Origin of the sequence: Pandoraea anapnoica (assembly GCF_902459765.1) — a bacterium.
Classification (GTDB): Bacteria; Pseudomonadota; Gammaproteobacteria; order Burkholderiales; family Burkholderiaceae; genus Pandoraea; species Pandoraea anapnoica.
The window spans coordinates 403,701-516,672 of the sequence record NZ_CABPSP010000002.1 but is presented as its reverse complement, the minus strand read 5'-3'; the positions used below and the strand labels follow the sequence as shown (position 1 = coordinate 516,672).

Sequence of the window (112,972 nt, the reverse complement as noted above, 5' to 3'; positions counted from 1 at the left end):
CTTCTCGGCCAAACGGATCATCGCATCCTGAACGATATCGAGGGCGGCCTCGTCGTCGCGTACGGCATAGACGGCCTGCTTGAAAGCGCGCCGTTCGATGCCCGCGAGAAAATCCGCCAGTTCCTTGTCAGATGCCATCCGGTGGGGTACACGCAGCGTCGGCCGCTGCGCCTGTGAAATGCCGTGTAAGCGTAAAGATTACGTAAAGATCGCGTAGTCGGAGCGGATGCTACCAAAAACGCGCCTGCCTGTAACCGCTTTTGCTTCCGGTTGTGTCACGTTATGTCGAGTTAGGTCGGTCGGATCTGTGCCGGCTTCCTATCATGTGAAGATTGTGCACCAGCGTGGGGACGCGCGCCGCACGATGTGGGAATTTTGCGAACTGGACTTCGCGATCATGCTGCAAATGCATAAACTTGCTTGACCATTTTGCTGCAAACCGGTAACGTTGCCAGTTCGCAATATCTGTGATTGTCTCAATATCGGCACACCCATCAGGTGGGTCCATCATTCAGACGCGCAGCTTGAGCCCGGACCACAAGTTCGTGGGGAGAGCACCCAATCAAAATTTTTGCCGAAACTTTGAAAGGTCGACGATGAACATGCCAAGCGCGGAATTCTCCGAGGCGGAAGCTACACGCCACCAAAATACTTCTGAAGACATGATTGGCGCCGAGATCCTCGTGCGCTCGCTTCAAGAAGAGGGAGTCGAACATCTGTGGGGTTATCCCGGCGGTTCGGTTCTCTACATCTACGACGAACTCTACAAGCAGGACAAGATCCAGCACATTCTGGTGCGCCATGAGCAGGCAGCCGTGCATGCGGCCGACGCTTATTCGCGTTCCACCGACAAAGTCGGCGTGTGTCTCGTGACGTCTGGCCCGGGCGTGACCAATGCGGTCACCGGGATTGCCACGGCGTACATGGATTCGATCCCGCTCGTCATCATCACCGGGCAGGTGCCCACGGCCGCTATCGGTCAGGACGCCTTCCAGGAGTGCGACACGGTCGGTATCACCCGTCCCTGCGTCAAGCACAACTTCCTCGTGAAGGATGTGCGTGACCTCGCCGCCACGATCAAGAAAGCCTTCTATATCGCCAAGACGGGCCGTCCGGGTCCGGTGCTGGTCGACATTCCGAAGGACGTTTCCAAGGCACGCTGCCGCTTCGAATATCCGAAGACGGTGTCGCTGCGCTCCTACAACCCGGTGACGAAGGGGCATTCGGGCCAGATCCGCAAGGCCATGAGCCTGCTGCTCTCGGCCAAGCGTCCCTACATCTATACCGGCGGCGGCATCATTCTGGCCGACGCGTCGAAGGAGCTGAACCAGTTCTGCGACCTGCTCGGCTATCCGGTGACCAATACGCTCATGGGCCTGGGTGGGTATCGCGCGAGCGATCCCAAGTTCCTCGGCATGCTGGGCATGCATGGTACGTACGAAGCCAACATGGCCATGCAGCACTGCGACGTGCTCATCGCCATCGGCGCGCGCTTCGATGACCGTGTGATCGGCAACCCGGAACACTTCTCGTCGACCGCCCGCAAGATCATTCACATCGATATCGACCCGTCGTCGATTTCCAAGCGTGTGAAGGTCGACATTCCGATCGTCGGCGACGTGAAGGAAGTGCTGCGCGAGATGATCGAGAACCTGCAAACCGCCGAGCACGGCCCGGATACCGGGGCCCTTGCCGACTGGTGGAAGCAGATCGAGGAATGGCGTTCGCGCGATTGCCTCGCCTTCGATCGCAAGAGCGAGATCATCAAGCCGCAACACGTGGTCGAGACTTACTGGAAACTCACCGACGGTGAAGCCTTCGTGTGCTCGGACGTCGGTCAGCATCAGATGTGGGCCGCTCAGTACTATCGCTTCAACAAGCCGCGCCGCTGGATCAACTCGGGCGGTCTGGGGACGATGGGCTTCGGCCTGCCGGCGGCGATGGGCGTGAAGATGGCGCATCCGGACGCAGAAGTCGCCTGTATCACCGGCGAAGGCTCGATCCAGATGTGCATTCAGGAACTCTCGACGTGCCTGCAATACCGCACGCCGGTCAAGATCCTGTCGCTCAACAACCGCTATCTGGGCATGGTTCGTCAGTGGCAGCAGATCGAATACAGCAAGCGTTACTCCAGTTCGTACATGGACGCGCTGCCGGACTTCGTGAAGCTCGCCGAGGCGTACGGTCATGTGGGGATGCGCATCGAGAAGTCGTCGGACGTCGAGCCGGCACTGCGCGAGGCGCTGGCTCTGAAGGACCGCACGGTATTCATGGATTTCCAAACGGATCCCACCGAAAACGTCTGGCCGATGGTTCAGGCGGGCAAGGGCATCAGCGAGATGCTGCTAGGTTCGGAAGATCTGTAAGACGAAGCGGCACGTACGCGCTGCCAGTCGCTGCCGGCATTGCCGGAGCGTGGGCGCGGCGTCCCCAACAAGGACAATCCGGGATACACCATGAGGCACATTATTTCTGTTTTGCTCGAAAACGAGCCGGGCGCGCTGTCGCGCGTGGTGGGACTGTTTTCGGCACGTGGCTACAATATCGAGACCCTCACCGTTGCGCCGACCGAAGACCGGTCGCTCTCACGCATGACGGTGGTCACGACCGGCTCCGATGACGTCATCGAGCAGATCACGAAGCACCTGAACCGGCTCATCGAAGTGGTGAAGGTGGTCGATCTGACCGAGGGCGCGCATATCGAGCGCGAACTCATGCTGATCAAGGTTCGCGCGGTAGGCAAAGAGCGGGAAGAGATGAAGCGGATGTCGGATATTTTCCGCGGCCGCATCATTGACGTTACGGAAAAGACCTATACGATTGAGCTCACCGGAAATTCGTCGAAGCTTGACGCATTTATCGAAGGGCTCGACCAGACGGCGATTCTCGAGACGGTTCGTACCGGTGGCTCGGGCATCGGGCGCGGAGAGCGCATCCTGAAGGTCTGACCGGCAACGGCAACGCGGTAAGCGGATTTCAATCCATTCTGATTGCAGTTTATTTTTGGTAATACGGGACACTCCAAATGAAAGTTTTCTACGACAAAGACGCCGACCTCTCCCTCATCAAGGGCAAGCAAGTCACGATCATCGGTTACGGCTCGCAAGGCCACGCCCACGCACAGAACCTGAAAGACAGCGGCGTGAACGTGACGGTCGGTCTGCGCAAAGACGGCGCTTCGTGGAACAAGGCAGTCAACGCTGGCCTGAACACCAAGGAAGTGGCGGAAGCCGTGAAGTCGGCCGACATCGTCATGATGCTGCTGCCGGATGAGCAAATCGCCGACGTGTACAAGAACGAAGTGCATGCCAACATCAAAGAAGGCGCAGCGCTGGCCTTCGCGCACGGCTTCAACGTGCACTACGGCTGCGTTATCCCGCGCGCCGACCTCGACGTCATCATGATTGCCCCGAAGGCCCCGGGCCACACGGTGCGCTCGACGTACTCGCAAGGTGGCGGCGTGCCGCACCTGATCGCCGTGGCACAAGATAAGTCGGGCGCCGCTCGCGACATCGCGCTGTCGTACGCTGCCGCTAACGGCGGTGGCCGTGCCGGCATCATCGAAACGAACTTCCGCGAAGAAACGGAAACCGACCTGTTCGGCGAACAAGCCGTGCTGTGCGGCGGTACCGTCGAGCTGATCAAGGCCGGTTTCGAAACGCTGGTCGAAGCCGGTTACGCGCCGGAAATGGCCTACTTCGAGTGCCTGCACGAACTGAAGCTGATCGTCGACCTGATCTATGAAGGCGGCATCGCCAACATGAACTACTCGATCTCGAACAACGCCGAATACGGCGAGTACGTCACCGGCCCGCGCGTCGTGACGGAAGAGACGAAGAAGGCCATGAAGCAGTGCCTGACCGACATCCAGACCGGCGAATACGCCAAGTCGTTCATCCTGGAAAACAAGGCAGGCGCCCCGACCCTGATCTCGCGTCGTCGTATCACGGCCGAGCACCAGATCGAGCAAGTGGGTGGCAAGCTGCGCGCAATGATGCCGTGGATCGCCAAGAACAAGCTGGTCGACCAGTCGAAGAACTAAGTTCTCTGCACTGACGTCGCTGACCGCCTGTTTTGCCGTAGCTGTCGCTGCGGTAAAACGGGCGGTTTTTTTATGACATCCGCGTGTCGGTTGGGGAAAAAGTGTCGCCGCGCCGCGCGCATTGCTACAATGCCGCCACGCCACGGTTTGGTCCAAAGCAGGCCGACCCGCTCACTCAACCGTTTTACCAAGGACGCGAGTTCAATCGCATGAATTATCCTCACCCGATCATCGCCCGTGAGGGCTGGCCCTTCCTGGGTATCGCCGTCGCCGTCGCGCTCGTCGTGCATTTTATGGCTGGCGTGTTTTGGGCCGCGCCGTTCTGGGTGATCGCCCTGTTCGTTCTGCAGTTCTTCCGCGACCCGCCGCGTGAAGTGCCGCAGCAGGCCAATGCCGTGCTCTCCCCGGCAGACGGCCGTATCGTGGCCATCGAAACCACGCAGGACCCCTACGCAGGCCGTGAAGCGCTGAAAATCAGCGTTTTCATGAACGTCTTCAATGTTCACTCGAATCGTGCCCCGGTTGACGGCACGGTGACCAAGGTGGAATATTTCCCGGGACGTTTTTTCAATGCCGATCTCGACAAGGCGTCGCTCGAGAACGAGCGCAATGCGCTGGTGATCGACGTGGGTGGCCAGATCGTGACGAGCGTGCAGGTTGCGGGTCTGATCGCGCGCCGTATCCTGTGCTACGTGAATGCGGGCGACCGTCTCACGCGTGGTCAGCGTTACGGCTTCATTCGCTTCGGTTCGCGTGTCGACGTCTATCTGCCGCTGGGTTCGCGCCCGCGCGTGGCGATCGGCGACAAGGTGTCTGCCACCTCGACGATTCTTGCCGAGCTGTAAGCCACTCGTAACCGCATCAGGGCCAGTGGCGGCGGCGCGACCTCAGGGCTGCGCGTCGCTGTGGCCGCCGTGTCGTCAAGCTTTGCCACGGGGTGCCGGGGTTTGGCGATGCGGCCTGCAACTGCTTTCGCGTTTCACGTTCCAATAGCGGTGATCCGTCGCGGGTTCGCCCGCAGTCTTGGGGTCTGTCCATCGACCCTAGCATCGACAAGGAGTTATAGATGCCGGAAAACCATCGCGGCCGCTTGCGCAACAATGTCAGGCATCTCTCGCCGTTCGGCCGTCACAAGAATCCATCAGAGCCATCGATGAACGAAGACCACGACCAGGGTGTGGAGGACGATGTGCCGGTGCGTCCGCGCAATCGCGGCATCTATCTGCTGCCGAACGCTTTCACGACCGCAGCACTTTTCTGCGGGTTCTTCGCCATCGTGCAGGCGATGAACGACCGCTTCGAGCAAGCGGCCATTGCCATCTTTTTCGCGATGGTGCTCGACGGCATGGACGGGCGTGTGGCCCGCATGACCAATACGCAGAGCGCCTTCGGTGAGCAGTACGATTCGCTGTCCGATATGACGTCGTTTGGCGTCGCACCGGCGCTGGTGATGTACGAGTGGATCCTGCACGAAATCGGCAAGTGGGGCTGGCTGGCGGCGTTCGTCTATGTGGCGGGGGCGGCGTTACGTCTGGCGCGCTTTAACGCCAACATCGGCGTGGTCGACAAGCGCTTCTTCCAGGGACTCGCCAGTCCGGCGGCCGCGGCGCTGATCGCCGGGTTCGTCTGGATCACGATCGACAACAAGTTGCCGGTAAACGTGTTCTGGATGCCGTGGGTCGCATTCTTCCTCACGATCTACGCGGGGATGTCGATGGTGTCGAATGCGCCGTTCTACAGCGGCAAGGCGCTCGATGTGCGCCAGCGCGTCTCGTTCGGCGTAGTGCTGCTGTTCATGGTGGGCTTCATTCTGGTGTCGTCCGACCCGCCGCTGGCGCTGTTCGGCATGTTCTGTGTGTACAGCGTGTCGGGCTACGTGCTGTGGGCGTTCCGCTTCGTCAAAGGCCGCCGTCAGCGGATTTTCGGCGAAGTTGACGAATAACAGGGTAGGAAGCAGGGGGCGTCTCGGTACGCCCCCTGTCATATCTACCTGTCAGAGTTGTCAGGTATGACATCGTTGGGATGCGCTAATCTTGACGTTGGTAGGCGAAGTACCCTTGTGGCACGGGCCGTTTTTCGTCGATCTGGCAGGGCCCGGCGCTGTTTTCCATAGTTCGACGTGACGAAGGAGAAATCATGGGCATACTCGATTTCGTGAAGGAAGCCGGTCAGGCACTGCTCGGTAACGCTCACGCGGCAGATGCACCGCCACCCGCCCCGGGGCCCGATGCCGATGCGGCTAACCGCGCCGCCGGTGAGGCCATCGAAAACTACATCAAATCGCAGGGGTTGGATGCGACCGGTCTCGACGTGGAATTCGACGGCGCAACCCGAACCGTCAAGGTCTACGGCGTGGCTGCCGATCAGGCCACCAAGGAGAAGATCCTCCTGTGTTGCGGCAACGTGAAGGGGGTTGCCAAGGTGGACGATCAGATGTCGGTCTCGACGGCGTCGGTCGAAGCCACGTACTACACGGTGAAATCAGGCGACACGTTGTCGGCCATCTCCAAGTCGGTTTATGGCGATGCGAGCAAGTACAACGGCATCTTCGAAGCGAACAAGCCGATGCTCTCAAGCCCTGACAAGATTTATCCGGGGCAGGTACTGCGCATTCCGACGCTCTGATCGGGATTCGTCCCGTGATTGCCAGCCCGGCCTTGCGCCGGGCTGTTTCGTTTATGGGCCTGCAAGCAGCCTGGTCGATGGCCGCGAATGCCCGTGTGCACGGGGCTTGACGTCTGCCGCCCGCGTTGCGGAATCACCCGTTTGCGACTATATTGGCGCTCATGATTTCAGGCGCCAAATTGGCTCCGGGCCTTCCTCACGCACCGTTTGGCGTCGTTTCTGGCATCGCATACGGCGTCATCTGCGGTGCCACTGATGCCATGCTGTTTCTCCGCCCTCGGGCCGGCCATGCCGGCGCGCGCCGCGCGCTGATATCAAAAAAATACCGAACCCTACGAAATCCCCTCAGGAGCAAATCATGGCCGACAAGCTGATCATTTTCGATACGACCTTGCGCGACGGTGAGCAGTCGCCGGGTGCGTCGATGACCCGCGACGAGAAGATCCGCATCGCCCGTCAACTGGAGCGACTTCGCGTGGACGTCATCGAAGCCGGTTTCGCGGCCAGTTCGAACGGCGATTTCGAGGCGATTCGGGCGATCGCCGGGATCGTGAAGGAAAGCACGGTCTGCTCGCTCGCACGCGCTAACGACCGCGATATCGCGCGGGCCGCCGAAGCGCTCAAGGGGGCGAATTCGTCGCGTATTCACACGTTCATCGCCACGTCGCCGTTGCACATGGAGAAAAAGCTGCGCATGAGCCCGGACCAGGTGTTCGAGCAGGCGAAGCTTGCTGTGCGTTACGCACGTCAATTTACCGACAACATCGAGTTCTCGCCGGAAGACGGCAGCCGTTCGGATCTGGACTTCCTGTGCCGAGTGCTCGAGGCCGTGATCAACGAAGGTGCAACGACCATCAACGTGGCCGACACGGTCGGCTACGGCGTGCCGGAACTCTACGGCCAGCTCGTGCGCACGCTTCGAGAGCGCGTGCCGAATTCGGACAAGGCGGTCTGGTCGGTGCACTGCCACAACGACCTGGGCATGGCCGTGGCAAACTCGCTCGCGGGTGTGCAACTGGGCGGCGCGCGTCAGATCGAGTGCACGATCAACGGCTTGGGCGAGCGGGCAGGCAATACGTCGCTCGAGGAAGTGGTGATGGCGCTCAAGACGCGCAAGGATTATTTCGGTCTGGAACTCGGCATCGATACGACGCAGATCGTGCCGGCGTCGAAGCTCGTCTCGCAGATCACCGGCTTCAACGTGCAGCCGAACAAGGCCGTCGTGGGCGCCAATGCGTTCGCGCACGCGTCAGGCATCCACCAGGATGGCGTGCTCAAGGCGCGCGATACGTATGAAATCATGCGGGCGGAAGACGTGGGCTGGACGGCGAACAAGATCGTGCTGGGTAAGCTCTCGGGCCGTAATGCGTTTAAGCAGCGTCTGCAAGAACTGGGCATCGAGATGGAGTCGGAGCAGGACGTGAATGCCGCGTTCGCCCGTTTCAAGGAACTCGCCGATCAGAAGTCGGAAATCTTCGACGAAGACATTCTCGCAATCGTCTCGAACGAAGCGCAGGCCGAAGGCAACGAGCACTTCTACCTCGTGTCGATGGCGCAGCACTCCGAGACCGGTGAGCGTCCGAGCGCGCGCGTGGTGTTCACGGCGCAGGGCAAGGAGCTCGTGGGTGAGTCCGACGGCAACGGGCCGGTCGACGCCGTGCTCAACGCCATCGAATCGCAGGTGAAGAGCGGTGCGGAGCAGTTGCTGTACTCGGTCAACGCCATCACGACCGGCACGCAGTCGCAGGGCGAAGTGACGGTGCGTCTGTCGAAGGCCGGACGCATCGTGAACGGCGTCGGCACCGACCCGGACATCGTTGCGGCATCGGCCAAGGCCTATCTGTCGGCACTCAACAAGCTGTACTCGAAGGCTGAGAAGCTAAACCCGCAGCTCACGCCGTAATCGCCGGTAGGCCCGGTCGGTCGATGCTCCGGCCGGTGCATCGTCTGTCGACGCCGAAAATGCCCGCACCCTGTTCGTCAGGGGCGGGCATTTTTGCTATCTCAGCGCCGGATGGCAAGGGCCGTGGTCGGCGTGCTTGTGGCCTTGCGCGAATGTGCGCGCCGCGACCAGCAGGGCGACGCCCAACAGCGTCAGATCTTTGATCAGGAAGCCGAAGGTGCCGCCGCCGATGTCTGGTGTTGTCCCGAGGAACGAGACGGTCACGATCAGAGTGAGCGCCACGCCCAGACTACCCGCCAGACGCACGCGCCAGTCGCCGGTGTAGGCCATGGCCAGCGCCGAGGCGAGTTCGAATGTGCCGACGAGGTTGGACACCGTCTGCACGCTCAGACCCAGATAGAGCCAACCCAGTAGCGGATGGTGGTTGACCAGCGGGAAAATGGCGGCCGCTTCGTGTTCGGTGAACTTGAAGAGGCCGTAGCCGACGAAGATACCGACGACGCTGTACAGCGCGAATTGGTAAGCGAAGCGCTCTAGCCGAGCCGCGGTGCGGCATGTCACGTGAGAGTTATGCATGGGTGGACCGACTCCGAAATTAGTCCTGTGTCCCGGGGCATCCGCGCAGGCATCCCCGGCTCGCCGCCGACTCGGCGGCGAGTGGCTGCTGATCGACGTCTGATCGACGACTTACTGACCGCGATAGATTCGCTCGTGCAGCGATGTGCCGCCGTAAGCGGCGCGCTTCATGCCAGAACTCATGCCCGCCATGCCCGAGGTCGGCGCAGGCATGGCGTCGCCGGTGGCAACCCCGGTGGTGGCTTGCGTGGGGGCCATCGCCGGGTTCGACGCCTCACGTGCGGCGTCGGGCGCGTGCTCGCGTTTTGCTAGTTCTGCTTTTGCCGCCAGAAGGTTGGTCGGATAACGGGTGTGGTCGGTGGCCCCCTGATAGCCGACATCTTGCAGCGCCTTGAGTTCGGCGACGACTTTTTCGCGCGTCAGTTCGCTCTGCGGGGCGGCAAAGGCGACGGTCGAAACGTTGACGAGGGCAAACGCGGCAGCCGCGAGAATGGACGTCTTCATGGTAGGCATCTCCAAACGATAAGTGTGGGTGGGAAAGTTCGATCGCGCAGCATGTCGGCTGTTGATCGCACCGTTTAGTCGTAGGGAGATGCCGGATATGACAGCGTGAGGAAAAAAATTTTGCTAATCGTCTATCTGTGTTGCGGCGGCGTCGGCATGACCGGCAACGCGCCGCGATATGGCGCGCAGCGTGGCGATTTGCGAAGCGTAGGCGCGGCACCCCGTGCATGTCAGCAGATGCGCCTGCACACGAACGCTCGCTAGCGCGGTCAACGGCCGGTCGAGCTTGTCGGAGAGCGAGCGTGTGACATTGGCGCAGTTACCCAAGGGCATCGTTGGTTTCCAGTCCTTTGGCCGACAGGCAGGTGCGTAAGCGAGTGCGTGCGCGGTACAGCAATACGCTGCAATGATTGGCGTCGAGATCCAGTTCCCGGCAGATTTCGGCGATGTCCATATCGAGCAATTCGCGCATGGAAAACACGCGACCGGTGGATTCGGGCAGGGCGTTCAGGCACCAGTCGAACAATGCCCAGAACTGTTGACGGGCGACGAGTGTCTCGGGGCGAGGCCAAGGGCGCGGGCGTGCGTGATCGAGCCAATGACCGCGCTCGTCGAAAAGCTCGCGATCGAACACAGAGTTCTCATCGGCGTCGCCTTCGAGAGACGAGGCGTTGATCGTGCGGCGTCGAGCTCGCATGGTGTCGATCAGCTTGTTGCGTAGAATCGCGAACACCCACGTCTTGTGCTGGGAGCGCCCCGAGAATTCGTTCGATGGCGAGCAAGCCGCCGTCAGCGCTTCCTGAACGGCGTCTTCTGCCAGATGTTCGTCGCGCAATTGCAACCTGGCAAAGCGCAGCAGGTCGCGACGCAGTTCCGCGAGATACGCGTGGTCCAGATACGAATTCGCGGGAATAGGGCGCCCTCCTGACTTAGAACAGATTGTTTTCCCGTTTCTCGTGCAGCGGATCCGGGCTGATTTGGGTGGTCTTGACGATGCCGTCGGCATCGAAATAGAAGTTCATCATCGAGAACCACACGTCGTCCTGCTTGAAGCGATATGTCCAGACTTCGCGCTTCATCAGCGGGAAAGCCGAGGTCTCGACGGGCTCGCCAAAGTGATGCAGTACATCCGTCTTGGTCCATTTGTCGATTTCGACCTTGTTGAACTCCTGCGTCGACAGCACCTGCGTGACGTGCAGCAACCTGCCCTGAGCATCGAAGTCGGCGGCAATCGTTTCCTCGCCGAACGGCTTCGTCGGATAGAGCCAGCGTGTGACGCCTGGCGCGAGCGGATAGACCTCCTTGGGCTTGCCCAATTGCGCCTGCACTTCCGCCTGGGACGCCGATGCGGGCAATTGTTGCCACGGCGGCGTGATACAGGCCGTCAACGACAACGCGAGCACGCCCGCCACAGCCCAGCGGATGGCGCGAGTTGAAGAATGTCGGCCAAAGGCGCCGCCCGAGCCGGGAGCCGATGGCGTCGACGCAGTATCGGTGTCGACAATCACGGGGGAACGATACGTCATGGTTGGCCTCATTGGGGGTGGGGATTTGCCCAAAATATGGGCGATGGTGGCTTGCTGATAGCATACCGCCACCGTTCCCTATCGTGGGGTGCCTTGGCTTGCCCGGCCGGGCGGTGGAAGTTATGATTCGCGCCGGGACAGTTCTAGAGGCCTCGATGAAATCTCACGTCTTGCTGGCGCGCGTTTGTGCGGTGCTGTGCACTTTGGGCCTGCTGGCCGCCACCGGTGTGGTCAACGCGGCACCGCCGATTCGGCTCGCCCTCATCGAGGGGATGAGCGGGCCTTTCGGCAATGCGGGGGCGATGGTCGAGCGAAATCTGCGCTTCGCGATCGACCGCGTGAACGCGCGTGGCGGTGTGAGGTTGCGCGATGGCGCACATCCGCTCGAATTGACGGTGTTCGACAGCAAGGGGGCGGTCGAAGACAGTCTCGTGCAGCTCAAGGCGGCTGGGGATCTCGGTATTCCGTTCGTCCTGCAAGGCAACAGTTCTGCGGTGGCGTCGGCACTGATCGATGCCATCAACAAGCGCAATGCTCGTGAGCCGGGCCAGCGCATGCTGTTCTTCAATTACTCCGCAGTCGATACGGCGCTGACCAACGAGCAGTGCAGCTTCTGGCATTTCGCGTTCGACGCCAACGCCGCGATGCGCATGCAGGCGCTCACCGAAGCCATCAAGCAGGACGACAGCATTCAAAAGGTCTATCTGCTCAATCAGGACTACAGCTTCGGTCGTCAGGTCGCCACGCTGGCTCGCCAGATGATCGGCGCCAAGCGTCCGGACGTGCAGATCGTGGGCGAACAGTTCAGCCCCGTGGGCCGGGTCAAGGACTTCACGCCGTATCTGGCGCGTATCCGCGCGGCCGGGGCCGATACCGTGGTCACGGGCAGCTGGGGCAACGATCTGACGCTGCTCGTCAAGGCTGCGCGCGAGCAGGGCATGGAGCTCAAGTTCTATACGTTCTACGGCAACGCGCTCGGTGCGCCGGCGGCGCTGGGCGATGCCGGTGTCGGACGCGTGTTCGCGGTGGCCGAGTGGCATCCGAATGTCGGGGGCGAGGCGTCGGATGCTTACTACAAGGCGTTCCGCGCGCGCTATCCGGAGGCGCGCGACGACTACCCGTTGCTACGCATGAGCGTGATGGTCGACATGATCGCCGCCGCGCTCGAGCAGGCGGGCACCACGGATGTGACGACCGTCGCGCGTGCGCTCGAAAACCGTCGTGTGCGTGAGGCGCCGGCCGATGCATGGATGCGGGCGAACGACCATCAGATGATCGAGCCGCTGTACGTCTCCGTGATGCGCCGCGCGGGCGAGCCGGGCGTCAAGTTCGACAACGAGGGCTCGGGCTATGGATTCCGGACCGTGATGGAGCTACCGATGAACAAGGTGGCGCTGCCGAGTACGTGCCGGATGGCGCGTCAGCGCTGAGCTGTGATCGGCACCGGCGGTGGCCGGAACGGATGATTTGTCGTGATTTTTGGATAATTTAACGAATTTCTCCAGATTATTCGTCCGAATTTGGTGTTTTGAGCGGTTCAAGGGGGATTGCAAGCCCGCCTGCTGCGGCAAAGCGCGGAAAAAAGTGGCGTCGTGATGCCGGTTCCCGTATAATCGCGCACTTGCAGTTTTGTTTATGTACGGCAAACGTACATGTTTTTGTAAGTTCACGGCACGGCCATTCTTCCGTGACCGCGTGTATATCCAAAGGAAAGAAAATGTCGAACGCAGATATCAAGAAGTCGGACGTCGTGGCGCAATTCGCCCGCGCCGCCAATGACACTGGCTCCCCTGAAGTTCAGGTTGCGCTGCTGACCACGCGCATCAACGAACTGACCCCGCACTTCAAGGCACACATGAAGGATCACCACAGCCGCCGCGGTCTGCTGCGCATGGTGAGCCGTCGTCGTAAGCTGCTCGACTACCTCAAGGGCAAGGATGCAGACCGCTACCGCGCCCTGATCGAGAAGCTGGGCCTGCGTAAGTAAGCGATTACGATTACGACGAGATGCCTGTATCAGCGTGCTGATGCAGGCATTTTGTTTTTGGGCGGTACCCGATCGATGCTCTGAGAGCCTCTTTCGGGACGATTAATCCGGCAGTTGCGCCGGGTTTCCGGTCTCCGTTACCGATTTACGGGGCCTCGTCGGCAAGCAGGGCTTGTGTCATTCCAGGGTCGTCTCAGAGGCGCGCCGGCGGATTTTCGCAGCGGACTACGCTGGAATGGCATAACACTCCCCCCTGTAAGGCGTCGGGATCACCCCGGCAGCGATATCGCGCCGCTGCTGCATTCGCGCGATTCGATATAGGAGTGCAAATGTTCAATAAAGTCGTCAAGTCTTTCCAATGGGGACAAAACACGGTTCGCATGGAAACCGGTGAGATTGCTCGCCAGGCATCCGGCGCGGTGCTCGTCGACATGGACGATACCGTCGTGCTCGCCACGGTCGTGGGTGCGAAGAAGGCCAAGGCTGGCCAGGATTTCTTCCCGCTGACGGTTGACTACCTCGAAAAGACTTACGCCGCCGGCAAGATCCCGGGTGGCTTCTTCAAGCGTGAAGGCCGTCCGTCGGAAAACGAAACGCTGACGTCGCGCCTGATCGACCGTCCGATCCGCCCGCTGTTCCCGGAAGGCTTCTACAACGAAGTTCAGGTGGTGGTGCAGGTCGTCTCGCTGAACCCGGAAGTGCCGGCCGACATCCCGGCCCTGATCGGTGCTTCGGCCGCGCTGGCCATCTCGGGTCTGCCGTTCAACGGCCCGGTCGGTGCCGCACGCGTTGCCTACGTCGACAGCCAGTATGTCCTCAACCCGTCGCGTGAGCAGATCGCCAAGTCGAAGCTCGACCTGGTCGTCGCCGGTACGGAACAAGCCGTGCTGATGGTGGAATCGGAAGCGCAAGAGCTGCCGGAAGACGTGATGCTGGGCGCAGTCGTGTTTGGTCACGAGCAAATGCAAACGGCCATCAACGCGATTCACGAACTCGTGCGCGACGGTGGCAAGGCCGAGTGGGAATGGGCCCCGGCTGCCAAGAACGACGCACTGATCTCGCAAGTGGGCGAGCTGGCCGAAGGCCAACTGCGCGCGGCTTACCAGACGCGCGAAAAGCAAGCGCGTACGCAACAACTGCGCACTGTGAGCGCCGACGTGATCGCCAAGCTGGGCGAAGCCGCTGCTGCCAAGGGCGAACCTGCACCGGACGACATCGAAGTCGGCAACATCCTGTTCGATCTGGAAGCCAAGATCGTCCGTAGCCAGATCCTGGCAGGCGAGCCGCGTATCGACGGCCGCGACACGCGCACCGTGCGTCCGATCTCGATCCGCACCGGCGTGCTGCCGCGTGCCCACGGTTCGGCACTGTTCACGCGTGGCGAAACGCAGGCACTCGTGGTGGCCACGCTGGGCACCAAGAGCGATGAGCAGATCATCGACGCGCTGCAAGGCGAGTACCGTGATCGCTTCATGCTGCACTACAACTTCCCGCCGTTCTCGACGGGCGAAACGGGTCGCGTGGGTTCGCCCAAGCGTCGCGAAATCGGTCACGGCCGTCTGGCTAAGCGCGCGCTGGTCGCGTGCCTGCCGGGTGCCGATGATTTCGGTTACACCGTGCGTGTCGTGTCGGAAATCACCGAGTCGAACGGTTCGTCGTCGATGGCATCGGTCTGCGGCGGTAGCCTCGCCATGATGGACGCCGGTGTGCCGCTGACCTCGCCGGTCGCTGGTATCGCCATGGGCCTGATCCTCGAAGGCAACAAGTTTGCCGTGCTGACCGACATCCTCGGCGACGAAGATCACCTGGGCGACATGGACTTCAAGGTGGCCGGCACGTCGAATGGCGTGACCGCACTGCAGATGGACATCAAGATCCAGGGCATCACGAAGGAAATCATGCAGGTCGCGCTGGCGCAAGCCAAGGAAGGCCGTCTGCATATCCTCGGCAAGATGACGGAAGCCCAGTCGGGCGTGCGTACGGAGCTGTCGGAATTCGCACCGCGCATGGTCACCATCAAGATCAATCCGGAAAAGATCCGTGACGTGATCGGTAAGGGTGGTTCGGTGATCCGCGCGCTGACGGAAGAGACTGGCACGAGCATCGACATCTCGGACGACGGCGTGGTGACGATCGCCAGCCCGAGCGCCGAAGGCATTGCCGAAGCGAAGCGTCGTATCGAACTGATCACGGTGGAAGTCGAGGTCGGTCAGGTCTACGACGGTACCGTGCTCAAGCTGCTCGAGTTCGGCGCCATCGTCTCGGTGCTGCCGGGTAAGGACGGTCTGCTGCACATCTCGGAAATTGCCAACGAGCGCATCAAGGACATCAACGAGTACGTCAAGGAAGGTCAGGCCGTGCGCGTGAAGGTGATCCAGCAAGACGACAAGGGTCGTCTGCGTCTGTCGCACAAGGCACTGACCGAAGAAGAGAAGCAAGGCGGTGCACTGCTGGTCAAGCGCGAAGGCGACGCCCAGTAAATCGGGCCTTGGCATAAAGCAGGGCGGCGCGCTTGCGCGCCGCGACTACATGCCATGACCGCGATAAAGAAGACGGCGACTCTCATGAGTCGCCGTTTTTTTATCTTTCGCACGGATTCGCAAAATAATGCGGAAAAAATGCGACGAGGGTATTTACAGGAAATGGGTTTGTCATTAGAATCTCATTTCTCTGTTCGGGGGTATAGCTCAGCTGGGAGAGCGCTTGCATGGCATGCAAGAGGTCAGCGGTTCGATCCCGCTTACCTCCACCACGGATTCAGAAGCTTGATTTTCAGGCTGCGTCGAAAGAGCAAGATTCTTGCAAAAACGATGCAAAAAACTTGAAAATAAAGCTTCACAAGCGAAGAAATGTTGTTTAGAATGGCGTTCTTCGCGAAATGCAGTAAGCAGTAGCGAAACAGACAAAGTTTTGACGATTTTGTCCCCTTCGTCTAGAGGCCTAGGACATCACCCTTTCACGGTGAGTACAGGGGTTCGAATCCCCTAGGGGACGCCAGAATTGGTGCCGGTAGCGAGTCGGTATCAGTTTGAAAATGCCAGGCAGTTTGTGGCGTAAAGCCCGCTGAAAGTTAGGCGGGTTTTTTTGTCGGTTTTGGAGCGGTAGTTCAGTTGGTTAGAATACCGGCCTGTCACGCCGGGGGTCGCGGGTTCGAGCCCCGTCCGCTCCGCCAAAACCTACGAAGTTCGGTGATATGCGCGTGAAAACGCAGCAATGCCGGACAACTAGCAGGAAAGCAAAGTGAGTGACATCACGATGCTGCAGCAAGTTTGGAGCGGTAGTTCAGTTGGTTAGAATACCGGCCTGTCACGCCGGGGGTCGCGGGTTCGAGCCCCGTCCGCTCCGCCAAACGAAGAAAGCCCAGGCTTAACCGCCTGGGCTTTTTTTATGTCTGAAATCGTTCGGCTATCGAGCGTCATAGCGGTATCGTGTGGTCTCGCAACGAGACATTTCGAAGGTTCTGATACCGATTTTTCCTCTATTTATTCCCCCTTCAACGGCCTTGCGGATTTTTCGCGTCGTTTTTAAAAATTCCGCAATTCGTGCGCATCGCGACCGGACGGTGACAGAGCGTCGGGATTTCGACCCTCCGACGCTCCGAATGATGCGCTGACGCAAGCGGGAGATGCCGATGAATCAACGCATCAGGCAAGGGCGTTTTGGATCGAATTTCCAGTCCGGCACAAGATATTGCATGGCAACGCTGTCGTCGCGCGCGCCGAGGCCGTGTTCGAGGTACAGCGCGTGGGCTGCCTCGACGGCGTCCATGTCCAGCGTCACCCCGAGCCCCGGAACGCTCGGCACCTGCACGTTCCCGCCGACGATTTGCAGCGGGTTGCGCGTCAGGTATTGACCGTCCTGCCAGATCCAGTGGGTATCGATGGCGGTGATCTTGCCGGGCGCGGCGGCCGCCACGTGGGTGAACATCGCAAGCGACACATCGAAGTGGTTGTTCGAGTGCGAGCCCCACGTCAGTCCCCACTCGTGGCACATCTGCGCGACGCGCACCGAGCCCTGCATCGTCCAGAAATGCGGATCGGCGAGCGGAATGTCCACGGACTGCAACTGAATCGCGTGGCCCATCTGACGCCAATCCGTCGCGATCATGTTGGTTGCCGTCGGCAGCCCTGTGGCGCGTCGGAATTCCGCCATCACTTCACGACCCGAATAACCGTTTTCCGCACCGCACGGATCTTCTGCGTACGCCAGCACGTCGTGCTGATCGCGGCACAGACGGACAGCCTCGGCCAGCGACCATGCGCCGTTCGGATCGAGCGTCACGCGTGCCTGCGGGAAGCGTTTGGCAAGGGCGGTGACGGCTTCGATCTCCGCGTCACCCTCCAGCACACCGCCTTTGAGCTTGAAGTCCTGAAAGCCGTAACGCACATGCGCCGCCTCGGCCAGCTTGACGACGGCATCGGGTGTCATGGCGACTTCCGTGCGCACGCGCTCCCAGTCGTCGCGCGCGCCCCGATTGTCGGCATAGGCCAGATCGGTGGCATTGCGGTCGCCGATGAAAAACAGGTATCCGAGCATCGCGACTTCACTGCGCTGCTGTCCCTCGCCCAGGAGGGCGGCAACGGGGGCTTCCAGGTGCTGACCGAGTAAGTCCAGCAATGCGGCTTCGAGCGCTGTCACGGCGTGGATCGTCGTGCGCAGATCGAAGGTTTGCAGGCCGCGTCCACCTGCGTCGCGGTCGGCGAAGACGCGACGCGTCTGACCAAGAATCGCCTGAACGTTGGCGACCGATTGTCCGACGACGTAGGGACGTGCGTCCTCCAGCGTCTTGCGAATCGACTCACCGCCGGGCACTTCGCCAACACCAGTATGGCCGGCGCTGTCTGCCAGGATGACGATGTTGCGGGTGAAGAACGGCCCGTGTGCGCCGCTGAGATTCAGCAGCATACTGTCGCGGCCGGCGACGGGAACAACGCGCAATTCGGTGACAATGGGGGTTCGGCTCATGGCGGGGAACGTTGATCAGACCAAAGGGAACGAAGGGGATGATATATCGTTGTATGTCGTCAGACAACATTCTATGGAAAGTTCCTGATATTGCCTTTTCGGGTATACCCGTCTTCATGAAATCTCAGCCGATTCAAGCCATTGATCGACGAGGTCGGGAGGGGGGGGACGTGAGTATGTGTCGTTTTTGTTGTCGTACAACATCGCCCGAATTCAACTCGCCGTCACCTCAGTCGGTCATCGGCACGCGATCTCGCGCATCCACGCAGCCTTGCAGCCAATTGACGAACGTCGTGAGGTGCGACGCACCGTCGGTTTCCCGATAGAGCGCGTGATAGGGCGGACCTTCGAGAGAGACGCGGTCGTCGAACAGAGCGACGAGTTGGCCGCTCTCCAACGCGTCGCGCACAACCGAACGGGGTGCGAGGCAGACACCAAGTCCGTTCTCAGCGGCGCGCAGCGAAAGCAAAAACTCATCGAAGATCGTGCCCCGCAGTGTCTCGCTGACGCGCACCTCTGCGCTGTGAAACCAGTATTGCCAGGCCTGCGGCATGCCCGCGTAGTGCAGCAAGGGAGCGTCGAGCAGATCGGCGGGGTCGCGAAGCGTCTCGCGCATCGGGTGGGTGGCCGCGCAGACTGCGACGGCCTGACTGCGCATCAACGGATGATCGACGAACCCCTGGCGTCGCAACTCCGGCGTGTATCGACGAATGACGATATCGCTCGTGTCGTCGAGATGCGTAACGCTGCGGTCTGGCGTCGACACGATTTCGACGGGGATCTCCGGGTGTTGCTCGCGAAAGCGTCCGAGTCGGGGGAGCAGCCACATGTGCAAAAAGGACGTCGACGCGTTCACTCGCAACGGCATGCGCGTCGTGGTATTCAGCATGCGCTCAGTGGCCTCGGTGAGTCGGCCGAGACAGGTGGAGACGTCTGTCCAGTAGTGGCGTCCGCGTACGGTCAGTCGAATGTTCCGCCCGTCGCGCTCGAAGAGTTTCTGTCCGAGAAATTCCTCCAGCACACGAATCTGCTGAGCGACGGCGCTTTGCGTGACGTTCAGCGCTTCAGCGGCCTGCGTCAGGCTGTTCAGGCGGCCGGCGGCTTCGAAGCTGCGCAGAGCATTGAGCGGCGGCAATCGGCGCATGGCAGAACCTTGAAGAAACGCTAATAGGTTGATGGAAATAACTCATTTGTGACGCGCGATGCGGCTGCCTATTATAGGCGCGGACCTCGTTCCCCCACCCTCGCCGAACCGCTCGTGCACGCCCATCCGATACGCTCGTTTTCCTCTCTTGCCGCTACGTCCCATCTCTTGATGGACACCGCTTCGCGAATCGCTCGTCTCGCAATGCTCAGTGCCGCGCTTGCGCTGTCGGCGTGCGCGAGCAAGCCCCCGAATGAACGCGAGACGGGGAGTGGCGGCGATTTCATTCGCTACAGCTCGCGTCAGATCAGCGTGGATCTGACGGAGAAGCAACGCGAGATGCTACGCTCGTTGCGTGATCATTGGTTTGTCGCACCGACAGCGGGGAAGGTGCTCGATGCCGTTGCCGCGACGCTCAAACAGCAGGGGTTCGATCCGGTGTCCGTCGACCGCGAGATGGCCGTCGTCGAAGCGGATCGTCACTCCGTGCTCGTGCCGCAATGGCGTCAGATTTTGCGTGGTGTGCTGAAGTCCAAAATCGGCGGCTTGCCTGCCAAACCGGATCATGAACGTATGGCGGCGATCATCGCCGTGCGTGCGGGAAACGGTGATGGTGGCGGCGGATGGTTAGTGCGTGTGCGGTTTGATCGCACCGTGTGGGACAGCAATGGGGATGCGCGAACGGAGACGGTGTTGATGCGCGAGACGTATGACGACTTCTTTGCCGACGTCGAGAAGTCGCTCAAAGGCGAGCTTAAGCCGAAGGCGTCGCTATCAACGCCAGCCCCCACCGCCGCATCGGCGGCGACGTCAACGCAATAGCGGACGGATGTGAGCCGCTCAGGCCTGCGCGTTTGCCACGGATGTCGCCGTGCCTTTGACATGCACGACCCAACGCAGATACATCAGCAATCCGATGGCGGCGACCGCGACGCTCGCGCTGTTGGCGGCCCAGAAGCCGGTGGCCCCGTGAAGCCAGGCGGGCGAGAGACCGCCGACGTCGAAGCCGAGCACGTATCCGCCGCCCAATCCCACGCCCCATAGCGACAGGGCGTAGATGACGGTCGGCACGACCGCAACTTTCCATGCGCGCAAGACGAAGACGGCGTTCACCTGAAGGGCGTCGAAGATGTGATAGAAGGCGACGATGGTCAGCAGCGGCGCGGTCACAGCGGCGACCAGCGGGTCCGACGTGTAGGCCGCGAGCACCAGCGGGCGGCCGAGCCACATCAGCAGGGCCACGAGCAATCCCAAGGTCCCGGCCAGCTCGACGCCACGCCGTCCGACCAATTGCGCGGCTTTGTAGTCGCGTGAGCCGATCGCCTGTGCGGTGAGGGTTGCCGTTGCGATGCCGATCGACATCGGCAGCATGTACATGAGCGCGCCGAGGTTCGCGGCGATCTGATGGCCCGCAAGCGTCACGTCGCCGAGTCGGGCGATGAAGATCGCCATGAACGAGTAGGCCGTGACTTCGATGAGGTAACTCAAGCCCATCGGCACGCCGAGTTTGAGCAGTGCGCGAATCGCTTGCCAGTGCGGCCAGCAGAACTTCGTGAAGACGCCGAATTCGCGCAGCTTCGGATGTCGCGCCATTAGCAGCAGTCCGAGCCCGCAGGACACCCAGTTGATGGCGGTCGTGGCGATGGCGCACCCGGTGCTGCCCAGCGCCGGGATGCCCAGTCGATCCACGCCGTAAATCAGCGCGAGATTCAGCGGCACCTTCAGCACCAGCCCGGTCACCTGAATCATCATGACGATGCGCGGCTGCGCCACGGCCGTCGACAGCGACGAGTACACTCGGAACAGCATCGCGGCCGGCAAGCCGTACGCGAGGATATGCAGATAGGCGGTCGCGCGTGCTTCGAGTTCGGGCGTCGCTTCGGAGAGTCGCAGGATGAATTGCGGATGCGACAGTACGAGGAAGCCGGGCACAGCGAGGAATAGGGCGAGCCAGAACGTCTGACGTACTTCCTCGCCGATGGCGATGCGCTCACCCGCGCCGTAAAGCTGCGCGGCGATGGGCGAGAGGGCGACGAGAATGCCCATCAGGCCGACGTACACGGTGATGTAGATCGAGCCGCCGAGCGCGAGCGACGCGAGGTCGAAGGCCGAGGCGCGGCCGACCATGGCGGTGTCCATCACCCCGAAAGCGATGACCGCCAACTGGCCGATCAGCACTGGCCATGCCAGCGCGGCAATGCGTTTGATGTCTTGCCACATGGTGTCGGGCGTGTCGGGCGATCAGCGCGGACGCGCCGCGCGACGCCACGGGCGCTCTTGCAGAACGTAAAGACGGAAGCGTTCGTCACGGTCGGCCGCACGACGGCCTTCCCACAGTTGACGCCACTCATAGGGTGCGAGCGAGAGCGGTTCGCTGTAGTCCTGCGAATCCTGACGCAGCAGCACGTCGCAGTCGTCGTCGGCCGAACCGAAGCGCATCTTGCCGAAGTAGGCGAACGACGCGAGCTGGGCATCGCCCACCCGTGCTGTGCGAATGCAGGTGTAGTCCGCCGGCAGATGGGACGCAATCTGCGCTGCCACGTCGCGATACGTTCTGCCATAGTTGACGACCGGCAGCCAGAGCGTCATGAGCAACACCCACATCAGTGTCGTGCCGCCGGAGGACAGCACCACGCTGCGCCACAGCACCTTCGGACTGCGCGACACGCGCCATGCCACCAGCGCCACCCAGGCACCCGTGACAATCAGCGCACTGATCAGCGTGATCCAGCTGAATTCCGGGTTGAAACCGGGCACCAGGCGTCGCAGGTTGCGTGCCGTCGACGCCGGGAAGCCGGTAATACCTGCGAGCCAGACGATCCATACGAAGCCGGCCAGCACGGTAAACGACAACACGGCGAACCAGTCGATGGCGTTGACGGTGCCGCGTTTGAGCGTCGGCAGACCGAAGGCGGCGATGATCGAGAGTGCTGGCAGGGCCAGCATGAAGAGCTGGTTGCCCTGATGCGCTTGCAGCACGATCAGCACGAGGATCGTGATGGCGAAGACGAGAGAGATCGCAATGTGCGGGGCGCGTCGCATGCCGCGCCAGGAATACAGTGACCACGCAGCGAGCGGCCAGGCAGGCCACGCGAACAGCGCCAGGTTCTTGGCGATGTAGCTCAACGAGGCGATCGTGGGACCGCTGAAAGCGTCCGTCCCGATATCGGCCCACTCACCGAGCCAGCGGCGCGCACCGTCGGCGAATTTGAGGGCTGCGAGGGGCCACGTGCAGGCGATGAGCAGCGTAATCGGGGTGGAGACGAGCAACAGCATGCGCAGCGGAAGCGCACGACACGCCACGGCCGCGATCATGCCTGCGAGCCACAGCGAGAGTGTCATCAGCGGGGACGACGCCAGCGCCATCCCGCCAAGTGCCAGACCGAACCACACCGCACCCTGACGCGGCTTGTCCAGACTGCGCACGAGGCCGTAGATCGCCATCGAGATCAGCGTGAGCTGCCCGACGGTCGCGGTCGTTTCGTGACCGCGTTCGGCCAGACCGAAGCACGCCAGCAGAATCAGCAACGCGCCATCGGCGAGTGTGCGGCCGTAGTCGCGCGGTTCCGGCTCACCGCCGAAAGCGTATTTGAACGGTTGCACTTCCGGGCGGCGGCCCAGCAGATAGGTGCCGTACCAGATGAACGTGCAGGTGGCGTAGAAGCAAAGGCCCGTGACGATGCGAGCGGCGTCGGGCGCATCGAGCCACGAGAAGGCGCGAATGGAGAGTGCACCGAGCCACGAGACCAGCGGGCCGTTGTCGTAAATCGGTTTGCCGGCGATGTTCGGCAACAGCCAGTCGGACAGGTGACCGTGCGCCATCGTCCACATGATGCCGAAGCCGGCGGCGTCTTCGTTTTTCCACGGATCGCGACCGAACAACCCCGCCAGCACATAGATGACGCAAATGGCGATCAACAGCGAACGCGGTAGCGCGCTGGTGGCGGAGGCGGTGATGCGAACTCGTTTCATAGGCGATACGACAGGATCGGCAGGGCAGCCGGATCGGAAAGACAGAGGGGCTGAGCCGGAACTGGCTCGGGGGCGAAGCTCGGGGTAAAACCGTGACCAACGCTCAGGGCAGACTTAAGGGAAAACGTGCGGTTCCCTGGAAAGCCGACAGTATGACAGTAACCGACGACTTGGCGCAGCGCAGACCCAAGAAAAAAGGGCAGCCTGAGCTGCCCCTTTCCAATGCTTTTCACAACGTCGGGATCTTGTCCCTGATGCGTCGACCGGCAAACGTCTGTCCGGCCCCGCATCGCGTTGTACGGCGCGTTGTCGGTGAAACTTACGCTGCCTTGCCGCCGGCACGAGCGCCGAACTTCTTGCGGAACTTATCCACGCGACCTTCAGCATCCATGATGCGCGTTTCGCCGGTGTAGAAGTTGTGCGATGCCGACGACGTATCCAGCTTCACGAGCGGGTACTCTTTGCCGTTGAACTCGGCCGTTTCCTTCGTGTTGATCGTCGAACGCGAGACGAACTGGAAGTCGACGCCCGGCGTCATGTCGCGGAACAGGACTTCGCGGTAATTCGGGTGAATGCCTTCTTTCATGGTGCACCTTGAGTTAAGTCGGTAGCCAGTCTGCGCGAGCCCCTTGCCCGCTAACGCTATCGCCGTCGTTCAAACCCTGAGGTCTTGATGACGGGAAACGCGCCAACCACTTTCCGGATTTGGAAAACGCGCATTATGCCATGAAAACAACAACTTTCGCAAAGTTTTCATAGGGTTGCGGCGGGTTCGTCCGGCGGGGCGGCGGGATCTTGCAGAAAATAGCGCGAAAGGAGTGCGTACAGAGCCGGATACTCGCGCTTGAAGGCCTCGGGGGCGACGAAGAACGCCTCTGCGCAGACGGCGAAGAATTCCGACTCGTGTTCCGTCGCGTAGGGATCGAGCAGGGACGTCGAGGCGAAGGCGTCCCAATGCTCGTCGGGCACGTTCGCCACGTGGTGGCAGAACTCCTCGTACGCCGGGTCGAACACATCGCACCATGCCTCGCAGGTCAGGTCGCCATGAAGACGGCGCAGCATGGGCGGCACGCCGTCCGCTTCTCCGCTTTCCATATCGATCTTGTGGACGAACTCGTGAATCACGACGTTGTAAGCCAGCACGTCGCTTGCCTGGACGTCCTGCCACGACAGCACCACCGGGCCGCCTTCCCATGCTTCGCCGCTGGCTTCCTGTTCGACGTCGTGCACGACACCTGCTTCATCCTGAACCGTCTTGCGAATCAGGAATTCGCCGGGATAGAGCACAATGCCGGTCCATCCGCGATACAACGCTGGCGGTAGATGCAGAATCGGAAGGCAGGCCTGCGCGGCGACCGAGACGCACATCGCCTGGGTCAGCGGCAGGTCGTGTGCCGTCGAGAAATGCTTGCTGGCCAGAAAGTCGGCCGCCAGCGAGCGGAGCTTTTCAAGATCGGCGGCGCTGCGTCGGGAAAGAAACGGCAAGGCGCTGACGACCTCGTGCCAGACGTCGTCTTCAATGGACGCGGATTGCTGGGAAAGTCCGAGGCGGGCGAACAGGGTCTTGAGCATGACGGGCGTGGCCGGGCGTTGGTGCCGCTGCGACCGATTCATATGATGGATCGCAGTGTGCGACGCAGCCGCGCGAAGAGCAATGACGCAACGATTCTAATTTAGCTGCTTCTGAATTGCCGCAAAAATCGCACCGCACAACGCCACGATGGCAATGAAATGAAAGCCGTCGATGAACGAGAGAAACGAGGCCTGCCGCTCGATCATCCGGGCAATCTGTGCGAGCGCCGCACCCTGTGCCTGCGAAGCGGCAACGCCGGCATGCGTGAGCGCGTTCGCAAGCGATTCCAGGGTCTGCGTGAAGATCGGATTGTAAGGATTGGCCACTTCTGTGAGCCGGGTGCGATGCAGGGCTTCTCGGTGCTGCTCGAACGCGACGATGGTGGAGACGGCGAACGAGCCGGAGAGCTGCCGGAGAATGTTCTTGAGACGATATCCGTGAACGAAACTCTCGTGATCGAAGGTACGGAACGTGAGGTTTGCCACCGGCAGCACGGTGAAGATGCCGAACACGGCCTTGAGCGCGAGCACCCCGTAAAGCTGTGACTGCCCGGCGTCCGGTGGCATCGCGCCTAGCCACATGCTGGTGGCGATCGTCATCAGAAAGCCGCTCACGATCAGAAGCTTCTTGTTCGTGATGAACTTCGCCACGCGGAAGTAGGCGAGTAGCAGGATGACGGTGAGTAGCGCGGAGTAGCCAAGCAGTTGCCCGGTGCGCTCGACCGTGAAGCCGAACCCCTGCTCCAGCAACCGTGGCATCAGATAGCTCTGCGTGTTCGCCAGATAGTAGTAAGCCGCGTAGAGCAGGAGTCCGACCTGGAACTCACGTCGACGTAACGGCTGCAAGCGGATGAACGGCTCAGGATGCTGCCATTGGTGATAGCCGAACCACACCAGCGCGCCCACGCCCACGACGGTGAGCAACGGCAACACGGGCGTTTGCAGCCACAGCGTGTAACGCATCTCCTGGAGCACGACCTGAAATGCACCCATCGCAAGGGCAAAGGCCATGAACGGCGCGAACGGATAGCTGCCGCCACTGGCGCGGTCGCGCAGGCGGCCGACGTCCGGGATGGCGAACCATGCAAGACCGGCGAGCAGCACGGCTGGTGGCGCGGTGCACAGGAAGAGCGTGCGCCAGGTGTATTCGGAGACCAGCAGGCCGCCGATGAGTGGTGCCGCCGCCGAGCCGGTGAACAGCAACAGGGCGAAGGTCTGGACCGTTTTGCCGCGACGCTCGGCAGGCACGCTCACTTGCGCGAGGATCCGGCATGAGCTCATCCAACTGCCAGCGCAGAAGCCCTGACACGCTCGTGCGATCACGAGTTGCGTGACGCTTTCGCTGGTGCCAGCGAGCACGGCGCCGCACGCGTAGAGCAGAAGTGAGGCCGTCAGATAACGGCGGTAGCCGATGCGCTCGACGAACCACTGTTGTTTAAGAATGGCGAGCACCGAGGCAATGCCGTACGCCGTCGTCATCCAGACGAATTCTTTAGGGGACGCATCGACGCCGCCGGACACGTAGACGGCGAAATATACGAGGAGTGCGTTCTCGAAGAACTCCAGCCCAGGGATCAGGCCGAGGGCATAACGATAGGCCTCGACGCGTATGGGGCGCAGCGGGTCCGCGCCACCGGTGTTGCCCGGAGACGGGGGGCTTGGCGGTGCGGTGGACGAGGTCGGAGGCACGGCGGGAGGCATGATCGGACCTAGTTCGACGAGGACGTCTTGCGCACTTTTGCGGCGCGCTCGGCCAGTAAGTCGTCGGCCGGTACGCCCTGAAGGCGTTGTTCGATGTAGCGAAGGTCGTGACGAATCTGGGCTTCCAACGTCTCGGCATCGCGCAATTCGCGACGCACCTGCGCGGTGCGCTCGCGCAGCGTGTCGAGTTGCGACGTAAGTGCGTCTCGCACGACTTGCAGGTCTTCTTCGTTCATGCGCGATTTGCCTGCTTCGACCATTCGACGTGGCCGCTTGAGCATTTCGGTAATCGCGGCAATCGAGAAGCCAAGCGAGCGCATGCGCAGAATGCGGCCGAACGTTTCGAGATCGGCGGGCGTGTACATGCGATAGCGTCCGCCGCTGCGGGCGGGGACGACCAGGTTCAGCTCCTCGTAATACTTCAAGGTGCGCGCCGTGACGCCGAGCGTGGCAGCCGCCTGACCGACGGTCAGCAGCGATGCATCGTCCGGTGAGGTGCCGCCGGAAGGGGGGCTTGAGAGATCTGCGGGCATGAACGTGCCTCCGATCGAATGATGGGCGGAATCTTAGCACAACCTATACGTGAACGTACAGGTTTGAGTATGGCGCGTCGTTGAGGACGTCCGAGCGGAAATGGCAATCGGCCCGGAGAGCGTGGGCGTCTGAGACGTCGCTGCTCGCCGGGCCGATCGGAGGAGGGGAGGAGGGAAATTAGCGCGCTGCCAGATTGGGCGCCGTTTCCCAGCGAATCGCGCGGACGCCGGTGGTGTCGCCGAGCGTCGAGACAAGATGTACGAGCGCGGCGCGACCACTGCGGTCGCAGCGCAACACGTAGTCGAGCTCCAGCAGGTAGCCGCCCGAGCGGGCGATGCGGGTCGCCGTTTCCGGCGAGATGCGTTGCGCGCGAAGGGCGTTGCGCACCGTGGCGTCGATGGTGTCCGCCCGGGACGCCAGCGTCAGCACGACGAGGCGGTACTGAGGCGACGGGTGCGACGCGGTGGCATGAGGCGTCGGCGTGGCATTCGATGTGGCAGACGCCGGTGCGAGGCGAGTGCGAGCACGATCGAGCAGCGACGGGATAAGCATTTGCAGCGTCATGGTGTCCTCCTGATTCAAGGGCCTGAGACGGCGGATGCCGGGGCTTGGCGATGAATCGTGTACGGGCGACGGCCGCTTCCGAGCCATAGACAAGCGCGGGAGGCGGACGTATCACGTCACGCGATACATGAATTCGACGCAAGCGTCGGCAGGCTTGATTGCGCCTGGGTTGACCGACGATGTCATGTCGGTCGCGTGGCGGCGCTAAGAAGCGTGCCTTGTTCCGAATGACGCGACGTCATCCGTCAAACAAACGCTGAACTGCGGTGATAGGTGCGGGAAATCTGAATCGCTTGCCGAAGTCTCGGATGACGCTGACGTCATCGGGATTCGGTGCGATCGATGCACTACCGCTGCGGCATTGAGACCGGCAGCGGCAGTCGGGGACGACTGCGGGTTACCGGGCCAACGCCTCGCCGGTCATTGCCGACGCTTGCGCGCTACTAGAGCAACTGCCCACGGAAAACTCCGTCGTAATTGGAAAGCAGTCATTCTAGGGATTTGGCGCGCGCCTGTAAAGAAAATGGCGGGATTTCGCGGCGTTTTGTCGCGAAATTGACGACATTTCTTCAAAAAATGGCGATTTTTTAATGCGTGGCCGTTGAGTGCATCGAGTGCGTCGATGGCCTGCCGCGATGTCCTGATCGGGCTCAGTCGGGCAGCACTTTGCCGGGATTCATCAGCCCGAGCGGATCGAACGCCGACTTGAGCGCGCGCATCAGCGCGATTTCCACGGGCGATTTGTAATGGGCGGACGCGTCGCGCTTGAACTGCCCAAGGCCATGCTCGGCGCTGATCGTGCCGCGATGCGCATGCACGCTGTCGTGGACGGCGGCGGTGACGGGTGTTTGATATTGCTTGAGGAAGGAGGCCGGGTCGATGCCGTCCGGCGCCATTACGTTGTAGTGCAGATTCCCGTCGCCGAGGTGGCCGAACGTCACCATTCGCGCACCGGGCGCAATGCGCTGCACGATGGGATCGGTCGCCGCGATGAACGCGGGCACTTGCGAGACGGGCACAGCGATGTCGTGCTTGATGTTGAGGCCTGTAGCCGATTGCGCCAGGGGAATGCTCTCGCGCAGATGCCAGAGCGCGTTCGACTGAGCGAGGCTGCTGGCAACGATGGCGTCGCGCACGATGCCGCGCTCGATGGCGGCATTCAACACCCGTTCCAGCAGGTCGCGCGCGTGCGCCTCGCTCTCGTTGTCGGAGAGTTCAAGCAGTACCGACTGCGCATAGGGTTGGGCGAACGGATAACGTTGCGACGTGAAGACCTGCGCGACCAGTTGCAGGCAGAAATCGGACATCAGTTCGAAGCCTGTGAGTAACGGCCCAGCCATGCGCTGTGCAAGATTCAGCAAAGCGAGGGCCTCGGCGGGGCTGTCGAGCGCGGCGAGCGCCGTCATGCGCGCGGCGGGTTGCGCGAAGAGCTTGAGCGTCGCCGCCGTGATCAGGCCGAGCGTGCCTTCCGCGCCGATGAACAGATCGCGCAGATCGTATCCGGTGTTGTCCTTGCGCAGGCCGCGCAGGCCGTCCCACACCTCGCCCTGCGGCGTAACGACTTCAAGACCGAGACACAACTCGCGTGCGTTGCCGTATCGCAGCACCGCCGTGCCGCCCGCGTTCGTCGCCAGATTGCCACCGATAGTGCAACTACCTTCTGCCGCGAGGCTCAGCGGAAACAGGCGCTCGGCTGCGGCCGCAGCGGCCTGCACACTGGCGAGGAGGCACCCGGCTTCGGCGGTGATCGTCAGGTTATCGGCATCCACCTGACGGATGCGATCGAGGCGTCGCAGACTGATCACGACCTGACGCCCGCTGGTGTCGGGCGTCGCGCCACCGGCGAGGCCGGTGTTGCCCCCTTGCGGCACCATCGGCACGCCATGTGCGACACACAGACGCACAAGCGCGGCGGTCTGCGCGGCGTCGGCGGGACGCAGGACGGCGAGCGCGTTGCCGATGTACCGTTTGCGCTGGTCGGTGAGGTAGGTACCGGTGTCGGCGCGCTCGGTCAGCACTTGATCGCGACCCAGCAGGTCGCGGCAGGCAGTGAGGAATTCGGCTTGATTCATGGGGTGAAGGCGGGGCGAAGGCGAGAGGCGGGGGCGGGAAGGCGTGGAGGGCGTCGCCTCAAGGGGAAGTGCAGCGCGCTAGCGCGCTGCCGCCGCCCGGGCTTTCGCGGCGCGCTTGAAGGGGCGCAGATACAAGACGGTCGCGAAGAAAAAGACCAGCGATAGCACCGTCTCGATCCAGCCAAGCGTAGCGGAAGGGCCGGTATCGCTCATGCCACGCACCACGCCTTCTGCGAGGAATAGCAGGATGAACATGCTTGACCACTGAAGCGTATACAAATTGCCGCGCAATACGCCGCGCAGCGGCAGGAGCAAAAGCAACGCCTTGAGCACCAGCCACGAACCGCCCGGACGCAGCGGTGCCAGCCACAACTCCCAGGTCACCGACAACGCGATCAGCGCCAGCAAGCTGGCGATGCTGACCCGCCGTAACCCCTGAGCGTGTCCCGGCGTGGGCGCCCTACGTACATCGACATGTGGGGCATCGTCGCGCGGGAGGTCGTGCTGACGGTCGGGCGGTGTGGCAGTCATGGGCTTATCTCGTGGCCTGTACTACTGCGTGAAGTGTTCATTCTGCCAGCTTGCAGGCCGCGCGTGCGAGTCTTGCACCGAGTGCCGAGGCCAACTGACGTTCGTCCGTCGAGAGCGGGTTGCCGTCGTGTGCGAAGTGTGTCGCGCCGTAAGGGGAGCCGCCGGTGCGCGTGCTCGAAAGCGCAGGTTCGGTGTATGGGAGCCCCATGAGCAGCATGCCGTGGTGCAGCAACGGAATCATCATCGACAACAACGTGCTTTCCTGGCCGCCGTGGAGGCTGGCGCTGGAGGTGAATACGCATGCGGGTTTGCCAGCGAGCGCGCCTGACAACCACTGGGGCGTGGTGCCGTCGAGAAAGTACTTCAGCGCGCCGGCCATGTTGCCAAAGCGGGTCGGCGAGCCGAGCGCGAGACCCGCGCACTCTTCCAGATCGCGTAATTCGACGTACGGCGGGCCGCTGTCCGGGATGTCTGGAGCGCTAGCTTCGCATACCGTCGACACGGCGGGCACGGTGCGCACGCGGGCCTGGGCGCCGGGTACGCTGTCGATCCCGGCAGCAATGCATTGGGCGAGTTGTGCGGTCGTGCCGTGACGGCTGTAGTACAAGACGAGGATTTCAGTCATTGATGCGAGTGAGCGAAGGGTCGAATGCGAGCAGGTAGACCGGAATCGCGGGCTTTCCATCTTTCAGAGCAAGCTGGCGACGCCACCAAAGCCTCGCGTCCTGAGTGAAAAGCCTGCGAAAAGTGCGGGTATTATAGGGCGTTCCTGGTGGCGTGATCGCATGGTGGGGTGGGTGCGGCGGATGGCGTTCGACCTGCCGCCGTCGCCAGATTTTTGTCACGCTGCGGTACCTGCGTCGTGTGTGTAGTGGTTTCGTGGTGTCTGCGTATTACCTGGTAAGGAGCCCGATTTGTTCAAACTGTCCCGCATTAACTGGAATAACGTTCGCCAACTGCTGAGGTACGCGCTCGCACGAGCACAGGACGACCGGATTCCCCAAGTGGCGGGCAGTCTGACGTTCACCTCAATTCTGTCGATCGTGCCGTTGTTCGCCGTGACATTCGCCTTGTTCACGGCCTTCCCGATTTTCAATTCGTTTCGCGACGCGCTCCAGGGCTTTCTGCTCGAACACTTGATGCCGGAGAGCGTCAACGCACAGATATTCAATTACCTCAATCAGTTCGCCTCGAAAGCGAAGAGCCTGACGGCGTTCGGTCTGATCGGCTTGCTCTTCACCTCCGTGCTGACGTTGATGACGATCGAGTCCGCGTTCAACGTCATCTGGCGGGTGCCGCGTCCGCGTCCACTGGCCCAGCGTCTGCTCATTTACTGGAGCCTGCTGACGCTCGGGCCTTTGCTGTTCGGTGTGAGTCTGTCGATCAGTTCTTACGTCTTCACGCAATCGATGTCGCTGGTGAGCACCTTGCCACCCGCCGTGGCGTCGCTGCTCAGTCTGATTCCGCTGGCGCTCACGAGCGTGGCGTTCATGCTGATGTACGTCTATATGCCGAACTGCAAGGTCGACTGGCGCGACGCGCTGGTGGGCGGCGTGGTGGCGGCGCTGGCGTTCGATCTGACCAAGCGTGGCTTCGGCATGTACATCCGGCAGTTCCCGACCTACACGGCGGTGTACGGTGCCTTCGCTGCCGTGCCGATCTTCCTGCTCTGGATCTACCTGTCGTGGCTCGTCGCGCTGGTCGGGGCGACGATCACATCGGTCCTCCCCTCGCTGCGCCTTGGACATTTCCAGTATCCGCGCTTCCCCGGCAGCGATTTGCTCGACGGCCTGACACTCATCCATCTGCTCAATCAGGATCGTGAAGCCGGTGGCGGCGGTTACACGACGCAGCAACTGGCGCGCACCATGCGCACGGGCCTCGAACACGCTAACGAGCTGTTGTGCCGCCTCGAACGCATGGGCTGGGTCGGACGCATGACCATGCAACCCCCCGCCGAGCGCTGGCTGCTGCTTGCGAACCCACGGACGACGACCCTGTCGCCGCTCGTCGCCCAACTGGCGCTTAACGTCGACGAACTGGCCCGGCAGATGGAGCGTCATGCGCTGGACGGTGCGCACGTGGCCGACATCCTGCGCGAGGGGAAGTGGGACGTACCGCTTGCAGACGCGCTGCCGCGTGACCCGTCGTCGCCAGATGCGGACGCGCCGGACGAACAGGATGTATCTGACGAAGGCGAGGCGCGTGCCGGCACCCGCCATGGGACCGAAATGCCTTCGACGCCGGATGTCCGGCATTGGACCCCCGCGTCGGGCAAGCGCTAAAGCTTGATGCGGCCGACACAGATGTCGCGGAACATCACCCAGTCGCCCATCAGGCTGTAGACGGGATGCCGAAATGTGGCGGGCCGGTTCTTCTCGAAAAAGAAATGCCCGACCCACGCGAACGCATAACCGCAGACAACTGCCGCAAGCAGCCACCACGCGTTGCCCGTCACAGCGAACGTCACCAAAAAAGCGATCACACCCCACGAGCCGACGAAGTGAAGTCGGCGGCACGTGGCATTCCTGTGTTCACCGAGATAGAACGGGTAAAAGTCCGCGAACCGGTCGAACGTTCGTGATGCCGGTGCGGGGTCATGGCCCTCGGTCATGGCAAGCCTCCTTGTCCTGGTTGGCGAAAGTGACGCCTTCGCTTCATACATCCCGGATACACATTTCGATCGTGCTGTGTCGTCCTGCAAGCCTGCAGCCCGACCGGGTCAGTCTCGCAAGAATCGTCTGAGCGCATCGAGCAGTGCATCCGGCTGTTCTGTCATGATGGCGTGGCCGGCGTCGACGAGTTCCACCGTGACCGGCGCGCCGTTGTCTCGCAAGGCATCGAGCAGGGCGTGCGCGGCGCGCGGCGGTGTCATCTGGTCGCGCTGTCCGAGCACGGCCAGCACCGGACACTTAATTCGCGTGGCGGCGTCCATGCCCTGATCGTAGCCGTTGCAGGCCTCGAAATCCGTAAGAAACACTTTGGCCGGATTCCGTTGTGCGACGCGCTCCATCAACCGCTGATTGCCGCCCCATGTCCAGAACCCGGGGCCCGGCGCGGACGGTTTGGCCGCGAGCGTGCTATGCGACCACGCATTGACCAGTGCGATGGCCTCGGATTCGCGCTCGGCGGCGGCGCTGAGCAATGTATCGGCGACCTTCATCGGATAGGCTGTGCCCACCAGCGCGATGCGCGAGACGCGTGCTGGATGGCGTGCCGCCGCGTCCAGTGCGATCAGGGACCCCATGCTGTGGCCCACCCATGTTGCGCGCTCGACACCCGCCGCGTCGAGCACTGCGATCACGCAATCCGCCATCTCACCGATGGTCTTTAGCGGTGCACCGGTGCTGCGATGATGCCCCGGCAGATCGAGTGCGAGCACGTTCATGCCGTGATGCGCGAGATACCGACTCTGCAACCCCCAGACACTGTGATCGTGCTGTGCCCCGTGTAGGAAGACCACAGTCGGCTGTGTCGTTTGGATCGGCTTGCCCGCGGTGTAGGCGTAGACCCTATTGTCGGCAATGTCGAAATTCATCGTGCCTGCCCCTTCGAAGACGATTTCACCGCCGCCTTGAGGCCGCGCTTGAGGTCCTGGATCAGATCGTCGGCGTCTTCCAGGCCGATGGACAGGCGTACCGTGCCTTCCCTGATGCCGGCAGCGGCGAGGGCGGCGGCATCCATGCGGAAGTGCGTGGTGGACGCGGGATGAATCACCAGCGAGCGTGCGTCGCCCACGTTCGCGAGGTGAGAGAACAACTGCAACGCTTCAATGAATCGCCGACCCGCTTCTCGGTCTCCGTTCAGGTTGAAACTGAACACGGCACCGGCACCGCGCGGGAGTAACCGTTTCGCCAGTGCGTAATCGGGGTGCGACGGCAACTCGGGGTAGGCGACGCTCTCGATCGCTTCGTGACCCGCGAGGAATTCGACGACCTTGCGCGCATTTTCGACATGGCGCGCCATGCGTAACGGAAGCGTTTCGATCCCCTGAAGCAATTGCCAGGCGGCCTGAGGGTGAAGGCATGCGCCGAAATCGCGCAACCCTTCGCGTCGTGCGCGCAGCAGGAACGGTGCGACCGAGCTTTCCTCCGCGAAGACCATGCCATGGAAGCCGTCATAGGGCTCGGTGAACTCGGGAAATTTGCCGCTTTTCTCGAAATCGAACGTGCCGCCATCGATCAGCACGCCACCGATGGTCGTACCGTGGCCGCCGAGGAATTTGGTCGCCGAGTGATAAACGAGGTCCGCACCGTGCTCGAAGGGCTGGATGAGCCACGGCGTCGTGAATGTGCTGTCGACGAGCAGCGGTACACCCGCGTCGTGTGCGATGCCTGCGACCTGTGCGATGTCGAGCACATCGAGGCCGGGGTTCCCCAGCGTCTCGCCGAAAAACAGGCGCGTCTCGGGGCGAACGGCTGCCCGCCATCCCGCCAGATCACCGGGGCGAACGAACGTCGTTTCGATGCCGAACCGGCGCAACGTGTAATGCAGCAGATTGTGCGAACCGCCGTAGAGCGCGCTTGACGCCACGATATGCGAACCGGCCCCCATCAGTGTCGCGATGGCCAGATGCAGCGCGGCTTGTCCGCTCGCCGTTGCAATCGCGCCGACGCCGTTCTCCAGCGCTGCCATGCGTTCTTCGAAGACCGCGTTCGTCGGATTCGAAATCCGGGAGTACACATGCCCGGCACGCTCCATGTTGAATAGGGCGGCCGCCTGATCGGCATCGGAGAACACAAATGAAGTGGTCTGGTAGATCGGTGTAGCACGCGCCCCCGTGGCGGGATCGGGGGCCGCGCCGGCGTGCAGGGCAAGCGTATCGAAGTGCGGGACTGACATGTCGTGGATGGCCTCGCAGGTGATGTGACGTGAACTTTACGTATACGGCAATCCTAGCACCACCTTCGTGCGCTCCGGCGGGCATTCCGGCGGTGATCAGGGAAATTGCGGTGTTGTCTTATGTCAGGGGTAAGGTGTTGTCTGAGACGAGAGGTAGAATCGGCTGAAAACCCGCGCCATACGGCCATGTCGGCGTCCTGCGCCTTTCCTTTTGGGGCGCTTTCCGATAGCATCCATCGAACGGGTTCTAATCACTATTTGACACGGAGACAGCGGGCGTGCGCGCCGGCCATCCGTCTCGCAAGCCGAGTCCGGCAACGTCGGCGGCAGCGTTCTGCCACGATTGACGGAGCAACACAATGAGGAGTGTGTGCCATGCGTGTGTCTGACATCCTGAAAGTAAAGGGCAACACCCTTTTCACCGTGACCCCGGAGACGTCGCTGGCGGATGCCGTCGACACGATGGCGGAACATGACATCGGTTCGCTCGTCGTGATGGAGTACGGCGATCTCGTGGGCATGCTCACGTTCCGCGAGATCATCAACACGATCAGCAAGAACGGTGGCACGGTCGGCGGTTCCACGATTCGCAAGATCATGGATGACCATCCGCTGACCTGCACGCCCGAGACGGACGTCAATGAAGTGCGTCGCATGATGCTCGAGCGCCACGCGCGCTATCTGCCGGTCATGGAAAGCCGCACGCTAATGGGCGTAATTTCCTTCTACGATGTGGCCCGTGCGGTCGTCGAGGAGCAATCCTTCGAGAACCGAATGCTCAAGGCCTATATTCGCGACTGGCCGGCTGAGGAAGCGGAAAACGCAAAGTGAGTGAGGCCAGTCAGCGCGAGGCTCGCGGCGACGGCCACCAATCACGACTGCTGAAGGAACGCCGTTTCGCGCCGTTCTTCTGGACGCAGTTCCTCGGCGCGATGAACGATAACGTGTTCAAGATCGCGTTCACGTCGCTCGTCACGTATCACGCATCGCTTTTTCAGGACGTCGATGGCAAGACGGCGGCGTTCCTGATCTCGGCCATTTTCATCGCACCGTTTCTCCTGTTCTCCGCGACCAGCGGGCAGATTGCCGATAAGTGGGACAAGGCCCGGCTGATCCGCTTCGTCAAGACGCTGGAGATTGCCATCATGGTCGTGGGCGCTGGCGGGTTCGTCTGGACGAGCGCGCCGTTGCTGTACGTCTGCACATTCCTGATGGGCTTGCACTCGACACTGTTCGGGCCGGTGAAGTACGCGTATCTCCCGCAGCACCTTGCCAATCATGAGCTGGTAGGGGGGAACGGGCTCGTTGAAATGGGCACGTTCGTGGCGATTCTCGTCGGCACGATTATTGGCGGAGAGTTGGCGGGCGCGGGCGCAGGCGCGCTGCCGTGGATCGGCGGCGTGTGTATCGGTCTTGCGATGCTGGGGCGTCTGGTCTCCACCTGGGTGCCGCAAACACCTGCCGCACAACCGGACCTGCGAATCAACTGGAATCCGTTTACCGAGACTTGGCGAAATCTGCGCATCGCGCGCAAGGACCGCGCCGTGTTTCAGAGCCTGCTCGGCATTTCGTGGTTGTGGTTTCTTGGCGCCACGTTCCTCGCATCGTTTTTCAATTTCTCGCGCGACGTGCTGGGGGCGAACCCCGACGTCGTGACATTGCTGCTGGCCATGTTCTCCGTCGGCATCGGCATGGGGTCGCTGCTCTGTGAGCGGCTCTCGGGTGGCAAAGTGGAAATCGGGCTGGTGCCGTTCGGGTCGATCGGCATGACGGTATTCGCTGTCGATCTGTACTTCGCGAGCCGCGGCGGCGCGCCCGGCGTGGCGTTGCAGACGGTCGGTCAGTTCATTTCGCAACCCGCGCATTGGCGCATCCTGGCCGATCTGTTCCTGCTGGCGATGTTCGGTGGCTTCTACAGTGTCCCGTTGTATGCACTGATTCAGAGCCGGAGCGCGCCGTCGCATCGTGCGCGCATCATTGCGGCGAACAATATTCTGAACGCCCTGTTCATGGTCGTCTCTGCCCTGATGGCCATGATGCTCACGAAAGCCGGGCTGACCATCGATCAGTTGTATCTCGTTACCGGTATTCTCAACGCGCTCGTCGCCGTCTATCTCTATACCTTGCTCCCCGAGTTCCTGATTCGCTTCGTGATGTGGTTAATGCTTCACACCATTTATCGGATCGAGGTGAAAGGTGCAGATCAGATTCCGGACGAGGGACCTTGCGTGCTGGTGTGCAATCACGTGAGCTTTGCCGATGCCGTGGTGATCGGCGCGTCGATCCGTCGCCCGGTGCGTTTCGTGATGGATCATCGGATTTTCCAGATTCCCGTGCTGTCCTGGTTCTTCCGGACCGTGGGCGCCATTCCGATAGCGCCGGCGCACGAAGACGCGGCGGGTCTGGAGCGCGCTTACGCGCAGATTGCCAAGGCGCTCGACGCGGGGGATGTGGTTTGCATCTTCCCGGAGGGCAAGCTCACGGCGTCGGGCGACCTGCAAGTGTTTCGGCAGGGCGTGCAACGCATCATCGAGCGTTCTCCCGTGCCGGTGGTGCCGATGGCGCTGCGGGGACTGTGGGGAAGTTTCTTCTCGCGGCACGGCGGGGCAGCGATGACGCGTCCGTTCAAGCGAGGCATTCTGAATCGGCTGGAGCTGGTGATTGGCGAGCCAGTCGCGCCGACGCAGGCGACGCCCGAATCGTTGCGCGACAAGGTACTCAAGCTTCGCGGCCCCTGGCCGGTATAATAGACAATTCCCGTCACACCCCAATCTGATCCCCGTATGTCTGGCAATACGCTTGGAACCCTGTTTACCGTTACCACTTTCGGCGAATCGCATGGCCCGGCCATCGGCTGTGTGATCGATGGATGTCCGCCGGGAATGGCGCTGACGGAATCCGACATTCAGGTGGAACTGGATCGCCGCCGTCCGGGTACGTCGCGTCACGTGACGCAGCGTAACGAGCCGGATGCCGTCGAGATTCTCTCGGGTGTATTCGAAGGTGTGACGACGGGCACGCCCATCGCATTGCTCATCCGTAATACCGATCAGCGCAGCAAGGATTACGGCAACATCGTGCAGACGTTCCGTCCCGGGCACGCCGATTACACCTATTTGCAGAAATACGGCGTACGCGACTATCGCGGCGGTGGACGTTCGTCGGCGCGTCTGACGGCGCCGGTCGTGGCGGCGGGTGCGGTGGCGAAGAAGTGGCTGGCGGAGCGCTTCGGCGTGCAGGTGCGCGGCTGCATGACGCAGCTCGGCGATATCGAAATTCCGCAGACCGATTGGTCGCAAGTGCCCCAAAACGCGTTTTTCGCAGCAAACGCGGAGGTTGTCCCGCAGTTGGAAGCGTACATGGACGATCTGCGCAAGGCCGGCGATTCGGTCGGCGCGAAGTTGCGTGTGATCGCAACGGGCGTGCCGGTCGGTCTCGGGGAGCCGTTGTTCGATCGCCTCGATGCCGATATCGCTCACGCCATGATGGGGTTGAATGCCGTCAAGGGTGTTGAGATCGGTGCGGGGTTCCGCAGCGTGACGCAGAAGGGGTCCGAGCACGGCGACGAACTGACACCGGAAGGCTTTGTCGGCAACAATGCCGGTGGGATTCTGGGTGGCATTTCGACGGGCCAGGACATCGAAGTCTCGATTGCCATTAAGCCGACGTCGAGCATCCGTACACCGCGCCAGTCGATCGACGTCAACGGACAACCTGCGACGGTAGAGACGTTTGGCCGTCACGATCCGTGCGTTGGCATTCGCGCGACGCCGATTGCCGAAGCGTTGCTGGCGCTCGTGTTGATCGACCATGCGCTGCGCCATCGTGCGCAGTGCGGCGATGTTCACGTGAACACGCCGGTCATCCCGGCACGCGCACCGGAGTAAGCGGAGTAGGGGGAAGTCCGGTGGAGGAAAGCGGCGCGAGCCGACACGCTGAACCCATAAAAAAAACGCCAGGCGACGAGTCTGGCGTTTTTCACATCTGCGGCCTCGTCTTTGCGTTGGCACGATCACTCGCGACATTGCGTGATGGGCTGCTCGCCTTTGGCGGTGTACAGCGTGCCTTCGGGACCCTTGCTCCACCAGATAAGCGTGCGTCCGACGTGCTTTTCTCCACTCGCGGCGCGCGCCGGTTTGAGGACCTCGCGTTTGCCCATCCAGTACAGCGTGACGTCGCCACCGAGGTTGTGATCGTCATAGACGAGCACGGCGACGTGCTGGTTGTCGCACAGGTAGCTCATCGTCTTGGCGTGGACGGCGCCGCCGGTCAGAGCGAGGGCGCTTGCCAACGCCGCGCCCGACATCCATACGGAAATTCTCGACATCATGCCTCCTGTGTGTACAAATAAAAACCGCCGGGCGAACCGGCGGCAATACAACATCACATATTCGGGTAGTTCGGACCACCGCCGCCTTCCGGCGTGACCCACACGATGTTCTGCGTCGGGTCTTTGATGTCGCACGTTTTGCAGTGCACGCAGTTCTGGGCGTTGATCTGCAAACGATCGGAATCGTCGTCGTTCTTCACGAACTCATACACACCCGCCGGGCAGTAGCGTTGTTCCGGCCCAGCGTACTCGCTCAGATTGATACCGACAGGCACGCTCGCGTCCTTGAGCGTCAGGTGGGCAGGTTGGTTCTCTTCGTGATTGGTGTTCGAAATGAACACCGACGACAGGCGGTCGAACGTGAGCTTACCGTCTGGCTTCGGATAGACGATCGGCTGGCATTGCGCGGCCGGCAGCAGGCATTCGTGGTCGGCCTTCTTGCGATGAATCGTCCAGGGCATCTTGCCGCCGAGCAGCTTTTGCTCGATGCCGGTCATGAGCGTCGCGACCGTCAAACCCTTCTTGAACCACTGCTTGAAGTTGCGCGCCTTGTTCAGTTCCTCGTGCAACCAGGATTGCTCGAACGCTGCCGGGTAGCTCGTCAACTCGTCGCGCTGGCGATCTGCTGTGACGGCATCGAACGCGGCATCGGCGGCCATCATGCCGCTCTTGATCGCGGCGTGGCTGCCCTTGATGCGGCTGACGTTGAGGAAGCCGGCTTCGCAGCCGACCAGAGCACCGCCCTTGAACACTAGCTTCGGCAGCGCGAGCAAACCGCCTGCCGTGATGGCGCGGGCACCGTACGAGATGCGCTTGCCGCCTTCGAGGAAGTGGCGAATCGACGGATGCGTCTTGTAACGTTGGAACTCTTCGAACGGCGACAGATACGGATTGCTGTAGTCCAGACCGACGATGAAGCCGACGGCCACCTGGTTATTCGGCAGATGGTAGAGGAACGAGCCGCCGTAGGTGCTCGAATTGAGCGGCCAGCCCGCCGTGTGAATCACCAACCCTTCCTTATGCTTGGACGGATCGATTTCCCACAATTCCTTGATGCCCAGACCGTACGCCTGAGGATCGCGTCCCTCATCGAGGTTGAATTTACGCATCAACTGGCGGCCGAGACTACCGCGTGCACCTTCCGAGAAGATCGTGTACTTGGCATGCAGCTCCATGCCGAGCTGGAAGTTCTCGGTCGGCTCGCCGTCCTTGCCGACACCCATATTGCCGGTCGCCACGCCCATGACCGCGCCGTTTTCGTCATAAAGCACTTCGGCGGCAGGGAAGCCCGGGAAGATCTCGACGCCCAGCGCTTCGGCCTGCTGACCGAGCCAGCGCACGACATTACCCAGACTGATGACGTAGTTACCGTGATTCTGGAAGCAGGCAGGCAGCAGCCACGAGGGCGTGGAGGTTGCACCCGTTTCGCTCAGGAACAGGAAGCGGTCTTCGACGACGGGGGTGTCGAGCGGTGCGCCGAGTTCCTTCCAGTTGGGGATGAGTTCGGTCAGGGCTTGCGGATCCATGACCGCGCCGGACAGGATGTGGGCCCCGATTTCCGAGCCTTTTTCCAGGACGCAGACGGAAATCTCCTTGCCCGCTTCCTGTGCGCGTTGCTTCAAACGGATAGCCGTGGACAGGCCGGCCGGACCGCCGCCAACAATGACGACGTCATACTCCATCGACTCCCTCGGGCCGTACTGCTCAAGCAGCTTGGGATCCATTGATGCTCCTGTTATAAACGTTAGAATTCGTGGGTGCGGCCATTTTCCGGGAATGGGGAACACCTCGCAACCGCATATTAATAGTACGGTCGTTCGATTTGGTAGGTAGGAAGCTCTAGCGGCGAGCCGGGTGGCGACGCCGTTGCTCAACGGGTGTCGAAGCACGAGGGAGAAGACGATGGGGCGTTCGCTGAATCTGGAAGGCAAGGTCGCAATGGTCACGGGGGCGTCGAGCGGGCTTGGCATGCAGTTCGCCAAAGTACTCGCGCAGGCGGGGGCGAAGGTCGTGCTGGCCAGCCGTCGCGTGGAGCGACTCAAGGAATTGCGGGCGGAAATCGAGTCCCAGGGCGGCGCGGCGCACGTTGTGCCGCTCGATGTCACCGACTACGACAGCATTCGCGCCGGGGTGGCGCATGCCGAGACCGAGGCCGGTGCCATCGACATTCTGATTAACAACTCGGGGGTGTCCACCCAGCAAAAGCTGGTCGATGTGACACCGCAAGACTTCGATTACGTCGTCGATACCAACACGCGCGGTGCGTTTTTCGTGGCGCAGGAAGTGGCCAAGCGCATGATCCGGCGTAGCAAGGGCGACCCGCAACGGCAACACCGGATCATCAATGTGGCCTCGGTCGCCGGGCAACGGGCGATTTCCATGCTCGGCGTCTATTGCATAAGCAAGGCGGCCGTGATTCACATGACCCGTTCGATGGCGCTCGAATGGGGGCGCTACAACATCAACGTGAACGCGCTCTGTCCGGGGTACATCGATACCGAAATCAACCACGATCATTGGCAGACCGAAGCCGGGCGCAAGCTGATTCAGATGCTGCCGCGCCAGCGGGTCGGCGAACCCGGCGACCTTGATGGGTTGATTCTGCTACTGGCATCAGACGATTCCCGTTTCATTAACGGCTCGATCATGACCATCGACGATGGTCTGGCGGTAGGCTAGGCGCAACGGCCGTCCGAAGGTCGCCGGGCAAGGCTTTTTGCAGGCGGTCGGCCGATTGCGCAGGCTCGCTGCAATGCGGCAATCGGGGATTGTCCGAGGCAGTCAGCGCAATGACGACGAGCGCATAATTTCCCGGTGCTCCAGAACGCTTATTGACGTTCATGGAAGCTCAGCGGATCACGAAAGACGTCACGTTGACGTCGGATCCCGAATCATCTCGAGGACAACATGCGTAATCAAGGCTGGCGGGGGCTCGTCGGAGTCGCGCTTGCCCTCGCCGCAATCGTGCTGCCAGTGGGCGCGCAACCTTACAAGGCCGAATACACGCTGTCGATCGTGCCCGATGGCGGCACACCGTGGGGCAAAGGCACGCAGCTTTGGGCGGACATGGTGCGCGAACGCACGCAAGGGCGCATCAACATCCGGCTCCACCCCAACGCCACGCTCATGGGCGGCGATCAGACGCGTGAGTTCACGGCGCTGCGTCAGGGCGTCATCGACATGGCTGTCGGTTCGACGATCAATTGGTCGTCGGCGATTCCCGAATTCAACGTCTTCTCGCTGCCCTTTCTGCTGCGCGGGTATCGCTCGCTCGACGCGCTCACGCAGGGCGAAGTCGGCCGTGAACTCTTCCGTCGCGTGGAGGAGCAGGGGGTCGTGCCGTTGGCGTGGGGGGAGAACGGTTTTCGCCAGGTGACCAATTCGCGTCGCGCGATTCGCTCGCCGGAAGACATGAGAGGGCTGCGCTTTCGCGTCGTCGGCTCGCTTTTGTTCAACGATATCTTCACGGCGCTTGGCGCCGTGCCCACTCAGATGACATGGGGCGAGGCCATTCGCGCATTGCGTGCCCGCAAGATCGACGGTCAGGAAAATCCGATCACGATCTTCAACAATGCACGGCTCGATACCGTCGGGCAGCGCTATCTGACGGTATGGGATTACGTGGCCGATCCTATCGTCTTCGTCGTCAATCGTCAGGTATGGGATAGCTGGTCGCCGCAGGATCGCGATATCGTGCGCGATGCCGCAGTGGAGGCGGCGCGCTTTGAAGTCACGCTGGCCCGTGAGGATTTGCTCAGCAGCGGGCAGGGGATGTGGGAAAACCTGGAGGCCCGCGGGGTGAAGGTCACACGACTGACCCCTGAGCAGCGCCAGCGCTTTGTCGATGCGACGCGGCCGGTCTACGTGAAGTGGAAGGCGCTTGTCGGGCGCGATCTGGTCGAAAAGGCCGAAGCGGCCGTCAGGGATGAGTCGATCAGCAGCAAGTCGCCGTCCCTCGGGGCGCGCAGGTAAGACGCGGGACCGTCGCGTTGCCGGAGGTGGCGGGGCGCTTTGGGTGCTTGGGCGCTTCGGAAACTTCCGATACACGCCCCTCTCGCCACTCCTAAATGACGGCTCGTCGAGGCGAATCCCGGCAGTCTGACGCGCGCCACACCACCTGAAGCGCTACACTTTATCCCCATGACGCCCTGTCAGTTCAAGGCAGGGCATCGATTTTCATCATGGGGAATTGCAGTGTCGTCAGAGTACAAAGAAGTCTTTCGTATGAGCATGCCCATTCGCTGGGGCGATATGGACGCCTTCGGGCATGTCAATAACACCGTGTACTTTCGTTACATGGAGCAGGTGCGCATTTCGTGGCTGGAAACGCTGGACATCGCGTCGGAAGAGCGCGATACGGGCGAGGGCCCCGTCATCGTCAATGCCAACATGACGTTCCTGCGTCAACTGCGCTATCCCGGCGATATCGATTGCCGCATGTTTATCGGCGCACCGGGACGCAGCAGTATCGACACGCGCTTCGAATTGCGACGCGCCGATACGCCGGACATCCTCGTGGCCGAAGGCGGCGCGAAAATCGTCTGGGTGAATTATCAAGCTGAGAAGTCGGTGCCGTTGCCGGAGGCTGTGCGCACGCTGGTCGCCGGGGGCTGATGGCGTTCAGTTGCCGAGCAGACGTTGCACCAGTTCCGTTGCCGTGCCGGCACCGTATTTCTGCATGAGGCGGGCACGGTAGATATCGACGGTTCGCGGGCTGATCTCGAGAATCTTGCCGATCTGTTTGCTCGTTTTGCCTTGCACCAGTTGGGCGGCAATTTCGCGTTCGCGGGCGGTCAGCGCGACGGCGACGCGGCGTGTGGCGGAGATGTCTTCGAAGGTCCAGAGGCCAGCAGCGTGCGGATCCTTGACGTCAAGCGAACGGCCCGTAACGTGGCACCAGAACAATTCGCCGTTGGCGCGTCGCATGATGCGTTCGTCCGAATAGACGCCTTGCGTGCTCATGATGGGCGGAATGCGTTCGCCGATGCGCTCGAACTCTTTGGGGGACGGATACAGGACCTGGAAAGACTGGCCGATGAGCGTTTCGTGTGCGTAGCCGAAGATCTTGCCGAGCTGGCGATTACAGTCCTCGATGATGCGCTGGCGCGAAATGACCAGACCGACGGGGGCGATGTGAAAAGCTGTCTGGTAATCGAACGTCGGCATTGGGGGAGATACGGATCCGGTCGGGTCTCCCGCGTGGGCGCCGCGTGTGGCGGCCCGGTACGCGGGAAGATATGTAATTTCACGTATTGTGCCCCATTTGCGTGCCACCGTAAGCTCTGAGATTGCATGAGGTGCGTGGTCCGCGGTGTTGGCGGGCTGTCGCAAGCCTCGCAACGCGCTAGCGCGCGGCATAATTTCAATTCTCAACCGAGGGAAAGGGACAAACGATGAACAAGGTATACGCCAGCGCCAAGGAGGCGCTCGCCGGTGTCGTCGCAGACGGGCAAACGCTCGCCGTCGGTGGCTTCGGCCTGTGTGGCATTCCGGAGGCCCTGATCGCCGCATTGCGCGACTCGGGCGTCAAGGGGCTCACCTGCATCAGCAACAACGCCGGCGTCGACGGTTTCGGCCTCGGTCTGCTGCTTGAGACGCGTCAGATCAAGAAAATGATTTCGTCGTACGTGGGCGAGAACAAGGAATTCGAGCGTCAGTATCTGGCGGGCGAACTCGAACTTGAATTCACGCCGCAGGGCACGCTGGCCGAGAAGCTGCGCGCCGGCGGCGCCGGTATTCCGGCATTCTTTACGAAGACGGGCGTGGGCACTGTGGTTGCCGAAGGTAAGGACACGCGTGAGTTCGACGGTGAAACGTACGTCATGGAGCGCTCGCTGCGCGCCGATGTGGCGCTGGTCAAGGCCGCCAAGGCCGACCGTGCAGGTAACCTCGTGTTCAACCGCACCGCCCGTAACTTCAATCCGATGGCTGCTATGGCCGGCAAGATCACCATCGTCGAAGTCGAGGAACTGGTCGAAACCGGTTCGATCGATCCGGACGACGTGCATCTTCCGGGGATCTTCGTTCAGCGCATTGTGCTGAACGCACATCCGGAGAAACGCATCGAACAACGCACGGTACGTGCCAAGTAAGCGCCGAGATCAAGGAGATAACCATGGCATGGAATCGTGATGAAATGGCTGCGCGCGCGGCGCGAGAGCTCGAAGACGGCTTTTACGTGAACCTCGGCATCGGTTTGCCCACGCTGGTGGCGAACCATGTGCCGGACGGCATGGAAGTCTGGCTGCAATCGGAAAACGGCCTGCTCGGCATCGGTCCGTTCCCGACCGAAGACGAGGTCGATGCCGACATGATCAACGCAGGTAAGCAGACGGTGACGACGCTCCCGGGCTCGTCGATTTTCTCGTCGGCCGATTCGTTCGCCATGATTCGCGGCGGTCACATCAATCTGGCGATTCTCGGTGCGATGCAGGTCAGCGAAAAGGGCGACCTCGCGAACTGGATGATCCCGGGCAAGATGATCAAGGGCATGGGCGGTGCGATGGACCTCGTTGCGGGCGTCGGTCGCGTGGTGGTGCTCATGGAGCATGTGGCTAAGGGCGATGCGCACAAGATCCTCAAGGCCTGCGATCTGCCGCTCACCGGTGTGGGCGTGGTCAATCGCATCATTACCGATCTCGGTGTGATCGACATCACGCCGGATGGCCTGACGGTCATCGAGCTGGCACCGGGCGTGACGAAGGAAGAAATCTCGCAGAAGACCGGGGCACAGCTCGATACGAGCGCCGTCTGAGGTCGAAGCGATTGTCGCTGGATTGCCCGGCCGGTCGCCGGGCAACGCGCGGCACGGAATTGCTGAGGATGACCTGGGCCGTTGAACCCGGTCGTCGATGATGTAGGAAGTTGGACAGTGCAATGCAAAACGGGCGGAGAATTTCTCCGCCCGTTTTGTTTTGATGATTGGCATTGTTGGCTAGCGGGTGAAATGCCGCGTCACTGCCTTTGTCACTGCCTTTGTCGCTGCCTTCGTCGCTGCCTTCGTCGTTTTACTGCGCCGTCCAGCCACCGTCCATGTTCCATGCGGCACCGCGCACCTGCGCGGCGGCGTCGCTGCACAGGAAGACGGCGAGCGCTCCGAGCTGCTCGGGCGTGACGAATTCGCCCGACGGTTGTTTCTCGCCGAGCAGCGAACGCTTGGCTTCATCCCCCGACAGCTTGTCACGGGCGGCGCGGTCGTCCACCTGCTTTTGCACGAGCGGTGTGAGCACGAACCCCGGACAGATCGCGTTGGCCGTTACACCGGTCTGCGCGTTTTCCAGTGCCGTCACCTTCGTCAGGCCAACAATGCCGTGTTTGGCCGCTACATACGCTGACTTGCCTGCCGAGCCGACGAGTCCGTGAACCGACGCGATGTTGATGATGCGTCCCCAGTTGCGCGTGCGCATGCTGGGCAAGACAAGTCGCGTGGTATGGAAAGCGGACGTCAGATTGATGGCGATGATCGCGTCCCATTTGTCCGTCGGAAAATTCTGAATTTCCGCGACGTGCTGAATGCCTGCGTTGTTGACCAGAATGTCCACGCCGCCGAACTCCGATTCGGCGTATTGCATCATCGCCTCGATCTCGCTCGCGCGGCTCATGTCGGCACCGTGATAGCCGACTTGTGTGCCGGTATGGCCCGCCTTCGCTGCAGCATCGGCAATGGCCTTGCGCGCCGTATCTGCGTCGCCGAAGCCATTCGTGATGAGGGTGGCGCCTTGTGCCGCGAGCGCTTGTGCCATGCCCAGACCGATGCCGCTGGTCGAGCCGGTCACGAGGGCGATTTTTCCTTTCAGCATTGCATCGTCTCCGTGCGGGAGGAAGGTGGGGGAAGAATACGATGTCGACGAGCGTGGCCCGCGAACTGCGGTTTGATGCGGCTCATGAGTGACCTCATTCTAGCTTACGGTTTGCGGCAAGCGCGGTAGAATTCGACTCTGGAAACCGATCCGATGAGCCTGCCATGCCGAGTCACACGCCGCGTCTGTCGAACGTTCAGTGTCTGAGTCCATCCGGGTTGCATCGGATGGCGTATGCAGAGTGGGGTGATCCCGAGAACCCTCGTGTGCTGGTCTGCGTTCACGGGCTCACGCGCAGTGGTCGCGATTTTGACGCGCTGGCGAGTGCGTTCGCAAACGACTACCGTGTGGTGTGTCCCGATGTGGTGGGGCGTGGCCAGTCGTCCTGGTTGCTGAACCCCGCGGGTTACGTTGTGCCGCAGTACGTTGCGGACATGGTGACGCTTATCGCCCGCCTCGGCGTCGCGACCGTCGACTGGTTCGGTACGTCGATGGGTGGCCTCATCGGCATGGGACTCGCGGGTTTGCCGGATACGCCGATTCGTAGCTTGCTGCTCAACGACGTGGGGCCGCATATCGATGCGCCAGCCCTCGCGCGCATTGGGCAGTATGTTGGTATCCCGAAGCGTTTTGCATCGATCGACGAGGGCGCAGATTACATCTGGTCGATCTCGTCGGCGTTCGGGCCGCATACCCGGCAGGAGTGGCTTGCGTTGAGCGAGCCGCTGCTCAAGGCGGATGGCGATGGCTATGTGTTGCGTTACGATCCGTCGATCGGAGCGGCTTTCTCGGCGGTGACGCCTGAGGCCATTGCGGCAGGAGAGGCTATGCTCTGGGCGTCGCTTGCCGCGTTCCCGGGGCGGACATTGATCGTGCGAGGCGAGCAGTCGGACCTGCTTTCGCGCACGACGCTCGACCAGATGCTGGCGCACGCGCAACACGCGCGCGCCGTCGAAATTCCCGGCGTGGGGCACGCGCCGACCTTTGTGCATGCGGATCAGATCGAGATCGCACGCCGATTTTATGAGGGATATGCCGACTGAGACGCGTCCGTGCGACGTGGCGTGGCGGTAGGTCCAGAGTCAGAAGAATACGAGGAGTCTTACATCATGGCAGTACAACGTTTCTATGTCGAAAAGCGCTGGTCGGACATGGCTGTGCACAATGGCACCGTCTATCTGGCCGGTCAGACCCCCGACGACCGTTCACAGGATATGGCGGGTCAGACGCGTCAGGTGCTCGCGCACATCGACCGCCTGCTCGGCGAAGCGAACAGCGACAAGTCGCTCATTCTGTCCTGTCAGATCTTCATCTCGGACATGAAGTATTTCGGTGAAATGAATCAGGTGTGGGACGAGTGGGTGCCGGCTGGCAATGCGCCTCCGCGTGCTACGGTGCAGGCGTTGCTCGCCGACCCTGCCATGCTTGTTGAAATCGTGGTTGTGGCCGCTCAGCGCGAAAGCTGAGTGCACGACCCGCAACATCCGGGGCGCTGGTCGCCCCGTGTTCCGACATGAACCAACATCAAGCACCGACATCCACTGAGTCGCGTTCGACGCCGGGTGTGGGTGATGCATCATTGCCCGCTACTCTGGACGACGCACTCGCGTTCGCCGCGACGCTGTGCGGCGAACACGTTCTCTCATCCGGCGAACCGATCATGGCGCACGCGCGCGGCATGATCGCGATTCTCGACACGCTGCGCGTGGACGAGGCGACGCACCAGGCTGCGGCGCTCTTTTCGGCCGTCGAATTCCTCCCCGATCCGCAAGCAACGTTGACGCAGAAGTTCGGCGCCGAAGTCGCCGCGCTCGTGATCGACGTACGCAAGCTGCAACGGCTCTCGGGCGCTGGGGCGCGCGCCGCGCAGGCGATGCCGTCCGATGGGCGCGATCGTGATGCCATCGCTGAGCGAAAGTCGCAGGTCGAAGGGCTGCGCAAGATGCTGCTTGCATTTGCGCAGGACATTCGCGTCGTGATGATCCGGCTGGCCTCGCGTCTGCAATCGCTGCGTTGGTATGCTGCCGAGAAAAAGGCGCCACCCGAAGATATGCCGCACGAGGTGCTGGAAATCTATGCGCCGCTGGCCAATCGGCTCGGGATCTGGCAACTGAAGTGGGAGCTTGAAGACCTCGCGTTCCGTTTCCTGGAGCCGATCACGTACAAGCAGATCGCCAAGCTGCTGGAAGAAAAACGCGTCGAGCGTCAGACGTTCATTGAAGGGGCGATCGAGCGGCTTCAGGACGAGCTCTCGCGTGCGGGCGTCAAGGCCGAAGTGTCCGGACGCCCGAAGCACATCTATAGCATCTGGAAGAAGATGCGCGGCAAGGCGGTCGATTTTGCCGAGCTTTACGATGTGCGGGCATTTCGCGTGATCGTCGACGACATCAAGGATTGCTACACGGTGCTGGGCATTGTCCATAACCTGTGGCAACCGATTCCGAAAGAATTCGACGACTACATTTCGCGCCCGAAACCGAACGGCTACAAGTCGCTGCATACGGTCGTCATCGGCGACGACGGGCGCGCATTCGAAGTGCAGATTCGCACGAACGAAATGCACCACTTCGCCGAGTACGGCATTGCGGCGCACTGGCGCTACAAGGAAGCCGGACAGCGGGGTTACGGCGGTGCGTTTTCGGCGAATGACGCTTACGACGAGAAGATCGCGTGGCTGCGTCAGTTGCTCGCGTGGAAGGACGATGTCGCCGACACCGTGGGGGCCGAGGCTGCTGTGCAGCCGTGGGAACAACTCAAGCGCGCGACGATCGACGATCACATCTATGTGCTTACGCCGCAGGCGCGCGTGATTGCGCTGCCGCAAGGGGCGACGCCGGTCGACTTCGCTTATCACCTGCATTCGGAGCTGGGGCACCGGTGCCGTGGCGCGCGTGTCGATGGCGCGATGGTGCCGCTCAATACGCCGTTGCAGAACGGGCAGACGGTCGAGATCGTCACGGTGAAGCAGGGTGGTCCGTCGCGGGACTGGCTCAATTCGCAACTCGGGTATTTGCAGAGCCATCGGGCGCGTCAGAAGGTGCGTCAGTGGTTCAACACCATTGACCTCGAGGAGACGATTGCGCACGGCCGCACGATCATCGACAAGACGTTGCAACGCGAGGGCAAGACGTCCGTCAACCTTGAGGAGTTGGCGGCGCGTCTGGGTTTTCGCGCGCCGGACGATCTCTACGCGTCGATTGCCAAAGACGAATTTAGCCTGCGGCACGTCGAACAGGCGCTCTCGGGCAATGTGCCGGGGCCCGAGCCGAAGGACGACGACACGGTCGTCGCCAAGAAGAGTCTCGATACGAGTGTTGCGCAGGGGGCGAAGAGCGGTGTGCTGGTGGTGGGCGTCGGTGCTTTGCTCACGCAATTGGCCAAGTGCTGTCGGCCGGCGCCGCCAGATCCGATTGTGGGTTTCGTCACCCGCGGCAAGGGCGTGTCGATTCACCGTCAGGATTGCAGTAGTTTCCAGTCGATGAAGACGCGTGCGCCCGAGCGGGTGATTCAGACGGCGTGGTCGTCCGACGTGCTCGAAGGGCGTGGCGTTGCGGCTTATCCGGTCAATATCCAGATCGAGGCGACGGATCGTCAGGGTTTGCTGCGTGACATCTCCGAAGTGTTTTCGCGAGAGAAGCTCAACGTGACGGGCGTCAGCACGCAATCGCGCGGTGCGCAGGCGTTCATGCAGTTCACGGTCGAGGTGCGCGATGGTGGGCAGTTGCAGCGTGCGCTGGCGCAGTTGAATGGCGTGACGGGCGTGGTGTCGTCGCGCAGGCGTTGAAATGGCTGCCCGAGGCGAGCTCTTCCGGGTGAGTTGCCCGGAGCTCGCCGCGGGCGGCTCGACGCGTCAACCGGTGTCGCGACCCCGCGCGAAAGCCTTGGTTGATGCGGTTTTTCGTCGGCAGGCACAATAATCGCTTGGCGATGCGCTGAAACCTTGCTAGAATCTCGTTCTCTTGCAGTAGGCTCGTAGCTCAGCTGGTTAGAGCACCACCTTGACATGGTGGGGGTCGTTGGTTCGAGTCCAATCGAGCCTACCAACGAAATTTAATGCATTACAGTCCGCGAAACCCCGCAGACACAGGCGCTGGAAAACACTCATGTTGAAGACTGCCCGAACTTTCACAGTGGTGAAGGTGCGACGTTAAGTCGAGGGTGTTTTTCGTCTGGATGCAAGGAATGAAGAGACGGCCTCGACGACAGTCGAGGCCGTTTTTTTTCGTGGTTTGCCGCGTGGCGTGGGCCGCGCGTGACGTTTTTGCGCATGGGAGTGCGACATGATTTCGGTACGTTTGCCTGACGGTTCGCAACGCCAGTACGAAGCTCCGCTGACGGTGGCGCAAGTCGCCGGTTCGATCGGCACGGGTCTGGCTAAGGCTGCCCTGGCGGGCCGCGTCGACGGCAAGCTCGTCGATACGTCTTATCTGATCGATCATGATGTGAGTCTGGCTATCGTGACGGACAAGGACGCCGACGGCCTCGACGTCATTCGTCACTCGACGGCTCACTTGCTGGCCTACGCTGTCAAGGAGCTGTTCCCTGAGGCGCAGGTCACCATCGGTCCTGTGATCGAAAACGGCTTCTACTACGACTTCTCCTTCCATCGTGCTTTCACGCCGGAAGATCTCGAAGCCATTGAGAAGAAGATGCACGAGCTCGCCAAGAAGGACGAGCCGGTGACGCGCGAAGTGCTGTCGCGCGACGACGCCGTGCGTCTGTTCCTGTCGATGGGCGAGAAGTACAAGGCCGAAATCATCGAATCGATCCCGGCTACCGACGAAATCGGTCTGTACCGCGAAGGCAAGTTCGTCGATCTGTGTCGTGGTCCGCACGTCCCGTCGACGGGCAAGCTCAAGGTCTTCAAGCTGATGAAGGTGGCTGGCGCCTATTGGCGCGGTGACGCCAAGAACGAGCAGCTTCAGCGTATTTACGGCACGGCCTGGACGAAGAAGGAAGACCAGGACGCGTATCTGCACATGCTCGAAGAAGCCGAGAAGCGCGATCACCGCAAGCTCGGCCGCGCGCTCGACTTCTTCCATATGCAGGAGGAGGCGCCGGGCCTCATCTTCTGGCACCCGAAGGGCTGGACGCTCTGGCAGCAGGTCGAGCAATACATGCGCCGCGTGTACCGTAACAACGGCTACCAGGAAGTGAAGGGGCCGCAGATTCTCGACCGCTCGTTGTGGGAAAAGTCGGGGCACTGGGAGAACTACAAGGACAACATGTTCACGACGGAATCGGAGAACCGCGCCTACGCGCTCAAGCCGATGAACTGTCCGGGACACGTCCTGATTTTCAACTCGGCGCTGCACAGCTATCGCGATCTGCCGCTGCGTTACGGCGAGTTCGGTCAGTGCCATCGCAATGAGCCGTCGGGCGGCCTGCACGGCCTGATGCGCGTTCGCGGCTTCACGCAGGACGACGGTCACATCTTCTGTACGGAAGACCAGATCCTCGACGAGTGCGTGAACTACACGGCGCTGCTGCACGCGGTCTATAAGGATTTCGGTTTTACGGACATGATTTACAAGGTCGCAACGCGCCCTGAGCATCGTGTCGGTTCGGACGAAAATTGGGATAAAGCCGAATTCGCGCTGATGGAATCGCTGCGCCGTTCGGGCTGCGAATTCGAGATTGCCGAGGGCGATGGCGCATTCTACGGCCCGAAGATTGAGTACACGCTCAAGGATGCGCTCGGCCGTCAGTGGCAATGTGGCACGATGCAGGTCGATTTCTCGATGCCGGAGCGCCTGGACGCCGAGTATGTGGCCGAAGACAACAGCCGCAAGCGTCCGGTCATGCTTCACCGTGCAATCCTTGGTTCGCTCGAGCGTTTCATCGGGATTCTGATCGAGCACCATGCTGGTGCATTGCCCGTCTGGCTGGCGCCGGAGCAGGTGATCGTGATGAATGTCTCGGAAAAAACGGCCGATTACGCCCAAGAAGTGACGAAAAAGTTGAAAGAACAAGGGCTTAGGGCTCGGAGCGATTTGCGCAACGAGAAAATTAGCTATAAAATACGCGAGCACTCTCTGCAGAAAGTTCCCTATCTCGTGGTAGTGGGGGACAAAGAGCAGGAGGCGAATACGGTAGCCGTGCGTGCCCGTGGCGGCGTGGATCTGGGTGTGATGCCCGTTGACGCGCTCATCGAACGTCTTGTGCAAGAATGCGCATCGTTCAAATAACGCCTGTCGGACAGCGCGGCTAAATTTTTGACTTTTTTCGAGGATAAGCAACATCGCTACCGATAAGTCGCATCGCATCAACGGCGAGATTACTGCGCCCGAAGTGCGTCTAAATGGCGTCGACAACGAGCCGCTCGGCATTGTGAAACTGGCAGAAGCTTTCCGTCTGTCCGAAGAGGCTGATGTCGATCTGGTGGAAATTGCACCGACCGCGAATCCGCCGGTTTGCCGTCTGATGGACTACGGCAAATTCAAGTATTCGGAACAGAAGAAAGCGCACGAGAACAAGCTGAAGCAGAAGGTTGTTCAGATCAAGGAAGTCAAATTCCGACCTGGCACCGACGACGGTGACTACAACGTCAAGTTGCGCAATCTGAAGCGTTTCCTCGAAGACGGCGACAAGACCAAGATCACGCTGCGATTCCGCGGCCGTGAGATGGCTCACCAGGAAATCGGCGCTCGTATGCTGGAACGTCTGAAGTCCGATCTCGAAGAGGTCGGCCAGCCGGAACAGATGCCGAAGATGGAAGGCCGTCAGATGATCATGGTCATCGCGCCGAAGAAGAAATAATGCCGTGGCGGTGTCGAACGACGCCGCCGGGCAGCAAGGAATTGCCGCCGTCGTCCGTTAAGGGCACGGCAGCGATGCAGGGTGCAGTCCGGCCCTGAAAATAAGTGGTCTCAGGTTCTAAAAGGGGCGCGATTTTGGCGTCACACCTGTGATCATGTTAAAAACCCTGGAGTTTTTCATGCCTAAGATGAAAACCAAGAGCGGTGCCAAGAAGCGCTTTCGCGTGCGTCCTGGCGGTACCGTCAAGCGTGGTCAGGCCTTCAAGCGTCACATTCTGACGAAGAAGACCACCAAGAATAAGCGTCACCTGCGCGGTGCCGTCGGCGTTCATGAGTCTGATCTGAACTCCGTACGCGCAATGCTGCCCTTCGCTTAAACCCCGACTTAGATAGGAGAGAAACATGCCTCGAGTCAAACGTGGGGTCACCGCACGGGCCCGCCATAAGAAAGTCATCGCAGCAGCCAAGGGTTTCCGCGGCCGCCGCAATAACGTCTTCCGCATCGCCAAGCAAGCGGTCATGCGCGCTGGGCAATACGCCTACCGCGATCGCCGTAACAAGAAGCGCGTATTCCGCGCCTTGTGGATTGCGCGTATCAATGCAGGTGTGCGTCAGCACGGTATGACCTACAGCGTGTTCATCGCTGGTCTGAAGAAGGCCTCGATCGAACTCGACCGCAAGGTGCTGTCCGACATGGCCATCAACGACAAGCCGGCATTTGCCGCGATTGTCGCTCAGGTGAAAGCCGCCGTCGCAGCCTAAGCTGTAGTTAGCGTATAGCGCGTTTGATTGCGCGCCATTCGCCAAAAGGGGGCTCTCATCGGAGCCCCCTTTTGTTTTTCGCTTGCCTTTTCGCTTGTTTTCGCTGGTACACGCGGCCATTCCGACCGCCTAACTTGAGTCTGTAGCATATGGATCTGGAACTTATCGTCAGCGAAGCGCAGCGTGCGTTCGCCGCCGCTCCCGACGCCGCCGCGCTGGAAAACGAGAAAGCCCGCTTTCTCGGCAAGACCGGCCAACTGACCGAGTTGCTCAAGGGCCTCGGCAAGCTTGATCCTGAAACGCGCAAGACCGAAGGCGCACGGATCAACGCGGCCAAGCAACAGATCGAAGGCGCCCTGCAGGCGCGCCGCCAGGCCATGGCCGACGCGCTGCTCGATGCGCGCCTGTCCGCTGAGGCTATTGATGTCACGCTGCCCGGCCGAGGCCTGGGCGCTGGCAGTCTGCACCCCGTGCTCACCACCTGGGAGCGCGTTGAACAGATTTTCCGTTCCATCGGATTCGACGTGGCCGATGGCCCCGAGATCGAAACCGACTGGTTCAACTTCACTGCCCTGAACAGCCCCGAGAATCATCCGGCGCGTTCGATGCAGGACACCTTCTACGTCGAAGGCAATGATGATGCGGGCAAGCCGTTGCTGCTGCGCACGCACACGAGCCCGATGCAGGTGCGCTATGCGCGCATGAACAAGCCGCCGATCAAGGTGATCGCGCCGGGACGTACGTATCGTGTCGACTCCGATGCCACGCACTCGCCGATGTTCCATCAGGTCGAAGGTTTGTGGATCGCCGAAGACATCAGCTTCGCCGACCTGAAAGGCGTGTACACCGACTTCCTGCGCAAGTTCTTCGAGCGCGACGACATTCAGGTGCGTTTCCGCCCGTCGTACTTCCCGTTCACGGAGCCGTCCGCCGAAATCGATATGCAGTTCGAGACCGGTAAGAACGCCGGGAAGTGGTTAGAGATTTCGGGATCGGGGCAGGTGCACCCGTCAGTGGTCCGTAATATGGGTCTCGACCCCGAGCGCTACATCGGTTTCGCGTTTGGCTCGGGGCTGGAGCGTCTGACGATGCTGCGCTACGGCGTGCAGGATCTGCGTCTGTTCTACGAGAACGATCTGCGCTTCCTGCGCCAATTCATGTAATCGATGCCGGTAGCTCTGGCTGGCGCGCAAAGCCGCTGCCGCCGGGCTTTCGGAAGTGAAGACTTAACTGCGAGCGAACTGATCCATGCAATTCTCTGAATCGTGGCTGCGTACCCTGGTCGACCCGGATTTGTCGACGGACGCGTTGGCGCATGCCCTGACGATGTCCGGGCTCGAAGTCGAGGAAACCGATCCCGTCGCCCCGCCGTTTACCGGCGTGGTCGTGGCCAAGGTGCTCGAAGTCGCCCGTCACCCGGATGCTGACCGTCTGAACGTTTGCCAGGTCGATGCCGGCACCGGCGAAGCGCTCACCATCGTGTGCGGCGCGCCGAACGTGGCGCCGGGTATCAAGGTGCCGTGCGCTACCGTCGGTGCGGCTTTGCCCCCGGCCGAATCGGGCGGTGCACCGTTCCAGATCAAGATCGGCAAGCTGCGAGGCGTGCAAAGCTTCGGCATGCTGTGCTCGGCCCGTGAGCTGAAGCTCTCGGAAGATCACGCCGGACTGATGATCCTGCCGGAAGACGCACCGGTCGGCATGAACATCCGCGAGTATCTCGATCTCGACGACACGGTCTTCGTCGTCAAGCTCACCCCGAACAAGGCTGACTGCTTGTCGCTGCTCGGCGTTGCCCGCGAAGTCGCGGCGATTACCGGCGCACCGCTCAAGGATCTGCCGGGGCAGGGCGCACAGGCGTCGACCATCGCCGACACGCTGCCGGTGCGCATCAGCTCGCCGGACGGTTGCGGACGCTTCGGTGGCCGCATCATCCGTAACGTGAACGCTGCGGCACCGTCGCCGCGCTGGATGGTGGAGCGCCTGGAGCGCGCCGGACAGCGCAGCATCTCGGCGCTCGTCGACATCACTAACTATGTGATGCTCGAACTGGGTCAGCCGCTGCACGTCTACGATCTGAATCGTCTGCAAGGCGGGATCGACGTGCGCTTCGGCCGCGCGGGCGAGACGCTCAAGCTGCTCAACGAGCAGACGGTCACGCTCGACGAGACGACCCTCGTCATCACCGATGCCAGCGGCCCGATCGGCCTCGCCGGCATCATGGGTGGCGATTCGACGAAGGCAGGTCTTGAGACGCAGAACATCTTCCTGGAAGGTGCGTTCTTCTTCCCGCAAGCCATTCAGGGGCGTGCGCGCAAATACAACTTCACCAGCGATGCGTCGCACCGCTTTGAGCGTGGCGTCGATTTCGCCGGCAACGTGCGCGCGCTTGAGCGCGCCACGCAACTGGTCCTCGACATCTGCGGTGGTCAGGCCGGTCCGCTGGAAGACCAGGTCGCGAAGCTGCCGGAGCGTCAGCCGGTGAAGATGCGCGTGGCCCGTGCCGTCAAGATTCTCGGGGTGCCGGTCACTGAGCAAGAGATGAGCGCGATCTTCACGCGTCTCGGCCTACCGTTCACGCTGACTGACGGCGTGTTCGAAGTCACGCCGCCGTCGTACCGTTTCGATATCGAGATCGAAGAGGATCTGATCGAAGAGATCGCACGCATTTACGGTTTCGATCGTATTCCGGCCAATCCGCCGGTGGCCGCGAGCGAAATGCGTCCGACGCAGGAAAGCCGCCGTTCGCAGCACGCCGTGCGTCACGCCGTGGCCGCGCGCGACTATCACGAGACGGTCGGTTTCAGCTTCGTCGACGTGGAATGGGAAGCCGACTTTGCGGGCAACGACAATCCGATAAAGTTGCTGAACCCGATTGCGAGTCATCTCGCCGTGATGCGCTCGACGCTTATCGGCAGCCTGATCGCGACGGCGCGTTACAACCTGAATCGCAAGGCATCGCGCGTTCGCGTGTTCGAAATCGGTCGCACCTATCACCGTGACAATACGGTGGCGTCCGGCGAACTAAGCGTGGGTGGGTATCGTCAGCCGCTGACTGTGGCAGCGCTGGCTTACGGTCCCGTGCTCGAAGAGCAGTGGGGCGCAGCGGCGCGTCAGGTCGACTTCTTCGACGTGAAGGGCGACCTCGAAGCGCTGCTGGCACCGCGTGCGGCGCGTTTTGTGAAGGCAGAGCATCCGGCATTGCATCCGGGGCGCAGTGCTGCGATCGAAGTGGACGGCAAGCGTGTCGGTTTCATCGGTGAGTTGCATCCGCGCTGGCAGCAGAAGTACGACCTGCCGCAGGCGCCTGTGCTCTTCGAGATCGAGGCAGAGGCACTGTTCAGTCGTGACGTAGCGAGCTACGAGGACATCTCGAAGTTCCCGCCGGTCACGCGTGACCTCGCATTGGTAGTCGATCAGGCACAGCCGGTTCAGGTGCTGCTCGATGCGATGCTGGCTGCGCGTCATGACGATCCGGCATGCAGCGTGGTGCAGTCGGTGCGCCTGTTCGACGAGTTCCGGCCCAAGGCGGGCGCGGCTTCGGGCTCCCTGGGAGCCCAGGACAAAAGCGTGGCGTTTCGTGTTACTCTGCAAGACCCCTCGGGTACGTTGCAGGACGAGACGGTCCAGGGCGCCATCAACGCACTGGTACAACGGGTAGAAGGGTTCGGCGCACGTTTGCGCGCCTAAAACTCAGCAAAAAATCCGGGTGCGAGTGGGTTATCGCACTGTCATCGCCATCGCGTGGGACGTATGAACGAAATGAATCCTGGTGAATTTGAAGCCATGCTCGCGGCGCAGCGCATAGCGTTGGGTCGCGGCGAAGTGAACGAGGTCTCGACCGAGGCGCCGACGCTGACCAAGGCCGAACTGGCCGAGTTGCTGTTCGAGCATGTGGGTCTGAACAAGCGCGAAGCGAAGGATATGGTCGAGGCGTTCTTCGAGTCGATCCGCGACGCGCTTGAATCGGGCGACAGCGTCAAGCTCTCCGGCTTCGGTAACTTCCAGTTGCGCGACAAGCCGCAGCGCCCGGGTCGGAATCCGAAGACGGGCGAAGCGATTCCGATTGCCGCGCGCCGTGTCGTGACTTTCCACGCCAGCCAGAAGCTCAAGACGATGGTCGAGTCCGGCGTACTGAGCAAGTAATTCCCCCGGCCGCCGCATTCTGTGGCGGCCGTTGGTTTTTCGTCCGCAATTTAACCGTCGTCCCATTCCGCTAACGCCGCGATGGATCACGTTGCCTTGCCGCCGATTCCCGCCAAGCGTTACTTCACCATCGGTGAGGTGAGCGAGCTATGTGGTGTCAAACCGCATGTGCTGCGCTATTGGGAGCAAGAGTTTACGCAACTGCGTCCGGTCAAGCGCCGCGGCAACCGGCGGTACTACCAGCATCACGAAGTCCTGCTGATCCGGCGTATCCGGGAGTTGCTCTATGAGCAGGGCTTCACGATCAATGGTGCACGCAATCGTCTCGAAGCCGACACGCCGCGCGGCGCGCGCGCTTCGGGTGCTGCTGGCGCTCAGATGGATGCATCGGCCCCCGGCGAGCCGGGCGACGCTGCACTGGATGTGGGCGATCTGCGCCGCCGTCTCGAATCCGTCATCGATCTGCTGAAGTCCTGAGCGCTCCCCGCACTTCCGATCTCCTTCTTCACCGCCGCCCACCCGACTTCGGGATTCTCCTAATACGGCGGTGGCCGAAACTTCCGTAATCCGAGATATGGCACGCTGCAAGGCGGGGGCGCGCTCGTCCGGTCGGATGAACTCCGTACATTCCCGGATTGAGACGACGCGGAACGACTTCCGGGGGCGCTGGGATTGCCTTACACTTGCCGGAAACTATGACGCCCGTCAGCGGCGTCCCTGGATCCTCTTGAAAACCGGGCCAACACCGACCTTTTCGCGCGGGGGCGCGAAGGCTGAAAGGATCTCGACCTATGGCGGAACCGAGCATGACGGGAGCGCGACGCGGGCGTTGGGCGACTTCCTATCGCTCTATTGTCGCAATCCTGATTTTCGGTTTTCTGATCCTTGTCCTTCTGTGGACAGCGGTGCTCTGGCGCATCTCCATCGAGCACAAAGCCATCCTGCGCGACACGGCGGCTTCCGCTTCGACCGTCGCGACCGCCCTCGAACAGCAGACGCTGCGTGCGATTCGCCAGGTCGACCAGATCACTCGTTTCGTGAAATACGAGTACGAGCGCCGTCACGGCGACTTCGATCTGAAGCAGACGCTGACCGAGGGCATTGTCACCGAACGCTTCATGGTGCTCGTGAGCGTGACGGACGCAAGCGGTAACGTGGTTGCCGCCACAATGCCGGGCGGTGCGGGTGTGAGCATCGCTGACCGCGAGCATTTTCGTGTGCATCTCGACGACGAGAGCGACGGCCTCCACATCAGCCATCCGGTATTCGGACGTGTGTCTCGCAAGTGGGTGCTCCAGTTCAGCCGGCGTCTGAATCGTCCTGACGGCGCCTTCGCGGGCGTCGTGGTGGTCTCGCAGGAGCCGAGCTACTTTACTTCCGACTTCTATACGAATGCCGTGCTCGGGCAGTACGGCCAGATCGCCGTGATTGCCGACGACGGCGCACTGCTCGCGCGCAGTACTGGGGCAAGCGTTGCCATCACCGGTACCGGTGAGTTGCCTCCGTTCGCGGCAGAGCAACGGACTTCCGGTGTGCAGCGTGACCCGATCGACGGCGTCGAGCGCGTCGTCGCGTATCGGCATTTGCGCGACTATCCGCTGGCCGTGCAGGTCGGATTGTCGCTCGACGAGGAATTGTCCGAATATCGTCACGTGGAACGCGTCTATTTGACGATGGCGACGTTTATCTCGGTGGCGCTTGTCGTCTTCTTCGCGCTCATTGCGTATCTGATGCAGCGTCTGATCGGCCGTGACCAGCAGCTCACCCGCCTGATCTCATACGACGCGTTGACCGGTCTGCCGAATCGTTACGCCCTGATGGAGTCGCTGCGGCGGGCATTGTCCGAACCGGATCGGCTCGGCAAGGTGGCGCTGTTGCACATCGATCTCGATAACTTCAAGAGCGTGAACGACACGCTCGGTCACTCGCAGGGCGACGAAATCATCCGTCAGGTCTCGGAACGGTTCATTCCGCGCATGCCTGCCGGGGCGATGCTCGCGCGCTTCGCCGGCGACGAGTTCATGGTGTTACTCGAAGGCGAGGGCGCGCCCGATCAGGCTGAGCCGCTGGGTGAGACGCTGTTGGCTGCGCTCAAGTCGCCGATGGTGGCCGACGGCACGTCGTTCGCGCTGCACGCCAGCATCGGCGTGACGTTCTGGTCGAAGCCGGAAGAGACCGAGGCGGATCTGATCAAGAAGGCGGATCTGGCCATGTTTGCCGCGAAAGAGGCGGGCAAGAGCGTCGTGCGGGTCTATTCGCAGCAAATGACGCATCAGGCGCACCAGCTTGTCGTGTGGGAGCGTCAGATGGAGCAGGCGCTGGCCAATGGCGAGTTCTTTCTCGCCTATCAGCCGATCATCTCGCTAGGTAGCGATTGCATCTGCGGCATGGAGGCGCTGATTCGCTGGCGTCATCCGGAGCGCGGCATTCTCAGCGCGGGCGAGTTCATTCCGCTGGCGGAGACGACCGGGCAGATCGTGGCCATCGGTGAATTCGCGCTCACCCAAGCCTGTCGCCAACTCGTGGCATGGCGGGGCACGCCGATGGGGTCGCTGCGACTGGCAGTGAATGTCTCGTCCGTGCAGTTCTGGCGAGGCGACATCGGCGAACTCGTTGAGCGTCTCGTGAAGGAGTACGCGATTGAGCCCCATCGCCTCGAACTGGAAATCACCGAATCGGTGATGGTGAAGAACCCGGCGCTAGTGGAAATGAAGATCGAGCAGTTCAAACGCGCGGGTTTGCGCATTGCACTGGATGATTTCGGCACGGGTTACTCGTCGTTGTCCTATCTGACGCGCTTCCCTGTCGACACGCTCAAGGTCGACCGATCGTTTGTCGAATCGATTCCCGATTCGTCACGGTCGTGTCTCATGATTTCGAACATCGTCAACATTGCGCGCTCGCTGGGCATCGATCTGATTGTTGAAGGTGTGGAAAACGAACGCCAGCTCGATTGGCTTCGTCATTTTGTGCCGCTCAGTGCGCAGGGCTATTTATTTTCCCGGCCGGTGGAAATCGAACAGCTGGATTTGCTAATTGCCCGATTCGGTATTTGCCAATAAAGATGAAGTAAATGAGAAACACCAAAACGAGCTAGTTAATAGGTTAAATAGCTATACATAATAAATCGACGATCAGAAGGTTTTCGTACGGCAGGATCGTCGGAGTACTATAGAATCACCGGGTTCTCGCGGTGATTCCGAAACGCATGAACGGATGGCCGTACGCCCCGACCGGCAGTAGACCGGCGTAGGGAGCGCGGGCTGTCAACGGCCTGCCATTGTTGGGGTGGACAATGGCGTGGCAGCAGGGATCCGAAGGCGCGGGGCGCGACAAGCCGAGGGTCGGAAACGAGGGGAAGAGTTTGACGCGCAGACCAGAATTGGCGGGAATTCGCTGGCACAACGAATGCCGGTCGCGACCAGAAGTTCTGTCCGGGGAAGTGACAGAAGCGCGATTTCGAATGAAGCGAGTACTTTACCAACGTAACAAGTGAAAAATATTAGAACGAGCGTTTGATTTTCGGATGAGGATAAGGCATTGGCTTTATGCCGCCTGTGTCTCGGTCGGCGTGCTGGTCGCCTGCTGGGTTGCGGCGGATCGCACTGCCACGTCGCTGGTGGGCGATAAGCTTGCGCAAAGCGTCGACGCCGGGCAAATCGTTGCCGATCGCGTCGCCGACGGCATGGTGCACGCTATCAACACGGATTTGTCGATGGTGCGCGCGATTCCCTCGACGCTGGCCGATGTCGACTTGCTGCGCGATGTCGTGCCCACAGCGGGCGGCAAGTCGGCTGCGGCGGATGTCGTCGAGCGTGCGAACGAATTCCTGCGCGGCGCACAAAGCTACTTTGGCGTCGACCGCGTGTGGGTAATCGACGCGAGGGGCGTGTGTGTCGCCGCCAGCAACTACCGGGACGTCCCATCACCGCTTGGCGGATCTGTGGCCGACATGCCCTATTTCACGAACGCGCTGCTCGGCGATCGTTTCGAGCGCTACGCGTCGGGCTGGGAGCATCAGGCACCGGGTCTTTATTTCAGCGCGCCGATGTACCGCGACGGATTGCTGATTGGCGTGGTCATGACCAAAATCGGGCTGACCCGTCTGCGCCACTGGGTCGGCAGCGGCGAATCGTTCGTGACCGACGGCAACGGCGTCGTCATCATGGCCAACGACCCGCGTTTCGAAAACAGCTTCATGATCGACGGCAAGCTCGGCTCGCTCTCCGACACCGAGCGGCAGGCGCTTTATCAGCGCAACGATTTCGCACGTATGCCGATTTCGCAATTCAAACGTGCGCCGGGCCGCTCGAACGCCTGGGTGCCGCAGGAATTGCTGGACCGGATGTCGGAGTTCAACGATCTGCGCAAGCCGTTCGTGATTTCGTCGCGCCCGAGCGCGAGCAACGATCTGATCGTCTACGCGGTGGAAGGCGTCGAGGCGTGGGACGCCCTCACGCGTCAGCACGCCAAGGATCTGGCACTGTGCTTCCTGCTGTATCTGGGGGGCGCGATCATCGTGGCGCTTGTCGCTTGGACGTATTGGCGCGAGCGGACGCAGCACCATGAGATGCGTCAGTCGAACGAGGAGTTGCGCGCGGCGAACAACCAACTGGCGTTCGAAGCCAGCTACGACGAACTCACGGGCAGCCTGACCCGCCGTTACTTCTTCCATCGCTTCGAGCAACTGCTGGAGGCCGCACAACGCAAGAACGAGCCGATGAGCCTCATCGTCGCCGACCTCGACCACTTCAAGACGATCAACGACACCTATGGACATGCCATTGGCGACCAGGTGCTGTGCCGTTTCGTGCTGGTGTGCTCGTCAACGTTGCGTGGCGACGATCTGATCGGACGCATCGGGGGCGAGGAGTTCGCCATCCTGTTGCCGGGCGCGAGCGAACGCGATGCACTGCGTGTGGCCGATCGGATTCGCGAGCGTTGCAAGCGTGAATCGGTCGAAGGGAGCGAGCCGCCGCTGCAATTCTCCGCGAGCTTCGGTATTACCGAGTGGCAGGATTCGGATTCACCGATGAACATGGTCGAGCGCGCAGACATGGCGTTGTATCGTGCCAAGCGCGCCGGGCGCGATCGTTGCTGGGTGTTCTGATCCACGCAATGCGCTCTGTGCGTTGAAAATTCAATCGGGATGTCGCGACGACTGCATCCCGACACGCATCGCATCCACCGGATTTCGCCGTCGTTACCAATGTCACGTTTGGTAACCAAAGAGCGTGCACGTATTCCGCATTTCGCGGGAACTCCCCTGTCTAACGAATCAAGCAGGTGCGATCGGGATCGACCGGAATCGACGACATCGGTCGCCGTCGCACCGGATTCCATCGATTCGTGCGGGAGAGATCATCGTGAAACGCAGACTCATGTTGGCGGGCGGCGCTGCCGTCGCCATGTTGCTGGCCGGTTGCGTGGCGGTGCCGTATGGCGCGCCTGTATACGGTGACGCATATAACAACGGATACGCCTATGCTCCGGGCTATTACGCGCCGGGTTACGCGGTTGCACCGGCGCCGGTCGTGACGGTGGGCGTGGGTGGGTATTACGGCGGGGGCTACTACCGTGGCTGGCGTGGCCGCGGTTGGGGCCGTGGATGGGGATGGCACCACTAATGCCGTTGCAGTGTGCCGAAACGGCGGGTGTTGCACCGTCTCCCCAGTCGAACGACCCGGTTGCGGCCTAGCGCAGCGACCGGGCTTTCGGCTTCAGAACTCCGACAGCGCGAAGTCTTCTTTGGACACGTCACATTCCGGGCAACGCCAGTCGGCAGGCACATCGGCCCAGCGAGTGCCGGGGGCGAGGCCATCGTCCGGTGCGCCTTCGGCTTCGTTGTAGATCCAGCCGCAAATCAGGCAGATCCAGCTCTTGAATTCGGTCGGGGTGTCCAGCGTGGTGGTCATGATCTTGGGTCAACAGGGAAAACTTGCGCGACCCGCATTGTAAGGCACGCGCACGACAACGTCCTGCTCGGGCGCGCGCGTTTGCGCACGAACTTAATCCAGATCAATCGGAAAGCACCGGGATAGCCGACACATCGGCCGTCGACTGAGGGTGGGTGAGCAGATAAAGAAGGCACGTGCGCCGACCGGGGGTCGGCGCAGCAGGCATTACCAGTGAATCTGGTTGAGGAAGATGGGGGCCATCTGCGCCAGCGAGTTCAGTAGGGACATGGCGGTGTCACGGTGCGACACTTCCTTCCACAAGCGGCTTTCCTTGACCACGCGGTCACGGTCCTCGGATGTTTTGACGTCCGGCTCGCGCAGACGGTTAATCAGATCGATGACTGAGGCCCGGTCGACGGTTTCGGTGACCGAGTGGCGTGCCAGCAGCTCATCCAGATGCACGCGCTCGGCTTCGGTCACCGGACCCCCAGCGGGTTCGGATTGCCCCGCCTGGTGGGCGTTGGCATCGGCAGACGTAGCGTTCACAGACGGCTTGTCGGATTGGGTCATACGAGACGTTCTCCCCAAAAGTCACTGAAAAGAAGCATTGCGACGTGTCGCATGTCTCCATCATAGGCCGATTCACCCGGGCTGCGAACCCTCTGCGCTCTCTCCGGGGTCCCTTGTTGCCACCTCCGCGACCTCGGGGCCGACGGCGTCCGAGCGCATGTCAAACCCGTGACGTTTGCGCACAGAAGCGAGGCAAAACGTCAAGCTCAAAAAATTTATCCAATGCTGATGCTGAAACGGGCAATCCTCTTGACAGCGTGTAACGGCGGGCGTCTCAAGAGGGTGGTGTCAGGTTATCCAGTGGGTTATCCACAGAAGTTGTGGGTAACTTAAGGGGGACGATGCGGCTCTCGGCGAGTGTCATTGCCGTGACCCGCACGTGAACTGTCATCGCAGCAGGGGACGAAGCATGAGCAGCGCGAAGAACAGCGCGACGCCGACCGGCAGTAATCCCGTAAAGAAGGCAGGCCACGGCGCGCGTCCACGGCGGCGAGCGCCGAACGAGGAGATCAGTCCGGCGCAAAGGCAGAGTACGCCGACGCCCCAGGTGGGATTCGGGCTTTTTAGCACCCAGGCCGCGGCCGCCAGCAGGCCGACCCAGGCCAGCGGAATGGCACCCGGCGGGGGCGGCGACACGTCGGCTGCGAGTTTGTTGCGGGCGTTACCCGTGGCGTTGGCTGAGGTCTTCTGGGGCTCGGGAGTCTTGGCGGACATTGTGGTTCGGGAGAATCAGGAAGCGCGACGGCGACGTGCATAACCGGTGCGCGAAAGTCGCAGCATAACAAACGCGGCGTCGCGTCGCTCAGGACGTCACGCCGTGTAAGGTCAGTGCCCCCGGATGACGCGACGGTGCGTGCACACCGGCGGCGGGCGCGTCGACATACCAGACGGAGGTCGAGTCGACGTCGCGGGTCGGTGCGAACGCTGGCGGGGTCGCGCAGCGATCGTCCAGATCGACGTACTGTTTGTGCAGTGTGCTCACGCGCGAGGTGAGGACGAAGGCCCTCGCAGCGCCCGACACATCACGTGCTGACTCGTTAGGCACTGCCCGCACGGCGACGCAAGGCTGGTGAAACGCATCTGCGGGTTTCGCCGTGGATGGAGGCATCGATTGCGCTTGGACGTGTGGGGCGGCCATCGTGGCCAGCAGACCGATCGCCAGCAGAGTGAGCCATCGCAGGATGTCCGGGCGACGCCGTCTGTCGTGATTCAGCAGGCAAACACCAGGCGGGCAAACGCGCGTGCAGGGTGTGACGTGTCTCGGCGGCATGATGGGCTCCGTCGGGGCAATCGTGGGGGGGCGCTTTGCTAACGGTGGGGACGTTGCGCAGCGTTTCCTCTGCCGTAAGCCATTATCGTGCCGGAGTTGCTAAGTGGATGATTTTGCGCAAATTGTTGGCGCGCGTCGGCAGCACGGCGTCCGATGTCGAGCATCAAGTGTTGCAGTTCCGAAACGTGCACCCGAGAATTGACGTCAATGGTCCGGGATTGGGCCATTCTCAGACTTCCTGAATACTGTATATAATTACAGTATTCCACTCCACGGCGAGACACGACATCTCATGAAAGCCAACTATTCCATCGCCGACATTGAGCAAGCGATCAACTACTGGACCAGTCATCAGGCCGCAGACAGCAACCTGTCGTTGTGTCCGGCAGCGCGCGTGTTGGCGAACATCTACGGCGAGATGATCTACCGCCGTGAGATGAGTGTGGCGGCCGATGCCCTCGACGGCGAACAGAGCCAGGCCATCGAGACGGCCCTGCATCAGCTGGAATTGGGGTTGGCGCCTTGATTCAGGATTGAACAGGGTCGGGCGAACGTCGCTGCGCGGACCAGCGTTCGAGCCAGTGTTCCAGATCGTCGGCACTCAAAGCGGGGGAGAACAGATACCCCTGCGCCACGCGATAGCCTTGTGCGACCAGCAAGTCGCGCTGGGCTTCGTCTTCCACCCCTTCGGCCACCACGGTGAGATGCAGATTGCGACCGATGCTGATGATCGCATTGGTCAGCGCACGCACCGTTTCGTCGCGCGCAATGTCGTGCACGAAGCTGCGGTCGAGTTTCAGTTCCGAAACCGGCAGTCGGCGCAGATAGCCGAGACTCGAATACCCGGTGCCGAAGTCGTCCATCGACAGCCGCACGCCCAGGTTGTGGACTTCCTCGATGATGCGCAGCGTGCTGGGGTTGTGATCCATCAGCACGCTTTCCGTGATCTCAATGGCCAGGCACGACGGCGGTAGTTCGTGATCGGCTAGCGCTTCGGCAATCGTGTGCGGCAGATCGTGATCGTGGAAGTTGGTTGGCGACAGATTGACCGACACGTTGCCGATGCCGACACCGCGTCGTCGCCAGTCGGCCAGTTGACGGCACGATTCGCGTAGCGTCCACGTGCCCAGTTCGCCGATCAGGCCGCATTCCTCGGCCAGCGCGATGAAGCGTGACGGTGGCACCTCGCCGTACTGCGGGTGCGTCCAGCGCGAGAGGGCTTCTGCGCCGTACACCGACTCGTCGAGCAGATTGATCTGCGGCTGATAGAACAACTGCAGCTTGCCCAGACGCAGTGCGTCGCGCATGGCGGTCTCCAGCTCCAGCCGTTCCTGCGCGTGGACGTTCATGTCCTCGTGGTAAAAGCGCACGCTCCCCGGGCTCGTCATCTTCGCCTGATACATCGCCATGTCCGCGCGTTGCAGCAGGATGTCAAATTCCCGTCCATGGTTCGGATATAGGCTGATGCCGAAGCTGCCCGACGGCACGAGCGTTACGCCGTCGACCTGACACGGGGCGCTCAGCGCCGTGCGCATGCGCTCGATCGCGATGTCGAGCCGTTCGGGATCGCATTCGGTAAGTACGGCGACGAACTCGTCGCCTGAGAGCCTTGCAACGATATCCGCGCCGCGCAGTGAACGGCGCAGGCGCTGGGCAATCGTTCGCAGCAGTACGTCGCCCGCCTGATGGCCGAGCGAATCGTTGACCTGCTTGAAGCGATCCAGATCGATGAAGATCACCGCCATGCGCGTGTTCAGCTCGGACGCACTCGCGATGGCCTGTGCGGCGAGCACGCCGAGCATGCTGCGATTGGGCAACCCCGTCAGGCTGTCGGAGAACGCCAGTTGACGGATGCGCGTGCGCGATTCGTCGCGCTCGAAGGCGAGTTTGCACAGATGCACGCAGACGTCGACCAGCCGCTCATGCAGGGCGTCCGGGCCGCGCGCCGTGCGGTAGTAAAACGCGAGTACGCCGAGCACCCGGCCGTCGTTCGCGATGATCGGCATCGCCCACGACGCCGCCAGCCCATACTCGGTCGCCATCTCGCGATAATCGGCCCAGCGCGGATCGTTGGCGATGTCGGTCACGATCACCGGCCGCGCCAGAAATGCCGCTGTGCCGCACGTGCCCACGTTCGGGCCGATGGCGATGCCATCGACGGTCTGGTGATATTGCGCAGGCAGACTGGGCCCGGCTTGCGGACGCAACTTGCCTTCGGCATCCACCCGCACGACCGAGGCCATGACTTCCGGTGCGATCTGTTCCAGTTCGCGGCACACGAGTGTGAGCACTTCGACGAGCGGCGCATCGCGCACCATCGCAGCCAACGCCTTGTGTTGCAACACTTCCTGAATTTTCGATTGCGTGATGTCAGTGAACAGCACCACCGCGTTCACGAGCTTGCCCTGTGCGTCGAGAATCGGGTTCGTCACGACGGAGACCCACAGCGGTTGACGCTGCGCGGTGCGCACCAGCACTTCGCAATGGCAACTGCGGCCGTCGCGCGCGGATACGAGGCACCCGGAGAGGGCTTGTTTGACCTCGATCGCCGCTGCGCCGCTCGCGAATTCGTCCATCAGACTGTCGCCGGACGAGGCGTGCACCGACTGGCCGACGACCTCGCTCGCCGCGTAACCGAGCATGCGGGTGAAACCGGCGTTCACATAACAGACGCGGCTCTGGGCGTCGGTGATGAGGACAGCGTTGTCCGTTTCGTCGACGCCGAGCGACAGCAGATGCAGACGCGCGTCGTCGGCGGCCTGACGCGCCACGCGGTCCGTCACGTCCACGGCCAGCTTGATCACGAAGGCGAGTTTGCCGTCGTCGTCGAAGATGGGGTTGTAGGTGGCCTCGAGCCAAACGGTGCTGCCGTCGTGGCGAAGGCGGCGGACCTGATCGGTATGCGAGCGCCGCGTGGTGAGCACCTGCGCGAGGGCGTCGCCGCACGTCGGGTCGGCCGCGTCGCACAGCATGGCGTGCGGTTTGCCGATCAGTTGATCGCGTGTGTACCCGAAGACACCGAGGAACTTGTCGTTGACGTCGGCGATGAGACCGTCCGGCGTGAGCGTAAGCGTGCCCAGCGACCGGTCGAGAGCTTCGAGCAGCGCTTCGCGTCCCGGTGCCGGTGAGGCGCCTGTGACGGACGGTGATCCGGGCACGACCATCGCAAGGGCCTCCTCGGACGTCCTGCAATCATTGTCGGGGGTGACTGGGGCTGACACGCCAAAATCGCTTTCAAGTATAGCGACCTGCGGAGGCAGGCTCACGTGGGATAAACCGGGGGGAGGCGGTCCTTATGCGGGCTTTATGGGCCCTTCAGGCGGCCTTCACCCGGATACGCACGCCATCGACAGCGACTGTCTGGCCTGCACGGATCTTGCAGGTCTTGCGGGTCTCGATCTGGCCGTCGACACTGACCGCGCCGTTGGCCACCATGACTTTGCCCGCGCCGCCGGAATCGACGACGCCGGTGAGTTTGAGCAGGTCGTTCAGGGCGACGAATTCGCCCGTCAGTTCAAAAGTTACGTTTTGCATAGTGGTGCGGATACTACGGAAAAACCCGGTGCGCGTCGACTGCCACGGGGTACCGTGTCAAGAAGATCACTTCTCGATCACGTGTTCGATGCGGCGGTCCGGGATCAGCCACACGGCCGCCATGAGCGCATACAGCGCCAGCGAGACCGCCGGCACCACGAACGCCAGCCCGATGGCCACCGCGTAGACCACTACTGACAGCTTGCCCTTGTAGTCGCGCCCGAGGGCGTCGGCCAGCTTCTTGTTGCCACCGTCGTGCACGGCCAGCAGGGTTCGCGACAGCATGTAGTGGGCAATGGCTGCCATGCACAGCACCACGCCGTAGAGCGCCGTCGGCCACGCGGTGAAATGGTTCTCGCCGAGCCAATGCGTGACGAACGGGATCAGCGATAGCCAGAACAGCAGGTGCAGGTTGGCCCAAAGGACCCCGCCGGACACCTTCTGGACCACCTGGAAAAGATGATGGTGGTTGTTCCAGTAGAGGCCGACATAGACATAGCTGAGGATGTAAGTAAGGAACGTCGGCGCGACCGGCAGCAGGTCCGCCAGTTCGCTGCCGTGCGGCGCTTTCATCTCCAGCACCATGATCGTGATGATGATGGCGATTACGCCATCGCTAAATGCTTCGAGTCGGCTTTTGCCCATTGCGGTTGTGGCTTACGTCTTCAGTCGGAATCGGTCGACAGGGGAGGGGACATCACAACACGGCCACGCGATTGCGGCCGGTCTGCTTGGCCGAATAAAGCGCGCGGTCGGCGCGTTGCAGCAGGGTGCCGAAATCTGCGTCGTCCGGGCTGAGGCTGGCGACACCGATGCTGGCAGAAAAACGCACCGGCGCGTTCCCATTCGGGCCCGGTACGCTTGCGCCATTGATCGCGACGAGCATGCGCTCCGCCGCCTGCAGGGCACGCTGCGCATCGGCCTCGGGCAGCAGCACAGCGAACTCCTCGCCGCCCAGACGGCCGATCACAGTACTCTTGCGCAGCGCGGCTCGCAACACCAACGTCAATTCGACGATCACCCTGTCGCCAATGGCATGCCCCCAGGTGTCGTTGATACCTTTGAAGTGGTCGATGTCGAGCATCAGGACGGACAGGCGGCGCTGCTGCGCGCGGGCGACCGCGAACAGCCGGTCGGCCTGCATGAGGAAAGCCCGGCGGTTGAGCATGCCGGTCAAGCCGTCGCGCATCGCCATGTCGCCGAGCACCCGGTTCACGCGGCGCAGTTCGAGTTCATCCACCACAAGGGAGGACAGATCCGCCAGCAGGCCGCGTTTCTCGTCGTCGAGATCGCGGGGGCGGCGGTCGATCACGCACAGCGTGCCCAGCCGGTGCCCTTCGGGCGTGCGCAGCGGCGCCCCCGCGTAGAAACGGATGTTCGGGTCGCCAGTTACGAGCGGATTATCTGCGAAGCGCCGGTCGGCGCGCGCGTCGGGCACGACAAGCACGTCGTCGCTGAGAATGGCGTGAGCGCAGAAAGCCATCGAGCGCGGCGTTTGCGAGGCATCGATGCCCCGGCGCGCCTTGAACCACTGGCGCGATTCGTCGATCAGGGAGACGAGCGAGATCGGCGCGCCCAGCACGTGCGAAGCAAGCCGCACGATACGGTCGAAGGCAGGTTCGGGCGGTGTGTCGAGAATCTCATAACGACGCAGCGCGGCGAGGCGCTCTGCCTCGTCGAGGCCCACACCACTGGCCCGGCCAAGTGGCGAGCCGGCCGAGCGTAGGAGACGGGCGCGGGCGTCGTTAAGATCGTTGGCGTCAGAGGAATTGTGGCCGGATGCAGTCATGTCGCGACGGGTGGACAGGGCCCAGCGGGTGGACGACAGCAGTGCCATCGACGGAGATGGTTCGGGCCGCGAATTCGGCAACTGCACGAAAGGTTCGAACGACTCGTGATGCTCGAAGCGCATAGCAGATGCGAGCGACGCACCGGGTGCAAAAGCCATGAAAGGCGATGGACTCGACGCAGACTTCGCAGATGATTCAGGTGCTACGGCGGAACGGGCGTTGAGCCACGTGGACTCACGATCGAAGACATCCGTAACGCTCTCAATTCTGCCCCGCTCGGGGCTACTTGGCAAATAGGGCGACGCGATGGCACCCGCACCCGCATCCACGGCATCGCCCCTGTTCTCCCCGTGGCCCATACCGCCCGAGCCACCCGTACGCCACAAGGCGTGCGCGGTCTGCGCGGGACGATCGCTGCTGTAGAGGCTGTCGGTGCTGTCGGTCGCGCGGCGCGGCGGCAGGGTGTGGCTCATGGCGGGTTGTCGGAGAGAAGTGTCGGGTTAGTTGCCGGGTTTGACTTCGAAAGCTTCGCCGGTCTCGAAGAAGTTGCCTCCGGCGATGTAATGCAGACTGCGCGATGTGCCGGGTTCGAACTGCCAGTGTCCGTCGTGAAACGCACGCGGATCGGCCCACGCTGCCACGACTTCGCCGAGGAACAGGTCGTAGCGATCCTGGTTGTGCGGTTCGGGAATCACCCGGCATTCGAGCCATGCAAGGCAGCCATCGATGAGCGGCGCGGTGATGTGCGAGCCGTTGAAGGCCGTCACGCCAGTGCCTTCGGCGAACTTATCGGTGTCACGTCCGGACACCGAGCCGACCGCCAGCGTCTCACGCGCGATCATGCGCGCGGGCACATTCAGCGAGAACTCGCCCGAGGCTTCGACCAGCTCGCGCGTGAGTGTATTGCGGTCGATGACGACGGCGACCTTCGGCGGCGAGAAGTCGAGCGGCATCGACCACGCGGCCGCCATGACGTTGCGACGCCCGTCGTGCGCGCTTCCCACGAGGACGGTCGGGCCGTGGTTGAGCAGACGGTAGGCTTTGGGAAGTTCGACGGGCAGACGTTCGGTCATGGCAAGAGGTCCGTGCAGGCGGCGATCCGTTGTCGGGCCGCATGTTGATGGCGGACCATGATAGCGCGCGGCATGCCATCCGAAAAAGGCGGCCCGCAGGGTCAGCTGCGGGCCGTATAAACGGCACGCCGCGGGGAGCGCGTGCCGGATCAGATGTGCATGCAGTATTTCATGCGTTCGTCCCAGTCCAGTCCCCGTCCGCCGGGCGTTGTGTCACCGAGCAATTTACGTCGAACGCAGTGCCGCCGTGAGGCCTTGGCACGCGCCTATACTTGTGCGAAAGCTGCCGGAATATCGGGATGGCGACCCGGCCGACGCGCGGCCTGTGTCGCGCCAATGGGAGGCTCCGGGATGGGCAAGGTCTATGTCGGTACGGCGTCGTGGACGGACAAGTCGCTGATCGCCTGCAAGCGGTTTTATCCACCGGGACATACGTCTGCCGAAGCGCGTCTGCGCTTCTACGCCAGCCAGTTTTCGATGGTCGAAGTCGACAGCAGTTACTACGCGATGCCCTCGGGATCCAATGCGCGGCTTTGGGTCGAGCGCACCCCGGACGCGTTCGTCTTCAATATCAAGGCATTTCGTCTGCTCACGGGCCACCAGACCCCGCGCATCGCGCTCCCCAAGGATCTCCAGTCGGCGCTGCCGCCGGGGCCGCGAGCGAACGTCTACTACAAAGACCTGCCGACCGAGCTGATCGACGAGATCTGGCGGCGCTATCTGGAGGCCATCGAGCCGTTACGCGAGGCAGGAAAGCTCGGTCTGGTGCACTTCCAGTTTCCGCCGTGGCTGACGGGCGACAAGTCCAGCTGCGAGCACGTCGAAGCTTGCGCACAACGTATGACCGGTTACGGCATCGCCGCGGAGTTCCGGCATCGCGGATGGTTCGACGGCGAGCGTTGCGACAGGACGCTGGCGTGGCTGCGCGAGATGGGCTGGGTCAACACGACGGTGGACGAGCCGCAGGGCTTCACGAACAGCATCCCGCAAGTCTGGGAGACGACGTCGCCACTCGCGGCGGTCGTGCGTCTGCACGGACGCAATCAGCAGACGTGGAACGTGCGCGATAGCGCGGCGGCGTCCGATCGTTTCAATTACGACTATCGCGAAGCGGAACTGGCGGCGTTGGTCGATCCGATCCGTGTGATCGCGAAAGTCGTTGCGCGCGTGTATGTCGTATTCAACAACAACTACGAGGATCAGGGCCAGCGAAACGCCATGACCCTCATGGCGTTGCTGGACGAATGACCTCAGACCGCCGGGATCAGAGGCCGTTTTGCGTGAGGAAGTCCTCGATCACGGTCGCGAAATACGGCGGACATGCCTGCATAGGGTAGTGCCCGCAGTTCGGCATGACTTCCAGCATCGCGTTCGGATGCCATGCGAGAAAGGTCTGCGCCATTGCGGCCGCATCGAGTCCGGGATCCTTGTCACCGACGATCACCAGAAACGGGGTTTCCGTTCCTTCTGCCCCCTGAACTTCTGCGGCGAAATCCGTTGTCACCAGCATATCGAGGTACCGAGCGCGGCAGGCCGGTGAGACCGTGGTGCGGTTCTGCCTGACCTTGCGATCCACCCAAACGTCGGATAGTCCGCCGCTGACGAACTTGAGCAATCGCCGCAAGGCGGCGTCGTCGTTCGTCGTGCTTGAGAAGAAGGCGAGGGCTTCGGGATTCAGCCGATTTCCGGTCGCCGACACCGGGCACACGGCAACGGCGCTTGCGATGCGCGACGGTGCATCGACCGCCAGACGTTGCGTCACCATCCCTGTCATCGAATGACCGATCACGTGAAAGCGCTGCCAGCCGAGGTGATCGGCGAGCCTGAGGCAATCGGCGGCAATTTCGTTCACCGTGTAATCGCCCGTCAAATCGATGGAGAGCCCGTAGCCGCGTAGATCGACGAAGACGTAAGTGAATGCGCGGCCGTCGAGCCAGGGCATTGCGGCGTCGAAGCTGGTGTGATCGCCGAGCCAGTCGTGCATGACGAGCACGGGCGCAGGGCCGTCGCCATATCGTGCATGGCCGAGGAGGTAGCCAGCAGCGGCGAAGCATTCTGCGGAAATAGTCATGTCTTGATTCCAATGTTGTGAGTGGAACCAAAACGAAACGCCCTCCCGGCGAACCGGGAGGGCGTTTTCAAAGTGAGCCGATCATATCAAGCCGTCACGCACCGGTCAATCGATGCGTCAAACCTCGACCGTCTCGATGACCGCTTCGCATTCGATCGGGAAATTGACCGAATTGGCGATGTAGCACTTCTCGTGCGCGGCGTGATGCAACTGTTCGGCGAGCGCGACGTCGCCGCCCGCACGAATCGACACGTGCGGACGCAGGACGATGCGGGTGAAGCGTCCTTCGGTGGGTGTATCGAGCATCGTGCCGACGGCGTTGTCCTCATACCGTTCGACGACGATCCCGGCCTCGGCGCACAGATGCAGGTACCAGAGCTTGTGACAAGCGCTTGCCGACGCGACCAGCAAATCTTCCGGATTCCAGCGAGCGGCATCGCCGCGAAAGGCCGGGTCCGCCGAGCCGGGAATCGTGGGTTTGCCGTCAACGCGAATTTCGTGATTGCGCCCGTACGCGCGATAGCCCGAGGTGCCGCTGCCCTGATTGCCGATCCATTCCACATTGACGCGGTACTCGTGTTCGCCTGATGCCATATCTGCTCTCCACTGAAGGCCGCGGCCGAAGGGGATAAGAAAAAAGGAAAAGGGGGCCGGGCCCGCTCGCAATTCTCGCAGCCCCTTGCATGAAACGCTGGCCATTTTCGGCCATCAAAAGGACGGATTCCGTCGTCGGCGCCACTCCGTCCGCCAAATGTTAAGCAAGCGGCTCCGTCGTGAGCGCGCGCGTGAGACCGTGCATCGGGCGGCGCATGGCGACGTCGAATGGATTCGTCTGGGGGCCGATCAGTTCGGCCTGACGCCGCAACAGTTCCACCACCATCGGCAAGCGATCCTGCGACAGCCGCGCGGCCAGTGTGCCCACGCTCAGCGCGGCCACGGCATGCCCCATGCGGTCGAACACCGGCACGGCGACGCCGGCCATGCCGTCGAGCACACCGCTGTTGCTCCCGGCGTAGCCCAACTGACGTACCCGCTCGATCTCCGTGCGCAGATACACCTCGTCGAGCACGCCGTAGCCCCGCAGTCGCGGCACGTTGAAGCGGATGATCTCCTCGCGCTCGGCCTCCGGCAGGAACGCCAGAATCGCCAGACTGCCCTGACCCACGCCCAGTGCCACACGTCCGCCGATGTCGCCGGTGAACGAACGGATCGGGAAGGGGCCTTCGCACATGTCGAGGCACACGGCATCGAAGCTGCTGCGCACCAGCAGAAAAATCGTGTCACCCAGACTGGCGCACAACCGCAGCAGCGACGGGCGGCACAACGTGCGCATGCCGCTCGGGTTGCCCGCCTGAGCGGCCATCGCGAAGAAATCGATGCTCAGCCGGTAAAGCTTGGACGACTCGTCCTGTTCCACGACCTGCTCGGCGATGAGCGCATGAAGAATGCGGTGCACCGTCGCCTGACTCAGGCCGACGGCTTTTGCGATGTGGGTGACGCGCTCGCCTTCGGGCTTGGCTTCACCGAGGGCACGGATGACGGCAAACGTGCGTTGCAATATGCCCGCGCCGGCGGATTCCGCAGACGAGTTTGCCGTTGCGCGGGGTGAATCGGAGGTGGTCATCAGGGTCTCGAATATTCCGTCAAACGAAATACTAGCGTAAGCCGCTACGACTTGAAAACAGGCGCGATGCGTCAAAACCTGTAAAAACAATCAATATTCGGCATAAGTTAGGGATTATCCCGAGACGGTGGCGCGAAATGAAAGACTCTGTCCATCCGTGAAATATTCCGTCAAATGAAATAATTTGAAAATTTATCTCATTTCACGGAATCGTTATCTTGCGACATGCAATTTGGCTCGCTACTGTTCGATGCAATTGCATTTCATGCGACGCGCGAGCGTCCGAAGGTAGTGACCATGTCTTTTCTGACTTTGACGGATGTTTCCAAGACGTTTGGCGAGCTGAACGCCGTCTCGAACGTCAATCTCTCGGTGGAGAAGGGCGAGTTTGTCTCGCTGCTCGGCCCCTCGGGCTGCGGCAAGACCACCACGTTGCAGATGATCGCGGGCTTCGTCGAAGCCACGACCGGGCGCATTACGCTCGACGGGCGCGACATCACGAACATGCGGCCGAACAAGCGCGGTCTGGGCATCGTGTTCCAGAGCTACGCGCTGTTCCCGCACATGACCGTGGCGGACAACGTCGGCTTCGGTCTGGAGATGCGAGGCGTCGACAAGTCGGAACGCAAGGACCGCATTCGTGAAGCGCTCGCGCTTGTGCGGCTCGAAGCGCTGGGTCATCGCTTCCCGCGTGAGCTCTCGGGCGGCCAGCGTCAGCGCGTGGCCATCGCCCGCGCCGTGGTGATCGCGCCGCCGGTGCTGTTGCTCGACGAGCCGATGTCCAACCTCGACGCCAAGCTGCGCGAAGACATGCAGTTCGAACTGCGTTCGATCCAGCGCAAGATCGGCACGACCACCATCATGGTGACGCACGACCAATCCGAAGCGCTGTCGATCAGCGATCGCGTCGTGGTCATGGAAGCTGGGCGCATCACGCAGGTCGACACACCGTACCGCGCTTACGAGCGTCCGGAAACGCCGTTCGTCTCGCAGTTCATCGGCAAGGCGAACATGCTCGACGGGCGCGTTGCCGCGCGCGACGGTGAGCATCTGCATATCGAACTGGGCGCGCAACTGACTCAGCGTGCCGCGCTCGCCGACCTAGCGCCGCGCGACCGTGGCATGGCGGTGGGCGACGTCATCACCATGTGCCTGCGTCCGGAAAAGGTGCGCTTATGCGCCCCGTCGACCGGCCGTCTGTCGGCGACGGTGACAAGCCGCTTCTTCCTCGGCAGCCAGTGGCTGTACCGCGTCGACAGCCCGTTGGGCGAGGTGCTCGTGTGTTGCCAGAACGAAGGCGGCGAGCCGTTGAACGAAGGCGCGTCGGTCGGTCTGGACTGGCAGCCGGAAGCCGTGCGCTTCGTTTCCGCAGGAGCGTGCGCGAATGGCTGAGACGCTGCAAGTCCCGCGCGCGGACGCCGCGCCGGTCGCGCGCGCGCCGTGGAGCGCCTATCTGCCGATGTGGGTGATGAGTGCGCCCGCCATGCTGTTGTTCGTGGCGCTGGTGCTGATCCCGTTGCTCATGACGCTCGCGCTCACGTTTTATCAGTTCGATCCGGCAAGCGGCCCGATTGCCGCGTTCCAGTTCGAGAACTACAAGGAAGTGCTGTTCGACTCGTACTTTCACACGATCTTCCTGCGCACGTTCGGCATCTCGCTCACGGTCACCGCGATCTGCGCCGTGGTGGGGACGTTCGAAGCCTACGTGCTCTCGCGCATGGGCGACCCGTGGCGCTCGCTGTTCCTGCTCATCATTCTTTCGCCGCTGCTCGTGTCCATCGTGGTGCGCGCGTTCGGCTGGAGCATGTTGCTCAGTTCGGGCGGCCTGATCAATCAGGCGTTCGGGCTGGTCGGCATGGGGCCGTTCAAGATGGAATACACCAACTTCGCCATCGTCGTGGCGCTGGCGCACGTGATGCTGCCGTTCATGGTGATTCCGGTGTGGACGTCGCTGCAACGCCTAGATCCGCAGACGGAAAACGCAGCACTCTCGCTCATGGCGTCGCAAGCGACGACGCTGCGCCGCATCGTGCTGCCGCAACTGGTGCCGGGCATTCTTTCGGGCAGCCTGATGGTGTTCGGCTTGTCTGCAAGCGCTTTCGCGATTCCGAGCCTGCTGGGCGGACGCCGTCTCAAAGTGGCCGCGACCGCTGTCTACGACCAGTTCCTCAGCTCACTGAACTGGCCACTGGGCGCGACCATCGCTGTATTGCTCCTGGTGGCGAACCTGATCGTGATGCTGACGTACTACCGTCTGCTCGACCGCCGTTACTCGCGCAGCATGGGCTAAGGCCAACGCTATTGCCGAACTGAAGCAGAACAGAACTCACTCGCCATCATGCGTAAAAATAGTCCCCTGGCGCTCGCGTTCCACACGCTCGTCATCCTCTTCGTTCTCGCCCCGATGATCATCGTGGTGCTGGTCGCGTTCACGCCGGAGCAGACGCTCTCGCTGCCCACGCGCGGTATCTCGCTGCGCTGGTTCCGGGCGATTCTCGACTATCCCGACTTCATCGCGTCGTTCTTTACCAGCCTGAAGCTGGCGTTCATCTCGGCCACGCTCTCGCTCGCGATTGCATTGCCTGCGGCGCTCGCCATCGGTCGTTCGCGCTTCCCGGGCCGCAACTTCCTCAACGGTCTGCTGCTCTCGCCGCTGGTGATTCCGGGCCTCGTGCTCGGCATCGCGCTGCTGCGCTTCTTCGCCATGCTCGGTGTGACGGGCTCGTTCGGCGCGCTCATCTTCGCGCACATGATCGTCGTGACGCCGTTCATCATGCGTCTCGTGCTCGCCTCGATCAGCGGCCTGGACCGCAGCGTCGAGAACGCGGCGGCCTCGCTCGGAGCGGGGTCGTGGACGACGTTCCGTCGCGTGACCATGCCGATGATTTTGCCGGGCATTACCGGTGGCTGGTTGCTGGCGTTCATCAACAGTTTCGACGAACTGACGATGTCGGTCTTCCTCACCGCGCCACAAACCGTCACGTTGCCGGTGCGCATGTATATGTACGCCACCGAGTCGATCGATCCGATGATGGCGTCCGTCTCGGCGCTCGTCATTGCTGTCACGCTCGGCGCGATGCTGTTGCTCGACCGCATCTACGGTCTGAATCGCATTCTCATCGGCCAGCATTGACCGCACGCCCCACGACGACGCTTATGTCCAGCTCTTCCCAATTTCCTCAAGACGTGCGCGCGTCTGGCTCGTCCGCTTGCCGTCCGCAGTTGACGCGTCTGTCCGAGACCGCACGTGCGCCCGTGACGTTCTATATCGACGGCGAACCGGTGCAGGCGCTCGCCGGTGACACGTTGCTCACCGCTATCCTCACGCATCAGCGGCACGTGCGCATCAGCGAATTCAGCGGCACGCCGCGCGCCGGTTTCTGCATGATCGGTGCATGTCAGGACTGTTGGGTGCGTTGCGAAACGGTGAACGCCGGTGGTGGCGACGCCCAACTCACGCGCCTGCGCGCCTGCTCGACGACGATACAGGCGGGCATGCGCATCGTCACGCGCGCGCCTGATGCCAACGAAGTGCACGGAGGCTCGCATGGCTGAGCGCGCCGTGAATTCCCGGGACGCCAACGTCGCGAACATCGTTATTGTCGGCGCAGGGCCGGCGGGCATTCGTGCCGCGCAAACGCTGGTCGCCGCGGGCGTGCGTCCGATCGTGCTCGACGAGAACATTCGCTGGGGCGGCCAGATCTATCGTCAGCCGCCGCAAGGTGCAGGTTTCGTACGTAGCAAGCAGGCGCTGTACGGTTTCGAAGCCGCGAAAGCCGATGCCGTACACAAGGCGATGGCGGCGCTTCTGCCGCAGGTCGATTACCGGCCTGAGACGCTCGTGTGGGCGTGCGATCCGCAGCGTTTGCACACCATGCACGGCGGACGTGAAGCGCCGGTCCCGTTCACGCATCTGATCATTGCCAGCGGTGCGACCGACCGCGTGCTGCCCGTGCCGGGCTGGACGTTGCCGGGCGTGTACACGCTGGGCGGCGCACAGGTCGCGCTCAAGGCGCAGGGCTGTGCCATTGGCGAGCGCGTTGTGTTCGCGGGCACCGGGCCGCTGCTGTATCTCGTGGCGTATCAATATGCGAAAGCCGGTGCGAATGTCGTCGCCGTGCTCGATACCAGCCCGTTTGTGGAACAAGCGAAGGCCGCGCCGCGTCTGCTGAGTCAGCCTTCGACGTTTGCCAAAGGCGTCTATTACCTGGGATGGCTGCGTTCGCGTGGCGTGCGCGTCGAATACGGCGTGACGCTCGAAGGCATCGACGGCACGGCTGGTGTGCGCGCGATTCGCTGGCAGCACAACGGTCGCGAGTCGAGCGTCGAATGCAACGCCGTCGGTCTGGGTTTCGGCCTGCGACCGGAGACGCAACTGGCCGATCTCGCAGGCTGCCGTTTCGTGTTCGACGATCTCAACCGATGCTGGCTGCCCGAGCGCGACGCCGCCGGACGCAGCTCGCAACCCGGCATCTATCTCGCAGGCGACGGTGCGGGCATCGCGGGGGCAGACGCCGCCGAACTCGCAGGCCGTCGCGCAGCGCTGGCGTTACTCGAAGACCTTGGCGTTGCGGCCCCGTCCATGCCGGACGCCGCGACCATCGAGCGCAAGCTCGCGAGCATCCGTCGTTTTCGCGAAGGCATCGAGCAGGCTTTTGCGCTGCCGAAAGATCCTGCCGCGCAGTGGCCCGACGACATGCTCGTCTGCCGTTGCGAGGAGGTCAGTGCAGGCACGTTGCGCGAGTGCATTCGTCAGGACGGTGTCACCGAAATCAACCGCCTGAAGGCGCTCACCCGTGTGGGCATGGGTCGCTGTCAGGGGCGCATGTGCGGCGAAGCGGCGTGTCATGTGCTGGCCGATGCCAGCGGACAGACGTATGCGCAAGTGGGGCGGCTGCGTGCGCAGGCGCCCATCAAACCGATTCCGATTGCCCCGATGTTATTCGACGAAAATGTCGCCGCCATTCCCGAGGAGGCGCGCGATGAGTGAGACCCTGCATTACGACGTGGTCGTCGCTGGTGGCGGGCTGGTCGGTGCCTCGGCCGCACGGGCTTTGGCCGAGCGTGGTCTGAAAGTCGCGCTGTTCGAGCGGCGCTATTGCGGCGCCCAGGCCAGCGGCGTGAACTACGGCGGCGTGCGCTGTCAGGGCCGTCCGGAAGTGCAGTTGCCGCTCGCCATGCGGGCGCGCCGGATCTGGGATCGTCTGCCCGAGCTGATCGGCATCGACGGTGAATTCGTCCGCTCGGGGCACCTGAGGCTTGCACGTCGCGAGAGCGATCTCGAACCCCTCGACGCGTGGTCGGCGATGGCGCAGAACTACGGTTTGTCCACGACGGTGTTTCGCGGCGCGGAGTTTCGCGAGCGCTTCCCGTGGCTGGGGGATGGTGCCGTTGGCGGTTCGCTGTGCATGAGCGACGGTCACGCGAATCCGCGTCTGGTCTCGCCCGCCTTCGCGCGTGCGGCCCGCGCCCTCGGTGCAGACGTACGTGAGCGCACTCCGATTACGTCGGTGACGCACGATGGCGTGCGCTTCCAACTGACGGCGAAACCGGAAAACGGCGACGAACTGCACGTGAGTTGCGACTGGTTGCTCAATACCTCCGGCGCGTGGGCGAACCACATTGCAGGCACGTTCGGTGAGCGCGTGCCGATGCATGCCATCTACCCGAACATGTGGGTGACGGAGCCGTTGCCTAAATTTGTCGGACACAACCTCGGCGTGTACGGCGGCGGTGTGTATGCGCGGCAGGTGGAGCGCGGCAACTGCGTGATCGGCGGCGGACGCGGCACCGGCGACGGCGAGTACGCCCAGCCGTCGGCCGACACTACGCGCGCCGTCATGCGCGAAGCGTGCGCGTTGCTGCCTGCGCTGCGCAATGCGCTGCTGATTCGCACGTGGAGTGGTGTGGAAGGCGAAACGCCCGACGACAACCCGATCATCGGCATGAGCCGCACGACACCGCGTCTGGTGCATGCGTTCGGCTTCTCGGGTGGTGGCTTCCTGCTCGCACCGGGCGTTGGCGAAGTGCTGGCCGATCTGGTCACGCAAGGCGAGACGGCCACGCCGATCGATGCCTTTGCCGTCGACCGCTTTGCCATTGTCCCCGCCACGCGCGCCGAAGTCTGAGGAACCTGACACATCCCACACGTTCAGAGTCCGTCCCAAACAACATTCCTAACACCCTGGAAACGCAAGGAGAACCACGATGAAGCTGTCTAAGAAGGTCGTCATGTGCGCTGCGGCGCTGGCATTGGGCGCGAGCGGTGCAGCCTGGTCGCAGTCCAAAACGCTTTACATCGGCATGAATGGCGGCCCGATGGAAAAGGCTTACACGAGCCAGGTCTTTCCGGAGTTCGAGAAGGCCAATAACGTGAAGGTCGTGGTGGTGCCGGGCACGTCGTCGGACGTGCTGGCCAAGCTGCTTGCCAACCGTAACAGCCCGCAAATGCACGTCGTGTTCCTGGACGACGGCGTGATGGCGCGCGCCATCAGCATGGGCGTGTGCCAGAAGCTCGACGATTCGCCCGTGCTCAAGGAACTGATGCCGTCTGCACGCGTGAAGGACGACATGGGCGCCGGCGTGCAACTGGGCATGACCGGTATCGGCTACAACACCAAGCTGTTCAAGGAGAAGGGCTGGGCCACGCCGACCTCGTGGACCGATTTCGCCGATCCGAAGTTCAAGGGCAAGGTGGTGTTCCAGTCGGCATCAAGCAGCACGTTCGGCCTGCATGGCTTCCTCGCACTGAACCGCATCTGGGGTGGCAGCGAGACGAACGTCGAGCCGGGCTTCACGAAGTGGGCGTCGACAGTCGGCCCGAATGTGGTCGAGTACATCCCGAACTCGGCCAAGCTCTCGGAGATGATCCAGACGGGCGAAGCCGCGATCTTCCCGCTGACGCCGACGGCCGTGAGCGATCTCCAGGACAAGGGCATTCAGGTCGGCTACGTCGCGCCGAAGGAAGGTGCGGTGCAGTTGCTGGTCGACCTGTGTGTGGTGAAGAACAGCCCGGACAACGCGATGGCACAGAAGCTCGCGCAGTATCTGCTGTCGGCTAAGGGTCAATCGCTGGCCGCTGCGGCCGGTGCGTACATCCCGACGAACCCGAAGGCTACTGTGCCCGCGACGATGCAGACGCGTCTCGGCAAGCTCGACGACCTGACCAAGAACATCAAGACGGTCGATTGGGACGCCATCAACCAGCGTCGCGCGCAGTGGGATCAGCGCTGGAACCGCCAGATCGAGCAGTAATGATGCTGGCCGACGTCACATCACGTCGGCCTTTTCCGCCAGCACGTTGAAGGCCCCCACGAGTTGTGCGTGATCTGCGGGCATCACGAAGGCATGCAGCGCGTGCGCCGGCTCGTCGAGCATCAGGTAGCCGAGACTCCACGTCGAGAACGCGCCCGGCTGGCGGGGCGTGCCGTCGAGCAGCACCTGGATGGACGAATGGTGACGCGACGCTTCGATGCGCTGGCGGGCGTCTGCCAGTGCCTCGGCAGGCCCTTCGATGTATTGATAGAAGCTGGCACCGTCGTAAAGCAACACGCCTGTCAGGGCATAGGTTTCGTTGAAACCGCGGGAATGTACGATGATTTTCGAGAGCGCTACCGGATCAAGATCGGGCAGGGCTCGGCTGGTGTATGCGTAGCAGTCGATCATTATTGTTGATGTCCCCCAAGTCACTCGTCGACTTTGCGTCAACGCGCATTAGAATACTCCAAGTGCGAAGCCGGGGACTCCTGCGTCATGCCGATCAACTATCTTCGTGGCTTTACCCAACCGGTGCGCACGGACGCGGCGAACCGGCGTTTGGGCTGCTCGCTCGCTTTCGTTGCCGGGGCGGCCAACGCTGGCGGCTTCCTCGCCGTCGGGCAATATACGTCGCATATGTCGGGGATCGTGGCGTCGCTCTCAGATAATCTCGCGCTCGGCCAACTCGTGCTGGTGCTCGCGGGGCTAAGCGCTCTGCTGGCGTTTCTGCTGGGGGCGGCCACATCAAGCGTGCTGATCCATTGGGGACGCCGCCACCACACTCAAAGTGAGTACGCGGCACCGCTCATGTTCGAGGCGCTGCTCCTGCTAACGTTCGGCGTGATGGGCGCGAATCTGGAGAGTCACCGGGTGTTGTACGTGCCCGCCACGGTGGGGCTGCTGTGCTATGTGATGGGCTTGCAGAACGCCATCATCACCAAGATATCCCGGGCCGAAATTCGGACGACGCACGTGACCGGTCTTGTGACGGATATCGGTATCGAACTCGGCAAGATGGGCTACTGGAACCGGCCGGGTGTGGCGCAGGAGTTGCCTCGCGTGACTGGCGACCGGCAGAAGCTGTGGCTGCTCTGCGCGTTGCTGGGCATGTTCTTTCTGGGGGGGATGACGGGGGCGCTGGGCTTCAAGCATCTGGGTTTCGTCTCCACGATTCCACTCGCCGTGGTGCTCATCATGCTGGCCATTGTGCCGCTTCTCGACGACATCTCCCAGAATGTGCGTTAGTGGACGTTCGTGAGCATTAGTGCACGTTAGCGCACGGCATCCTCGCCGACCCTCACACCGGTATCGCTGTCAGGCCATTCGCTATGACTACAAGCTCAGGTGTACCCGGTTCGCGCAATCCGGCCGGAAACTGGATCCGCAAGCGCCTGCACGCGGTGTCCGGCAAGTTCGACGACTACCCGTGGATGATCGGTGTGTTTGGCACGATCATCGCGCTGGCGATCCTCGCTGGCGTGGCGCTGCTGCTGCGTGCCGACCGGCAGGCGCGCCACGAACACGCGCTGGAGCGGGCGCAAAGCGTGGCGTCGGTGGTCGCGGCGAGCCTGGGCGGCAACATCGCGGTCTACGATGCGCTGCTCATGGAAATGGTGCGCGAGGCGGAAGATCCGGCTACGCCGCTGTTTCCGGACCGGGTGCGCGACCGCGTGCGCTTCGGACAGGCGCTGAGCCGGGACTTTCTGGACGATGCTTATGTCGTCGACAAGAGCGGGCGCATTGCCGCGCCGCTCGACCGGACGCAGGGCGCCCCCGTCAGTGTGGCCGATCGCGACTACTTCCGCTCGCATGAGAGCAGCCCGTCGCTTGGCTTGTACATCTCGCAGCCCTACGCGTCACGTACGCACGGCGGCCGGTTGTCGGTGGCGCTCACGCGCCGCATCGCGGCCCCCGATCATTCGTTTGCCGGGGTCGCAGTGCTTGCGCTGCGGCTGAATCGTCTCGGCACACTGGTGAACGACGTGGATTCTGCCGATCTGAAATCCATCGACATCGTAGAAGAGAAGGGCACGGTGCTGGCCTGCGATCCTTGCTCGGGCGCGCAGCCGGGCCAACTCGTCGTTTTGCCGGGCAACGCGGCGCGTAACGGCGATCTCGCGGCAGCACTGGCATTTCCGCGTGGGACGCAGGAAAAAGAGTACCGATCCGTGCGGGTGCCGGGGGCGTCGATGTTCGTCGTGGTTACGCCGTCGACGGATGACCTTCTGCAAGAATGGCAGCGCCACGCCATGTTGTTCGGTGCGATTGCCCTCGTGTGTGCCGCCACGCTGATGGCGGGCTCATGGTTGCTCGCGGCCGCGATGCGCGCACGGGCTGCGGCTGCAGCACGGCTCATGAGCCTGTCGATGACCGACGGGCTCACCGGACTCGCCAATCGTCGCGCGCTCGACGCCAAAATCGGCAGCGAATGGCGGCGTGCGAAACGCTCAGGCAGCCCGTTGTCGATCCTGTTTGCCGATATCGACGACTTCAAACATTTCAACGACGCCTACGGCCACTCGATCGGCGACGATGTCTTGCGTGCCGTCGCGAAGAATATCGGTGGGCACGTGCGGCGCGACAGCGATATGGCAGCGCGTTACGGTGGCGAAGAGTTTGCCGTGGTGCTGCCCGACACCGACGCGTATGCGGCCAAGGTGATGGCCGAACAGTTGCGACGCGATATTGAGCGTCTGCATATCGATCACGAAGGGAGTGCCGCAGGCATGGTGACGGTGAGCGTGGGGGCGGCGACCGGGCGCGCGGCTGAGTGCGACAGCGCCGACGCCATCCTGAAGGCTGCCGACGCACAATTGCGTGTGGCCAAGCAAAATGGCCGCAATCGCATCAGCGTTACGACGCTGACTACTCTGACGAAGCCTACGGCGCTAAGCAGAACCACGGGGCAGGGGCGTCAACTGTGATTTATGCAGGCGACAACGGGAAAAGACGCTGAGACAATGCCTCCATGTCGAAAGCTAACGAATCACCAAACGGGGGCCTTATGAATCGCACCAAATGCTTCGCAGCCATCGTGTGCCTGACCGGCGTTCTGACGTTCGGGCACGCCAACGCGCAGTCATACCTCGGCACGGGCGATCTTGGCAGTATCCGTCAGTCGAATCAAACACCGGCGGTGAGCACTGCCGTGGCTGCCGTGGGCAAACCGACCGCGACAGTCACCGATGCCCATGCCGCCAGCGCGAGCATCAATCGCACGGCAAGCGAACGCAACGGGCCGTCCACGGGGCCAAGCGAACAGGAAATGGCCGCGACGAATAACGCGCTCGATACGCGCAATTTGCAACATCCGCGTCAGACCAAGCGGTTCGACAGCATTGCCCGCCCGTCGCGGCCGGATTGATCAGCCCATTCAGTCAGTTCAATCGGCCATCGCCGGAATGGCGCCTTCCTGGAACAATACGCGCGGGGCGTCCATCGTGCCGTCCTCTTCGTCGACGAGCACTTCGTAGGCGGCAATCCCCGCAAAGCCGGATGCCATCGACTGCGCAATGCGCACCGCGCCAAACTCCGTACTCGCCTGACGCAACTCGCCCGGCTGCAGTACGCCGTCCTTGTTCTTTCGATACGGCACGACGATGAACTTGATGGATTTGGCGTCGCTCATGGTGTCACTCACGATGAAATTGAATGATGGGAAATGTAGCATGACTACTGTATAAAAATACAGGTACCCACATCAATTTTTTGCCAAACAACATCTCGTAATGCCTACATAACTAGTCAATATTCGTATATTCCCGCGCCTCTTGATAGCCTGCGGTTCTAATCGCGAATTGTTTTCCCCCAACTCGCGGCCAAAACTACAAGCATCGAGAGCATCGAATGAACGCAGGCAATCTGATTTCGGCGAACCGGCTCAAAGACGGTCTGGTCGTCTGGCTGGATGAACAACACAACTGGGTAGACGATCTGACGCAGGCGCACGTGTTCGATGCCGACGGTCTCGATCAGGCGCAAGCCGCCGCGAAGGCGTCCGCTGCCGCCAATCTGATCGTCGATCCCGTGCCGCGTCCGGCTGAAGTGAGCGAAGTCGGCCCGGTGCCGGTGGACTTTCGCGAGCAACTGCGCTCGCGCGGCCCGTCGGTACGCGAAGACCTCGGCAAGCAGGCTGCCAACGCGGGTACGCAAGCCGCACTGGCGCATGCCCCGGCCCTGACCGTCGCCCCGGAACATGCCGGCATTTATCGGTATGACCCGTCGGAGCGCGAGTACCTCAAGGATCGCGCGAACGAGTTCGGTCAGCAGGTGGCGCGCCGTCTGAGCGGCGAGCTCAGCGAGGACGACTTCAAGGTTTATCGTTTGATGAACGGTCTGTACCTGCAACTGCACGGCTACATGCTGCGCGTGGCAATTCCGTACGGCACCCTGAGCGCGGTTCAACTGCGTCAGTTGGCCTACGTGGCGAATCGCTACGACAAGGGTTACGGTCACTTCACCACGCGTCAGAACCTGCAATTCAACTGGCCGACGCTGACCGATTCGCCGGACATTCTGTCGGCATTGGCGGACGTCGATCTGCATGCCATTCAGACGAGCGGCAACTGCATCCGCAACGTGACGACCGATCAGTTCGCCGGTGCAGCGAAGGACGAAGTCGTCGATCCGCGCGTGTACGCCGAGATTCTGCGTCAATGGTCGACCGACCACCCCGAATTCACGTACTTGCCGCGCAAGTTCAAGATCGCCATCACTGGCGGTCAGACGGACCGCGCCGCTGTGCGTTTCCACGACATCGGCATTCTGGCGCGCACGAACGAGCAGGGCGAAGTCGGCTTCCAGATTTATGCGGGCGGCGGTCTGGGTCGCACCCCGATCGTGGGCACACTCGTGCGCGAGTGGCTGCCTGAAGCCGATCTGCTGCGCTTCGTCGAGGCGATTCTGCGCGTGTACAACGCATTGGGCCGTCGCGACAACATCTACAAGGCGCGTATCAAGATTCTCATCAAGGAAATGCAGCCCGCGAAGTTCATCGAGATGATCGAGGAAGAATTCGCGCGCATTGCACAGACGCATCGTCCGCTCGCGGAGAACGTCATCGCGGCGATTGGCGAGCGTTTCATCCTTCCCGAATTCGAGACGCTGCCGGCCGAGTCGAGCGTGTTCGAACAAGCCTATGCGAACGACATCGATTTCAAGCACTGGGTCGACACCTGCACGCACGAACACAAAGCGCCGGGCTATATCAGCGCGGTCGTCTCGCTCAAGCCTGCCAGCGGTATTCCGGGGGACGCGAGTGCACAGGAAATGCTGGTGCTGGCGGATCTGGCCGATCAGTACTCGTTTAGCGAACTGCGCGTGACGCACGAGCAGAACCTTGTGCTGCCGCATGTGAAACGCGACGAATTGCATGCGCTGTGGAAGCAACTGAAGGCCAACGGTCTGGCGACGCCGAACATCGGTCTGATTTCGGATGCGATTGCGTGCCCGGGACTGGATTATTGCGCGCTGGCTAACGCACGTTCGGTGCCGGTGGCGCAGCGTATCGCGCTGCGCTTCACGGAGGAGCAACAGCGCGATATCGGCCCGGTGACGCTTAACGTGTCGGGCTGCATCAACGCTTGCGCGCATCACCACGTAGCGCACATCGGCATTCTCGGTGTGGACAAGGCGGGCAAGGAAAATTATCAGATCACGCTGGGCGGCTCGGCGGACGACAACGCGGCCGTCGGCAAGATTCTCGGCCCGGGGGTCTCCTACGAAGCGGTGCCGCAAGTGATCGAAAACATCCTCGGACGCTATCTGAAGCTGCGTAACGAGGGCGAGCGCTTCATCGATACGCTCGGACGCGTGGGTGCAGAAGAATTCAAGGGAGCTTTGCATGTTGATTGATCGTAACGGACTGCCTGCCGAGGACGTCTGGACTTATGTCGCGGCCGACGCCCCCAATGTCGCTAATGCGGCCAATGACGCCAGCGCGGCGTATCAGGTAAGCAGTGACACCGTGCTGCCGCTCGACGCATGGCTCGCGGCGGAAGCACAGGGCGTAGCACCTGCCGGTATTCGCGTGCAGGGTCACGATGACCCCGAACGCATCGCGGCGCTGTTGCCGAAGTTGGAACTCGTCGTGATCGAATTCCCGAAGACGCGCGACGGCCGTGGCTTCACGCTGGCGAAGTTCCTTCGCGACAAGTGGCAGTTCAAGGGGGCCATCCGTGCGGCGGGCCCGCTGTTGCCCGACCAGTTGGCGATGTTGTGGGCGTGTGGCTTCGACAGTCTGCTCTCGCCGTCGGAAGTGCCCACGGCACGCTGGCGCGAAGCGGCATTGGCCGCGCAAGTGCGTGCCGGACGTCCGCGCACGCTGCTCGCCCGTCTGACAGCCTGACGACCTAAACGCGTGGCACGGCCCGGCGCATTCCCGTGCGCCGCCGTGCACGCAGCCTTCAGAACGGAAATTCCAAAAGTAAAACGAAAGTAGAGCGAATTTCCCAGCATTTGCGGACGCGTTCGTGTTGATCGCGCGTTGAAGGGCAACGCAAGGTCGCCTGACGCATGCTGCGGCGACGGCAAATTTCCTACCGGTGCATAGGAGTAGTTCGGGGGCTTGCGCCGTTATCTCCCCATCACTGCCCGTCTCCGTTTGCACTGCGCGACATCGCAATTCCATCATGAAGACAACAGGTCGTCTGCCGCTGCGTGCAGCCCTTATGAGGGCGCGCCTGGCGATATTGGCGCTGGCTTTGCACGGCGCGGCCGCCGTGACGCAGGAGAAGCTGCGCGCGCTCAGATACGACTTTGCGCAAGGTTATTTCCTGAGCAAACCGCTGCCGGAAACTGAGCTTGTCGACTGGGCATAAGCATGGCAAAAGCCCGGGTGCGAGGCTGTATAAAAATTCAGTCTTTTGAAAGCGGAAAATCTGGCTTATCTTTCCATCGTCGCGCTCACACGGGGGGGGGGCGGTCGTGCGGATGCCGATGTATCGGCTCGATAAACTGACAAACCTTTAACGATTACCACGGCGCAACGATGCGAGGACATCATGAAAACAGTCGCGGTTCAGGCCAATCTGGACGAGACGGTAGATCTGGTTCGCAAATTCGCACACGATGAATTCGCCCGCGCTATCGGCGTAGAGGCACCCTCCGAGCAGGACGTTCGTGGCTTCTTGCTGGATCGACTGCGGTCGATGCGGGTTCGTGCAGTAGAGCCCGGCGACGAACCGACCGTGCAACGCGTGTTCGACTGCGTCTACGTGATGCCGGTCTGCGTTCGATACGAAGGCATGCGCGTGATCGAAGCCCGCTTAGTCGTCATGCCGGACGTGCGCTATACGATGAAGGCTTATATCCCGCTGTCGGATTAGGTCGCGGTGGGACCGATTGCGCCGAAGGCTTGACTTAAGCTGTCGCGGATTCTTGGGCCACAGGCAATCTCGCCGCAAGACGATTGCCCAAGCGATGGATCGGCGCATCAACGAGCATGTAGAAAACCATTGTGAGAATGACAATGGCTGCGCCGACAATCAGCGGATGCCACGCGAGTTCGACGTTGCTTGGCAGGTAATGCGTTCGCAGATCGATAGCCAAGTAATGGCAAAGGTACAGTGAGAAGGATACCTTTCCGAGGTTTTTTCCTAATCGCCATACGAAATTCGGTTCGCCCGGCCCTTGGACCATGTTGAGAACCATGAACGAGGAAAACAGCACGAGGGCGAAAAAACCCATCTGGAAAACGCCATATCCTTTTACAAAAAAGTAGGCGACCGTCACCATTCCTCCCGACAAGAAAAGCCATGAGGCAAGCGTCGCCGGCGAAATATCACGAACTCGCATAGCAACTTGGTCGAAGACGCGGTACCACCCCAATCCGAAAGCGAAAAGAAGGTTAATTGGATTTATCGCAATTGAAGCCACAACGTTGAGAAATGTGTGTCCGAAAAGACTCACTTGTTGCACCGCACCGGGATTGAACACAATGTGCCCTGTGAGCAGATACTGCATTGGCAGGCAGTTCAGCAGGATCAGGCCAACAGCGACTTCCGTGCGGTACCGCCACGAGATACGCATGGCAATCGCGTAGAGAAAGTAGAACGCGATTTCGTAGGTTAGCGTCCACGTAATGAAGTACGTACCGTAGCCGTAGTACGGGGCGAAGCCGCCGGACGGCAGGATTCTGAAGATTTCAACGAGACTTGCCGACTTTTGTGTGATGACGCAGTACAGTGCAACCGCGACCACAGTCGGGACGTAAACGCGGAAAACACGCTTCAGCAAGAAGGATGAGACGCGAGCATCGCGTTGGGTCGCCGCGCCCATCACGAATCCAGAAATTACGAAGAACACTGACACGCCGAGATAGCTTCCCCCGGCGAGCGCGGAAGTCGCTCCTGGAAACACGTATACCCAGAATGGGATCATGTGAAACAAAACCACAAGTGAGGCCGCGATTCCGCGGAGCGCATCGATTTGGTAGATGTTCTTCACAAGGAGTGCTTAGCGTAAATTTAGAAGTCAAGCTTTCGTAATGCGGTGAAAGTTTCGCGGGGGTCGACTTCATTCTACAGGCAGGCGGACACGCCAACGTAGCGCAATCCAAACGGAATATTTCGGGTTGGCCGCGTTTCGGAGGGGGAAATCGCAATAGTCCGGCGCAAACGAAAAAACCCGCACAGCCAAAGACTGTGCGGGTTTTTCAATTCTGGTCGGGGCGAGAGGATTTGAACCTCCGACCACCTGCACCCCATGCAGGTACGCTACCAGGCTGCGCTACGCCCCGTGAGAGATGCATCGCTAGGAAGCATCACTCGAAAGAACGCGATTATAGCAGAGCTTTTCGCGCGAAAGATAGGGGGCGTGCGCGTCGGACGCATCTTTTTTTGCTCCCGCCGATCGCTTGCCGCATCAACCCCTTGAATCGCTTCTGTTTTTCGCGCATGGCCTTGCTCGCGCATCGCGTCGTTGAGTATTCGCTCGGCGTCCCGCATGCATGATGGTTATTCCGGATGTCGTATTCGAAGGGCCTCACGATAATGGAAATCTGCCTATATCCATCGCCCATGAGGCTCGGAGACAAGCGATGCCGCACACCCAGGGATTCGGCGACGCACGCGACCTGCTGCTCGCGCAGCGCGCCCATTACGACGTGGCGTACCGTGATTTCCGTTGGCCTGTCCTCACCCATTTCAACTGGGCGCTGGACTTCTTCGATGCACAAGCGCAAGGCAACGACACCCCGGCCCTCTGGGTCGTAGAAGAAGACGGACGCGAAGCGCGTCTGTCCTTCGCCGAAATGTCGGCACGCTCCAATCGCGTTGCGAACTTCCTGCGCACACAGGGCGTGGCACGCGGTGACCGTGTGCTGCTCATGCTGCCCAATCAGGTCGAACTCTGGGACCTCATGCTCGCGTGCATGAAGCTCGGTGCCGTCATGATTCCCGCCACCACGCTGCTCGTTGCCGGCGACCTCGCCGACCGGCTGGAGCGCGGGCGCGTGCGGCACGTCGTCACCACAGCGCGCGATGCCGTCAAGTTCGACGACCTGCCCGGCGACTATCGACGCATCGCGGTCGGCGATCATCCGCCCGACGGCTGGACTTCGCTCACGCCCGCCTACGAGGCGCCCGAACAGTTCACGCCAGACGGTGTCACGCTCGCGACCGATCCGCTGTTGCTGTACTTCACCTCTGGCACGACATCGCGTCCCAAGCTCGTGCTCCACACGCATCAGAGTTACCCCGTCGGTCATCTCGCCACCATGTACTGGATCGGCCTTCATCCGGGCGACGTGCACTGGAACATCAGCTCGCCGGGGTGGGCGAAGCACGCGTGGAGTTGCTTCTTCGCGCCATGGAATGCGGGCGCGACGGTCTTCATCTACAACTTCTCGCGTTTCGACGCCCGCGCCGCGCTGGAGACGGCCGCCCGCTGCGAGGTGACGACGCTCTGTGCGCCGCCGACCGTCTGGCGCATGATGATTCAGGAAGATCTCACGCGTCACGCCGTGAAGTTCCGCGAACTGATCGGCGCGGGCGAGCCGTTGAATCCCGAAGTCATCGATCAGGTGAGGCGGGCCTGGAACATCACGATTCGCGACGGCTACGGACAGACGGAAACCTGCTGCCAGATCGGCAACTCGCCGGGACAGTCCGTCAAGGCGGGGGCGATGGGGCGTCCGATGCCGGGCTACCGTGTCGTGCTGCTCGACCCGGACGGGGCGGAAGCCGACGAAGGCGAAGTGGCGCTGGTGCTGTCGCCGCGTCCCACCGGATTGATGCAGGGATACGAAGACGACAGCGAGAAGACCGCCTACGCGATGCGCGACGGCTACTACCACACCGGCGATGTCGCCATGCGCGACGACCGCGGCTATTTCACTTACGTCGGCCGTGCCGACGATGTATTCAAAGCGTCCGACTACCGCATCAGCCCGTTCGAGCTGGAGAGCGAACTTATCAAGCATCCCGCCGTAGCGGAGGCCGGTGTCGTGCCCAGTCCCGATCCGTTACGTCTGGCCGTGCCGAAGGCGTTCATCACATTGCGTTCGGGCTTTCAGGCAGACGACAAACTCGCGCTCGATATCCTGCGTTTCTGCCGCGATCACCTCGCACCCTACAAGCGCATTCGCCGCATCGAATTCTGCGATTTACCAAAGACGATCTCGGGCAAGATCCGTCGCGTCGAACTCCGTCGCACGGAGGAGGGACGGAGTCTGGAGGCGCGGCGGGAAATGGAATTCTGGGACGTCGATTTCGCCGATCTGAAGTAAGGCGTGGACGTCGCAAACCCGGCTCAGCGCATGTGCTGGATCACCAGTTCGGCACCCAGCATGGCGAGGCCGACGAAGAAGCATCGGCGGAACACGGGAGCGCTGACGCGGCTTCGCACCCACTGCCCGATGAACATGCCGCCCAGAGCGGGCGCCAGCGCCAGCAAGGACACGCCGATCGCCGGGCCGTGGAAGATGCCGTCGCGGGCCAGTCCGGCCGCCAGCGCAATCGTCGAGACGGTGAACGACAGGCCCATCGCCTGCACCAGATCGTCCTTGTCGAGATCGAGCGCCTGAACGAACGGCACACCCGGGATCACGAAGACGCCGGTCGCCGCCGTCACCAGTCCTGTTGCCACGCCGACGACGCCGCCCACCGCGCCTTCGCGTCTGGCCGTCCAGTGTTTCGGCACATGCAGACGAACCGCTGCCAGTCCGAGCACGGAGTAAGCGAGTAACGCGACGCCCAGCGCCATCCCCGCGAGGTTGCCGCCATTCGCCAGCCATCCGCTGCCAGCCCATGTGCCGAGGCAGATCCCTACCAGCATCGGCCACAGCCGCTTCGCCAGCGCGGCAAAGCGCGGCCCAGCCAGCAATTGCCAGATGTTGGTAACAAGCGACGGGACGATGAGCATCGCCGCAGCTTCGGCCGTCGGCATGGCCAGTCCGAGCAGGCCGATGGCCACCGTCGGCAGGCCCAGCCCGATCACGCCTTTGACGAAACCCGCGAGCAGGAAAGTGACGAGACCCAGCGCCAGCAAGGGGAGGAGGTCAGTGAGGTGTTGAATATTCATCATGTCGCCAGTATCTGCGCGGTGCTGCGGGCCGCCAATGCGGCATTCGTGCAGGGGGTCTCAGGCTCACGCTGAGGCTGATGTCGACAGTCTCACTGAGGCTCACTCCAAAGCTCGCTCGGAAGCCGAAAAGCCCTACTGAAGTGGCGGCCGACGCGGTTTGGCGTTTTCAGTTATGCTCAGGCCAAATTCGCGCCGTGCCGCGCATTGGGCGCGTCCCCCGGAATCCAGATTCCGGCGGTCGTGCCGCCGCCGTCGGCACCCCGTAGACCTCCGTATGTCGTTCGACGTCGAACCCCACACCGATCATGACCCCTTGTCACGACGGACTTCGGCGTCGACAGCCATGCCAAAGCAGTCCGCTTGCCCAGAGGGATGGAAGTTGGAAAACCAGAATCGTCAACACGAACACACCGCCGATGCCGCATTGCTCGACCAGCGTCTGGCGCTCATCATGCAACCCGCCAACCGTGACTTGCTCGGCCAGGGCTTGTCGGGCATCGAACGTGAGACGCTACGCGTCGAAGGCGATGGCAAACTCGCGCTGACGCCGCACCCGCACGCGCTTGGCTCCGCCCTGACCAACGACGAAATCACCACTGATTATTCCGAAGCGCTGCTCGAATTCATCACGCCGCCGCAGCACGACGCTGCCGCCGTCATCGCCCGTCTCGATGAAATTCATCAGTTCGCCTATCGCAAGCTCGGCGCGGAATTGCTGTGGAGCGATTCGATGCCGCCCGCGCTGCCGCCGGAAGATGTGATTCCGATTGCTGACTACGGCACCTCTCACATCGGCATGCTCAAACATGTCTACCGTCGGGGCCTCGCGCTGCGCTACGGCAAGCCGATGCAATGCATCGCCGGTATTCACTACAACTTCTCGCTGGCCGAGTCGGTGTGGGAACTGCTGCGCGAAGCGGAAGGCTCGAAGGACAGCGAACGCGATTATCAGTCGGCGCGCTACGTCGCCCTCATCCGCAATTTCCGCCGATACAGCTGGTTGCTGATGTACCTGTTCGGTGCGTCGCCGGTACTGCATGCCGAGTTCCTGCGCGGACGCAATCACGGCCTCGATTCGTTCGACGAAGGCACGCTCGGCCTGCCGTACGCAACCAGCCTGCGCATGAGCGACCTCGGCTATCAGAACAGTGCGCAGTCAGAAGTGTCGCCTTGTTACGACTGCCTGCCGAGCTACATCGATGCGCTTACGCAAGCCGTCAGCCAGCCGCATCCGGCTTACGAGGCGCTGGGCACGAAGCGCGACGGCGAGTGGATTCAGCTCTCGACGAACCTGCTGCAAATTGAGAACGAGTTCTACGCGACGATTCGTCCGAAGCGGGTGACGTACAGCGGCGAGCGTCCGGTGCAGGCGTTGGCGCGCCGTGGCGTGCAATACGTCGAAGTCCGTTGTATCGACATCGATCCGTTCCAGCCCGTCGGCATCGACGTCGACACCGCGCGGTTCATCGATGCCTTCCTGCTGTTCTGCGCGTTTGAGAATAGCCCGTCGTGCTCGAACGCCGAGAACATGGAGAATCGCGACAACTTCGCGCACGTCGTCAAGGAAGGCCGCAAGCCCGGACTTGTCCTGCATCGCGGCGGCGAAGCGATCACCCTGTTCGATTGGGCCGAAGACCTGCTCGATCGCATCGACCGCACGGCCGCGGCTTTCGACGCGCAACGCGGCGGCGCGCACTACGCGCACTCGATGGCGCTGCAACGCGCGAAGGTACAGGACGTGACGCTCACGCCTTCCGCCCGCGTGATGGCGGCGCTTGAACCGCTGCGCGGCACGAAGGGCGGCGCGTTTCAGGCGTTCGCGCTGGATCAGAGCAAACGTCACGCTCAGACGCTGCGCGACATGCCGCTCGATCCGGCGGTCGTCGATCACTTCGAGACGCTGGCTCGTAAATCGCTCGACACGCAGGCGGAACTCGAACGCACGCAGGTCGGTGACTTCGACGCATTCGTCGCTGCTTATCGCGCTGGCACGTTGGGTACTGTGTCAGTCTGACGCCGCGCATTGCCGCATGAAAAAAAGCGCCTCTTGGGGCGCTTTTTTTCTGTCGGCTTCGTTGTTTCCCTAACTATCCCGCCACTAACCCAAGACGCCGAGTTGCCATGCGAAAAACACCGTCAGCCCCGCGCCGATGGTGAGCAATTGATGGCGTGTCGCCGCACAGACGGCGATGGCGACGAGAGCCGCTACGAGTTGTGGATTGCGCCACGTCAGTTCGAGCCCGTTGCCATGTGGGGCTAACGTCATCGGCACGATGATCGCTGTGAGCACCGTCACCGGTACGAACGACAACGCTTCGCGCAACCATTCCGGGAACCGCACGCGATCGCCCAGCACGAAGATGCCCGCCTTGACCGCGAACGTCACCGTCGCCATGCCGAGAATTGCCAGGACGTAGTTCATTGAGCACCTCGCGTCGACGTCGGTTGTGCCCCGTCGCGACGCTTCGCATGCAGCGCGAGCATACCCGCCGCGATGCCGAGCGCCACGGCGACCAGCAGGCCGAGCTTATAGGGCAGCGACTGACAAAGATAGGCCGCCGTGCCTGCGACGACCGTCGCCACGGCCCAGGGCATGCGCGCCATCTGCGGCACGATGATGGCAATAAAGGTCGCGACCATCGCGAAGTCGAGCCCAAGCGTTTGCAGACGCGGAAACGCAGCGCCGAACAACAGGCCCGCGAGCGTCCAGATTTGCCAGTTCACATACATCGACAGCGCGGAGCCGAGGAAGTACCAGTGGCCCATCGGATCGTTGGGATGACGATGGAAGTGGCTGCTCGTCACGGCGAACGTCTCGTCTGTCAGCAGGAATCCCAACAGCGCGCGCCAGCGCAGGTTCAGATGCTTCACATGCGGCAGCAGGTTCGCGGCATACAGCATGTGGCGCAGGTTGACGATGAACGTCGTCGCCCACAGCACGGCGTAGCCTACGCCCGTCGCAAAAAGCCCCGCGGCAATGAACTGGCTCGACCCCGCGAATACGGTGAGCGACATCAACTGACCGTGCCAGAGTGCTAGCGGCGTGGTGGCGACCAGTGCGCCGAAGATCAGGCCGAACGGGGCCGCGCCGACGATCATCGGCAACGTGTCGCGGGCACCTGCGGCAAAGCTTGCCGTGCGGGACAGAACCGGCATGGTGAGACGTTCCTGTGGGTTGAGGTGTGGGGTCAAAGGGGAAAAAGCAAAAGGGGCATTCAACGCCCTGAGCATAACGTTTTGCACTGCGTGTCGGCTTGTACGTTCTTGCGCTTACCGTCGCGTCAAGGGGTAGGACGGCCGACGCAAAAACGGCCACCGTTCGGTGGCCGTCATCGGCAAAGGCTAGCGGTGGCTAATGGAGACTTAAGGATGCTTGAACATGTCCAGAATCCGGGCCTTTTCGCTGGCATCCGTTCCGCCCGGCGAGGGCGGTTGCGCGGAGGCCGGCGGCGGGGCGGCAGGCGAGGGCGAGCCGTTGCCGAAGAACGGCAGCGAGAAGCCGCCGCTGTTGTCCTCGATGCCGATGCTCGCCACAAACCCGTTGCCCGGCATCTTGTCCGTCTCGTACAACTCGCCGTTCACCACGCTCACGCCCTCGGGCATCGCCATCTGCTGTTGCGGCACGCCGTTTAGCGCCACGCCCATGTATTTGGTCCACACGGGCAGCGCCAGCTGCGCACCGAACTCGCGGCTGCCCAGCGTCTTCGGCTGATCGAAACCGATCCACGCCACCGCCACGAGCGAGTGCTGATAGCCCGCGAACCAGCCATCCAGCGCGTCGTTGGTCGTGCCCGTCTTGCCGGCCAGATCGGAGCGCTTGAGCACGTTCGTGCCGGAGCCCGTTCCGCGCTGCGCAACCGTTTGCAGCAGGCTGTTCATGATGTACGCATTCGGCGCGGAAATCGCACGGGCAGCGTTCACGCCTGCCACGACCGGCGTCGCCTTGTTCAGGACGTTGCCGCGTGCATCGCGAATCTCGCTGATGAGATACGGCGCGACACGGTAGCCGCCATTCGCGAACACCGCATAGGCACCGGCGAGCTGCAACGGTGTCGTTTGTCCGGCACCCAGCGCCATCGGCAGATACGGCGGCACCTTGTCGGCGTCGAAGCCGAAACGCGTGGCGTAATCCTGCGTGTATTGCGTGCCCGCGAATTGCAGCAGACGAATTGCTACGAGGTTCTTGGAGCGTTGAAGGCCTTCGCGCACCGTCATCGGACCGCTGAAGGCGTCGTCGTCGTGCGGATCCCACGCCTGACCGCCGGTCTGCGCGGGCGGCAGGTTCAGCGGGCCGTCCATCACCATCGTGGCGGGGCTCACGCCCTTCTCGATAGCTGCCGAGTACACGACCGGCTTGAACGTCGAGCCCGGCTGACGCCATGCCTGCGTCGCACGGTTGAACTTGCTCTGGTTGAAGTCGAAGCCGCCGATCAGGGCGCGAATCGCGCCGTCGTCCGGAGAGAGCGAGACGAGCGAGCCTTGCACTTCGGGCAATTGCGAGATGCGCCACTTGCCGCGTGCGTCCTTCATCACGCGGATGATCGAACCGGGGCGGATGCGAACCTTCTCGCTGGCCTTGGACGAGAGTGCCGACGCCGCGAAGCCGATGCCGTCGCCGTTGATCACGGCGGCGTCGCCCGAGAGGGGAACCGCCGTGACTTGCGAGGTGCTTGCGGCCACGACCACGGCGGCCACGAGGTCGCCGTTATCCGGGTGTTCGAGCAGCGTGTCTTCGATCAGTTGCTGACGATCGGGCATGGCCGCTGGCAGTTCCACGAAACCTTCGGGGCCGCGATAGCTATGGCGGCGTTCGTAATCGAGCACGCCCGCGCGAACGGCTTCGTAGGCGGCCTGCTGTTTCTTGGAATCGAGCGTGGTGATGACGGTCAGGCCGCGCGTGTAGGCGTCGTCCTTGTATTCGTCGTACACCGCCTGACGCACCATTTCCGCCACATATTCGGCGTGGACGTTGTACTCATTGCCGGACGTGCGCGTGCGGATCGGCTCATGCAGGGCGTCTTCGTACTGATTGCGCGAGATGTAGCCCAGATCGAGCATGCGCTTGAGGATATATTCCTGACGAATCTTCGCGCGCTTCGGGTTGACGATCGGGTTGTAAGCGGACGGGGCCTTGGGCAGACCGGCAAGCATGGCGGCTTCGCCGAGCGTGATGTCCTTGAGGTCCTTGCCGAAATAGATGCGCGCGGCGCTGGCGAAGCCGTAGGCGCGCTGTCCCAGATAGATCTGGTTCATGTACAGCTCGAGAATCTTGTCCTTCGACAGCGCGGACTCGATCTTGTACGCGAGCAGCATTTCATAAATCTTGCGGGTCGCCGTCTTCTCTCGGGAGAGGAAGAAGTTGCGCGCGACCTGCATGGTGATCGTGCTGGCACCCTGTGCTGCACCGCCGTGCATCACGTCGGAAACACCCGCGCGCAGAATGCCGATGAAATCGACGCCACCGTGATCGTAAAAGCGGTAGTCCTCGATCGCGAGGACAGCCTTCTTCATCACATCCGGAATCTGGTCGATGGTCACCAGACTGCGTCGCTCTTCGCCGAATTCGCCGATCAGCACGTTATCTGACGTGTAGACCCGCAGCGGCACCTTGGGCCGGTAGTCGGTGATGACGTCGAGCGCGGGCAGGTTGGGGCGCATGACGATCAGCGCGTAGCCGACGATCAGGGCCGCGACGACGGCCAACCCTGCCAGCGTGGCAAGGACGACGGCAAGCGTGCCGAATCCACGCTGACCATGGGGGCGACGGTGGGGTGAAGGCGAGGCGGCGTGCGATGACTGCGCCTGAGGCGTGATGACGGGGGACTTACGGTGCGCGCGATGCGACGGCGCACGAGGCGGCAAACAATGCTTCAAGGACATACCCAACGAAGAATGCAGGATGGGAACAGGCCGGCCGGCCTAGCGCTGCGTGGATCCCCGCCGCGCGGCGAAATCGGTGCAGTATGCCACGCCCGGGGCGACACCCCCAAAAAAGTGGGAGGGGTGCGCTGCGCGGCAGACGGCGAAGGGTTAGAGCGACGTTCTTGTGTGGCGTTCGCCCGACGGCTGACTAAGCGGCATGAAGTCATGCATGTCGACGGGGCGAAGGCCGCACGAAGAGGACGTGACGTACGCTCAGCGACGCGCTTCGGTCGCCATGCGCAGCGCCAGTGCACCGAGCACGCCGCCCATGAGCCAGCGCTGGACGCGCAGCCAAGCAGGGCGTTGACCGAGAAAACGCGAGATGGAGCCAGCCGACAGGGCGACCGAGGCATTCACCGCAACGCTCACCACGATCTGCGTGAGGCCCAGCACCAGCGACTGCGTCAGCACGCTGCCATGCTCCGGATGCACGAACTGGGGCAGCAGCGCCAGATACAGCATCGCAATCTTCGGGTTGAGCACGGACGTGAACAGCCCCATCGTGAAGAGACGACGGTTGCTGTCTTTGGGCAGCGTCGTCACTTCGAACGGCGAGCGGCCGCCCGGCTTGAGCGCTTGCCAGCACAGCCACAGCAGGTAAAGCGCACCGCCGAAGCGCAGCACGTCGTACGCATACGGCACGGCGAAGAGCAACGCCGTGATACCGAAGGCAGCGCACAACATGTAGACGACGAAGCCAACCGCCACGCCGCCCAGCGACACGAGGCCAGCGGCCGGTCCCTGACACAGCGAGCGCGAGATCAGATACATCATGTTCGGCCCTGGCGTCAGGGCCATACCGATAGCGACCAGCGCGAAGGCCAGCCAGGTGGAGAGTGCGGGCATGGTTGTGGTGGCTGGAACGTCGATGCGTTCGCGCCATATCTGAAGAGCAAGTCGCAAGATACCACGCACTCGGCGCGCATGCCGGTTGCTTGAACCGTGCAGTCACATCGGGCCGAAATTTCCGTGAATTCCCCGAGAAATCAGCCCAGCCGTTTGAGAAAGACGGTCATTTCCTTCTCGGCCTGACGGTCGCCGTGGGCTTGCGCGGCGGTAATGCCTTGCGTCCACGCGTCGCGCGCGCCATCGATGTTCCCAGCGCCCTGACGCGCTTTACCCAGCAGTTTCCACGCCGCAGTGTACTTGGGGTCGAACGCGACGCAGTGGGTCAGATGATCGGCCGCGACCGCGAAGTTCTGCGCGTCGAGATAGGCCTTGCCAAGGCCGAAGCGCAGCAGGGCGTTGTCTTTGCCAGCCGCCAACAGTTTCTCAAGTCCTTCAATCATGATTAGAATATATCGTCGGTATATATAAAAAACGTAATAACATCGCGCTGACCCCCCCTGGTCACTCGCAGCATTCTGCCGTCCTTCCGTGCCTAACCGGTGTTCTTATCGGTATTCCTTCGTTTCGATCTGGATGCCGGTCATTTGATATCGATCAATCCGACGCCGACCGATACCTTGGCGCACGGCCACGTAAACCCGCAGGATGCTCAAGTCTGGCGTGAGGCACGCCGATGTGACAAGTATGACCGGCCCAAAAGAGGCCGGACAGGGGTGAGCTACCCATCACGTAAGACGGAGACGACAGCATGTTTCGGAGCTTTTCGATCAAGGCGCGCCTGGGCATCACCATGGCGCTGTTGGCTGTTTTGTTGATTCTGTTGGGCGCATTGGGCATTGCCGGCATGACACGCACCGGCGATGCGCTTCGCGAGACGTACGCCAATCACCTCGCCGCCACGGTGGCACTCGGTAAAGACAACGCCACACTTGCCCGCACCCGCGCGATTCTCGATCGCGTGGTCTTGCATCCCGAATCGCCCGACGCAGACAAGGTGGCGGCTCGTGCGCGCAACATGATCAAGGACGCGAATGCTGCGTGGGCTGCGTATCAGGCGCTGCCGCACGGAGCCGAGGAGCGGCGTCTGGCGGACGATGTAGCGACACGCCGCGCGACCTTCTTCGATAAGGGCATGGATCCGATGCTGGCCGCCATCGATGCGCGCGACCGCACCGCGATGGACGACATCACGATGAACGTGCTGCCCAAGCATTACGCGGCACTGACCGCTGCGAGCGACGCACTGGCGGCGTACAAAATGAAGCTCGGGCAAGACACGTACGAGGCCTCGATGGCGGAACTGACGGCATTCCGCTGGCTGAGCATCGGGGCGACGGTGTTGGGCGTGCTCATGGCCATCGCCTGCTACTTCTCGCTGCGAGGCGCGATCATGCGGCCGCTGGGCGAGGCGCTCACGCACTTCGAAAACATCTCGGCGGGGCAACTCGACAACCCGGTGCAGGTGCGCGGCAAGGACGAAATGTCGATGCTCATGCGGGGGCTGGAAACGATGCAGTCGCGACTGGCGGGCACGATTCGGGGTGTGCGTCACAGTTGCGATGCGATGGCGACGGCCACGGCCGAGATCTCGGCGGGCAATACCGATCTGTCGGCGCGCACCGAGCAGCAAGCGGCCTCGCTGGAGGAGACCGCATCGTCGATGGAGCAACTGACGGCGACCGTCAAACAGAACGCCGACAACGCGCGTCAGGCGAGCCAGTTGGCGGTGAACGCTTCGGACATCGCCGCGCGCGGCGGGCAGGTCGTCGCGCGCGTGGTCGATACGATGCAGGGCATCTCGGCGAGTTCGTCGCAGGTCGTGGACATCATCGGCGTAATCGACGGCATCGCGTTTCAGACCAACATCCTCGCGCTCAATGCGGCAGTGGAAGCGGCGCGCGCGGGTGAGCAGGGGCGCGGTTTCGCCGTGGTGGCTGGCGAGGTGCGCACGTTGGCCCAACGAAGTGCTACGGCTGCACGCGAGATCAAGGGGTTGATCGAGGCGTCGGTGCAGAAGGTGTCGGACGGCTCGACGCTGGTGACCGAGGCCGGCCGAACGATGGACGAGATCCTGCAAGCGGTGCAACGTGTGACCGACATCATGGGCGAGATTTCGGCGGCGTCGGACGAGCAGAGCGGCGGCATCGAGCAGGTGAATCAGGCCGTCACGCAGATGGACACCGTCACGCAGCAGAACGCGGCGTTGGTGGAGCAGGCGGCTGCGGCGGCCGCATCGCTGGAGGATCAGACGAACGCGCTGCGCGAGGAAATGGCGCGATTCCGTCTGGGCGACGAAGGCGTCGCACCGGCCGGGGCACGGCGTGTTGCGCTGCATGCTGTGGAGGATACGAGGCTCTCGCTGGCAGCGTGATCGCGACCTGACGAACGACTGCCGAGGCTGCGTGCGATGGGCGTGTTCATGGCGGTGATGCGCCGAACCGGGTAACATTGCCCATCTTTTGCTCAGTTGAGGGTGTCGAAGTATGAAGCGAGTGGCGCTGATGGGGACGGTGGCCGTGCTGGCTGGCCTGATGGCAGGCTGTGGCCCGATGAACCAGATGAGCCGGCCCGATCCGGCGACGGGTCGACTGATCGACCAGGGAACCAGTGCCGATCGTTTCATGGTGCTCAACTGCATTTATCACGGCTGGAGCGAGTTGTCGCAAAACGTCGATTCGACGTCGTATGCCCGTCAAGGGGCTGATCGGGTGCGCGTGTATCGCGGTCACGACAAGGACAACAACGCGATCTACAACCCGTACGTCGACATCCTGCAAGGCGGTTTCGGCGCACGCGTTCAGTACTTCGAAACACCTGACAGCAATCTGTCGCGCGATTTCGAAAACACCGTCAAGCGCTGCATGGTGCCGTACGCAGGCAGCAACGACTGACATCGGTCGCATCGGCAAGATAAAAAGCCCTGGCGCGAAAGCGCCGGGGCTTTTTTGTTGGCTTAGCGATGGGTTGAAAAGGCGGATCCTTAATTTGGGGATGATCGTCCCTAAATTTAGGATTCACGATTCGCTGCGTCCCTGACCGTGGAAATCTTCCCGGGCCTCGACGACTGCCGGGACGATGCCCTGACGCACAAGGAAATCGCCGAAGGGCTCGCTGGGGGAGCGGTCTTGCGCATATCGCTGGAAAAGCGGCGTCAGTTCGGCAACGATCTGGTCTTCGCTCACGGACTCCTTGTGCAACTTGTTCAGGCGTTGACCGTGAAAGCCCGCGCCGAGATACAGGTTGTACTTGCCTGCCGATTTGCCGACCAGACCGATCTCCGCAATGTACGGCCGCGCACATCCGTTCGGGCAGCCCGTCATGCGAAGGGTGATCGGCTCGCCCGCCAGTCCTGCGTCGTCCAGTGCTTTCTCCAGACGCGTCACCAGACCGGGCAGGGCGCGCTCGCTCTCGGCCAATGCCAGACCGCACGTCGGAAATCCGACGCATGCCATCGAATTGATACGCAATGCGCTCTGGTGCTTGCCGTCGAGCAGGCCATACTCGCGCACCAGCACGTCGATCTGCGGCTTCTTCGCTTCGCTCACCCGTCCCACGATCAGATTCTGATTGCCGGTGATGCGGATGTCGCCGTCATGCACTTTCGCGATTTCACGCAATCCCGTCATCAACTGGTAATCGTCCCAATCCTTCACGCGGCCGTTCTGGATGAATAGCGTGAGATGCCAACGGTCGTCCGCGCCTTTGCGCCAGCCGTACTGATCGCCGTTGGTCGTGAAGTGGAACGGCCGCGCGCTGTCCAGACGCCAGCCGAGATAACGGTTGAGCGTCTCCCTGAACCACTCCACACCCCGGTCGTCGATGGTGTATTTGAGACGCGCGTGCTTGCGGTTCGTCCGGTCGCCGAAATCGCGCTGCACAAGCAGCACCTTCTCGGCAACGTCGACGATGCGCTCAGCCGGAATGTAGCCGATCACCGTGCCCGTGCGCGGATAGGTGGCCGCATCGCCGTGCGTCATGCCCATGCCGCCGCCGACCGCGACGTTGAAGCCTTCGAGCTTGCCGTCGATACCCACGATAGCGATGAAGCCGAGATCGTTGGCGTAAAGGTCGACGTCGTTGTTCGGCGGGATCGCAATGGCGATCTTGAATTTGCGCGGCAGATAGTGCTTGCCGTAAATCGGTTCGTGATCCTCCTTGCCTGCGCCGAGGCGCTTGTCGCCCAGCCAGATCTCGCGATAGGCGCTCGTTTGCGGCAGCAAATGCCGGTCGATCTTCAGACACCAGTCCAACGCTTCGGCGTGTGCGGGCGAGAGGTGAGGGTTATTCGACACCAGCGTGTTGCGGTTGACGTCGCCGCACGCCGCGATGCTTGTCATCGCCACTTCGTCGATGCCCCGAATGAGCGGGCGCAACTGATGCTTGAGGACGTTGTGATACTGCACGGTCTGGCGCGTGGTGAGCCGGATCGTGTTACCGCCATACTTCTGTGCGAGCTCGTCGAGCCTGAGCCACTGCGCGGGCGTGCACACGCCGCCCGGCATGCGCAGACGGATCATGAACTGATACGCAGGCTCTAGTTTCTGCTTCTGCCGCTCCGTGCGCAGATCGCGGTCGTCCTGCATGTACGCGCCGTGGAATTTCAGCAACTGGGCGTCCTTCTCGAAGATCGCGCCCGTGAGCGGATCGGCCAGTCCCTGGGCAATCGTGCCGCGCAGATACTGGCTCACGTCCTTGATCTTCTCGACTTCCGAGCGGGTTGCCGATGATGCTGCCCCGGGTGGGTTTGCTTGTGTCATGTGAGGTGCCTGTCCTGCGTCAATAGACGTCGCGCTGATAGCGCTTCTCGCGTTGCAGCGTCTTCACGTATTCGGCGGCAGCTTCCTGCGACAGGCCGCCATGTTGTGCGATGACGTCGATGAGCGCCGTGTGGACGTCGCGTGCCATGTGCTCCGCGTCGCCGCAAACGTACAGATGCGCGCCTTCCTGGAGCCATTCGTACACTGCTTTGCCTTGCTCGCGGAGGCGGTGCTGCACGTACACCTTGTCTTCGGTGTCGCGCGAAAAGGCGAGATCGATTTTCGTCAGTGCGCCATCTTTCACATAGCGCTGCCACTCGCGCTGATAGAGGAAATCCGTGCGGAAATGGCGGTCGCCGAAGAAGAGCCAGTTTTTGCCCGGCGCATCGAGCGCCTGACGTTCTTCCATAAATGCCCGGAACGGCGCAATGCCGGTGCCCGGCCCGATCATGATGACCGGCGCATGCGCGTCCTGCGGCAGCTTGAAGTGGCGATTTGCTTCGATATAGACGGGCACCGACGCACCCGTGCGGGCGATATCGGCGAGATAGGTCGACGCCACCCCGCGACGCGCGCGTCCGTGGCTGTCATAGCGCACCGCGCCAACCGTGATGTGGACCGCCTCCGGGTTGGCCGCCAGACTCGATGCTATCGAGTACAAACGCGGCTGAAGCGTGCGCAGCGTGCCGACGAATTCGGCGGACTTGAGCTTGCGCGCCGGGAACTGCCGCACGACGTCGAGCACGTCGCGTCCATAGAGATAGTCGCGCAACGCCGCTTCGTTACCTGCCGAGAGTAGCGTCCTGAGTTCGGCGGACTCGGCGAGGGCGGCGTACTTTTCGAGGAATGCGCGCGAGAGCGTGGTGATGTCGTAAGCGTTGAGAAACGCGTCGCGCAGACTGAGGGTGCTGTTGTGCGTGGTGATCGTGGCCAGCGGGTCGAGCACGAGGGTGTCGATCAGGTCGTCGACCAGCGGCGCGTCATTTTTCACCACGACACCCAGCGCGTCACCAGGTTCGTAGGTCAGCCCCGAGCCTTCGAGCGAGAGTTCGAGGTGATGGACTTCCTTGGACGAGCCGCGCCCTGACAGGGTGATGTTCTCCAGGACGGGCGCAACGAATGGCGTTTTTCGGCTGTAGCGGGACTCGGCCGTTGCCGCCGCGCCCATGCCACCTGCCAGCGCGGCAAGCGTGAAACTGTCCATCAGGCTGGCAGCCGTGCCCGTGCCCGACGCTTGTGAGGTCGCCACTTGGTTGAGCGGCTTGAGTGCCTCGATGGCGTCATCGATCCAGCGCTCCGCCGACGTATCGTAGTCGACATCACTGTCCACCCGGGAGGTCAGACGCTCGGCACCGAGTGCAGCCAAGCGGGTATCGAAGTCCTTGCCCGCCTGGCAGAACTTCGCGTAACTGGAGTCACCCAGCCCCAGCACGGCAAAGCGTGTGGCATCGAGCCGGGGGGGCTTTGTCGCTGTGGAGGAAATCGTAGAAGTCGCGAGCGTCGTCGGGTGGTTCGCCTTCGCCTTGCGTCGACACCGCGACAAGCAGCAGTTTGTCGTGCTTCAGGCGCGACGCCTTGTAATCCCCCATCGCAAACAGATCGACCTTGAACCCGGCGGCCATCGCACGTGCCTTCGCCAGTTCGGCGACTTCCTGCGCGTGGCCTGTCTGGGAACCATAGAGAATAGTGAGTTGCCGTGCGCTGGCGTTCCCTGTTGCGGTGACCGCCGCCGGATGACCGACCTGACGTACGGAATGATTGATCCCGGCGAGAAATCCCCGTACCCAAGCCATCTGCTCGGCGGAAAGGCCATCGACCAGTTGGCTGAGCAACTGGACTTGCTGAACGTTAAGCGGCGAAGTCTCGTGCATGTCGGTCGGTCCTGGCTCCAGAAGCCGGACCGGCGGGGCGCTACGGCGGGGTAGTCCCGTCTAGCCGCCCCCCCAATGGACCGGCAAGGGATACACACCACCCTATCTCTCGGGCTTTAGAAATTAAAATAATAAAAATTAATTTTAATATATCCAATTTCCATATCGTCATATAGAGATGGGTGAATAGCCGGTCTCGGGTGCGTAATGCGTGCGTAATGGGTGCGTAATACGAATGCGCGCGATGACGGCATGTTCGCGGTCAAATCGGGGGGAGGTGCTGCGAAATCGGGGTCGGATGTGCGCAGGATCGTGGCAATACGAACGCGCGTTCGACAGGGAGGACAAGGATGAACCACAGGGGCAGGGACCCATGCGACGGGCACCCCGCAAGTCCCCGTACGACGGCTTTCCGGCGCGGTGAGCGGTGGGAAAACGTGCTATGCTCCTCGCCGTGATTGATCAGGTCCTTCCAAGCACCACTTGATTCTCGCAATCCGCTAATCGGTCAGGCCGTGTCGCGGAAGGTTTCGTAACCCGCTATTTCTCGAGACACTCGTAGAAAAGGTGAGCGCAAAATGAGTTTGATGGAACAATTCCAAGCGAACTCGTACCTCTTCGGCGGCAATGCCCCCTACGTCGAAGAACTGTACGAATCGTATCTTGATAATCCGGCTTCCGTGCCGGACAACTGGCGCCAGTATTTCGACGCGCTGCAAAACGTTCCCGCTGTTGATGGTTCCAACGCCAACGACGTGGCTCATGCCCCGATCGTGGAGTCGTTCGCCCAGCGCGCCAAGGCCAATGCCTTCGTGTCGCATGCCGGTGCCTCCGACCTGGCCGTTGCCCGCAAGCAGGTGCACGTGCAGTCGCTCGTCGCAGCTTACCGTTTCCTCGGCGCACGCTGGGCCAATCTGGACCCGCTCAAGCGTCAGGAACGTCCGGCTATTCCGGAACTGGAACCCGCTTTCTACGACCTGACCGAAGCCGACATGGACATCGTGTACTCGGCAGAGAACACGTACTTCGGTTTCGAACAAGCCAGCCTGCGCGATCTGCTCAAGGCGCTGCGCGACACGTACTGTGGCTCGATCGCCGCCGAGTACATGTACATCAGCGATCCGGTGCAAAAGCGCTGGTGGCAAGAGCGTCTGGAGAAGGTGCGTGCCACGCCCAACTTCACCGCTGAAAAGAAGAAGCACATCCTCGAACGCCTGACGGCCGCTGAAGGCCTCGAGCGTTATCTGCATACCAAGTTCGTCGGCCAGAAGCGCTTCTCGCTCGAAGGCGGCGAATCGTTCATCGTGGCGATGGATGAGCTGGTGCATCACGCCGGCGCCAAGGGCGTGCAGGAAATCGTGATCGGCATGGCCCACCGTGGCCGTCTGAACGTGCTGGTCAACACCCTCGGCAAGATGCCGTCGGATCTGTTTGCCGAATTCGAAGGCAAGCACGTCGACGACCTGCCGGCAGGTGACGTGAAGTACCACAAGGGTTTCTCGAGCGACGTTTCGACGACGGGCGGCCCGGTCCACCTGTCGCTGGCGTTCAACCCGTCGCACCTTGAAATCGTGAACCCGGTGGTCGAAGGCTCGGCCAAGGCCCGTATGGACCGTCGCGGTGAAGCCGACGCGGCCAGCGTGCTGCCGGTGCAAGTTCACGGCGACGCCGCCTTCGCAGGTCAGGGCGTTGTCATGGAAACGCTGAACCTCGCGCAAACGCGTGGTTACGGCACGCACGGCACGGTGCACATCGTCATCAATAACCAGATCGGCTTCACGACGTCGGACCCGCGCGATGCGCGCTCGACGACGTACTGCTCGGACGTGGTCAAGATGATCGAAGCGCCGGTACTGCACGTGAACGGCGACGATCCGGAAGCGGTCGTGCTGGCCATGCAACTGGCCCTCGAATTCCGTCAGGAATTTGCGAAGGATGCCGTCGTGGACATCGTTTGCTTCCGCAAACTGGGTCACAACGAGCAAGACACCCCGGCAGTGACGCAGCCGCTGATGTACAAGAAGATTGCCCAACACCCGGGCACGCGCGCTCTGTACGTCGAAAAGCTGGTCACGCAAGGCGTGATCACGGCCGAGGAAGGCGACGGTTTCGTCAAGGCCTACCGTTCGGCGATGGACGACGGTCACCACACCATCGACCCGGTGCTCTCGAACTACAAGAGCAAGTACGCGGTCGACTGGGTGCCGTTCCTGAACAAGAAGTACATCGACAAGGCCGATACGGCCGTGCCGCTCGCCGAAATCAAGCGTCTGGCCGAGCGCATCACGACCATTCCGGCGAACTTCAAGGTTCACCCGCTCGTCGAGAAGGTCATCAACGACCGTCGCAAGATGGGCGCAGGCGAGCAGCCGCTCGACTGGGGTATGGGCGAACACCTGGCATACGCCTCGCTGGTCGCTTCGGGCTTCGCCGTTCGTCTGACGGGGCAGGACGCCGGCCGTGGCACGTTCACGCACCGCCACGCCGTGCTGCACGATCAGAACCGTGAGCGCTGGAACGACGGTACGTATGTCCCGCTGCAACACGTGGCAGACGGTCAGGCCACCTTCACGGTGATCGACTCGGTGCTGTCCGAAGAAGCCGTGCTGGGCTTCGAATACGGTTACTCGACCGCTGAGCCGAACACGATGGTGCTGTGGGAAGGCCAGTTCGGCGACTTCGCCAACGGTGCACAGGTCGTGATCGACCAGTTCATCTCGAGCGGTGAAGTGAAGTGGGGCCGCGTCTCGGGCCTGACGATGTTGCTGCCGCATGGCTACGAAGGCCAGGGTCCGGAGCACTCGTCGGCACGTATGGAGCGCTACCTGCAACTGTGCGCCGATACGAATATGGAAGTCGTTCAGCCGACCACGCCGGCGCAGATCTTCCACGTGCTGCGTCGTCAGATGATCCGTCAGCAGCGCAAGCCGCTGATCGTGTTCACGCCGAAGTCGCTGCTGCGTCACAAGGAAGCTGTGAGCGACCTGTCGGAACTCGTCAAGGGCGGTTTCCAGACCGTCATCGGCGAAACCGACGCCACGATCGACCCGAACAAGGTCAAGCGCGTTGTGGCCTGCTCGGGCCGCCTGTACTACGACCTGATCGCTCGCCGTCGTGAAGAGAAGTCGAACGACGTCGCGATCGTTCGTGTGGAACAGCTCTACCCGTTCCCGCACAAGGCGTTCGAGAACGAGCTGAAGAAGTACGAAAACCTCGCCGAAGTGGTGTGGGCCCAGGACGAGCCGCAAAACCAGGGTCCGTGGTTCTACATCGAACACCACCTGCTCGAAGCCATGAGCGCCGGTCAGAAGCTGGCCTACGCTGGTCGTCCGGCTTCGGCCTCGCCTGCTGTGGGCTACTACGCCAAGCACTACGAACAGCTCAAGACGCTGCTCGATACGGCTTTCGGTCGCAGCCTCAAGGGCGCGACTGTGGTGCAGTAACCGGTTAGGTCTTACAGCGGTCGTCCTCCCCCAGGGACGGCCGCTGCCGTATTTCCGAATTGAACGTTTATCGAATCCAGGATCCAGAAATGGCCATTGTTGAAGTTAAAGTCCCCCAGTTTTCCGAGTCGGTTTCCGAAGGCACGCTGCTCGACTGGAAGAAGAAAGTCGGCGAAGCATTCGCTCAGGACGAAACCATCATTGAAGTCGAGACCGATAAGGTCGTGCTCGAAGTGCCGGCACCCGCTGCTGGCGTGCTCGTCGAAGTGACCGCCAACGCCGGCGACACCGTGACGTCCGAGCAGATCATTGCCAAGATCGACACCGAAGCCAAGGCCGGCGCTGCCGCCCCGGTTGCTGCCAAGCCGGCAGAAGCCGCCGCTCCGGCAGCCGCTGCTGCCCCGGCCGCTGCCCCCGCAGCCGGTGGTGCTTCGGGCAACATCGCCAGCCCGGCCGCTGCCAAGGTGCTGGCCGAGAAGAACCTGTCTGCTGGTGACGTCGCCGGTTCGGGCCGCGATGGCCGCGTGACCAAGGGTGACGCTCTGGCTGCTGGCGCCAAGCCGGCCGCTGCTGCCGCTTCGTCGATCCCGGCACCGGCACAACGTGCCGCACTGCCGTCGGTGTCCGCACCGGCTGGCCGCGACACGTCGCTGGAAGGCCGCCCGGAAC

Annotated in this window: 104 protein-coding genes, 6 tRNA genes and 1 pseudogene (2 of these 111 only partly in view); 61 read left to right on the top strand and 50 right to left on the bottom strand. The window is 62.0% G+C overall.

Going from position 1 to position 112,972, the window contains the following annotated elements; translation table 11 throughout:
- On the bottom strand, positions 1 to 138 hold the 5' portion of the coding sequence (locus PAN31117_RS05420; protein ID WP_046292342.1) for an RNA polymerase sigma factor. 435 nt of this gene lie to the left of the window's left edge; 138 of the gene's 573 nt are visible here — the first part of the coding sequence; the start codon lies at positions 136 to 138; its stop codon lies off the left edge, out of view.
- A gap of 458 nt (positions 139 to 596) precedes the next feature.
- Here PAN31117_RS05420 and PAN31117_RS05415 point away from each other — a divergent pair, with 458 nt between their 5' ends.
- From PAN31117_RS05415 to PAN31117_RS05385, 7 genes are all read left to right on the top strand, one after another.
- Entirely contained in the window at positions 597 to 2,366 is a 1,770-nt protein-coding gene (locus PAN31117_RS05415; protein WP_039397628.1) for an acetolactate synthase 3 catalytic subunit, read from the top strand.
- A gap of 90 nt (positions 2,367 to 2,456) precedes the next feature.
- Positions 2,457 to 2,948: an acetolactate synthase small subunit gene (gene ilvN, locus PAN31117_RS05410; protein WP_039397629.1), complete on the top strand. Its 492-nt coding sequence runs from the start codon at positions 2,457 to 2,459 to the stop codon at positions 2,946 to 2,948.
- A gap of 77 nt (positions 2,949 to 3,025) precedes the next feature.
- Entirely contained in the window at positions 3,026 to 4,042 is a 1,017-nt protein-coding gene (gene ilvC / locus PAN31117_RS05405) for a ketol-acid reductoisomerase (protein WP_039397631.1), read from the top strand.
- A 209-nt stretch (positions 4,043 to 4,251) separates the two neighbouring features.
- The gene (locus tag PAN31117_RS05400; protein ID WP_150737280.1) at positions 4,252 to 4,887 is read left to right on the top strand and encodes a phosphatidylserine decarboxylase; all 636 of its coding nucleotides are present in this window, start codon (positions 4,252 to 4,254) and stop codon (positions 4,885 to 4,887) included.
- Between the two features lie 221 nt (positions 4,888 to 5,108).
- Positions 5,109 to 5,984 carry a CDP-alcohol phosphatidyltransferase family protein gene (locus PAN31117_RS05395; RefSeq protein ID WP_039397635.1) on the top strand — a complete coding sequence of 292 codons (876 nt, stop codon included), beginning with the start codon at positions 5,109 to 5,111 and terminating at the stop codon, positions 5,982 to 5,984.
- Between the two features lie 194 nt (positions 5,985 to 6,178).
- Positions 6,179 to 6,667 (top strand): peptidoglycan-binding protein LysM, encoded by a 489-nt coding sequence (gene lysM / locus PAN31117_RS05390; protein ID WP_150737279.1) that lies wholly within the window; start codon positions 6,179 to 6,181, stop codon positions 6,665 to 6,667.
- Positions 6,668 to 7,025: 358 nt separating this feature from the next.
- On the top strand, positions 7,026 to 8,570 hold the full coding sequence (locus PAN31117_RS05385) for a 2-isopropylmalate synthase (protein ID WP_150737278.1): 1,545 nt from the start codon (positions 7,026 to 7,028) through the stop codon (positions 8,568 to 8,570).
- A 96-nt stretch (positions 8,571 to 8,666) separates the two neighbouring features.
- Here the strand turns inward: PAN31117_RS05385 and PAN31117_RS05380 are convergent, their stop codons facing one another.
- The 5 genes from PAN31117_RS05380 to PAN31117_RS05360 all read right to left on the bottom strand — a co-directional run bounded on the left by PAN31117_RS05380 (position 8,667) and on the right by PAN31117_RS05360 (position 11,176).
- Positions 8,667 to 9,146, bottom strand: coding sequence for a DUF417 family protein (locus PAN31117_RS05380; protein WP_150737277.1), 480 nt, complete (start codon positions 9,144 to 9,146; stop codon positions 8,667 to 8,669).
- A 111-nt stretch (positions 9,147 to 9,257) separates the two neighbouring features.
- Positions 9,258 to 9,650: a DUF4148 domain-containing protein gene (locus PAN31117_RS05375; RefSeq protein WP_174990836.1), complete on the bottom strand. Its 393-nt coding sequence runs from the start codon at positions 9,648 to 9,650 to the stop codon at positions 9,258 to 9,260.
- 123 nt (positions 9,651 to 9,773) lie between these two features.
- Complete coding sequence (locus PAN31117_RS05370; protein WP_150737275.1) at positions 9,774 to 9,983, bottom strand: zf-HC2 domain-containing protein; 210 nt, start codon at positions 9,981 to 9,983, stop codon at positions 9,774 to 9,776.
- Positions 9,970 to 10,563: a sigma-70 family RNA polymerase sigma factor gene (locus PAN31117_RS05365; RefSeq protein ID WP_246188933.1), complete on the bottom strand. Its 594-nt coding sequence runs from the start codon at positions 10,561 to 10,563 to the stop codon at positions 9,970 to 9,972. Before PAN31117_RS05365 ends, PAN31117_RS05370 begins: the two co-directional genes overlap by 14 nt.
- Positions 10,564 to 10,579: 16 nt before the next feature.
- Positions 10,580 to 11,176: a hypothetical protein gene (locus PAN31117_RS05360; protein WP_246188920.1), complete on the bottom strand. Its 597-nt coding sequence runs from the start codon at positions 11,174 to 11,176 to the stop codon at positions 10,580 to 10,582.
- Between the two features lie 155 nt (positions 11,177 to 11,331).
- Between PAN31117_RS05360 and PAN31117_RS05355 the strand changes: the two genes are divergently transcribed.
- The 7 genes from PAN31117_RS05355 (at position 11,332) to PAN31117_RS05325 (ending at position 16,511) form a co-directional block, all read left to right on the top strand.
- Positions 11,332 to 12,606, top strand: coding sequence for a branched-chain amino acid ABC transporter substrate-binding protein (locus PAN31117_RS05355; RefSeq protein WP_150737273.1), 1,275 nt, complete (start codon positions 11,332 to 11,334; stop codon positions 12,604 to 12,606).
- Between the two features lie 287 nt (positions 12,607 to 12,893).
- Entirely contained in the window at positions 12,894 to 13,163 is a 270-nt protein-coding gene (gene rpsO / locus PAN31117_RS05350) for a 30S ribosomal protein S15 (protein WP_039397648.1), read from the top strand.
- Between the two features lie 323 nt (positions 13,164 to 13,486).
- Positions 13,487 to 15,643 (top strand): polyribonucleotide nucleotidyltransferase, encoded by a 2,157-nt coding sequence (gene pnp / locus PAN31117_RS05345; protein WP_150737272.1) that lies wholly within the window; start codon positions 13,487 to 13,489, stop codon positions 15,641 to 15,643.
- A 196-nt stretch (positions 15,644 to 15,839) separates the two neighbouring features.
- Positions 15,840 to 15,915 (top strand) — tRNA-Ala (locus PAN31117_RS05340).
- Positions 15,916 to 16,084: 169 nt separating this feature from the next.
- A tRNA-Glu gene (locus PAN31117_RS05335) sits at positions 16,085 to 16,160 on the top strand.
- A 98-nt stretch (positions 16,161 to 16,258) separates the two neighbouring features.
- Positions 16,259 to 16,335, top strand: a tRNA-Asp gene (locus PAN31117_RS05330).
- Between the two features lie 99 nt (positions 16,336 to 16,434).
- A tRNA-Asp gene (locus tag PAN31117_RS05325) sits at positions 16,435 to 16,511 on the top strand.
- 288 nt (positions 16,512 to 16,799) lie between these two features.
- Here PAN31117_RS05325 and gudD read toward each other — a convergent pair.
- Together gudD and PAN31117_RS05315 are read right to left on the bottom strand one after the other, a co-directional pair.
- A complete protein-coding gene (gene gudD / locus PAN31117_RS05320; protein ID WP_150737271.1) occupies positions 16,800 to 18,128 on the bottom strand; it encodes a glucarate dehydratase in 1,329 nt (442 codons plus the stop codon).
- Between the two features lie 229 nt (positions 18,129 to 18,357).
- Complete coding sequence (locus PAN31117_RS05315; protein WP_150737270.1) at positions 18,358 to 19,272, bottom strand: LysR substrate-binding domain-containing protein; 915 nt, start codon at positions 19,270 to 19,272, stop codon at positions 18,358 to 18,360.
- Between the two features lie 171 nt (positions 19,273 to 19,443).
- Here PAN31117_RS05315 and PAN31117_RS05310 point away from each other — a divergent pair, with 171 nt between their 5' ends.
- Positions 19,444 to 20,094: a hypothetical protein gene (locus PAN31117_RS05310; RefSeq protein ID WP_174990835.1), complete on the top strand. Its 651-nt coding sequence runs from the start codon at positions 19,444 to 19,446 to the stop codon at positions 20,092 to 20,094.
- A gap of 18 nt (positions 20,095 to 20,112) precedes the next feature.
- On the opposite strand, the gene PAN31117_RS05305 is transcribed toward PAN31117_RS05310, so the two are convergent.
- From PAN31117_RS05305 to wrbA, 10 genes are all read right to left on the bottom strand, one after another.
- Positions 20,113 to 21,492: an MATE family efflux transporter gene (locus tag PAN31117_RS05305; RefSeq protein ID WP_150737269.1), complete on the bottom strand. Its 1,380-nt coding sequence runs from the start codon at positions 21,490 to 21,492 to the stop codon at positions 20,113 to 20,115.
- Between the two features lie 21 nt (positions 21,493 to 21,513).
- Positions 21,514 to 23,244: an ArnT family glycosyltransferase gene (locus tag PAN31117_RS05300; protein ID WP_150737268.1), complete on the bottom strand. Its 1,731-nt coding sequence runs from the start codon at positions 23,242 to 23,244 to the stop codon at positions 21,514 to 21,516.
- Positions 23,245 to 23,563: 319 nt separating this feature from the next.
- Positions 23,564 to 23,830, bottom strand: a complete 267-nt coding sequence (locus tag PAN31117_RS05295) for a type B 50S ribosomal protein L31 (RefSeq protein WP_039397661.1) — start codon at positions 23,828 to 23,830, stop codon at positions 23,564 to 23,566.
- Between the two features lie 167 nt (positions 23,831 to 23,997).
- A complete protein-coding gene (locus PAN31117_RS05290) occupies positions 23,998 to 24,816 on the bottom strand; it encodes a M90 family metallopeptidase (RefSeq protein ID WP_150737267.1) in 819 nt (272 codons plus the stop codon).
- 96 nt (positions 24,817 to 24,912) lie between these two features.
- Positions 24,913 to 26,517 carry an MFS transporter gene (locus tag PAN31117_RS05285; protein ID WP_150737266.1) on the bottom strand — a complete coding sequence of 535 codons (1,605 nt, stop codon included), beginning with the start codon at positions 26,515 to 26,517 and terminating at the stop codon, positions 24,913 to 24,915.
- A gap of 8 nt (positions 26,518 to 26,525) precedes the next feature.
- Entirely contained in the window at positions 26,526 to 27,050 is a 525-nt protein-coding gene (locus PAN31117_RS05280) for a MerR family transcriptional regulator (RefSeq protein ID WP_150737265.1), read from the bottom strand.
- A 178-nt stretch (positions 27,051 to 27,228) separates the two neighbouring features.
- Positions 27,229 to 27,615 carry a hypothetical protein gene (locus PAN31117_RS05275; RefSeq protein WP_150737264.1) on the bottom strand — a complete coding sequence of 129 codons (387 nt, stop codon included), beginning with the start codon at positions 27,613 to 27,615 and terminating at the stop codon, positions 27,229 to 27,231.
- 650 nt (positions 27,616 to 28,265) lie between these two features.
- Positions 28,266 to 29,687 carry an FAD-binding oxidoreductase gene (locus PAN31117_RS05270; RefSeq protein WP_150737263.1) on the bottom strand — a complete coding sequence of 474 codons (1,422 nt, stop codon included), beginning with the start codon at positions 29,685 to 29,687 and terminating at the stop codon, positions 28,266 to 28,268.
- A 78-nt stretch (positions 29,688 to 29,765) separates the two neighbouring features.
- Positions 29,766 to 30,218, bottom strand: a complete 453-nt coding sequence (locus PAN31117_RS05265; protein ID WP_150737262.1) for a DUF2069 domain-containing protein — start codon at positions 30,216 to 30,218, stop codon at positions 29,766 to 29,768.
- Positions 30,219 to 30,255: 37 nt separating this feature from the next.
- The gene (gene wrbA, locus PAN31117_RS05260) at positions 30,256 to 30,843 is read right to left on the bottom strand and encodes an NAD(P)H:quinone oxidoreductase (RefSeq protein ID WP_150737261.1); all 588 of its coding nucleotides are present in this window, start codon (positions 30,841 to 30,843) and stop codon (positions 30,256 to 30,258) included.
- Positions 30,844 to 31,132: 289 nt separating this feature from the next.
- On the opposite strand from wrbA, the gene PAN31117_RS05255 reads away from it, so the two are divergent.
- Positions 31,133 to 32,503, top strand: coding sequence for a YihY family inner membrane protein (locus PAN31117_RS05255; protein WP_150737260.1), 1,371 nt, complete (start codon positions 31,133 to 31,135; stop codon positions 32,501 to 32,503).
- Here the strand turns inward: PAN31117_RS05255 and PAN31117_RS05250 are convergent.
- The 3 genes from PAN31117_RS05250 to PAN31117_RS05240 all read right to left on the bottom strand — a co-directional run bounded on the left by PAN31117_RS05250 (position 32,500) and on the right by PAN31117_RS05240 (position 35,060).
- Positions 32,500 to 32,832: an Mpo1-like protein gene (locus tag PAN31117_RS05250; RefSeq protein ID WP_150737259.1), complete on the bottom strand. Its 333-nt coding sequence runs from the start codon at positions 32,830 to 32,832 to the stop codon at positions 32,500 to 32,502. The two genes, PAN31117_RS05255 and PAN31117_RS05250, sit on opposite strands and share 4 nt — an antisense overlap.
- 108 nt (positions 32,833 to 32,940) lie before the next feature.
- On the bottom strand, positions 32,941 to 33,756 hold the full coding sequence (locus PAN31117_RS05245; RefSeq protein ID WP_150737258.1) for an alpha/beta fold hydrolase: 816 nt from the start codon (positions 33,754 to 33,756) through the stop codon (positions 32,941 to 32,943).
- Positions 33,753 to 35,060 carry an O-acetylhomoserine aminocarboxypropyltransferase gene (locus PAN31117_RS05240; RefSeq protein WP_150737257.1) on the bottom strand — a complete coding sequence of 436 codons (1,308 nt, stop codon included), beginning with the start codon at positions 35,058 to 35,060 and terminating at the stop codon, positions 33,753 to 33,755. The genes PAN31117_RS05245 and PAN31117_RS05240 overlap by 4 nt, the downstream gene beginning before the upstream one ends.
- 375 nt (positions 35,061 to 35,435) lie before the next feature.
- Between PAN31117_RS05240 and PAN31117_RS05235 the strand changes: the two genes are divergently transcribed.
- The 3 genes from PAN31117_RS05235 to aroC are packed head-to-tail and all read left to right on the top strand — an operon-like array spanning position 35,436 to position 38,947.
- Entirely contained in the window at positions 35,436 to 35,891 is a 456-nt protein-coding gene (locus PAN31117_RS05235) for a CBS domain-containing protein (RefSeq protein ID WP_039397675.1), read from the top strand.
- Positions 35,888 to 37,807: an MFS transporter gene (locus PAN31117_RS05230; RefSeq protein WP_150737256.1), complete on the top strand. Its 1,920-nt coding sequence runs from the start codon at positions 35,888 to 35,890 to the stop codon at positions 37,805 to 37,807. Before PAN31117_RS05235 ends, PAN31117_RS05230 begins: the two co-directional genes overlap by 4 nt.
- A gap of 36 nt (positions 37,808 to 37,843) precedes the next feature.
- Positions 37,844 to 38,947 carry a chorismate synthase gene (gene aroC / locus PAN31117_RS05225; RefSeq protein WP_150737255.1) on the top strand — a complete coding sequence of 368 codons (1,104 nt, stop codon included), beginning with the start codon at positions 37,844 to 37,846 and terminating at the stop codon, positions 38,945 to 38,947.
- A gap of 125 nt (positions 38,948 to 39,072) precedes the next feature.
- Here the strand turns inward: aroC and PAN31117_RS05220 are convergent, their stop codons facing one another.
- Entirely contained in the window at positions 39,073 to 39,390 is a 318-nt protein-coding gene (locus tag PAN31117_RS05220; RefSeq protein WP_174990834.1) for an MliC family protein, read from the bottom strand.
- Positions 39,391 to 39,443: 53 nt separating this feature from the next.
- Complete coding sequence (locus tag PAN31117_RS05215; RefSeq protein WP_150737253.1) at positions 39,444 to 41,114, bottom strand: electron transfer flavoprotein-ubiquinone oxidoreductase; 1,671 nt, start codon at positions 41,112 to 41,114, stop codon at positions 39,444 to 39,446.
- 178 nt (positions 41,115 to 41,292) lie between these two features.
- Here PAN31117_RS05215 and PAN31117_RS05210 point away from each other — a divergent pair, with 178 nt between their 5' ends.
- The 3 genes from PAN31117_RS05210 to PAN31117_RS05200 all read left to right on the top strand — a co-directional run bounded on the left by PAN31117_RS05210 (position 41,293) and on the right by PAN31117_RS05200 (position 44,004).
- Complete coding sequence (locus PAN31117_RS05210; RefSeq protein WP_150737252.1) at positions 41,293 to 42,069, top strand: SDR family oxidoreductase; 777 nt, start codon at positions 41,293 to 41,295, stop codon at positions 42,067 to 42,069.
- A 228-nt stretch (positions 42,070 to 42,297) separates the two neighbouring features.
- Entirely contained in the window at positions 42,298 to 43,362 is a 1,065-nt protein-coding gene (locus PAN31117_RS05205) for a DctP family TRAP transporter solute-binding subunit (protein ID WP_150737251.1), read from the top strand.
- Positions 43,363 to 43,530: 168 nt separating this feature from the next.
- Entirely contained in the window at positions 43,531 to 44,004 is a 474-nt protein-coding gene (locus PAN31117_RS05200; protein WP_150737250.1) for an acyl-CoA thioesterase, read from the top strand.
- A gap of 6 nt (positions 44,005 to 44,010) precedes the next feature.
- On the opposite strand, the gene PAN31117_RS05195 is transcribed toward PAN31117_RS05200, so the two are convergent.
- On the bottom strand, positions 44,011 to 44,556 hold the full coding sequence (locus tag PAN31117_RS05195) for a PAS and helix-turn-helix domain-containing protein (protein WP_039397689.1): 546 nt from the start codon (positions 44,554 to 44,556) through the stop codon (positions 44,011 to 44,013).
- A 227-nt stretch (positions 44,557 to 44,783) separates the two neighbouring features.
- Here PAN31117_RS05195 and PAN31117_RS05190 point away from each other — a divergent pair, with 227 nt between their 5' ends.
- Positions 44,784 to 45,482, top strand: coding sequence for a CoA transferase subunit A (locus PAN31117_RS05190; RefSeq protein WP_039397691.1), 699 nt, complete (start codon positions 44,784 to 44,786; stop codon positions 45,480 to 45,482).
- Between the two features lie 23 nt (positions 45,483 to 45,505).
- A complete protein-coding gene (locus tag PAN31117_RS05185) occupies positions 45,506 to 46,144 on the top strand; it encodes a CoA transferase subunit B (RefSeq protein WP_150737249.1) in 639 nt (212 codons plus the stop codon).
- Between the two features lie 253 nt (positions 46,145 to 46,397).
- On the opposite strand, the gene PAN31117_RS05180 is transcribed toward PAN31117_RS05185, so the two are convergent.
- Positions 46,398 to 47,189: a 3-hydroxybutyrate dehydrogenase gene (locus tag PAN31117_RS05180; RefSeq protein ID WP_150737248.1), complete on the bottom strand. Its 792-nt coding sequence runs from the start codon at positions 47,187 to 47,189 to the stop codon at positions 46,398 to 46,400.
- Positions 47,190 to 47,353: 164 nt separating this feature from the next.
- Between PAN31117_RS05180 and PAN31117_RS05175 the strand changes: the two genes are divergently transcribed.
- The 15 genes from PAN31117_RS05175 (at position 47,354) to PAN31117_RS05105 (ending at position 64,479) form a co-directional block, all read left to right on the top strand.
- A complete protein-coding gene (locus PAN31117_RS05175) occupies positions 47,354 to 48,232 on the top strand; it encodes an alpha/beta fold hydrolase (RefSeq protein WP_150737247.1) in 879 nt (292 codons plus the stop codon).
- A 66-nt stretch (positions 48,233 to 48,298) separates the two neighbouring features.
- Positions 48,299 to 48,655, top strand: coding sequence for a RidA family protein (locus PAN31117_RS05170; protein ID WP_039397700.1), 357 nt, complete (start codon positions 48,299 to 48,301; stop codon positions 48,653 to 48,655).
- A 47-nt stretch (positions 48,656 to 48,702) separates the two neighbouring features.
- Positions 48,703 to 50,973 (top strand): RelA/SpoT family protein, encoded by a 2,271-nt coding sequence (locus PAN31117_RS05165; RefSeq protein ID WP_150737246.1) that lies wholly within the window; start codon positions 48,703 to 48,705, stop codon positions 50,971 to 50,973.
- Positions 50,974 to 51,155: 182 nt separating this feature from the next.
- Positions 51,156 to 51,232, top strand: a tRNA-Val gene (locus PAN31117_RS05160).
- 237 nt (positions 51,233 to 51,469) lie between these two features.
- Positions 51,470 to 53,377 carry a threonine--tRNA ligase gene (gene thrS / locus PAN31117_RS05155; protein ID WP_150737245.1) on the top strand — a complete coding sequence of 636 codons (1,908 nt, stop codon included), beginning with the start codon at positions 51,470 to 51,472 and terminating at the stop codon, positions 53,375 to 53,377.
- 52 nt (positions 53,378 to 53,429) lie between these two features.
- On the top strand, positions 53,430 to 53,948 hold the full coding sequence (gene infC, locus PAN31117_RS05150; RefSeq protein WP_072633239.1) for a translation initiation factor IF-3: 519 nt from the start codon (positions 53,430 to 53,432) through the stop codon (positions 53,946 to 53,948).
- Between the two features lie 178 nt (positions 53,949 to 54,126).
- Positions 54,127 to 54,324 carry a 50S ribosomal protein L35 gene (gene rpmI / locus PAN31117_RS05145; RefSeq protein ID WP_010806049.1) on the top strand — a complete coding sequence of 66 codons (198 nt, stop codon included), beginning with the start codon at positions 54,127 to 54,129 and terminating at the stop codon, positions 54,322 to 54,324.
- Between the two features lie 25 nt (positions 54,325 to 54,349).
- Positions 54,350 to 54,709, top strand: coding sequence for a 50S ribosomal protein L20 (gene rplT / locus PAN31117_RS05140; protein WP_010806048.1), 360 nt, complete (start codon positions 54,350 to 54,352; stop codon positions 54,707 to 54,709).
- A gap of 149 nt (positions 54,710 to 54,858) precedes the next feature.
- On the top strand, positions 54,859 to 55,872 hold the full coding sequence (gene pheS, locus PAN31117_RS05135; protein WP_039397704.1) for a phenylalanine--tRNA ligase subunit alpha: 1,014 nt from the start codon (positions 54,859 to 54,861) through the stop codon (positions 55,870 to 55,872).
- A gap of 85 nt (positions 55,873 to 55,957) precedes the next feature.
- Positions 55,958 to 58,396, top strand: a complete 2,439-nt coding sequence (pheT, locus tag PAN31117_RS05130) for a phenylalanine--tRNA ligase subunit beta (protein ID WP_150737244.1) — start codon at positions 55,958 to 55,960, stop codon at positions 58,394 to 58,396.
- Positions 58,397 to 58,459: 63 nt separating this feature from the next.
- Positions 58,460 to 58,852 (top strand): integration host factor subunit alpha, encoded by a 393-nt coding sequence (locus PAN31117_RS05125; RefSeq protein ID WP_039397708.1) that lies wholly within the window; start codon positions 58,460 to 58,462, stop codon positions 58,850 to 58,852.
- An 81-nt stretch (positions 58,853 to 58,933) separates the two neighbouring features.
- A complete protein-coding gene (locus PAN31117_RS05120; RefSeq protein ID WP_150737243.1) occupies positions 58,934 to 59,329 on the top strand; it encodes a MerR family transcriptional regulator in 396 nt (131 codons plus the stop codon).
- A 314-nt stretch (positions 59,330 to 59,643) separates the two neighbouring features.
- Entirely contained in the window at positions 59,644 to 61,914 is a 2,271-nt protein-coding gene (locus PAN31117_RS05115; RefSeq protein WP_246188918.1) for a bifunctional diguanylate cyclase/phosphodiesterase, read from the top strand.
- A 464-nt stretch (positions 61,915 to 62,378) separates the two neighbouring features.
- The gene (locus PAN31117_RS05110) at positions 62,379 to 63,962 is read left to right on the top strand and encodes a sensor domain-containing diguanylate cyclase (protein ID WP_150737242.1); all 1,584 of its coding nucleotides are present in this window, start codon (positions 62,379 to 62,381) and stop codon (positions 63,960 to 63,962) included.
- A 256-nt stretch (positions 63,963 to 64,218) separates the two neighbouring features.
- A complete protein-coding gene (locus PAN31117_RS05105) occupies positions 64,219 to 64,479 on the top strand; it encodes a hypothetical protein (RefSeq protein WP_246188917.1) in 261 nt (86 codons plus the stop codon).
- 93 nt (positions 64,480 to 64,572) lie between these two features.
- Here PAN31117_RS05105 and PAN31117_RS05100 read toward each other — a convergent pair whose 3' ends face one another.
- The 4 genes from PAN31117_RS05100 to PAN31117_RS05085 all read right to left on the bottom strand — a co-directional run bounded on the left by PAN31117_RS05100 (position 64,573) and on the right by PAN31117_RS05085 (position 66,589).
- Positions 64,573 to 64,767, bottom strand: coding sequence for a rubredoxin (locus tag PAN31117_RS05100; protein ID WP_039397716.1), 195 nt, complete (start codon positions 64,765 to 64,767; stop codon positions 64,573 to 64,575).
- Positions 64,768 to 64,974: 207 nt separating this feature from the next.
- Entirely contained in the window at positions 64,975 to 65,319 is a 345-nt protein-coding gene (locus PAN31117_RS05095; RefSeq protein WP_150737241.1) for a hypothetical protein, read from the bottom strand.
- Between the two features lie 387 nt (positions 65,320 to 65,706).
- Entirely contained in the window at positions 65,707 to 66,033 is a 327-nt protein-coding gene (locus tag PAN31117_RS05090; protein ID WP_150737240.1) for a hypothetical protein, read from the bottom strand.
- 88 nt (positions 66,034 to 66,121) lie between these two features.
- Positions 66,122 to 66,589, bottom strand: coding sequence for a hypothetical protein (locus tag PAN31117_RS05085; RefSeq protein WP_150737239.1), 468 nt, complete (start codon positions 66,587 to 66,589; stop codon positions 66,122 to 66,124).
- Between the two features lie 292 nt (positions 66,590 to 66,881).
- On the opposite strand from PAN31117_RS05085, the gene PAN31117_RS05080 reads away from it, so the two are divergent.
- A complete protein-coding gene (locus PAN31117_RS05080; RefSeq protein ID WP_150737238.1) occupies positions 66,882 to 67,115 on the top strand; it encodes a DUF3717 domain-containing protein in 234 nt (77 codons plus the stop codon).
- Position 67,116: 1 nt separating this feature from the next.
- Here PAN31117_RS05080 and PAN31117_RS05075 read toward each other — a convergent pair whose 3' ends face one another.
- The 5 genes from PAN31117_RS05075 to PAN31117_RS05055 form a co-directional block, all read right to left on the bottom strand.
- Positions 67,117 to 69,753 (bottom strand): sensor domain-containing protein, encoded by a 2,637-nt coding sequence (locus PAN31117_RS05075; RefSeq protein ID WP_150737237.1) that lies wholly within the window; start codon positions 69,751 to 69,753, stop codon positions 67,117 to 67,119.
- Positions 69,754 to 69,904: 151 nt separating this feature from the next.
- The gene (locus PAN31117_RS05070; RefSeq protein WP_046292298.1) at positions 69,905 to 70,123 is read right to left on the bottom strand and encodes an RNA-binding S4 domain-containing protein; all 219 of its coding nucleotides are present in this window, start codon (positions 70,121 to 70,123) and stop codon (positions 69,905 to 69,907) included.
- Positions 70,124 to 70,189: 66 nt separating this feature from the next.
- Positions 70,190 to 70,768 (bottom strand): TMEM175 family protein, encoded by a 579-nt coding sequence (locus tag PAN31117_RS05065; RefSeq protein ID WP_150737236.1) that lies wholly within the window; start codon positions 70,766 to 70,768, stop codon positions 70,190 to 70,192.
- A 52-nt stretch (positions 70,769 to 70,820) separates the two neighbouring features.
- Positions 70,821 to 71,960: a GGDEF domain-containing protein gene (locus tag PAN31117_RS05060; protein WP_246188916.1), complete on the bottom strand. Its 1,140-nt coding sequence runs from the start codon at positions 71,958 to 71,960 to the stop codon at positions 70,821 to 70,823.
- A 453-nt stretch (positions 71,961 to 72,413) separates the two neighbouring features.
- Complete coding sequence (locus PAN31117_RS05055) at positions 72,414 to 72,986, bottom strand: flavin reductase family protein (RefSeq protein WP_150737235.1); 573 nt, start codon at positions 72,984 to 72,986, stop codon at positions 72,414 to 72,416.
- 351 nt (positions 72,987 to 73,337) lie between these two features.
- Here PAN31117_RS05055 and PAN31117_RS05050 point away from each other — a divergent pair, with 351 nt between their 5' ends.
- Entirely contained in the window at positions 73,338 to 74,234 is an 897-nt protein-coding gene (locus PAN31117_RS05050; protein ID WP_174990833.1) for a DUF72 domain-containing protein, read from the top strand.
- 16 nt (positions 74,235 to 74,250) lie between these two features.
- Here the strand turns inward: PAN31117_RS05050 and PAN31117_RS05045 are convergent, their stop codons facing one another.
- The 3 genes from PAN31117_RS05045 to PAN31117_RS05035 form a co-directional block, all read right to left on the bottom strand.
- On the bottom strand, positions 74,251 to 75,057 hold the full coding sequence (locus PAN31117_RS05045; protein ID WP_150737233.1) for an alpha/beta fold hydrolase: 807 nt from the start codon (positions 75,055 to 75,057) through the stop codon (positions 74,251 to 74,253).
- 117 nt (positions 75,058 to 75,174) lie between these two features.
- Complete coding sequence (locus tag PAN31117_RS05040) at positions 75,175 to 75,651, bottom strand: OsmC family protein (RefSeq protein WP_150737232.1); 477 nt, start codon at positions 75,649 to 75,651, stop codon at positions 75,175 to 75,177.
- Positions 75,652 to 75,811: 160 nt separating this feature from the next.
- Entirely contained in the window at positions 75,812 to 76,681 is an 870-nt protein-coding gene (locus tag PAN31117_RS05035) for an IclR family transcriptional regulator (protein WP_150663113.1), read from the bottom strand.
- Between the two features lie 297 nt (positions 76,682 to 76,978).
- On the opposite strand from PAN31117_RS05035, the gene PAN31117_RS05030 reads away from it, so the two are divergent.
- The 7 genes from PAN31117_RS05030 (at position 76,979) to PAN31117_RS05000 (ending at position 83,935) form a co-directional block, all read left to right on the top strand.
- The gene (locus PAN31117_RS05030; protein ID WP_150737231.1) at positions 76,979 to 78,073 is read left to right on the top strand and encodes an ABC transporter ATP-binding protein; all 1,095 of its coding nucleotides are present in this window, start codon (positions 76,979 to 76,981) and stop codon (positions 78,071 to 78,073) included.
- Positions 78,066 to 78,971 (top strand): ABC transporter permease, encoded by a 906-nt coding sequence (locus PAN31117_RS05025; protein ID WP_150737230.1) that lies wholly within the window; start codon positions 78,066 to 78,068, stop codon positions 78,969 to 78,971. The genes PAN31117_RS05030 and PAN31117_RS05025 overlap by 8 nt, the downstream gene beginning before the upstream one ends.
- Before the next feature lie 48 nt (positions 78,972 to 79,019).
- On the top strand, positions 79,020 to 79,814 hold the full coding sequence (locus PAN31117_RS05020) for an ABC transporter permease (protein WP_150574625.1): 795 nt from the start codon (positions 79,020 to 79,022) through the stop codon (positions 79,812 to 79,814).
- Between the two features lie 23 nt (positions 79,815 to 79,837).
- Positions 79,838 to 80,236, top strand: coding sequence for a (2Fe-2S)-binding protein (locus PAN31117_RS05015; protein WP_150737229.1), 399 nt, complete (start codon positions 79,838 to 79,840; stop codon positions 80,234 to 80,236).
- On the top strand, positions 80,229 to 81,671 hold the full coding sequence (locus PAN31117_RS05010; RefSeq protein WP_150737228.1) for an FAD/NAD(P)-dependent oxidoreductase: 1,443 nt from the start codon (positions 80,229 to 80,231) through the stop codon (positions 81,669 to 81,671). The genes PAN31117_RS05015 and PAN31117_RS05010 overlap by 8 nt, the downstream gene beginning before the upstream one ends.
- Positions 81,664 to 82,809, top strand: a complete 1,146-nt coding sequence (locus tag PAN31117_RS05005; protein WP_150737227.1) for an NAD(P)/FAD-dependent oxidoreductase — start codon at positions 81,664 to 81,666, stop codon at positions 82,807 to 82,809. Before PAN31117_RS05010 ends, PAN31117_RS05005 begins: the two co-directional genes overlap by 8 nt.
- A 79-nt stretch (positions 82,810 to 82,888) precedes the next feature.
- Complete coding sequence (locus tag PAN31117_RS05000) at positions 82,889 to 83,935, top strand: ABC transporter substrate-binding protein (protein ID WP_150737226.1); 1,047 nt, start codon at positions 82,889 to 82,891, stop codon at positions 83,933 to 83,935.
- Between the two features lie 15 nt (positions 83,936 to 83,950).
- Here PAN31117_RS05000 and PAN31117_RS04995 read toward each other — a convergent pair whose 3' ends face one another.
- Positions 83,951 to 84,346 (bottom strand): BLUF domain-containing protein, encoded by a 396-nt coding sequence (locus tag PAN31117_RS04995; RefSeq protein WP_150737225.1) that lies wholly within the window; start codon positions 84,344 to 84,346, stop codon positions 83,951 to 83,953.
- Positions 84,347 to 84,433: 87 nt separating this feature from the next.
- Between PAN31117_RS04995 and PAN31117_RS04990 the strand changes: the two genes are divergently transcribed.
- The 3 genes from PAN31117_RS04990 to PAN31117_RS04980 all read left to right on the top strand — a co-directional run bounded on the left by PAN31117_RS04990 (position 84,434) and on the right by PAN31117_RS04980 (position 87,302).
- Positions 84,434 to 85,183 (top strand): YoaK family protein, encoded by a 750-nt coding sequence (locus tag PAN31117_RS04990; RefSeq protein ID WP_150737224.1) that lies wholly within the window; start codon positions 84,434 to 84,436, stop codon positions 85,181 to 85,183.
- 83 nt (positions 85,184 to 85,266) lie between these two features.
- Positions 85,267 to 86,862, top strand: coding sequence for a GGDEF domain-containing protein (locus PAN31117_RS04985; RefSeq protein ID WP_150737223.1), 1,596 nt, complete (start codon positions 85,267 to 85,269; stop codon positions 86,860 to 86,862).
- An 80-nt stretch (positions 86,863 to 86,942) separates the two neighbouring features.
- Positions 86,943 to 87,302: a hypothetical protein gene (locus tag PAN31117_RS04980; protein WP_150737222.1), complete on the top strand. Its 360-nt coding sequence runs from the start codon at positions 86,943 to 86,945 to the stop codon at positions 87,300 to 87,302.
- A gap of 18 nt (positions 87,303 to 87,320) precedes the next feature.
- Here the strand turns inward: PAN31117_RS04980 and PAN31117_RS04975 are convergent, their stop codons facing one another.
- A complete protein-coding gene (locus tag PAN31117_RS04975) occupies positions 87,321 to 87,566 on the bottom strand; it encodes a hypothetical protein (protein ID WP_039402924.1) in 246 nt (81 codons plus the stop codon).
- Positions 87,567 to 87,784: 218 nt separating this feature from the next.
- Here PAN31117_RS04975 and PAN31117_RS04970 point away from each other — a divergent pair, with 218 nt between their 5' ends.
- The 4 genes from PAN31117_RS04970 to PAN31117_RS04955 all read left to right on the top strand — a co-directional run bounded on the left by PAN31117_RS04970 (position 87,785) and on the right by PAN31117_RS04955 (position 91,263).
- The gene (locus PAN31117_RS04970) at positions 87,785 to 89,791 is read left to right on the top strand and encodes a DUF2849 domain-containing protein (protein WP_150737221.1); all 2,007 of its coding nucleotides are present in this window, start codon (positions 87,785 to 87,787) and stop codon (positions 89,789 to 89,791) included.
- A complete protein-coding gene (locus tag PAN31117_RS04965; protein WP_150737220.1) occupies positions 89,781 to 90,284 on the top strand; it encodes a DUF934 domain-containing protein in 504 nt (167 codons plus the stop codon). The genes PAN31117_RS04970 and PAN31117_RS04965 overlap by 11 nt, the downstream gene beginning before the upstream one ends.
- Before the next feature lie 283 nt (positions 90,285 to 90,567).
- Positions 90,568 to 90,756, top strand: a complete 189-nt coding sequence (locus tag PAN31117_RS04960) for a hypothetical protein (RefSeq protein ID WP_150737219.1) — start codon at positions 90,568 to 90,570, stop codon at positions 90,754 to 90,756.
- A gap of 183 nt (positions 90,757 to 90,939) precedes the next feature.
- Entirely contained in the window at positions 90,940 to 91,263 is a 324-nt protein-coding gene (locus PAN31117_RS04955) for a hypothetical protein (RefSeq protein ID WP_150737218.1), read from the top strand.
- A 34-nt stretch (positions 91,264 to 91,297) separates the two neighbouring features.
- On the opposite strand, the gene PAN31117_RS04950 is transcribed toward PAN31117_RS04955, so the two are convergent.
- Together PAN31117_RS04950 and PAN31117_RS04945 are read right to left on the bottom strand one after the other, a co-directional pair.
- Entirely contained in the window at positions 91,298 to 92,383 is a 1,086-nt protein-coding gene (locus tag PAN31117_RS04950; protein ID WP_150737217.1) for an acyltransferase family protein, read from the bottom strand.
- A 215-nt stretch (positions 92,384 to 92,598) separates the two neighbouring features.
- Positions 92,599 to 92,675, bottom strand: a tRNA-Pro gene (locus PAN31117_RS04945).
- A gap of 300 nt (positions 92,676 to 92,975) precedes the next feature.
- Here PAN31117_RS04945 and PAN31117_RS04940 point away from each other — a divergent pair.
- The gene (locus PAN31117_RS04940; protein ID WP_150737216.1) at positions 92,976 to 94,664 is read left to right on the top strand and encodes an AMP-binding protein; all 1,689 of its coding nucleotides are present in this window, start codon (positions 92,976 to 92,978) and stop codon (positions 94,662 to 94,664) included.
- A 23-nt stretch (positions 94,665 to 94,687) separates the two neighbouring features.
- Here the strand turns inward: PAN31117_RS04940 and PAN31117_RS04935 are convergent, their stop codons facing one another.
- Entirely contained in the window at positions 94,688 to 95,461 is a 774-nt protein-coding gene (locus PAN31117_RS04935) for a sulfite exporter TauE/SafE family protein (RefSeq protein WP_150737215.1), read from the bottom strand.
- Positions 95,462 to 95,804: 343 nt separating this feature from the next.
- Between PAN31117_RS04935 and gshA the strand changes: the two genes are divergently transcribed.
- Complete coding sequence (gene gshA / locus PAN31117_RS04930) at positions 95,805 to 97,475, top strand: glutamate--cysteine ligase (protein WP_281349134.1); 1,671 nt, start codon at positions 95,805 to 95,807, stop codon at positions 97,473 to 97,475.
- An 84-nt stretch (positions 97,476 to 97,559) separates the two neighbouring features.
- On the opposite strand, the gene PAN31117_RS04925 is transcribed toward gshA, so the two are convergent.
- From PAN31117_RS04925 to PAN31117_RS04905, 5 genes are all read right to left on the bottom strand, one after another.
- Positions 97,560 to 97,883: an AzlD domain-containing protein gene (locus PAN31117_RS04925; protein ID WP_150737214.1), complete on the bottom strand. Its 324-nt coding sequence runs from the start codon at positions 97,881 to 97,883 to the stop codon at positions 97,560 to 97,562.
- Positions 97,880 to 98,617, bottom strand: a complete 738-nt coding sequence (locus tag PAN31117_RS04920) for an AzlC family ABC transporter permease (RefSeq protein ID WP_150737213.1) — start codon at positions 98,615 to 98,617, stop codon at positions 97,880 to 97,882. Before PAN31117_RS04920 ends, PAN31117_RS04925 begins: the two co-directional genes overlap by 4 nt.
- Before the next feature lie 207 nt (positions 98,618 to 98,824).
- Complete coding sequence (locus PAN31117_RS04915; protein WP_370855727.1) at positions 98,825 to 101,341, bottom strand: penicillin-binding protein 1A; 2,517 nt, start codon at positions 101,339 to 101,341, stop codon at positions 98,825 to 98,827.
- Between the two features lie 255 nt (positions 101,342 to 101,596).
- Positions 101,597 to 102,229 (bottom strand): LysE family translocator, encoded by a 633-nt coding sequence (locus tag PAN31117_RS04910; RefSeq protein WP_150737212.1) that lies wholly within the window; start codon positions 102,227 to 102,229, stop codon positions 101,597 to 101,599.
- 140 nt (positions 102,230 to 102,369) lie between these two features.
- Complete coding sequence (locus tag PAN31117_RS04905) at positions 102,370 to 102,672, bottom strand: hypothetical protein (RefSeq protein ID WP_150737211.1); 303 nt, start codon at positions 102,670 to 102,672, stop codon at positions 102,370 to 102,372.
- A gap of 308 nt (positions 102,673 to 102,980) precedes the next feature.
- Here PAN31117_RS04905 and PAN31117_RS04900 point away from each other — a divergent pair, with 308 nt between their 5' ends.
- Together PAN31117_RS04900 and PAN31117_RS04895 are read left to right on the top strand one after the other, a co-directional pair.
- The gene (locus tag PAN31117_RS04900; protein ID WP_150737210.1) at positions 102,981 to 104,603 is read left to right on the top strand and encodes a methyl-accepting chemotaxis protein; all 1,623 of its coding nucleotides are present in this window, start codon (positions 102,981 to 102,983) and stop codon (positions 104,601 to 104,603) included.
- A 112-nt stretch (positions 104,604 to 104,715) separates the two neighbouring features.
- Positions 104,716 to 105,123: a hypothetical protein gene (locus tag PAN31117_RS04895; RefSeq protein WP_150737209.1), complete on the top strand. Its 408-nt coding sequence runs from the start codon at positions 104,716 to 104,718 to the stop codon at positions 105,121 to 105,123.
- A 123-nt stretch (positions 105,124 to 105,246) separates the two neighbouring features.
- Here PAN31117_RS04895 and PAN31117_RS04890 read toward each other — a convergent pair whose 3' ends face one another.
- From PAN31117_RS04890 to PAN31117_RS27335, 3 genes and pseudogenes are all read right to left on the bottom strand, one after another.
- Positions 105,247 to 106,989, bottom strand: coding sequence for an NADPH-dependent assimilatory sulfite reductase hemoprotein subunit (locus tag PAN31117_RS04890; RefSeq protein ID WP_150737208.1), 1,743 nt, complete (start codon positions 106,987 to 106,989; stop codon positions 105,247 to 105,249).
- Positions 106,990 to 107,008: 19 nt separating this feature from the next.
- Positions 107,009 to 108,157: a diflavin oxidoreductase gene (locus PAN31117_RS04885; protein WP_246188929.1), complete on the bottom strand. Its 1,149-nt coding sequence runs from the start codon at positions 108,155 to 108,157 to the stop codon at positions 107,009 to 107,011.
- Positions 108,158 to 108,355: 198 nt separating this feature from the next.
- Positions 108,356 to 108,782: pseudogene (locus tag PAN31117_RS27335) on the bottom strand (flavodoxin domain-containing protein); the annotation flags it as partial.
- 665 nt (positions 108,783 to 109,447) lie between these two features.
- Here PAN31117_RS27335 and PAN31117_RS04880 point away from each other — a divergent pair.
- Both PAN31117_RS04880 and odhB read left to right on the top strand, forming a co-directional pair.
- Positions 109,448 to 112,303 (top strand): 2-oxoglutarate dehydrogenase E1 component, encoded by a 2,856-nt coding sequence (locus tag PAN31117_RS04880; RefSeq protein WP_370855726.1) that lies wholly within the window; start codon positions 109,448 to 109,450, stop codon positions 112,301 to 112,303.
- Between the two features lie 89 nt (positions 112,304 to 112,392).
- Positions 112,393 to 112,972 carry the start of a 2-oxoglutarate dehydrogenase complex dihydrolipoyllysine-residue succinyltransferase gene (odhB, locus tag PAN31117_RS04875; RefSeq protein ID WP_039397811.1) on the top strand. It continues 689 nt past the right edge of the window, so 580 of the gene's 1,269 nt are visible here — the first part of the coding sequence; it begins with the start codon at positions 112,393 to 112,395; its stop codon lies beyond the right edge, outside the window.

Bases quoted from the DNA above. Each gene is read 5' to 3' on its own strand.
- PAN31117_RS04915 (WP_370855727.1), bottom strand. From the start codon at position 101,341: ATGTCCTTGAAGCATTGTTTGCCGCCTCGTGCGCCGTCGCATCGCGCG.
- rpmI (WP_010806049.1), top strand. From the start codon at position 54,127: ATGCCTAAGATGAAAACCAAGAGCGGTGCCAAGAAGCGCTTTCGCGTG.
- PAN31117_RS05175 (WP_150737247.1), top strand. From the start codon at position 47,354: ATGCCGAGTCACACGCCGCGTCTGTCGAACGTTCAGTGTCTGAGTCCA.
- PAN31117_RS05265 (WP_150737262.1), bottom strand. From the start codon at position 30,218: ATGACTGCCACACCGCCCGACCGTCAGCACGACCTCCCGCGCGACGAT.
- PAN31117_RS04940 (WP_150737216.1), top strand. From the start codon at position 92,976: ATGCCGCACACCCAGGGATTCGGCGACGCACGCGACCTGCTGCTCGCG.
- PAN31117_RS04920 (WP_150737213.1), bottom strand. From the start codon at position 98,617: ATGCCGGTTCTGTCCCGCACGGCAAGCTTTGCCGCAGGTGCCCGCGAC.
- PAN31117_RS04880 (WP_370855726.1), top strand. From the start codon at position 109,448: ATGGAACAATTCCAAGCGAACTCGTACCTCTTCGGCGGCAATGCCCCC.
- PAN31117_RS05235 (WP_039397675.1), top strand. From the start codon at position 35,436: ATGCGTGTGTCTGACATCCTGAAAGTAAAGGGCAACACCCTTTTCACC.
- PAN31117_RS05075 (WP_150737237.1), bottom strand. From the start codon at position 69,753: ATGGTCGTGCCCGGATCACCGTCCGTCACAGGCGCCTCACCGGCACCG.
- PAN31117_RS05415 (WP_039397628.1), top strand. From the start codon at position 597: ATGAACATGCCAAGCGCGGAATTCTCCGAGGCGGAAGCTACACGCCAC.
- ilvC (WP_039397631.1), top strand. From the start codon at position 3,026: ATGAAAGTTTTCTACGACAAAGACGCCGACCTCTCCCTCATCAAGGGC.
- PAN31117_RS05210 (WP_150737252.1), top strand. From the start codon at position 41,293: ATGGGGCGTTCGCTGAATCTGGAAGGCAAGGTCGCAATGGTCACGGGG.
- PAN31117_RS05010 (WP_150737228.1), top strand. From the start codon at position 80,229: ATGGCTGAGCGCGCCGTGAATTCCCGGGACGCCAACGTCGCGAACATC.
- PAN31117_RS04905 (WP_150737211.1), bottom strand. From the start codon at position 102,672: ATGATTGAAGGACTTGAGAAACTGTTGGCGGCTGGCAAAGACAACGCC.
- PAN31117_RS05360 (WP_246188920.1), bottom strand. From the start codon at position 11,176: ATGACGTATCGTTCCCCCGTGATTGTCGACACCGATACTGCGTCGACG.
- PAN31117_RS05300 (WP_150737268.1), bottom strand. From the start codon at position 23,244: ATGAAACGAGTTCGCATCACCGCCTCCGCCACCAGCGCGCTACCGCGT.
- PAN31117_RS04890 (WP_150737208.1), bottom strand. From the start codon at position 106,989: ATGACACAAGCAAACCCACCCGGGGCAGCATCATCGGCAACCCGCTCG.
- PAN31117_RS05065 (WP_150737236.1), bottom strand. From the start codon at position 70,768: ATGGGCAAAAGCCGACTCGAAGCATTTAGCGATGGCGTAATCGCCATC.
- PAN31117_RS05220 (WP_174990834.1), bottom strand. From the start codon at position 39,390: ATGATGTCGAGAATTTCCGTATGGATGTCGGGCGCGGCGTTGGCAAGC.
- PAN31117_RS05245 (WP_150737258.1), bottom strand. From the start codon at position 33,756: ATGAATTTCGACATTGCCGACAATAGGGTCTACGCCTACACCGCGGGC.
- PAN31117_RS05170 (WP_039397700.1), top strand. From the start codon at position 48,299: ATGGCAGTACAACGTTTCTATGTCGAAAAGCGCTGGTCGGACATGGCT.
- PAN31117_RS05305 (WP_150737269.1), bottom strand. From the start codon at position 21,492: ATGTGGCAAGACATCAAACGCATTGCCGCGCTGGCATGGCCAGTGCTG.
- PAN31117_RS05085 (WP_150737239.1), bottom strand. From the start codon at position 66,589: ATGCCGCCGAGACACGTCACACCCTGCACGCGCGTTTGCCCGCCTGGT.
- PAN31117_RS04970 (WP_150737221.1), top strand. From the start codon at position 87,785: ATGAACGCAGGCAATCTGATTTCGGCGAACCGGCTCAAAGACGGTCTG.
- rpsO (WP_039397648.1), top strand. From the start codon at position 12,894: ATGTCGAACGCAGATATCAAGAAGTCGGACGTCGTGGCGCAATTCGCC.
- aroC (WP_150737255.1), top strand. From the start codon at position 37,844: ATGTCTGGCAATACGCTTGGAACCCTGTTTACCGTTACCACTTTCGGC.
- gudD (WP_150737271.1), bottom strand. From the start codon at position 18,128: ATGAGCCGAACCCCCATTGTCACCGAATTGCGCGTTGTTCCCGTCGCC.
- PAN31117_RS04965 (WP_150737220.1), top strand. From the start codon at position 89,781: ATGTTGATTGATCGTAACGGACTGCCTGCCGAGGACGTCTGGACTTAT.
- PAN31117_RS05215 (WP_150737253.1), bottom strand. From the start codon at position 41,114: ATGGATCCCAAGCTGCTTGAGCAGTACGGCCCGAGGGAGTCGATGGAG.
- PAN31117_RS05355 (WP_150737273.1), top strand. From the start codon at position 11,332: ATGAAATCTCACGTCTTGCTGGCGCGCGTTTGTGCGGTGCTGTGCACT.
- PAN31117_RS04955 (WP_150737218.1), top strand. From the start codon at position 90,940: ATGAAAACAGTCGCGGTTCAGGCCAATCTGGACGAGACGGTAGATCTG.
- PAN31117_RS05055 (WP_150737235.1), bottom strand. From the start codon at position 72,986: ATGACCGAACGTCTGCCCGTCGAACTTCCCAAAGCCTACCGTCTGCTC.
- pheT (WP_150737244.1), top strand. From the start codon at position 55,958: ATGCAATTCTCTGAATCGTGGCTGCGTACCCTGGTCGACCCGGATTTG.
- PAN31117_RS05040 (WP_150737232.1), bottom strand. From the start codon at position 75,651: ATGGCATCAGGCGAACACGAGTACCGCGTCAATGTGGAATGGATCGGC.
- PAN31117_RS05020 (WP_150574625.1), top strand. From the start codon at position 79,020: ATGCGTAAAAATAGTCCCCTGGCGCTCGCGTTCCACACGCTCGTCATC.
- PAN31117_RS05100 (WP_039397716.1), bottom strand. From the start codon at position 64,767: ATGACCACCACGCTGGACACCCCGACCGAATTCAAGAGCTGGATCTGC.
- PAN31117_RS04985 (WP_150737223.1), top strand. From the start codon at position 85,267: ATGACTACAAGCTCAGGTGTACCCGGTTCGCGCAATCCGGCCGGAAAC.
- PAN31117_RS05200 (WP_150737250.1), top strand. From the start codon at position 43,531: ATGACGCCCTGTCAGTTCAAGGCAGGGCATCGATTTTCATCATGGGGA.
- PAN31117_RS04925 (WP_150737214.1), bottom strand. From the start codon at position 97,883: ATGAACTACGTCCTGGCAATTCTCGGCATGGCGACGGTGACGTTCGCG.
- rplT (WP_010806048.1), top strand. From the start codon at position 54,350: ATGCCTCGAGTCAAACGTGGGGTCACCGCACGGGCCCGCCATAAGAAA.
- PAN31117_RS04900 (WP_150737210.1), top strand. From the start codon at position 102,981: ATGTTTCGGAGCTTTTCGATCAAGGCGCGCCTGGGCATCACCATGGCG.
- PAN31117_RS05035 (WP_150663113.1), bottom strand. From the start codon at position 76,681: ATGACCACCTCCGATTCACCCCGCGCAACGGCAAACTCGTCTGCGGAA.
- PAN31117_RS05110 (WP_150737242.1), top strand. From the start codon at position 62,379: ATGAGGATAAGGCATTGGCTTTATGCCGCCTGTGTCTCGGTCGGCGTG.
- PAN31117_RS05000 (WP_150737226.1), top strand. From the start codon at position 82,889: ATGAAGCTGTCTAAGAAGGTCGTCATGTGCGCTGCGGCGCTGGCATTG.
- PAN31117_RS05195 (WP_039397689.1), bottom strand. From the start codon at position 44,556: ATGCCGACGTTCGATTACCAGACAGCTTTTCACATCGCCCCCGTCGGT.
- PAN31117_RS05290 (WP_150737267.1), bottom strand. From the start codon at position 24,816: ATGCTCAAGACCCTGTTCGCCCGCCTCGGACTTTCCCAGCAATCCGCG.
- PAN31117_RS04935 (WP_150737215.1), bottom strand. From the start codon at position 95,461: ATGATGAATATTCAACACCTCACTGACCTCCTCCCCTTGCTGGCGCTG.
- PAN31117_RS05295 (WP_039397661.1), bottom strand. From the start codon at position 23,830: ATGAAAGAAGGCATTCACCCGAATTACCGCGAAGTCCTGTTCCGCGAC.
- PAN31117_RS05185 (WP_150737249.1), top strand. From the start codon at position 45,506: ATGGCATGGAATCGTGATGAAATGGCTGCGCGCGCGGCGCGAGAGCTC.
- PAN31117_RS05380 (WP_150737277.1), bottom strand. From the start codon at position 9,146: ATGCATAACTCTCACGTGACATGCCGCACCGCGGCTCGGCTAGAGCGC.
- PAN31117_RS05205 (WP_150737251.1), top strand. From the start codon at position 42,298: ATGCGTAATCAAGGCTGGCGGGGGCTCGTCGGAGTCGCGCTTGCCCTC.
- PAN31117_RS05370 (WP_150737275.1), bottom strand. From the start codon at position 9,983: ATGCCCTTGGGTAACTGCGCCAATGTCACACGCTCGCTCTCCGACAAG.
- PAN31117_RS05400 (WP_150737280.1), top strand. From the start codon at position 4,252: ATGAATTATCCTCACCCGATCATCGCCCGTGAGGGCTGGCCCTTCCTG.
- PAN31117_RS05395 (WP_039397635.1), top strand. From the start codon at position 5,109: ATGCCGGAAAACCATCGCGGCCGCTTGCGCAACAATGTCAGGCATCTC.
- PAN31117_RS05090 (WP_150737240.1), bottom strand. From the start codon at position 66,033: ATGTCCGCCAAGACTCCCGAGCCCCAGAAGACCTCAGCCAACGCCACG.
- PAN31117_RS05190 (WP_039397691.1), top strand. From the start codon at position 44,784: ATGAACAAGGTATACGCCAGCGCCAAGGAGGCGCTCGCCGGTGTCGTC.
- lysM (WP_150737279.1), top strand. From the start codon at position 6,179: ATGGGCATACTCGATTTCGTGAAGGAAGCCGGTCAGGCACTGCTCGGT.
- pheS (WP_039397704.1), top strand. From the start codon at position 54,859: ATGGATCTGGAACTTATCGTCAGCGAAGCGCAGCGTGCGTTCGCCGCC.
- PAN31117_RS04885 (WP_246188929.1), bottom strand. From the start codon at position 108,157: ATGGGCGCGGCGGCAACGGCCGAGTCCCGCTACAGCCGAAAAACGCCA.
- ilvN (WP_039397629.1), top strand. From the start codon at position 2,457: ATGAGGCACATTATTTCTGTTTTGCTCGAAAACGAGCCGGGCGCGCTG.
- PAN31117_RS04980 (WP_150737222.1), top strand. From the start codon at position 86,943: ATGAATCGCACCAAATGCTTCGCAGCCATCGTGTGCCTGACCGGCGTT.
- wrbA (WP_150737261.1), bottom strand. From the start codon at position 30,843: ATGACTGAAATCCTCGTCTTGTACTACAGCCGTCACGGCACGACCGCA.
- PAN31117_RS05375 (WP_174990836.1), bottom strand. From the start codon at position 9,650: ATGAAGACGTCCATTCTCGCGGCTGCCGCGTTTGCCCTCGTCAACGTT.
- PAN31117_RS05125 (WP_039397708.1), top strand. From the start codon at position 58,460: ATGAACGAAATGAATCCTGGTGAATTTGAAGCCATGCTCGCGGCGCAG.
- PAN31117_RS05240 (WP_150737257.1), bottom strand. From the start codon at position 35,060: ATGTCAGTCCCGCACTTCGATACGCTTGCCCTGCACGCCGGCGCGGCC.
- PAN31117_RS05080 (WP_150737238.1), top strand. From the start codon at position 66,882: ATGAAAGCCAACTATTCCATCGCCGACATTGAGCAAGCGATCAACTAC.
- PAN31117_RS05165 (WP_150737246.1), top strand. From the start codon at position 48,703: ATGAACCAACATCAAGCACCGACATCCACTGAGTCGCGTTCGACGCCG.
- PAN31117_RS04995 (WP_150737225.1), bottom strand. From the start codon at position 84,346: ATGATCGACTGCTACGCATACACCAGCCGAGCCCTGCCCGATCTTGAT.
- PAN31117_RS05015 (WP_150737229.1), top strand. From the start codon at position 79,838: ATGTCCAGCTCTTCCCAATTTCCTCAAGACGTGCGCGCGTCTGGCTCG.
- PAN31117_RS05385 (WP_150737278.1), top strand. From the start codon at position 7,026: ATGGCCGACAAGCTGATCATTTTCGATACGACCTTGCGCGACGGTGAG.
- PAN31117_RS04990 (WP_150737224.1), top strand. From the start codon at position 84,434: ATGCCGATCAACTATCTTCGTGGCTTTACCCAACCGGTGCGCACGGAC.
- PAN31117_RS05050 (WP_174990833.1), top strand. From the start codon at position 73,338: ATGGGCAAGGTCTATGTCGGTACGGCGTCGTGGACGGACAAGTCGCTG.
- PAN31117_RS05285 (WP_150737266.1), bottom strand. From the start codon at position 26,517: ATGCCTCCCGCCGTGCCTCCGACCTCGTCCACCGCACCGCCAAGCCCC.
- PAN31117_RS05280 (WP_150737265.1), bottom strand. From the start codon at position 27,050: ATGCCCGCAGATCTCTCAAGCCCCCCTTCCGGCGGCACCTCACCGGAC.
- PAN31117_RS05095 (WP_150737241.1), bottom strand. From the start codon at position 65,319: ATGACCCAATCCGACAAGCCGTCTGTGAACGCTACGTCTGCCGATGCC.
- PAN31117_RS04895 (WP_150737209.1), top strand. From the start codon at position 104,716: ATGAAGCGAGTGGCGCTGATGGGGACGGTGGCCGTGCTGGCTGGCCTG.
- PAN31117_RS05030 (WP_150737231.1), top strand. From the start codon at position 76,979: ATGTCTTTTCTGACTTTGACGGATGTTTCCAAGACGTTTGGCGAGCTG.
- PAN31117_RS05025 (WP_150737230.1), top strand. From the start codon at position 78,066: ATGGCTGAGACGCTGCAAGTCCCGCGCGCGGACGCCGCGCCGGTCGCG.
- thrS (WP_150737245.1), top strand. From the start codon at position 51,470: ATGATTTCGGTACGTTTGCCTGACGGTTCGCAACGCCAGTACGAAGCT.
- PAN31117_RS05070 (WP_046292298.1), bottom strand. From the start codon at position 70,123: ATGCAAAACGTAACTTTTGAACTGACGGGCGAATTCGTCGCCCTGAAC.
- PAN31117_RS05120 (WP_150737243.1), top strand. From the start codon at position 58,934: ATGGATCACGTTGCCTTGCCGCCGATTCCCGCCAAGCGTTACTTCACC.
- PAN31117_RS05310 (WP_174990835.1), top strand. From the start codon at position 19,444: ATGGACACCGCTTCGCGAATCGCTCGTCTCGCAATGCTCAGTGCCGCG.
- PAN31117_RS04975 (WP_039402924.1), bottom strand. From the start codon at position 87,566: ATGAGCGACGCCAAATCCATCAAGTTCATCGTCGTGCCGTATCGAAAG.
- PAN31117_RS05270 (WP_150737263.1), bottom strand. From the start codon at position 29,687: ATGAATCAAGCCGAATTCCTCACTGCCTGCCGCGACCTGCTGGGTCGC.
- PAN31117_RS05315 (WP_150737270.1), bottom strand. From the start codon at position 19,272: ATGCGCCGATTGCCGCCGCTCAATGCTCTGCGCAGCTTCGAAGCCGCC.
- PAN31117_RS04910 (WP_150737212.1), bottom strand. From the start codon at position 102,229: ATGCCCGCACTCTCCACCTGGCTGGCCTTCGCGCTGGTCGCTATCGGT.
- PAN31117_RS04960 (WP_150737219.1), top strand. From the start codon at position 90,568: ATGAAGACAACAGGTCGTCTGCCGCTGCGTGCAGCCCTTATGAGGGCG.
- PAN31117_RS05275 (WP_150737264.1), bottom strand. From the start codon at position 27,615: ATGACGCTGCAAATGCTTATCCCGTCGCTGCTCGATCGTGCTCGCACT.
- PAN31117_RS05180 (WP_150737248.1), bottom strand. From the start codon at position 47,189: ATGCTGAAAGGAAAAATCGCCCTCGTGACCGGCTCGACCAGCGGCATC.
- PAN31117_RS05060 (WP_246188916.1), bottom strand. From the start codon at position 71,960: ATGGCACTGCTGTCGTCCACCCGCTGGGCCCTGTCCACCCGTCGCGAC.
- PAN31117_RS05250 (WP_150737259.1), bottom strand. From the start codon at position 32,832: ATGACCGAGGGCCATGACCCCGCACCGGCATCACGAACGTTCGACCGG.
- PAN31117_RS05045 (WP_150737233.1), bottom strand. From the start codon at position 75,057: ATGACTATTTCCGCAGAATGCTTCGCCGCTGCTGGCTACCTCCTCGGC.
- gshA (WP_281349134.1), top strand. From the start codon at position 95,805: ATGCCAAAGCAGTCCGCTTGCCCAGAGGGATGGAAGTTGGAAAACCAG.
- PAN31117_RS05115 (WP_246188918.1), top strand. From the start codon at position 59,644: ATGGCGGAACCGAGCATGACGGGAGCGCGACGCGGGCGTTGGGCGACT.
- PAN31117_RS05005 (WP_150737227.1), top strand. From the start codon at position 81,664: ATGAGTGAGACCCTGCATTACGACGTGGTCGTCGCTGGTGGCGGGCTG.